The following is a 115,343-nucleotide window of genomic DNA, read 5'->3' as shown; positions in this document are numbered from 1 at the left end:
ACTATTCTTTCACCTGCTCTTTTTTATATTCTGTTTCCAAATGAATAACAAAAGCAATAAAACGTTTTAGTAAAATTGTTTAACCGAATCAAATTTTATCGTAAATTGTACGACTTTAACTATCCAAAAACCGTTATGAATAAGAAATTAAAAACCAAATCATTCCCTGTTTTCCGTTACCAAATTATGGTGATGAGTCTTTTATTGACTTTCTTTACTACTTTCACATTCAATAATCTTTATGCAATGCCAGTAATTTCTCCGCTCGAAGGCCGCTGGGATATTACCATTGATGTCGATGGAAAACCAGCACCTGCCTGGCTCGAAGTTCGGCTATCAGGCACCAAAACGCTCGTAGGACAATTTGTTTGCGTAGTAGGCAGCGCGAGACCAGTTGCTGAAATCCATCTGAAAGACGGAAAATTTAGTTTTGCCATACCAGCTCAATGGGAGCAGGGAGACAATGATCTTCGTGTAGAAGGCACTCTTGAAGGCGAAAAAATATCCGGAACCCTAATTACCGTTGATGGAAAAGCACAAACCTGGACAGGCGTTCGTGCCCCAATACTTCGCCGTACTGCAGCACCGGTTTGGGGCAAACCCATCAAACTTACAGAAGGTAATTCTATGGAGAAATGGCACGCAGAAGGAAATCATCAGTGGATTGCTGAAAAAGGCATTTTAAGCAGTCCAAAGTCAGGTGCTAATCTGATGACTAAGGATAAATTTAATGATTTTAAACTTCATATAGAATTTCGTATTCCAAAAGGCAGTAATAGCGGTGTCTATCTTCGTGGCCGTTACGAAGTACAGGTAACCGACAGTAAAGGAATGGAACCAGCGTTGGACCAAATGGGCGCTATTTATGGATTTCTTGTTCCAAACGAAATGGTGGCTAAAGAAGCCGGCGAATGGAATACCTATGATATTACCTTAATTGGAAAATTGGTAACCGTTGTAGCGAATGGCAAAACGGTCATCAGCAATCAGGACATTCCCGGAATTACTGGTGGCGCCTTAGACAGTAACGAAGCCGAGCCAGGACCTTTATTAATTCAGGGAGATCACGGACCTGTGGAGTACCGCAATATTATTATCACACCTGCAAAATAATGGATTAATTTCTCTCTATAAAAAAAGCTACAGGAAAATAATTTCTGTAGCTTTTTTTATGTGTTGTAAGTATGCTCTTTAATCTTTTTAATAATTTTTTATATCATCGAGTTTATCTGCTCTGTAAGTTAAAAACGGTACCAGCCGGATCAGTAATCCAGTGCATATTTTCAGGTAATTCTTCAATTTCGTCACAGGTTTCTACTCCATTAGATTTTAGATAATCTGTTGCTTCTTCAACATTTGGAACAGTCAATTGCAGCCATGTTTCTGAATGCGTATAATTATCGACACAGTCTAACCAGATAACATTTGCTCCAAAATTTACCGAATGCGTTCTTGAAACGGTTGGGTTCTGAATGGCAACCTCTTTTACTTCCAGCTTTAAGATGTTACGATAAAAGTTTACCGTTTCGTCATATTTACGTTTTGGAATTTTTATCGCAATATTAATTCCTGCTTCAAATTTATTTTCCATGATTTTTGGTTTTAAAGTTTTGAATGAAGATAATTTTCGAGCAATAAGGATGGAGGCAGAGGGGGAACTTTTGGAATAATACCTACTTCATTTCCGCATCATTATGTGTTCTAATTTTATTAAATGAATTTCCTAAAATTATGAATTTATTTTAAATGTTATGAGCGTAAAAAAGCTATTAGGAGTTTTTTTTGAACTTATCAGAGAAATTATCATTTAAATAATCCGAAACACTTTCAAAATTTTTGGTTCCTTTGTTAATATTTATTTTTTCTCCGTTTTCAGTTTTTATCATAATCACCCTATTCGTACGCATGCCTAACAAAAAATAATGATTTTCAGACCAGCTAAGAATATTTTTCAGGTTGTACTTTTTCTCTTTTGAGAATGTTTTTTTGATGTATAATGTATCATCACAAAATTTTATGTCTTTGTCATGTCTTATTCGGGACGATACATTTAGAATTCCAGTAAAAGTAATCAAAGAAATCATCAGTAATCTTTCCCATAAAGGACTTGCTCTATTCCATGACAAATAGGCCATTACCATTAAAGTTAATAGCCATAACAAAATCCATATTTTATTTTTTGTTGCGTTTGTCATAAGAAAAAATAATTATTCTTTTTCAAATATAGAAATTAACATTGAAAACGGTTTTAAAAAAGAATCAAGTCAGCAATACTTTGAAATCATCAGCAAAATCTAGCGTCTGCTGCTATCATTCGTTTTTATTTTTCAATCAATACATCAACATTTATAGATGGCTCTCCTGATGAATATTTCTTCCATTCGCCATTATAATTTCTGTAAAAAGTATCTTTTGAAAAGGCAAAAATATTTCCGGCAATAGAAAAACTACCTTTAAAATCTTCGGCTATCCTTACTAAAACAAAAAAATCTTCATTAGTCCAGATGTTTTTATCATATACATCTAATGATATTTTATTGTCTTTTATATCATTTTCGGTAACCGTCACTTGTAAAGGTTCATTGACTAAAGATTTTGTACTATCTGGAAAGCCATTTTTTGCACTTTGTATGTTGAAAATAAATGTCGCCGTATTGTCAAATTTGTAATTAACGATATTAACATTTACGTTTTTTATTCTGAGTTTTTTTTTATTTTCAACTAGTATGGCAAGTTCTTCAAAAACTTCATTTGGGTCATTTGAGTTGTATTCGGAATATGGTTTTTTAGAATTTGTAGTCCCATAATTTTTAAGAGTATATTTTTTAGGATTGACTACTACGGGGTCAAGATTTATAATTTTTTTCTTTAAAATTATAGTTTGATTTTGAGAGCCGATAAACTCAGAAATCTTAATTTTAAACGGTTCATATTCATTTACTATGACTTTCAGCGTTTTGGTTTTGGCAATGTTAGTTAAGTCAATGGTGTAATTTCCGTTAAGATCGGTTAATTCACCAATTTCTTCGTTTTCAATTGTGATTCTTGCTTCAGCGATGGAATTATTATTTTCGTCTATAATTTTTCCAGAAATTTTTTGAGCGTAAAAAGGAACAGTAAGAAATAGCAACAGAATTGTAAATCCGATTTTTTTCATTTAAAGGTTTTGTTTGTTAAGATGATGGCTAACGTTTTGTTTGTAAGTGGTTTTGAAACTCAATAAGTTGTTAGCCGCTAACGAATAACAGTATTGATTTATAGTTTTTTAAAAAGCTGTTGCATTGTTTTTATATCAATAGCCTGCATGTCTATTAATTTTAATGATTTCACCATTGTTACTGTCGAGGTTTTGTAATGTTTAAAATGTGGAGTCTGTAAATGTGCTTCATAAGCTTTTCTGTCGGCATAAATTTCCAGAATCCTAATTTCGGTTTTATCGTCTTTCTGATACATTGGATATATTGAAATTACCCCAGGTTCTAATCTGACAGATGCCTCAGCTTCTTCTTTCAGGATGGAGATATATTCCTCTAAATATTGAGGATGAATTTGAATTTCAGAGATTCGGATAATCATATCTTCCGATTTTGTTTCAGTTTTTAAATGCTGTTTTGGCGCACAGGAAAAACAAATCAAAAGAATAAGAAGTATTAAAAAGTAAAGATGTTTCATGATATTCCAAATTATTTTTGTCGCTTACTGATAAGCAGAATGAATTTGAAAACCTGTTGTTTAGGTTTCTTTTCGGGTGGGTTAGCGAATGTTCTTTATCAAATATTGTTTTTCAAATATAGAGCTTAACATCTAAAAACCTGTTAAAAATAATCTAATTCATTTTCAAAGTAATATTTAATGTTAAATATAATTTTCGCAAAGCTGAAGCCATTTCAGCACTGTATTCAAACCAGAGCAAATTGAAAATAAAAATAATTTTGCACCATTTCCTGTGACAAAAAAATAATTTCAAAAAAAAATCACAACAGTTGCAATAAAATAAAATTTTAGAAAAAATTGCCACGCTTTTTGTGTCAAAACGAAAAGTAAAATATATTTTGCCACACTTTTTGTGGCAAACAATAAATAAAAATAAATTTGCCACACTTTTCGTGGCAAATTAAAAAATTAAATAAAATTTGCTACAGTAATAAAGGTAATGAACAATGAAGTGTGAGTGATAAAAATGGGAAAATTATTGTTAGCTGTTACTTAGTTTTTGCCACGAATTACACAAATTTTCTCTAATTTTTTTATAGTATTAAAAATGATGATTTTTACAAATTCTGGTAATTCGGTTTTTTTTAAATTTTGATAATAATAAAAAAGCAGTTTAAAAAAGGTATATTTTTTTCCTAAATATATTTTTTAGTATTCCATATCAAAACGCCCTTCACGAACCTGAATTTTATCGCCGGACTTATTTACAGCATCAAACCAAAATGTGCCGCTTATAGTAGCTTTATCAATATTATGATTTGTAATTTTAAGCTCTCCGGTAATTGTTGAATTTGTGCCGTAATCTACATGGTTGAAATCAGGATAGATGATAATGTATTCACCATATTTTGAATCATCTCCGCACTCTTTAAGCTGATACACTTTGTTTACTTCGAGTTTTTGATTTAAACTGGCAACATTAACGGTTCGAATTTGGTCGTTTATTTTTTCGCTGATTGCAACACTAAAATCATTTTGATCATTATACTGACAAAATAATTTATTTGTACCAGCACCTTTTGGTAATAAGGCTTCACCATTGACCAGGCATCCCGCAGTATTGGCACCCACAGACGTTAAAGCAGGGAGTTGCTCCAGAGGTGTTTTAGAAGAATCATCCTTGTCACATGCACCAAGTAAGAGTAGCACTGCAAATAGAAATAGTATTTTTTTCATAGAAATTACGTTGGCCTAAGATAAAATAATTTGATAAATATAGCGTGAAATTTACTTTATGGCAATGTGATTTTTTCTATTGTTTTAAGTTTTTTCTTAACTTGAAAAAGGTAATGAATTGATTGTTAAGTTGTGCAAAAAAAGTAAGTGACTCCATAATACTGAATTATACAGTTAGTTTTTGGGTAGATTTTAATTTTAGATTTGAATTAAAACAGGATTGCTATTACACCTTTTTTTAATTAATGTTAAGGATAAAGAGCCATCGGCTCGATTAAATAGTGTAGGGCTGGATTTTAATCCAGTCAGAGATAAGGAAAAAAAATAGATCCGTAGGTTCGACACATTTTACCCCTTATAATATGGGCCATTCTTATTGAATTTTCTGATGCGACTTTTAATCTCACAACGGATTAAAATCCGTCGCTACAAGATGTTTCATTCCTACGGAATTTTTTGCTGTGGGTATAGAATGAAATTTTGGCTATCGCTTTGTAGAATTGCACCGTTGGATACTGCATTCAAACCGGAGCAAAATGTAATTAAAAATAATTTCGCAACATTTCTTTTGACATAAAATTTTGTCACGCTTTCTGTAGCAAAATAAAAAATTAAAAAAAAATGCTACAATAATAAACGTAATGTCGAATGAAGCGTAAGTGATAGAAAAAATGGAGAATTATTGCAACCTGATAGTTCAGTTTTAATTCGTGGCTATAACTATTTGGTAGTTTCTCTTCATAAAAAAAGCTAGAAGTAAATAAAGTCTTCTAGCTTTTTTTATGCTTCTTTTAAGGCTTACTCCTCAAAAGTTATGGTTACGTTTCCCGAACCTAGTACTGAGGCTAAGCCTGTTGTATCATCGACCATTCCTAATTTTGTGTAACTGTATGATGTAGAAAATGGTTTATAAAACAATACCAAAGTTTTTGAACCATACAGCATCAGGTCGCCATTATTTATAGTTCCGGTATTGGATGCGTTTGTTGGAATACTATTTCGCAAATCATAATATTTCTCATTTCCATTTAATTCAATCATATTGATGGTCAAGGGCAACATTTCTTTAAAAGCTTTAGCCGAATTATGGTCTAAAAGAGAAGCGGTAAAAATTTGAGAATTGACCTTTATTTTGATTTTACCATTTACCATAGAAGTGTTATTTTTAGTTTTTTCGGTGTCGTCTTCTTTGTTACAAGAGGTTGCACCGTTGATAATAAAAGACATAAAAGTCAATAGTATTAAAAAGGAATGTCTCATAGAATTACTATTATTTCAAATGCGTTCTAAAAAAAGTATCTAATTTATCAAATGGAATCACATCGACTTTATCATACAAATCAACATGTACCGCATTTGGAATAATTATGAGCTCTTTTGGTTCATTTGCCAATTTAAAAATATCTTCACTAAAATAGCGTGAATGCGCATTTTCTCCTGCGATTAGAAGCATAGGTCTTGGAGAAATTTCTTTTACATAAGTGAGTATTGGCATATTCATAAAAGATATTGGATTGGTTACTAACCAAGCTCCGGTTGAGTTCAAAGAATTAGCATGAAAACCACGTGGCGTTCTGTAATAATCAAAATATTCTTTAACAAATTGAGGTTCGTCACCTTTTAGTGTTTCCGGTAAATTTCTCGAACCCTCTGCCGGTTTTCCATTTTCGGCATCAGTCCAGCGTTGCATACTCAAAGCTTCCAATGTTTTGGTTCTTTGTTCTGGAGTTACTGCATCATTATATCCTTTCGACATTACTCTGGTCATATCATACAAGCTGGTCGTAGCAACGGCTTTTACTCTTTTGTCAATAGCAGTTGCATTCAAAGCAAAACCACCAAAACCACAGATTCCGATAATGCCAATTTTGTTGCGATCTACATTTTTTTGTAAGCCTAAGTAATCTATTGCAGCACTAAAATCTTCAGTATTGATTTCCGGAGAAGCCAGATTCCTTGGTTCTCCGCTGCTTTCTCCTGTATAAGATGGATCAAAAGCCAAAGCTACAAAACCTCGTGCTGCCATTTGATTTGCATACAATCCTGACGATTGTTCTTTTACAGCACCAAAGGGTCCGCAGATGGCAAGAGCCGAAAGTTGTCCGTTTCGACCATTTTTAGGGAGATAGAGATCTCCAGAAAGCATGATTCCATAACGATTTTTAAATGTTACTTTCTCACGGATTACGTTCTCGTTCAATTGAAAAGTATAATGTTCGCTTGTTTCCATTTTTTTTGATTTAGATTTTTTGTCCTTTGCAAATGCTTGTCCTGTCAATACCAGCATCATTGTGATTATGAATGTCTTTTTCATTTTTATTAAATTAAATTGTTTTTAAAACCTTTGCAGGAATTCCACCTACTATTGTATGGTCAGAAACATCTTTTGATACAACTGCACCTGCAGCAACAATAGCATTTTCTCCAATCGTTACTCCGGGAAGTATCGTTGCATTGGCCCCAATCCAGGCATTTTTTTTAATATGAATTGGTTTTGGAATTAAAGAATGGCGGTCTTTTATAGCGGTTGGATGGCCTTCTGTCAAAAGGCTTACTTTGGGTGCTATTAGTACATTGTCTTCTATGGTAATCCCTCCTAAATCGAGAAAAACGCAGTCGAAGTTGATAAATACATTTTTACCAATGCTGGTATTTTTTCCATAATTGATGTATAAGGGTGTAAATACCGTAACGCTTTGGTCTATTTCAGAATTAGTAATTTGGCTTAAAAAATGTCTGATTTCATCCGGATCAGACGAGTTATTCATCTCCACCAACCACTTCTTTGTGGCAAACGAAGCTTCACGCATTTTATAGGCATCCTGATCGGTTGGCGAAATGACTTCTCCGTTTTTTAGTCTTTCGAATATCGTTTTTGTTTGCATGGTCTATTAAGATTTACTATGCAAATTTAAAAACAAAGCCTCGCAGTGGCTTTACTGGGAGGCTCAAAGAATCTTTCTGAAAAGCTCAATATTAAATTTCAGTAGGCGGCATTCCGTATTGTTTTTTAAATGCAGTTGAAAAATGAGAAGGATTTTTAAAACCAACTTCCATATAAACGTCCTGTACTTTTTTGTTTTCCTCTTTTAGTTTGATATACGCCATTTCCAGGCGCTTTTTTATCAGCCATTTTTGTGGAGTGAGGTTGCTTATTTTCTTAAAATCTCTTTTAAAAGTAGCCAGACTTCGTCCTGTAAACGATGCTATTTGTTCCATTGATAGTTCTTCCATATAGCTTCCGTTGAGAAAGTCCAAAAGATCTATTTTCCAGGGTTCGGCAAAGTCAAAAAGTATGGGATAGAGTTGTTCGTTACTGTTTAGTAAAGTATAAATGCCTTCGAGTAATTTCAAATGTGTAATGCCCCCCGTTGGTTTTATGTTACTGTCAAAATAGGGGGTAAGGGATTGAAATAAACTGTCTATCGCAGGACTAGGCTCTAACTTAAAGACCGTTTTATCTGAAACTTTTATAGTGGCAGGAATTTCAGATTTATTCATTTTACTGTAAAAATCACGTAATACAGCACGATTAAAAGTTAGCGAAATACCTTTGTACAAAGCATCGCCTTTGCTGTTTTTATACATTTTCAGACGATGATCTCTTCGGATAAAAGCACATTCGCCAGCCTGCAATTTTATTTTTTTATTTCGATCTTCTATGATTTGTTCACCAGAGTACAAATAAACTAAAACGTGTTCAGGAGTTGCATGAATACATTTTTCGCTATAATCTGTAAAGCAGGAAAGAAAAATTCCTGAGTAGCTTAGCGTCTTTAGTTTATTCTCTTCTTTTACTTCCATACATTCTGTTATTAGATTATGAACGTACAAATTTAAAATTTTAATTGATGTATTACTTTGTTCTAAGGCTCATATTGTCTTTCTATTAAGCTCGTTTTAAAACTTTATGATGTTGATTTTCGATGTTTTTGTGCGCTAGTATAAACCAGTAGAATCAAATTAAAAAACGGATAAAATCATCTTTTATTTTGATTATAATTTACGCAAAGCTGTAGCCATTTCAGCGCTGTATTTTAACTGCAACAATGGGTAATAAAAAATAATTTTGCACCATTTATTGTGACAAAAAAATAATTTAGAAAAAAAATCACAAGAGTTGCAACAAAATAAAATTTTAGAAGAAATCGCCACGCTTTTTGTGTCAAAACGAAAAGTAAAATATGTTTTGCCACACTTTCTGTGGCATAAAATAAATAAAAATAAATTTGCCACACTTTTCGTGGCAAATTAAAAAATTAAATAAAATTTGCTACAGTATTTTACTAGTCATAAATATTGACCGTTCCTATGGAACTTTCTAATGCGACTTTCAATTTACAGTGAACTCTTCGATTGCAATCACAGGCGGTTAGGCGAATATTCAGGGTTCCTCGAAAAAAGAATCTTTTGAAATCCACTTTATTTGCGAATATTTCTTTCTGAAAACCTTTTCAATACATTTTCTATCACCTGAAAAGTTGGTTAAGTCAAGAAATATTTTTCTGGCTGGAGGTAATTTTTTAATTTCTTTTTCTAATTCCTCACAATCTTCATCACTATTGTCCAAAACCTTTATATATAATGGATTTTTACTTTTTACTTTGATAAGTTTGTCATCAAAATATCTTTCAGAGTTTTCGATGCCTTCTTCAATAACTGTTTTGTTTTTAAAGATTTCCAGTAAAAGACTATACGTTTCAGTAATTATTTTTCCTTGCTTCGAATCTTTAGAAGGACTATAAAAAGTATTCCGTCTAATATTTTTATTTTCGAGACTATCTTTTACAAAAATTGTAATACCATCATTGGGTGGAAATTTCTCGTTTTCAGATAGTTTATAATCTAATAATTTATTAAGGTTGTTTTTCAATTTTTCGAACTGAACATCATTTATGTCAGCGCTAATTTTGCTTGCTTTAGGAAGATAATTTTTGACACTTTCTGCATCTAGTGAATCAATGAATCTGAATAGTGTCGGACTAACAGAATCTGCGAAAAAATATCGATAATTTTCTGTTGCATATACTTTTTTATTTTTTACATCTAATTCAATATCAAAACCACCGTGAAATGAAGGCGAAGAATAAAAAAAATATTTTTCAGTTGCGTTTTTTGATTCACAACTGCAAAGAATTAAAACTAGTGAAATTAGAATAGCTTGATATTGTTTCATGGTTGTTTCTGAATTTTTTCCAATGTTATAGTCCTGTTACAGGCTGGTTTTTTTGCACCTAATACTTTCCGTTATCTTATAAATTTCGTTTGGCAAATCAGCAGTAGAATAATAGGTTTTCTGTACTTCGCATTCACAACTATCTTTTTTCAATTTCAACACAATGATTCTTGACCCCAAAGGATGATTTCCGCGTCCCCAATCTTTAACCTCAAAACCTTTCTTTTTCAGGATTTGCACCAGAATGAGTTTTTCATCTTCATCTTTGGCAATAGTTTCTTTCGATATCAAATCGTATAAATCAGGAAGTTCAATAAATTTATTATTGGAGTTTTTTATAGCAAAATCTACAATTTTTTCATTGAAATCTATACGCTGATTTTCCGGCTTTTCGCTGCACGAAAAAAACAAAATCGAAAGTAATAGTATTATATATTTCATTGCGTAATGTTGGTTTAAACTTACAGGAAATTTTTCGCCAAAAGGCACACGTTACGGCTTTAAGAAACAAACATGTAAATAAATATTCCGGAACGACAAGTGTTAGCAATGGCGATTATTGGCTGTTGTAGGCGAGTTTAGTATTTACTATATGTTATTTTATCATTTTCATCTATAGAGAATTCAATTTCAAATCCACGAAAATTTCTTTTGATATGTGCCGGCGACCAACCGAAACCGCATTGAAAACTTATTTCATTATCCTCGAATTTATAATCTAGTTCATAGTTTCCGTTTGAACAAAGTGAAATTGCAGGATTTTTTGTGAATGAAAATGTTCCGTTTTCTTTGAGTTCTAGTATATAATTTTCAGGATTTGGAAAATTATAATCTGAATGTACTATTTTGTATTTTCCGACCAAATCTTTGTGGCTCGGTTTCTCTGTTATAAGATTCAATACCTGTTTTGTGAATAAAATAGTAAAGGGAATTATTATAAATATCAAACCTAAAAAGAGTTTTCTTCTATTTTTCTCAACTAAAGCTTTTCTGAAAAAGAGGACTCCTGTTATAAAGCTAATTAGTAAGATTAAAAATAAGAAAGCGTATTGTACTGATTCCATTCGAGTGTTTTTTATAACTTGTTTATACCAGCAATTGGCTTTGCGCCATAATCCTGCTGATGTATATGGAGCTAATATAGGAAAAACTTTTATAAATTTTCAGGAGAATTTTATTTGTGAAATAAGAGAAAACGATCAAATAAATGCAAAACGCTAGCCCTGATAGAGGGGACAAAAGATAACTTCGTCAATCAGCTATCGTTGGGATTGATTATTTTTTAAAACTTTTTTTCAAATCCTACTTTTTAACTTGACTATTTCAGCACTGCATTTAAACCGTAGCAAATTGAAAATAAAAATAATTTTGCACGATAATAATTTTGCACGATTCCTTGTGACAAAAAAATAATTTTAAAATAAAATCACAATAGTTGCAACAAAATAAAATTTTAGAAAAAATTGCCACACTTTCTGTAGCAAATTGAAAAGTAAAATATAATTTGCTACGCTTTCTGTGTCAAAAAATAAATAAAAATAATTTTGCTACACTTTCTGTAGCAAAATAAAAATTTAAATAAAATTTGCTACAATAATAAAAGTAATGACGAATGAAGTGTATGTGATAAAAAGAATGGGGAACTATAGCAATCTGATAGTGTAGCTTTTCAATTCGTGGTTATAAGTATTGGATAGTTTCACTTCATAAAAAAAGCTAGAAGAAATTATTTTCTTGTAGTTTTTTTTATGCTTGTATTCTGGTTATAGTTGCGAACATGGCTTGCAAATCTGTGCTATCGGGATTGCTTACTCCAACTTGCCAAACAACATTGGATATCTGTTTTCTTTTATGTAAAGAGTTCTGTCTAGATGATAAACTTCATTATTACAAATTCCAACTCCAAACTTTGGAGAAGCTGTTATTAGCAGAGTATATGTACTTTTTACTTTATAATTTGTTGCGTGACATAATTCTGAAATATAAAGTAATTGGTTTTTATATTTTCCGTCCAATATTTTAATTAAACTTGTTGAACCGAATGCCATATTTCCACATAAACTTGGATCTATTGAACAAGTTTCTATTACTTCTACATGAATAACCGAAATTTTTAAATCTTCTTCCATTTCGGTTATTTGCTGAGCTGTCTTTAAATACAAATCAATACTTTTTGCTTTTTGAGAATAAGCACTATTCAAAGTTGAAATGAAAAATATGATGTAAAATATTCGCATAAGTTCTATTTAAAAGAGGTTTAGCAAATCTCACGCTAGCGCGAGCGTCTCGCTCGTGAACACAATCAAAATCAATTGATGTCAATTTCTAAAACAGTTTGATCATTATCACTGTAATTTCTCGCTGAGCTATATTTCCAATCTACAGGATTAGTTACAAAGCCCGTTTCGATTGGGTTATTATGAATGTAATTTAACTTTTGTTCAAAAACTTTAAATGACCAAATCTCGATAGGGTTATTATTTTGCTGCCAAAATTGTCTTAATTTCACATTGCTATTTTTCTTTCCTGCTCTCTCAAACATCCAAAGCATCCATTCTTTTCTACTTTCTTGTGGGTTTTCTTCAATTGTTTTGAGCATTTTTCTTGATGTAAATCCTTTAAAGTCTCGAATTATACCCGATGGATCTCCGTTTTCAGATCTGAAAATTAAATGTATATGGCTGGGCATAATACAATATCCATAAATTTCCATTCCTTTGTTTTTTCGGCAATAGTCTAATGATTCAATAATATTTCCAAAATATTCATCTCTTGTAAATACATCTATCCAATACACTGTGGCAAAACTGATAAAATAAGCTCCTGTTTTGTCGCCAAATTTATATTTTCTGCTCATTATTTTTTTCGAACAAATGTAAGAAATACTCTTCATTACAAAACAATATGTTCAGTCAACTTGGGATTCTTTTCTTATTTGTAGCTGGCGCGAGCATCTTGCTCGTGCTATTTGCTATTTATTCAATAATGTTTAAACTTTTAATTAGGCACGTACTGACTTAGATTGTGTTCACGAGCGAGACGCTCGCGCCAGCGAGGGGGAAATTATTTTCTTGTAGGGTGCAAAACCGCTGTTGTAGGCGGTTAATGTTTTTTCAATTCTTCGAAATTTTTTATTCTGGCATTTACTTCTTCTCGGCATCGTTCTAAACTATTAGCTTTTACCCAATATTCTTTTATATCTTTCTCATATTTTGCTTGTTGTAGAGTAGCATTTTTTCGTTTAGGAGGAAATGGAATTGTATATGTATATTTTAATTCTTGAAGCTCTTTAAGTTGAAATTTTAAAAAGTCTAATAAAGGAACTTTGTTGCTGACTAAGTCATCTAAATTTTCTTGATATTTATTTTTGGTTTTTAAATTTTCAAAGTCTAATTTTTCTTCTTCAGAGCTGTTTTCGAAAATGGCTATAAATTTGAGTAAAAATGGCATTATTAGATTTTTTTCTTTAAAATAATAACCACGATGTAAATCATTATTTAAATACTCATCGTAAGTAAACATACTTCGGTTTAAGGTTATAGCTGGATTCCATCTTGAATGCTTATCGTTTTCTTGATCCTTTAATAATTCTAATTTGGTAACTTCTTCAGTGTAAATTTTCAAAAGTTCAATGTAGGAGTCTAATAATTTACTCATTTTTTTTAGTGTTGTTTAAAGAGATTTTCATTATAATTGCCTATAACGTCCTGTGGCTTTGCGACAGCTGCGGAAATTGAAACTGAGTTCTCTCGGCTGGACTGAACGAAGTTATTAAAAAAGGACGAACTTTTAAAACTGAAATAGCAGTTGCGCAAAACCGCTGTTAGCTGTAGCTATTCTCATATAAAAAATGTTCCGTTTTAGAATTATTTGCAAGTCTTTGTTTAGATTTTTCTTTTGTCCAATATAAATCGTTTTTACCGACATATGCCATATTAAAAATATCAACCCAATCATTATCTACAAGTTTTTGTTCTGATCGAGAAAGTTCTCTTAACAATTCATCAAATGCTATTATAAAAAAGCCATTTTTATCGTAGTCAAGATCAACTAATATTGGTAGTCCCTTATTAAGTTGCTGTAAATTGTCATTTACATAAATTTTGATTAACGATTCAGTTGATTTTATCGTTTCACAACTTTTAAAATTAATTGAATTCGTTTTGATTTCTTCTTTATACTTGACCGAAGTTTCGTTTATGAAAGTCGTTAATCCAGATATATCTCCTCGATGAATATCTTTGTCGGTTAAGGTTCCAAAATTGGCATTTAATATTTCTTTAAATCTGTCCAAAAAAAATTTTGAATTAGTTGAAGGTTCAATTTGAGGATCAATATTACTTAAAATAAATTCTAAAGGATTTAGATCGATAAACTTTATATAGTTTTGATTTTTAAGGATATTAGACATTGCTACTTTTACTGCTTCAAAACTTTTCAAATTCAAATAGAGATTTCTACTTGTATAAATTTCATTCAAAATAATTGAAGAAATAACTAACCTATAACCTTTTTCAAATAAATCAGCTATTTCTTCATTTGTAATACTATACCAAATATTAGTGTCGGTTATAATGTTTCTCATTTATCTAGATTTTCTTTATATTTACAGCTAACTTGTATATATGTATGATAACATCATACATAGCTACCTATTTTTGGTTAGATATGTATGACTCTTGTCATACATTTTTTTGATTTTTAAATGTAATAAAAAATACTGCTTCAAAATTAATTTCTTTTGAAACAGTATTTTTACAGAAAACCGTAAACCTCTTTTTGAAAACCTAAACCCCTAGCCCTGATAGAAGTGGAAATCCTTTTGTGCCGGGGTTCGGCACAAAAGATTGCAACGGATAGCAGGAATCAGCTCCCAAAAAAAAATGCTGCAAAACCTAAGTCTTACAGCACTTTCAGAACAAATCAATTTATATAAAGGGTACAGATTATTCGTTTACAGCATCGCCTTCTTTAATTTCTTCGCTGGCGATTTTTACCAGTTTGTCTTGTGGGTTCAGGTCGCCAAAGATTTCGATTTTTTCGTCGATTTCGCGGCCTTTTTTCACGTCGATTCTGGTGGCTTTTTTGTTTAATACTTTGATGACATACAGACCTTCGGCTGAACTTACCAGGGCGGTTTTCGGAATCACAAAGGTGCTGTCTTTTGCGTTAAGCGGCAATAACACTTCGGCTACCATTCCGGGTAAAAGATCTTTTTTGGTATTGATAACATCCATTTCTACACGCTCTGAACGTAATTTCAAATCTAAAGCTCCGGACATTCTGGTAATTTTAGCTTTGAAGGTTTCGGGTAACGATTTTACATTAAAACTCATTTCGTCGCCCTGGTGCAAATAGCCCGTGTACAGCTCCGGAATAGAAACCGCCAGACGCAATTTGTCCTGCTGCTGAATCGTCAATAACGGAGAACTGGAACTGGGTCCCACAAAAGCTCCTAAATTGACATTTCTTGAAGCGACAACACCATCAAAAGGCGCGCGAATCTCTAAGTAACCGCGCATGGTTTTTACCTCTTTATGTGCCGCAACGGCTGCCTGGTATTGTGCGTAATCCGAATTTTTTTTTCCGCTGGCCATTTCCAAATCGTTTTTAGAAATCGTTCCTTCGACTTTGCTCGTTTCGTACAAACGGTTGTAGGTGCTTTTGCTGGTCGTGTAAATGGCTTCCATCGATCTTAATCTGGATTCGGCAGCCGCCAGTTGCGAACTGATTTCGGGTGCTTCCAAAACAATCAAAAGCTGTCCTTTTTTTACTTTGGTTCCGATATCGACTTTCAGGAGTTTCACGAAACTGCTTACTTTAGCATACAAATCTACTTGCTGAAAACCGGTTAATTCGGCTGGCAAACGCAATTCGGTTGTTAGCTTTTCTTTTTGCAAAAGAAAGGTTTCGGTTTTAGGTTCAAGTTCCGCCGTAACAGTTTCTTCTTTTTTAGAATTACAGCTGCTCAGGAAAAATAGTGCTGCAAAAAACAGCGCGGTTGGTTGTAGTATTTTAGTTGTCATTTTTAGAATTTAATGATGAGATATAATGGATGCTTTCTTCGTCTTCAGGGTCCAAAGAAACCGATTGTGTCGTGGTATGTTCCTGTGCCCAGGCAAATATGAGCGGTAAAATAAGCAATACGGCAAAGGTCGAAAATAATAATCCGCCAATTACGGCTCTACCTAATGGCGAAACCTGATCGCCACCTTCGCCATGACCGATAGCCATAGGCAGCATTCCGGCAATCATAGCCACCGAAGTCATGATAATAGGACGCAGACGCAAAGCCGCCGCCTCACGTGCCGACTCTAAGGCATTGCCATTTATTTTGCGCAGCTGTTCGGCATTGGTCACCAATAAAACGGCATTGGCAATCGATACTCCAACCGACATGATGATGCCCATATACGACTGTAAGTTAAGCGTAGAACCTGTGATGGTCAGCATCAGCAACGCTCCTAAAACCACGGCCGGAACGGTGGTTAAAATCACGAGCGATACTTTGAACGACTGAAAATTAGCGGCTAACATTAAGAAGATTACAAAAATGGCAACCAATAATCCGACTTGTAAACTACTTAATGTTTCGCTCAATACTTTACTTAAACCAATAGGAGTGATAAACAAACCACGAGGTAATTCTCCTAATGAATTAATGGTTGCATCTACATCTTTTACTGCCGTCCCTAAATCGGTCTGGCTGATGTTTGCTGTAACGGTAATGTATGGCATAGCCCCTAAATTGTCATTCTCACCGCTTACAAAGCCCGGTGTAATTTTGGCCACGTCACTTAATACAGGACGCAGCGAGTTTTTTAATACGGGAATTTCGCCCATATCGGTTTTGCTTTTCATTTTGTTCAAAGGCACCTGTACCTGAACGTTGTACGACAATCCCGCTCTTTCATCGACCCAGGTATTTTTTTCGGTATATCTGGAAGAAGAAGTCGAAGCGATTAATGATCTTGAAATATCATTCATATCGACACCTAATTCGGCAGCACGGGTTCTGTCGATGTCAATATTCATTGCAGGATAATGTATCGGCTGTCCAATTTGAACGTCTCTGAAATAGGCGATTTTCTTCAGTTTATCAACAATCTGATTGGCGTATAATTCGTTTCGTTTTTTGTCTTTTCCGGCAATTCGAACTTCGATAGGAGTAGGGGAACCCTGGCTCAGTACTTTATCGGTTAGTTCGATGGGCTCGAAAGATATTTTTACATCCGGAAGCACTTTTTTAAGACGCGCTCTAAACTCGTCTTTAAAATCATCCATATCGGTGTGGTATTCTTTTAAACTCACCTGAAAAACAGCTTCGTGCGATCCCGCCATAAACAGATAAATCGGGTTGATCGAGAAGAGAGAAGGGTGCTGCCCCACATATACAGACGAAATCCCGATGTGTTCTTTGCCCACCATTTCTTTTAATTCTTTCAGCACTACAATTGCTTTTTCTTCGGTTCTTTCTAAGCGGGTTCCATCAGGAGCACGCATTCTTAGCTGAAACTGACTTGAATTTACTTTCGGGAAAACATCTTTTCCGATAAAAGAGATAAATACAACAGCAAGCACTGTAATTCCGATAAGATACGTCAGACCAGCCACTTTTTTGTATGGAAAAAGTCGGTCCAGCGTTCTCATGAATCGGATTCTAAAACGCTCGAAAGCGCCTATTTTTCCGTTGTTATCGGTATCCTCTTTTTCTACATAGGCTTTCTTCTGAGTAATCAAATGTTTCTCAGATTCAGGCGTTAATCCACACGCATTAAACTCGGCTTCATCATCTGTAATTTCAGGAGTATGTTCGTGTTTTGGATGTGCTTTCATCAGCCAGTTCGCCATTACAGGTACAAAAGTCTGCGACAATAAAAACGAAATAATCATCGAGAATCCAATCGCTAAAGCCAAAGGTAAAAACAACGCTCCGGGAATTCCGACCATGGTAAACGCCGGTGCAAAAACCGCCAGAATACAAAGCAGAATCAATAATTTAGGCAATGCAATTTCCTGACAGGCATCCCAGATGGCGAGTGCCTTGGGTTTTCCCATGTCGAGATGCTGGTGAATGTTTTCGATAGTTACGGTACTTTCGTCCACCAAAATTCCGATGGCCAGAGCCAGTCCGCTCAAGGACATTAAGTTGATGGTTTGTCCGAATAATTTCAAAAATAAAACTCCTGAGATAATCGAAATAGGAATGGTCAGGATTACAATCAAAGCGGCGCGTCTGTCTCCAAGGAATAATAAAACCATTAATCCGGTCAAAACCGCTCCGATGATTCCCTCCGTTATCAAACTTTTTACCGAGTTGATGACATAAACCGACTGGTCAAATTCATACGATAATTTGACATCTTCAGGAAGTGTACTCTGAATTTTAGGCAATTCCGATTTTAGTTTCTGAACCACATCCCAGGTCGAAGCATCTCCCGCTTTTGCAATACTAATGTAAACCGAACGTTTTCCGTTTACCAATGCATAACCCGCCGTGATATCGGCACCGTCTTTTACAGTCGCGACATCACCCAAAGTCAGGTTCTGAACACCGCCTTTGAACAACGGAATTTTCTCGAAATCCTTAACTTCTTTAATCGTATTATTGGTTGGAGTAATATAATTGATATCGCCCATTCGCACGTTTCCGGAAGGAGCAGTCTGATTGTTCAGTTTAATAGCTTCTACAATCTGATCCGGTGTCATATTGTGCGAACGCAATAAGTCCGGATCTACGTTAACTTCAATAGTTCTTGGGCTTCCGCCAAAGGGAGCCGGCGATAATAAACCCGGAATTGAAGTAAAAGAAGCACGAACATAAACGTTGGCCAAATCCTGCAGCTCGTTATTCGAACGTATTTTACTGCTTAAAACCAATTGCCCGATTGGCAAAGAGGAAGCATCAAAACGAATGATAAACGGAGGCTGTGTCCCGGGAGGAAATGCCGCCTGAATTCTGTTCGAAAGCGCGCTCAATTCGGCAGCAGCCTGCGCCATATTCGTATTTTCGTAATACGTCAGTTTCATGATCATCAAACCCTGAATATTCTTGGTTTCAACCGATTTTACACCATTGGCAAACGGCAGAATGTTGACGTAGTTTTTAGCAAAATAAGCTTCCATCTGGTCGGGTGTATAACCTCCAAAAGGATGCGCAATATAAATTACGGGCAAGTTCATCTTCGGCAGAATATCTACCTTAATATCCTTGATAGCACCAATTCCGAAGAAAAATAAACCCGCCACCAATACTAATATCGAGATGGGTTTGCGGAGTGCAAAACGTATTAAATTCATTAGGATTTTGTATTAAAATTCATTTATAAATAAGTCAAAATTGCCTGTGGCTGCTACCTTCAATAAAAACGACTGCCACACATTATTGTTGACGATATCACGATCAATTTCGGCACGGTTTAAAACAAATAAGGTTTGTGTCAAGTCCGTCAGTGTGGTTAATCCGTTTTTGTATAAAGTTGATTTTTGCAAATACGCCTGTTGTGCGGCATTCACCTGAATAGGCGCTTCGGCAAAATTCTCCAGCGTGATTTTTATTTTATCTTCGGCAAAATTCAATTTCGATTTTAGTTCTCTGTCCGCCTGATTGTATTCTTCCTGCAGTGCCTGGGAAACAAATTTCTGAGCGCTCACCTGTTTACTGCTTCTGAACGGTGTGGTCAGGTTCCAGGTAATTCCAATTCCCAATAAATAATTGGTACGGTCCGGATTTACGCCATCCCAATAGTTTCGGTTATAAGCGGTCTGATCAGTCGCATAACTACTATCAAAGCCAGAAGCTCTGGTTTGCAATACACCAAAAGCACTCATGGTTGGGTAATAAAAACGTTTGTACAATTTAACCTGCTGATTGCTGTAATCGATCTTAGTTTTATACAACTGTAGCAGCGGATGCAGACTATCAGAAGCCAGTCCGGTGACTAATTCTCTCGGAATTTGATTGACAAAAAGGGTATCGGTTACAAAATCCTGTGGCGCAACGCCCATCAAATCGACCAGTTTATTGTTTTGTTCCTTCACGAAATTTCGGGCCAGATTCAAAGCAATTTTAGCTTTCGAAACTTCGGCTGTAGCCAAAGTAGAATCGACTCCTGCTAATAATCCGTTTTTGACTCTTGCAGCTGCAGTTCTTTTGAAAACTTCGGCGCGGCTTAAATTCTTTTTTTGTGAAATCAGTAATCTTTGGCTTGCTAACAAATTAAGATACGCAGCAGAAATTTTGATTTTCTGTTGAAACATTTCCTGCTCCAAATCCTTTTCTTTAGCCTGAACATCGATTTTAGACAGGTTGATTTTTTCCTGCGTTTTTCCGAAAGTGAAAAAATCCCAGTTCATATTAACTAAATACAAAGCACCAAAAGCCGAATTCCAGTTTTGCTCCGGAAGCGGAAGCCCTGACGAAGCAACACCAAGTCCGCCAAAACCATACAAAGGCCCGTTTTGACCGTTTACAGTTCCGTAATCCTGTTGTGCCGATAAGTTAAGATTAGGCAGATAATCGCGTTTGGATTGTTTGAGTGTCTCGCGCGAAGCATTGCTGTAGTTGGTTTTTGCCCTGATGGTACCGTAATTTTCCAAACCTGTTTTTATCGCTTCTTTTAAAGAAAGGGTTTGTGCATACGTTACTGAGGCAAAAATCAAGAAAAATAATAAAGTAATTTTTTTGAAATACATAAACTCAAGTGTGAAATTATGTACCAAAATTATTTCACTTCACGCGATATGTGGCTTCTTAAATGATGTAATACGATAATAAATGACGAATTGAATTTGTCATTTATTGGAAATGTTTATTAAAAAAATGTGCGTAATTTGTAAACTATTTCAAAAATAAAAATGAATAAAAAGTTTAATAACATAATGGATAACAAATGGTGGCAGGAAATTGCCGTTATCCTGTTCTCATTTACAATTTATACATTGAAAAATGACTGGATGTTATTTAGTTCTTTCATTTCAATAATGATGGGTGTTTTTTTCTACCTGATTTTGTACATGCACGCCCAATTCAATAGATTTTTTCTGTTGCCGATATTATTCAAAAATCAAAGACCGATTACCTATATTTTTCTAACGCTTTTTGGTGTTTTGGTATTTTCAATAGTTTTATACGAATTGACCCTGCTGGATATGTTTGCCAAATGTCATTTGTACCAAAACTCGCATCAGCGCAGTTATGTCTATCAATTGGCGAGTGTTTTGGGAACTCTGGTATGTATTTTAAGTCCGATAATTGTGTTTAAATTTTATCGAATTCATAAAAAACAAACGGACGAAGCGTTACTGTTTAATCAGATGCAGCTAAACGCCCTGAAAGGACAATTAAACCCGCATTTTTTGTTCAATACGTTCAATACCCTTTACGGAATCAGTTTAGAATTTCCGGAAAGAACTTCCGATTTAATCATGAAAGTCTCGCAGTTGATGCGCTACCAGCTCGAAAGCAACAGCAAGCAATGTGTGTCTCTGGAAGATGAATTAGAATTTATAAACAGTTACATTCAGCTGGAAAAAGAGCGCGTGGGGTATCGTTGTGATATTACGTATGATTGTAAAATTGATAACGAAAACGCCTATAAAGTATCACCCATGTTGCTGATTGCTTTTATAGAAAATGCCTTCAAACATGGAACTTGTGCGATAGAAAAATGTTTTGTCCGAATAATTATTACGGTAGAAAACGGTTTGCTGCATTTGCATGTGGTCAATTCTATTCCGAAGAAAAATACAGAGGTGGTTTCGACCAAAATAGGTCTGAAAAACACAATTGAGCGTCTGAATTTAATTTATGGAAAAGACTATAAACTGGATATCAAAGACGATAAAAACACCTATATCGTAGATCTGAAACTGCAACTGAAAAAGTTCATGTAATGAAAGAGCCAAAAAAATGTATCATTGTGGATGATGAGCCGGCAGCGCATTATGTGTTGGCGAATTACATCAAGCAAAATCCACAGTTGGAACTGGTTTTTCAGGGTTACAATGGTATTGAAGCTATGGATTATTTACGCGAAAACAAAGTCGATTTGATGTTTCTGGATATCAATATGCCCGAGATTTCCGGAATGGAGCTGCTAAAGATTCTCCCAACGCATCCCAAAACGATTTTAACGACTGCGTATTCTGAGTTTGCCCTTGAAAGTTATGATTATGGTGTGATTGATTATTTACTGAAACCTATTTATTTTCCTCGTTTCCTAAAGGCCGTTGAGCGTTTTTTTGCTACCGACAATCTAAAAATAAAGGAAGAAGAAATCGTAAATTCAGTAAGTGTAAAAGTTGATGGTTTTTTGATGGATATTGAGCTGGATCAGCTTTTATACGCTCAGAGTTTCGGGAATTATGTGAAACTTTATACGCTGAAAAGAACGTTTCTGGCTTCGATTACAACAACCGAATTCGAGAAATGTTTACCAGAGAAAAATTTCATGCGCATACATAAATCATACATCGTGGCACTCGATAAAATTGATGAAACCGAGAAGGATTTTGTCATTATCAAAAAAGAAAAATTACCTATCGGGATTACTTATAAAAGAGAATTGACGGATAGATTGAAAAATAAAGTTTAGAAATAAATGCTTACTAATTCAATTATTTCAAAAAAGAAGCCTGCTAAGATTCAATTCCTGCAGGCTTTTTTGATTTTATTTTGGACCACGGATTAAACGGATGAAACGGATTGCCACTGATTTTTTTGTACTTAATCTAAATATAAAATAAACCCGACAGGTTTCAAAACCTGTCGGGTTTAAAAAAATTTATAATCTGTGATAACCCGTTTCATCCGTAAAACCGGTGGGCCATAAAAACACAAGTTTATTACAAATTCATTCCACCTGAAACTTCGATGCGTTGTGCGTTTACCCAACGGGCATCATCGGTACATAAAAAAGCAACGACTCCGCCAATATCATCAGGCAGACCCACTCTTCCAAGCGCTGTTATCGAAGCAACATATTGATTTAGCTGCTCATTATCACGAACAGCACCACCACCAAAATCAGTTTCTATAGCGCCTGGAGCCACTACATTTACTCTGATTTTTCTTTCGCCTAATTCTTTTGCCTGGTATTTGGTTAAGGTTTCGATGGCACCTTTCATAGAAGCATAAGCACCATATCCGGCAAGTGAAAATCTCGCCAATCCAGTCGAAATATTCACAATTCCACCACCGTCATTCATTACTTTTAATCCTTTTTGAGTTAAGAAAAATGGTCCTTTGAACTGAATATTATTCAATCGGTCAAATTCTTCTTCTGTTGTTCCGATAAACGAATTATGAATTCCGATTCCGGCATTGTTTACCAGAAAGTCAAATTTATCCGTTTTAAAAGTACCTGTAAGTGCAGATGCAACTTCTTCAAAAAAGGAATCAAAAGAACCTGAATCAGCTACGTTAAGCTGAAGTGCAACTGCTTTTTGACCCAAGTTTTCAATTTCTTTTACAACTTCTTCAGCTTCGTCTTTTTTGCTGTTGTACGTTAAGATTACGTCGATACCTTTTTTAGCAATAGCAATTGCCATATTTTTCCCTAAACCTCTGCTGCCGCCTGTTACCAAAGCGATTTTTGTATTTACTGCCATTTTATATATTATTTGTTGTTTGTTGTTTTGTAAAATGTGAAATGTGAAATGTGAAATGTAAAATGTGAAATGTGAAATGTTGTTTATACGTGGGCTATCATATTTCACATTTTATAGTTATGAATGTAATGCTTCAAACGAAGCTTTTAATTCTGGAACACTTACGTTTAGTCGTGTTTCGCTGGTTCCGAAAGTCAGCTCATTTTTACCGTCTTTTAATTGATCAAAAATTGATACAATGAAATCAGCTACACTTGGATGTGAATCATGTAAGCCAGTTCCGCCAAGATTGGTATTTAATGCTGGTGGAATGATTTCGATTACTTCTATATTTTTTGATTTTAAAATATGGCGAAGGGATAGCGTAAACGAACGGAAGAAAGCTTTTGTAGCAGAATAAACCGGAACTTTTGCGAAAGGTGAAAAAGCCAATCCTGAAGTTACGTTCATTACGGTTGTAAGCGATTTTAATTGGATAAATAGAGAAGTTAAATGTAAAGGAGCTTCGATATTAATAGCGATTTCAGTTTTAGCGCTATCATAAAAGTCTGTATCCGTCACGGAAACCCATTTTTGAATTCCGGCATTATTTACTAAAACATTTAAGTCAGGGTGATTTTCGACAATCCATTCGTATAGTGCAATTCGTTCAGATTCAATTGCCAGATCGCATACTTTTGTAATTACGGTTGGAAATTTTGCTTTGACTTCATCTAAAACAGATTCTCGTCTTCCGCAAATTATGACAGTATTATTTTCCTGAATAAAACGTTCGGTCAGGCCAAGTCCAATTCCGGTTGCACCGCCGGTTATTAAAATTTTGTTGTTTGCTAAGTCCATCTTTTTATTTTTTAAATTGATAAGACAAAGGTAGGAGCAAAGCAAAGCTTGGGAGTTGTAAATATCAAATCGATGTTTGCGAAATTCAAATCGGTACAAAAGTAAATTCCAATTTTTAAATCCCAAATTCCAAAAAAAAGAGCGAAGCTATTTTTTTTTTTAATTTTAAATCTAAAATCTCAACTCCTAAAAGCCAAAGGGGTAATCGAAGTTTGTTTTTTAAAGAAGTTCGAAAAATGCGCGAGCTCCTCAAAACCTAATGAATACGCAATTTCAGAGATGTTCCAGTCGGTTTGTTTTAGCAGAATTTTGGCCTCGTTTGTCAGTCGGTTACTGATAAGTTCTGTAGTGGTTTTACCTGTGTTTTCTTTTAAAACTTTGTTCAGGTGATTGACATGAACGGATAATCTGGAGGCAAAATCCTTAGCGGTTCTGAGTTCCAGTCGCTGATGTGGCGATTCTATTGGGAATTGTCTTTCTAATAATTCAGCAAATAAAGAAGAAACCCGTGCTGCCGAATTGTGCTTCGAATACAAAGCGGTAATCGGTTGTAATTTTTGCCCAAAGTGAATCAGTTCAGCAACGTAATTCCGAATCAAATCATATTTATAGGTATAATCAGAATTGATTTCTTTTTGTATTTTATTGAATATCAGATCAAGTTCAACAACTTCTTCTTCCGAAATCTGAAAGACAGGATAACCATCCGAAGCAAATATAGGTAGTGCATCTAAGTCGATTCCGCTTTTGTTTTTCGATAAAAATTCACTGGTAAAAACACAAAACTGCCCGGATTGATTGGTGTCTTGCGGCACATAATTATATGGGATTTTGGGTGTAGCAAACAACAATGCATACTGATCGATCTCTATAATTTTATCGGCATACTCGGCTCTGTTTTTTCCTTTTATCAGACTTATTTTGTAGTAAGCCCTGCGATCATAAGGCATTGCAGGTTTGTCTTTCATCCGTTCCATCAATTCTTTGATGTCAAAAACATTAAAATGACCAATTTCTTTCTGAATGTCTGTTGGTATTAATGATTTGGGCTCTATAGAAGAACCTTCGGTAATATCCTGGTAAAAAGAGTCTAATGATTTCATAAGTGAATTGTAAAATTCAAATATACGGAAAATAGTTTTGGGTTGTGAGATGTGAGATGTGAGTTGTAAAAGTGAAATAACGTGCCGCCGCTTGGTAGTCGTGGCGGCTTTTAAATTATTGTTTAAATATAATCAATTTTTGAACTTAGTAGTTTCCGTCTAAGAAATACAGAATCAGCCATGCTACCTAACGGCTGTTACCAGTTGGTGCTTACGTTTCTTTTTCAAACAACTTTTTCAAAGGTCTTATTGAGCTATTTGAGATTTTTGCTTTTTCCATGAGAATAATCAATTTAATCATTTCGGAATAAAATTTTTTCTGCAGTTTTTTATCCTCGAAATAAACTTCCCAAACCGCTCCAGAACCACCCCAAAAGTTAACACTTTTTAATTCTTTTTCAAACACTTCGTAATCCTCACTTTTCAAGCTTCCAATTGTTTTTTCAACATAGTTTGCTTGAGGATAAATTTTTCCTTCTCTCAAAACATTTTCAATATTATTGAGCGTTTCAATATAGTTAGGTTTTAAATCTTCAATAGACACTTTCGATTCAGACTTATCTTTTGAGAAAAACATCTTGAAAAAACTTATCATGTCGTAATATTATTAGTTCTTGGGTAATCTGGCGAGCACTAGCTGGTAACGTTTTCGGCTTGGCGAGGTTGCGAACTTCGGAACTGATTATTTTCTGTTAAAGATAAAATTTCTTGCGAAATGTAAAAGTGAATTTACTGCAAAATTTGCCAAGCATCAGTTGGAAGTAGTAATTATTTAAAAGTGATTTCGTGATATTTTTTAATCTTTTTGTTATCTTTTGTAAATAGAATTACTTCTTTTAACTTTTTGTAATCATCGTATTCAATTTCTACTAAAGTTTTATTTTCAGAATTTATAATTCCAAATTTGTTGTTTTTCTTAACAACGAACTGTTTTGAAAGGTAAATATTTTCTATAAATTCATATTCATTTGGAATTACGATTTTGTTTGATGAATTTATTACTCCAAATTTATCTTCGCTTTTGAATATTTGATTTTCACTTATTGATAATTCTTGAACGTCTTTATATTTTACGAATTTGTTTATTGAAAGTTCTTTTTCAGTAAATTTTTCTCCATCCAAATAGATTACAAATTGTTTGTTATTTTTTTCTCCAAAAATTGAGTTTTTAAAAATATTATAAAACTCATAATCTTCATTTAAAACTCTAATTCCGTTTTGAGTGAATAAACCACTTTTATTCTCATTATTTTGAACTACATAATAGTTGTCAAATAAAGTTCTAATGCTTTTATAGTTAATTGGTATTATTTCATCTAAACTATTTGGATTAATTACGCCAAATAAATCATCTTTTTTAACAATGTAATTATCTCCAAGATTATTGTCACCAAAACCTACTGCATCATCGAAATAACTAAAATATATTTCATCATAAATGAAAGGTTTAACTATTGAATCTGTTGATGAAATAAATCCGTTTTTTTTATTACTTTTAGCAATAAAAAATGAATTTACTTGTTTGATTTCATCATATTTACATTTAATAATAAATTCATTTTTTGAATTTATTATTCCTTCTTTTGTTGTTAAATTATTTTTTATCAGATATAAATCACCGTTAAAGACTTTTTCAAAACTATGGTTTTTGATAGATTTTAAAATAACGTTTCCATTATTATCTATTATTGAATTTGCTTTATTTGGAAACTCAATAATTGCTTTATTATTTCTAAATTCTGAAATTTGAGTAAATTGTAAGTCACTAATTTGTTTTCCGTTTAGATTATAAAGTGAATTTATTCCTTTATTTTCTGCAATTATTACATTATTGTCAAGTGAAATAGAATCAAACTTTATTGGTAGAATTACATTGTTTAAAGTGTCAATAATTCCAACTTTATTTTCTTTTGATACTCTTATTAATCCATTGTCGATATAAAAAACATCGTCATAAACGATTGGAATTTTAATATTCCCTTTTAAATCAATAAATCCACGTTTAAATTTTTTGTTTAAATTGTTTCCAACTTCAAATAGATTTATTAGTTCTTTTTTGTTGTTTATGTATGAATATATTGGTTTTATGATTACGTTTTCTGTACTATCAATTACACCCATTTTATTGTCAAAAGTTCTAAAAACCGCAAAATTATTCTCAAAAGCATATACATACTCATATTTTTTATTTTGCTCTAATTTCTTTCTTATACTTTCAAATTTATTTTGACTTTGAGAAAGTAATGGTAATAACAGTAAAATGATTTTGAATATCTTCATAAAGTCTTGTTTTCAGGTATTTTCGGAGATTATAACCAAACGGAATTTTTTTCACAGACTGACGTTCTCGTACTACAGCGGGTTTGAGACTAAATTAACCACATTATTCGGATTTGCCAAATCATCCCAAATACAAAACCATCTTTCCATTAAGCCCAATGCCCAAATCCGTTGTAGTGGCTGTTAGCGGATGGTTTTTTATTTAATTTCTATATAATCCATTTTCGTTGCTATTCGTTTTGGTTTTGTTGGTTCCTCTATATCTTTATACTCTCCAATCCTGTTACTTTCATCTGTCAGGAAGACAAAACTCCATTTTTTATTTTCATCATACATATATTCGTGCTCAGTCATCAAATCTTGACTAACTTCCATTTTTGGATATCTTTTTAGAATGTCAATTATGTTTGAATTCGGATTTAAACCATTGTCTGTTTTTAGTTTGTGGCTAATTGCAATCAATGCTAAAATTTCTGCGGTATCTCTGTGAGGAATCAAAGCTAGAATTGGCTCATTTTGAATTGAATATATGAATGCTTTTCCACCACCACCATAACCAAAATCATATGCTTCGGCTTTCTTTTTAGTTAATTCATTTAGCTCTTTTTCGGCTTCAATAATATTCATTCCAATTTTTATATCGCCAATTTTTCCTTTCGATATTTTAAATTTTTCAAATTCAAAGGTTTTTTGAGTTTCAACTTTCTGAATTTGATTATTCAAAGTTTCAATTTTTTTTTTGGTATCGTTTTTACACGAAATTAGAAGTGTGATTAAAAATAATAAAGTTAATTTTATTTTCATTTTTTCTTTTTTGCCATATTTTCTAAACTATCCGCTAACGTTCTCGCGCTACAAGCAGTTTGGGGTTAAATAAGCGTTAATTTTCAGATTTGCTAAATCTTTCCAAGTACAAACTAATTTTTCCATTAAGCCAAATCCCCAAATTGCTTGTAGCGTGTGTTACCAGCAGTTGTTAATTCTCTTTGGCCAAAATTATTGAGCCGTGTTTTTGTATATCAATTAATTCAAGTTCTACATATTCTTTTAGTTGCGAAAATTTCAATTTGAAATCTGCGGAATCAAAAATTGGATTCTTATTTTTTTCTGCACCTACATTAATAAATGAAATTTGATCATTGGCTATTTTCCAAATATATAATTCTTTTTTGTTATCAGGCTTTATGACAAGACAGTTTTGATCAGTTGAAAATATTATTGTTGGACAAACATTGCAAACTACTTCCATCTCTTTACTTTTTCCGCTTTCACCTCGCGAAATACTTTTCGCTATAATCCATTTTCCAATCAATCTTTCAGAAATGTTTTCTGTTTGAGTTTGCGCATTTAGGTTGTAAAAAGAAAATACGATTAAGATTAAAAGGCTGATTGTTTTTTTCATAGTTCTTTTCAATTGCTGGTAACGTTTCCAGGCTATGAGAAGTTGCGGCTTACGAAGCTGAGTATTCTCTGTTACCGGGTTGGAAGTTATGGAAAAAAGTGGTTATATTTACCTGAAAGGCAGCAATTTATTATAGCCTGTGTTAGCGGTAGTCTTTATGGCAGTTCTTCCTGAGTTCCAAATGTCGATATTGTTACTAAACCATATTTGCATGCTGCGCCGAATGTTTCCACACACTTTTCTGCTTCTAAAATTTTAATTTTCGTAATTTTATTTTTTTCAACGTTTAAAGCTTTTGTCTCTTCTTTGTAAAAATAATATTTTGGGTCGCCATCTACAATAACCATTGGTATTTCACCCAATTTTTTTTCGAATTGGAGTTTTCTAATTAGCATTATTAAATAATACTTTTCAGAACTTGAATCAGAAAGTAGATAATGCTTTTCAATATCGGTTATTTCAACATCATCCTCTTTAACAAGTGGTTTTATTGTTTTGCAACTCAAGAAAAAAAGCGTTGTTAAGATTAAGAAATATTTTATCTTCATATCGATTTTCGTTCAAGATTACCGCTAACGTTCCCGCGCTACAAGTAGTTTGGGACTAAATTAAGCCCATTATTCGGATTTGCCAAATCATCACAAATACAAAACCATCTTTCCATTAAGCCTAATACCCAAATTGCTTGTAGCGTGTGTTATGGGCAGGCAGTTTTATTATTCTAGATTTTTCCAACCTGAAACATTTTTACATTTTAATTGAAGTAAGGCAAATAAAAGTATTACTCCTGATAACCCAAAAAGAGAGGTAATTATTTCTACCCCAACATATAAATTAAGCAAGAATGTTAAAACACTAATTGTTAAAGTTCCCCAAAACGCCCATTTTTTCCATTTAAAAAGGAAAAATGTAAAAAACAAGTCTAAAATAGTAAAGACAACATAGCTATAATTTAATTTTTCGGTAAGATCAATTATATCATTATTTGGATTTGAATCCAAAATTGTTTTCAATAAATAGAAATCGGCTAGTAGAAATAGTGAAAGTAAAAGTGTAACTATTATATTCCTTTTTTTAGAATTTTCTATATCGTTTTGATTTGTAATGATGATCATTAGTTTCTGTTTTTTTTTGCTTGCCCATAACGTTCTGGCACTACAGCGGGTTTGGAATTAAATTAAGCCCATTATTCGGATTTGCCAAATCATCCCAAATACAAAACCATCTTTCCATTAAGCCCAATGCCCAAATCCGTTGTAGTGGCTGTTGGTGGCAGTTTTTCTATTTTGTAGTTGAGTTATAAAAGTCATAAGTAGCTTTCGCAATATCCGCTATAATTCTATCATTCGTTTTTGCATTTTCATGGGATTTTGTCACAAAAACACTAATATAAAAGTACTCCCCATCAGGTAAAAAGACAATTCCAATATTGTTTACAGCATCCATAATTCCAGTTTCCTTATTTGTGCCAGAAGACCCAGATTTATGAGCGACAATAATCTCCTTAGGGAGTAGTCCTCTAATTCTGCTCAAAGCTGTTGTTGTTTCTATATTTGTTTTCCAAAAAAAATCATAACTGTTTTTGGAAAGCAAATTACTTTTATTCTCATAAAATAATTTAAGAGTTTGGCTTGCTGCTTTCGGTGTAGTCCAATTCTGAAACATATTTTCCAATTTCTTCTGCATTTCTTCTTCGTTGAAGGTGATTTGTATATCATTTACACCACTTTTCTTTATGTATTCCTCAACTGTTTTTGGCGTTCCAATTAGCCGTATCAATACATCGCAAGCAGTATTATCGCTGTGTGAAACAGAATATTGAATTAGCCTTTCAATGGTAAAGGTTCCACCATTAGGATTTTCGTCTCTGAGCGGACTCCAAAAATCTTTTGGTAAAAGTTCATCTTTTCCAATCTCAATTTTTTGATCTATGGAAAGTTTCCCCTTGTCAATTTCTGACAATACTGCCAATGCTATATGGAACTTAAAGACGCTTTGCATAGGGAATCGCCTTTCTCCGTTTAGCGAAAGTGTGTCTTTTCCGTTGTTCCCAATTATTGAAACTCCAACTACTGCATTTTTTTTGGATAATATTTGCTCAATTTTATTTCTAAGCAAGTCGATCTTGTTGGATTGTGCTTTGCAACTTGTTCCAAGTAATAAAATTAAAACTGTCAATTGAAGAAGTTTATTCATTTTTTGTTCTTTTGTTTGTTTACGTATGTCCTTTAAAATTGCCACCAACGTTCTCGCGCTACAAGCAGTTTGGGACTAAATTAAGCCCATTCTTCGGATTTGCCAAATCTTTCAAATACAAACCAATTTTTCCATTAAGCCAAATCCCCAAATTTCTTGTAGCGTGTGTTAGCTGTGGTTTTTTTCTATTTCAGATGGGTTTATTCCAAATTCTTTTTTAAATGTCCGTGAAAAATGAGGAAAACTAACAAAACCAACATCATAATAAACTTCAACTGGTTTTTTGTTTTGTTTGGCAATTAAAAAATGAGCTAATTCAAGTCGTTTTTTAATGAGCCACTTGTTTGGCGTTTCCTGAAATGTTTCTTGAAAATCTCTTTTAAAAGTAGATAAACTTCGTCCCGTTAGTTTTGCAAATTGTTCTAACGGAATATTGTGCATATAATTTCTGTTCATATAGGCTTCTAAATCAATTTTAAAATCGTCCTGAAAATTGAAAAGAATATTTTGCATTTGTATTTTCTTAAGCAAAAGTTCAATTATTTCGTTGGTTTTAATTGTTGCCAAATTTTCAGTAAGCATATCAGGATTTTCAAAATACGGAACAATCGAATCAAAAAAACCTTTTAAAAAAGGGTCGTAAGAAAATATAAAATTGGGTTTTCCCGTGTATTGTCCTTTTGGTAAAATGTTATTTTGTTTGGCATAATTGTAAAGTGTTTCTTTAGGTAAAAAAATACTAATCCCCATAAACGGTTTGTTGTCTTGGGGGATTTTTTTTGTTTTTACTAATTGATTTTTTGAAATAAATCCAATTTCGCCTGTATTGATTTCTGTTACTTCTGTTCCGTCATTGATTATCATTTTTCCATTTAAAATATAGGACAAAGCAAAATCCTGAACAAAAGGTTCATAATCTTTTTTAGCTTCACCTGTGCAGGAAAACAATATATTTATTCTTGTTCTGTCTTGTATCATTTCAAATTTATAATTTGAAGTTTACCAATTTTTCATAATAAATTGTTGCTCTTTCTTTTGAAAAATAGTCGATAACTGCAAATGCACTTCCAAAAAATATCAATGCGATGGCGATGGCTTGAAGATGAATGTTTTTTGCAAAATACAACAAACCTAGAGCAACGATAAAACACACCAAACTTATGCCGATTGATAGCGGATAAAGATATTGAAAATCTTCAACTCGTTTAATTTCTGCATCAACAAATTCCTTTGTATTTTGTTGATATTTGGTTTCGATTTCCTGAATTTTAGTTCTATTGGAGTAAATCATATTTGCTCCTGTTACTATAAAAAAAACACTGATAATCAACATTGGAATAAGCAAAGATTTTGATTTGGGTGTATTTCCTAAAAAGTAAAAAAGCAGGGAACAAATAAGCGTGAAAATTCCGAAGCCCAAAATAAATTTAGCTTCAAAAATTTCTCCATTATACCAATTTAGAGTGTTTTTTATCATAATTACTTTTAAATTAAAAAAAAGGATTATCAGTTTACTAACAATCCTTTATAATGTGATTATTTTGCGTTGTAGCCCCCGTCAATATTTAAAATTGTTCCTGTCATAAACGTATTTTCATCAGAAGCTAAAAAGTAAATTGCTTTTGCAATATCTTCTACTTCGCCTAATCGGTTCATTGGATGAATGGCTTCAATACTTGAAACATCATAAGTTCCTGAAGCGATAGCGTTTTTCAAAATATCTGTTTTGATAGCTCCTGGTGCAACTGCATTTACACGAATTCCTTGTTGCGCATAATCTATTGCCGTACCTTTTGTCAAACCAACAACTGCGTGTTTGGAAGCATTGTATTGTGCGGTAGCATACAAACCATTCAGTCCTGCAATTGATGCTAAATTTACAATTGTTCCGCCACCTGTTTTTAGCATTTCTATTATGGCGTATTTCATTCCATAATAAACGCCCATTACATTTGTGTCAAGCATTTGTTTTAATTCCTCACTTTTTGTTTCTGCTAAAATTGCGTTTCCTAAAGAAATTCCCGAGTTGTTTACAATAGAATCTAATTTACCGAATTTCTTAACTGTTTCTTGAATTACCGATTCAACTTGTTTTTCCTGCGTTACGTCCAACGGAAAAAAAGCCACATCAACTCCATTTTCTTTAAAATCTGCGATTACTGATGTTTCTTTGTCTGCGTTACGACTTGTTACTACTACATTGTAACCATTTTTTGCGAAATGAATAGCTGTTGCTTTTCCAATTCCTGTAGTACCACCTGTGATAATTACTGTTTTGTTCATTTTATTTTTTTTTAAATGTTATGAATAAATTATAAAGCAAAATTACATTGGTGATGGTTATTTTATTTGTCTGTGAGGTTCAATCTTGTTGATTTTTAGGTTTTTAGTGCAGTTGGTAAAATCACAGCTAACGTCTTGGCACTACAGCGGGTTTGGGACTAAATTAAGCCCTATTTTCGGATTTGCCAAATCATCCCAAATACAAAACCATCTTTCCATTAAGCCCAATGCCCAAATCCGTTGTAGTGGCTGTTACCTGCTGTATTTTTATTCATTATCGTGTCCGTCTCCGTCATAATATATTTCTGATATCGCTACATTTGATTTAATTCCATTGTATGTTTCAATTATTTCAAATTTCACTTTCCATTGTTTTTCCTTATTTTTTGTTTTCGGATTATTCAATGTTTTTGCACCAATTGGTTTAAATTTAAATACTTGTTCATCTTTAATATCTTTAAGATTTAAAGTATTGTAGTATATGTCATTAATATACATTTTTATTTTTTTTGCTCTTGAGTATTCATTCCAAAGTGAATCACTTTTTACATTTCCATTCACAATTACTATTTCCGTAAATTTTGCACTATTTCTATTAAAAATATATTCTACATACTTTGAATTGTCTTCATTGCTATTTATCCACGCAGTTCCATAATCAAAATCGTGTATGTTGTATGTAATTATTTTTTCTTTGTCAAAATAATTACATTCTGTACTACTTTCAATTGAGTCAATTTGACCACCACAATACCAACTACATCCCTCAAAAGGTTTACTCCAAGGATTTCCGCCAAATTCATCGGTGTAATTTTCAATATATTCTTTTGTGAATTCAGTTTTTATTGTTCTAAATTCTGTTGGATTTATTTCGCCTTTGTTTTGTGAAAACAATGATGATGTAAAAATTAATAAAATTAGAATAGGTTTCATTTCTCGTTTTTTTGGGTAATATAGCAGGTAACTTGTATATACCAGCCATAAAATGGCTCCAATCTACCCAATACTGGCTAGCTTTGTGCCATAAATAATGGTGTTATTCTTTTTGCTAATATAGTTAAAAATATAAATTTTAAGTAGCATTTTATTTCTGTAATAAGAAGAAATCATCTATTAAAATTTTCATGTTTAGAAAATTTCTTGAAAAAATCAAAACAAACTTCCCTGTACCAATTCAGGTTGCGAATTTCCATTAAAAGAAAAAGTATCAATTACAAAAAACTGTTTTTTAATAGGGTCTAATTCTCTTAAAACAATTGCGTCGCATAAAAAATCAATATCGATTGTGGTAAAAAGTTGTGAAGCAATTTTAAGGTTCTCAGGAGTTAGTTTTCTGCCAATCGAAATATGAGGATCATTACTTTTTTTAAGATTGGAAAGGCGTAAAGCTTCCTGCGTTTTTCTCATCACCGGTTTCAGCTTTTCTTTAGAATCTGGAGTGGGAGCGATGAAAAAAGCGCCATTAGCATACGAATCAAAATGATCTAAATCGATCTGAAAAGGCGTAAGACCATCACAAACCTTAAATAGTTTGGTTTTGATTTTGGCAACTTCGGCTTCGGTCATAGAAAATTCGCAAATGGTGATATGTGCGGTAGAATTACAGCTATTGTACCAGCCCATTTTGCTTTTTAAATACTCCTTCATTGTTTTGACCGAATCGATAACCTCTTGTGAAGGGTAAATCGCAACAGAATATTTTTTTATCATTCACATCTAACATTTTACAAAAATTATTTTACAAAAATCATTTCACATTTCACAAAAATCATTTCACATTTTTCAAAGTTTTCCTTTTTTATGCAAACGATCATAAATTTCAGATTGAAGCAAACCGCTGCCACCGCCAAAATGTTCTATCACTTCGACTTCGGGATTGTGTTTGACGCAAAAATGGGTAAACTCTTTTTCGACAGCGTCATCGATTCCGGAACTCAATAATACAAAATCGATTTTGTTTTCCAGAAAATGTTTTTGTGCCAGATTTTCATCACCAAAACCTACAGCATTCCAGTTTTCATTGGCATTAACAAGCCTAACGACAATTTCCAGAATGGGTTGGTTTTTTCCGAGTATTATAAATTCGAGTTTGCTCATGACGTGTGGTTTAATAGTAACAAATATATGCTTTTATACTATTTTAAAACTTAACCTAGAATAAGAAAAACCATGCTGAACGTCGTGGTTCACGTCTCTGATGTGAAATTTCACGTCGCCGACGTGAAACTTTACGTCCCTGATGTGAAATTTCACATCGCTGACGTGAAATTTCACGTTCTGGATGTAAACGTTTACGTTGCTGATGTGAAATTTCACATCGCCGACGTGAAATTTCACGTTCCGGACGTGAAACTTTACGTCCCTGACGTGAAATTTCACATCGCCGACGTAAAGTTTCACGTTGCTGACGTGAAATTTGACGTTTTTGAGGGATTCAACCGAATTTGGGAGACGGGACAAAATTTTGTGTAAACTCAAAAAAGGATAAATACCCCGATTGCAATCTAAAACTGCTTCAAAAGTTTGCGGCTGTAAATAAAATTACCAGAATCTTAACAGGCTTTTCCAACAGGAATGATTATTTTTCATTCCTGTTTTTTTGCAAAATAGGTTTACCACGAAATTGATTTTCAAAACAATTTAAGATTTACTATGAAAAATTCTAAGCTCCAGGCCTTTATACCTTTATTTTATTTAGTGTGGTCAGACGACCTTTTAACTCAAAAAGAATTTACTACCCTTAAAGAGTTTATTGCTTCCAGAAACTGGCTTTCGGAAGAAGATAAACAGCTATTACTTTCAAAAATAGACATCAACACTCCGCCATCACGAGAAGATTTAAAGGAGTGGAAAACGGTCATAGAGCGAAGCATAGACGATAAAATAGCTATAAAATCTATTTTTGATGTTGTGGTGGCGCTTTCAGATAAAGACATGAATATTGAGGCATTAGAGCCGGATTTTATTAAATTAGAGAATGATTTAGGAATCCTGGGCGAGGAAGCCATCAGTAATTTTAAAACTAAAACCGGTTCCTTTACTGCCACATCTCAAACCGACAGCCATTTTGATATTCAAAAAATAACGACACTTCTGGATGGCGATCAGGCACCTATTATCCAAAAAGTAAAATCAATTATTTCCCGACCGGAATTTGCTTACGAAACGGGCACTGATATTGATTTTTACAGAGAAAAAGTTTTGGTTTGGTGCAAAATTTTGGCCCACGAAAATTTAGGAAATATGGCCTACCCAAAGCAATATGGCGGAGGAGAAAACATAGCCGATTATTTTGCCATTATGGAAACCCTGAGTTACCATGATTTGAGTCTGGTGATAAAATTTGGTGTTCAGTTTGGGCTTTGGGGCATGAGCGTTCAGTCGTTAGGAACCGAAAAACATTATGCAAAATATCTAAAGGACATTGGCTCACTCAAAATACCGGGCTGTTTTGCCATGACCGAAACCCATCACGGCTCCAACGTAAAAGGGCTGGAAACTACGGCTACTTACAATCACGAAAATCAGACTTTTACGATTCATACCCCACACGAAAAAGCGCAAAAAGAATATATAGGCAACGCAGCCGTTCATGGCGAAATGGCAACGGTTTTTGCCAAACTGATCATTGACGGACACGATTATGGTGTAAACGCTTTTATAGTGCCGCTGCGTGATACAAAAGGAAATACATTAGACGGAATCACCATTGGTGACTGCGGTCATAAAATGGGACTGAATGGTGTGGATAACGGAACGATTTCGTTTGATCAGGTTGTGATTCCGAAAGAAAATATGCTGGACCGTTTTGCCTCTGTGAATGATAAAGGCGAATTCGAAAGTCCGATTCCGAGTGATAACAGACGTTTTTTTACAATGTTGGGCACTTTGGTAGGAGGACGAATCGGGATTCCTCGTTCGGCTTTGGCGGCTGCCAAATCAGGGCTTACGATTGCGATTCGATATAGTGATCAGCGAAAACAATTTGGACCTGAAGGCGGTTCTGAAGTTCCGATTTTAAATTACAGAATGCACCAGCGACGATTGCTTCCGTCATTGGCCAAAACCTACGCGGTACATTTTGCTTTGCAATATCTTACGAAACGTTTCCTAAACAGAACCGAAGAGGAAATGCAGGAAATCGAAGCATTGGCTGCCGGAATGAAATCGTATTCGACCTGGAGCACGAGAGATATTTTGCAGGAATGCCGCGAAGCTTGTGGCGGTAAAGGCTATTTGTCTGAAAACAGAATCGACGCACTAAAAAACGACACCGAAATTTATACCACTTTTGAAGGTGATAATACGGTGTTGATGCAATTGGTGGCTAAAAACCGTCTTTCTGAATTTCGAAAAGCATTTGGAGAAATGGGGTCTTTCGGCATCATCAATTATGTATATGAAAATGCTAAAAGTGCCATTGCAGAGAAAAACCCAATCGCAACCCGCAAAACCGATGAGGAGCATTTATTAGACAGCCAGTTTCATCTTCAGGCGTTTATTCATAGAGAAAAAACAATTCTGGCTTCAGCAGCAAGACGTATCAAAAAGTTAATTGATGGTGGGTTAGAAGCTTACGATGCTTTTAATGTCGTGCAGCACCAAATGATAGAGGTGGCGGAAGCTTATCTGGAAAGGGTGGTTTTGGAGCAGTTTCAATTGGCCATTCAAACCATTGAAGATGTAAAAGTCAAAGAAATTTTGACCAAATTAAACCAGTTGTACGCGCTTTCGCAAATAGAAAAAAACAAAGCCTGGTACCTGGAAGACGGTTATATGGAAGCCGTAAAAACAAAAGCCGTTCGTAAAATGGTCAACCAATTGTGTTGGGATATCAGACCGGATGCGGTGGCACTGGTGAATGCTTTTGCTATCCCGGAAAGCTGTTTGGCAGCACCTATTGCAGTGTGATTTTTTTTTTAACCATATAAGTGATATAAGTTATTTTAGGTATAGCTCATGGGTTCTACTATTGAGAATGGCCCACAGATAAAACGGATTTAACGGATTATCGCAGATTGTGATTTACATAGACAATAAAAAAAATTCGTTTTTATCTGTTCAACCAGTGTCATCTGTGGGCTATTTTTTAGCACTTATATCACTTATATGGTTTAAAATGTAGCTTGCATAGTTTAACGTATCACGCAAACACTTACTTTATTATATTTGTAAACATCATTTATTTTTATTGAATTGAAAAATTATTTACTGTTTCTGTTTTTTGTTCTTCTTCATCTTCCAGCAAATGCATCGGATAGTACAGCAGTTATTATAGCAAAATTAAATCATGCACTGTCCAATAAGCAACGTTATGTTGACCTTAAAGAAGAACGGATTTTAAATTTCAAAAAAATAAAATCGGCTGACTTTTCGAAAGAGCAGGAGTACAATTACAATAAAACTTTATATACAGAATACCAAAAATTCAATTCGGATTCGGCTATTTTATATGTAAAAAAGAATCTGAAACTGGCTGATGAAATTCAGAAGAAAGAACTGAAAGATCTGGCACAATTGCAATTGGCTAATTTATATTCTTCTTCCGGGAAATACCGAGAGTCTGAAGCCATTTTAAAAAGCATCAACAAAAAACTTTTATCGCCATCCTTACTTTCTAATTATTATATTGTTTATCGGGAGTTTTTCGAGCATTATAATGCCAATAGTGTCAACATAAAATATATTGAGCAAATTGGCAAATACCGTGATTCTTTATTAGGGGTGTTAAATCCGGCAAGTCTGGATTATAAAATCAATCAGATTCAGAAGAATATTTTTGACAGAAAACGGGCTCTTGCCGAAAAGGAATTGACGGTTTTATTGCAAAAGACCAAAGAAACAGATCCGCAATTTGCGATGATTACGTATCTTTTTGCCAGTATTTACGATGCGAAACATCAGTTAGAATTAAGAAAAAGATATTACGCGCTTTCGGCAACGGCAGATCTTAAAAATGCCAATAAAGACAATGCTTCGCTACAGGAACTGGCTATGATTTTTTACGAAAATGGCGATGTCGATATGGCGTATAAACTCACACAATCTGCCATTGAAGATGCACTGTATTGTAATGTGCAGTTTAGAACCTTGCTGATGTCTGAGGTTTATTCGATTATCAATACGGTTTATCTGGAAAGAGAAGCAGAGCAAAAAACGAAGCTGCAGTTGTTTTTACTGTGCATCAGTCTGCTTTCGATATTTTTGATTGTGGCAGTTATTTATGTTTATAAGCAAATGAAGAAAGTGTCTAAAATTCGAGGAGAACTTTTTGAAACCAGCCAGAAATTAGCCGAATTAAACAAAGACATTTCCGAAACCAACAATCAGCTGCAGGAACGAAACGCACAGTTATCAGAATCGAATCATGTCAAGGAAGAATATATTGCACACTTTTTTCACCTTTGTTCGACGTACATCAATAAGCTCGAAAATTACCGCATTATTTTAAATAAAAAAGCCACAGCCAAACAATTCGACGAGATTTATAAAATGCTAAAATCAACCACTTTGGTTGATAATGAACTCGAAGAATTGTACAAGAATTTTGATATCATCTTTCTTAATTTATATCCCACTTTCGTGAAAGATTTCAACGCGCTTCTAATTCCGGAAGAACAAATCGTTTTGAAACAAGGCGAACTCCTCAATACCGAATTGCGAATTTTTGCCCTGATTCGTTTAGGAATTAACGACAGTGTAAAAATTGCCGCTTTCCTTCGTTACTCTTTAAGCACAATTTATAATTACCGAACCAGAGCCAGAAATAAAGCGGTAGTTTCCCGTAATGATTTTGAAGAAATGGTGGTGAAAATTGGCTTAATTTCGTTGAAAAATCAATAAAAACATTTCAAATCTACTACTTTTTTTGGGGTATAAATTTTTGTAATTTATTGATATTTAATCATTTAATTTTTTAATTCACTACTTTTTTTAATTTGAAAATCAACTGCAGGCTATAACGTTATAGTTTTACAATATTATTCGGAGATGCTTTTGACCACTGCATCTTCATTCTATTAAAAGCTAAAAAAAAAGTATAGTTATGTTTAAAAATGTTAAAACGGTAGTTGTTTTACTTTTGTTAAGTTCGATTGGGCTGAATGCGCAGAGCAAAGTTCCGGTGTATTTAGATGATAAAAAACCAATAAGCGAACGTGTAGAAGATGCGCTTTCGCGAATGACAACCGATGAGAAAATTGCCATGATTCATGCGCAGTCAAAATTTAGTTCTCCTGGCGTACCTCGCTTGGGAATCCCTGAAAACTGGATGACCGATGGCCCACACGGAATTCGTACCGAAGTACTGTGGGACGAATGGGATCAGGCTGGCTGGACTAATGACTCCTGTATTGCTTTTCCGGCTCTTACAGCGCTTTCCGCAACCTGGAACAAAGAATTATCGTCTTTATACGGGAAATCAATAGGAGAGGAAGCTCGTTTTCGTAATAAAAATGTACTATTAGGACCCGGTGTAAACATTTACAGAACACCATTAAACGGTCGTAACTTCGAATATATGGGCGAAGACCCTTTTTTAACTTCAACAATGGTAGTGCCTTATATTAAAGGGGTACAGTCAAACGGAGTGGCAGCTTGTGTAAAACATTTCGCTTTAAACAATCAGGAAACCAATCGTAATGCCGTAAACGTAATTGTAGATGACCGTGCGTTATACGAAATTTACCTGCCTGCTTTTAAAGCAGCAGTTCAGGAAGGTGATGCGTGGGCCATTATGGGTTCGTACAATAAATATAAAGGACAGCATTGTTGTCATAATGAATTTTTATTGAATGATATTCTTCGTGGCGAATGGGGTTTCAAAGGAGTCGTAATTTCAGACTGGGGTGGAGTTCATGATACGAAGCAGGCAATTCATAATGGTCTGGATATGGAATTTGGTTCCTGGACCAACGGACTTTCATGGGGAACCAGCAATGCTTACGACAATTATTATCTGGCCAAGCCTTATTCTGAAATGATTAAAAAAGGCGAAGTGGGAACCAAAGAATTAGACGAAAAAGTGCGTCGTATTTTACGTTTGTCTTTTTTAACCAATATGAATAAAGACAGACCTTTTGGTTCTTTCGGAACACAGGAACACGCTCAGGCAGGTTTAAAAATTGCCGAAGAAGGAATTGTTCTTTTGCAAAACAAAAATAATATTCTTCCGATTGATTTGTCTAAAACAAAGAAAATTGCCGTTATCGGAGAAAATGCAATCAAAATGATGACAGTTGGAGGTGGAAGTTCTTCACTTAAAGCCAGATACGAAGTTTTGCCTCTTGACGGATTAAAGAAAAGAATTGGCAATCAGGCCGAAGTAGTGTATGCCCGCGGTTATGTTGGAGATCCAACAAGCAGTTATAACGGAGTAGTTGCAAAAGTAAGTCTAGAAGACAAACGCTCTGCAGCCGAATTGAAAAAAGAGGCTTTAGAAGCGGCTAAAAACGCTGATATTGTTTTGTTCTTTGGAGGATTAAACAAAAGTGATAATCAGGATGCTGAAGGAAATGACCGTAAAGATTTGGCTTTGCCATACCATCAGGATCAGTTGATTTCGGAATTGGCGAAAGTAAATAAAAATATTGTTTTTGTAAATATTTCCGGAAATGCAGTCGCAATGCCGTGGGTAAAAGAAGTGCCGGGAATTGTACAAGGATGGTTTTTAGGTACAGAAGCGGGAACTGCTCTGGCGAATGTTTTGGTTGGTGATGTGAATCCTTCCGGAAAACTGACTTTTACTTTTCCTGTAAAATTAAATGATAACGCAGCTCATGCGCTTGGAGAATTTCCAGGAGGTGACGAAGTAAATTATAAAGAAGGAATTTTTGTGGGTTACCGTTGGGCAGACAAACAAAAAACAAAGCCACTTTTCTCTTTCGGTCACGGATTGAGTTACACGACTTTTGAATATGGAAAAGTTACAGCTGACAAAAAGCAAATGAATGCTGGTGATAAAATTACTTTTTCGGTAAAAGTTAAAAATACAGGAAGCAGAGACGGAGCAGAGATTGTTCAGTTGTATATCAGCGATTTAAAATCGTCATTGCCTCGTCCGATTAAGGAATTAAAAGGGTTTGAGAAAATTTCGCTTAAAGCGGGAGAAGAAAAAATAGTAACGTTTACTGTTGATAAAACCGCATTGAGTTTCTTTGATGATAAAAAACACGACTGGGTTGCAGAACCTGGAGATTTTGAAGCTATTGTTGGCGCTTCATCAACAGATATTAAGTCTAAAGTGAGTTTTTCACTTCAATAAGATCATATTTATATTGGTTGGTTTGTAAAGCTGCAAGTGTAAAAAGTTGCAGCTTTATTTTTTTTAAAATGCAGTAACCTCAATCTTGTCATTCCGTAGGAATCTCAGATTTGCTAAATCTTTGAACATAGAGATTTACTTCGTAGAACCACTTCGTTAGGTTTCCGACGGAATGACAAACGGGATAAAAAAATCTAAAAAAAAATAACATGAAAAAAATTGTACTGAGTGCCATCGTTTTATTTTTGGCACAAAATCTTTCGGCGCAAAGCCTGAACAAAATGCAGTGGTTTAATGAACCTGAAAAATGGGAGATTAAAAACAATGCTTTAATCATGAATGTTACGGCAAATAGCGATTACTGGCGAATTTCGCATTACGGATTTACCGTTGATGATGCTCCTTTTTATTATGCCAATTACGGTGGTGAGTTTGAAGCCAAAGTAAAACTGACAGGCGATTATAAAGCCCGTTTCGACCAAATGGGTCTTATGATACGTGTTGATGAAAAAAATTACATTAAAACAGGTGTAGAATTTGTGGATGGTAAATTCAACATAAGCACTGTCGTAACACATGACAAAAGCGACTGGAGTGTGACCACTTTAGACAAAGCACCGCCTTTTGTATGGATAAAAGTAGTACGAAGATTAGATGCTATCGAAGTTTTCTTTTCGTATGATGATAAAACTTATATATTAACCAGAAATGCGCCTTTGCAGGACAACACGCCGGTTATGGTAGGTTTAATGGCAGCATCTCCGGACGGAAAAGGTTTTGAAGCGAAGTTCGAAAATTTTACTGTAAAACATCTGCCGGATCAAAGAAGAGCAGAATGGCTTAAAAATCATCAGGAGTAGAGAATTTGCTAATTTGGTAATTTGAAAATGAGATAATTAGATAATTTTTCTGCAGGAATAACCACAATCTTGTCATTCCGGAGGAATCTCAGCTAATCATTGTTACGAAATAGAGATTTAATTCGTAAAACCACTTCGTTAGGTTTCCTCCGGAATGACAAACAAGGATGAAGGGGGAATATTAAATAACTAATAAAAAGATAAAAAAGAAATAATAATAACTAATAAAATTCTTACTTTAGCCCAAATCAAAAATAATTAAACTAACCTTTTTAACCACCAAAAAATATTTTTATGAGTTCAGTTTCTAATGCTATTAAACCAAAACAACATTACGAGATTTTAGACGGATTACGAGGAGTTGCTGCTATCATAGTAGTTGCTTTTCACGTTTTCGAGGCCTTTACCGGAGGTAATCGCTTTAAGCAGATTATCAATCACGGTTATCTGGCGGTTGATTTCTTTTTCCTGCTTTCTGGGTTTGTGGTAGCGTATGCCTATGATGATCGTTGGGGAAAAATGACACAATGGGAATTCTACAAACGACGTTTGATTCGCTTGCAGCCCATGGTAATTATGGGATCGATTATCGGGGCTCTGTTTTATTATTTGCAGGCTTCGGATATACTGTTTCCTATGATTAGCGATATGCCGGTTTGGAAAGTGTTGTTGGTTATGCTTATTGGCTGTACGCTTATACCTTTGACACCTTCTATGGATATAAGAGGCTGGGCGGAAATGCACCCTTTAAACGGTCCGGCCTGGTCTTTGTTTTTCGAATATATTGCCAATATTTTGTATGCTGTTTTCTTTAGAAAATTATCCAACAAAGTACTGGCAGTTTTTGTTTTCATATTTGCTGCCATGCTGATTAATTATACAGTTTTGGGTCCAAAAGGCGATGTTATTGGCGGCTGGTCTTTAAATCTGGAACAAATGAATGTCGGTTTTACACGTTTGTTATTTCCGTTTTTTGCAGGGATTTTATTGAATAGAATGGGGAAATTGATTCATGTAAAAGGAGCTTTCTGGATTTGCAGTCTGCTAATTACAGCAGTTCTTATGATTCCAAGAATTGGAGATGAAAACAGTTTATGGATGAATGGTTTATACGAATCGTTTTGTATCATTCTGATGTTTCCTTTAATCGTATCAATTGGTGCCGGAGGACAAATTACAAATCCATTTTCGGCTAAAATATGCAAATGGCTGGGCGAGATTTCATATCCGATTTACATTATACATTATCCCTTAATTTATTGGTACACAGCCTGGGTTGTAAATAATAAAGTTTCTTTGGAAGACGGAATCGGAATGGGGGCTTTACTTCTGGTAGCCAGTATCGTAATTGCTTATTTGTGTCTGAAATTATACGATGAACCGGTTCGAAACTGGTTACAGAAAAAATTTCAAAAACAAAAAGCAGCTTAGATAAAAAGAACGAATACATTTTATAAAAAAGGGATAACTTTCATAAGTTCTATCCCTTTTTGTGTTTTTAAAAGGTTTTTTGTCTAACTTTAAATACTGATATAAGAATGTAATGTAAGGTTTTTGCTCTTGTTTTATGAAAGTACTTTTTTTTAAAATAAAAAAGATTCAAAAAGATAGTGCCTGCTTTTGGTTGATGGTATTGTTGTCCAATACTTTTTATGCACAGGAGATAACTGATCCAGCAACTTCCTGTCCTCCCAAAGCACTTTTCGAAATTTTCAAAAAGAAAGATTCTGTATTGGTTTTAAAACCTGTAAAAAATGATTTTTTTCTTGTTATTCCCGTGATTGGTTCTCAGCCTGCTACAGGATTTGTATATGGTGCGGTGGCACAATATACTTTTAAAGGAAAAAAAGCGACAGACAAGTACTCTATAGTCAATTTAGGAATAACTTATACGACCAAAGACCAATTACTGATTAATATGAAAAATAGTGTGTTATTAAAAAACAACAAAATTTTTCTTAACGGAGATTATCGGTTGTATTTGTTTTCGCAGCCCAATTACGGTTTGAGCACTAATATTATTCCCTCGCATAATAATGATTCAGATTTTGATATTTCGGATATCAAACAGCCGATGGATTATAATTATTTTAAATTCCACCAAACCATGTCCTGGGAAGTTAAGAAGGATTATTACATAGGAGCTGGTATCAATCTGGACTGGTATTCGAATATTAGCGATAAAGATTTGGATGTCGAGAATGGCAAATTTACGTATCATTACACTTACAGCCAGAAATATGGTTTTAGTGATACCGAGTATTTCCTGAACGGATTTAGTTTTAATCTTGTTCATGATTCCAGAGACAATCAGGTAAATGCCAGTCGGGGTTGGTTTGCCAATATCAATTACCGATTCAATCCTGTGATGATTAATAAGCAGCGTTTCAGTAATGTTTTGTATGGAGAATATCGTCATTTTGTACCCCTTTCGAAGAAAAATAATAATTATGTTTTGGCTTTTTGGACCTACGGACAGTTTGTAACAAGAGGAAAAGTTCCCTATCTGAATCTTCCGGCAATAGGCTGGGACCAGCGCAGCAGGAGTGGGGAAGGTTACACACAGGGTTTATTTCGGGGTTCCAATTTAATTTATCTTTCGGCCGAATTTAGATTTCCTATAACCTGTAACCAGATGATTAGCGGAACCGTTTTTACTAATTTTATCACAGCAAGTGATACCAGTGCTTCAGTTCATCTTTTTGATTACATACAGCCATCTGCCGGAGTTGGCTTACGAATTTTGATAGACAAAGCAACCAAAACGAATTTGATTGTCGATTATGCCTGGGGGCGCAAATCAAAAGGATTTTATTTAAATGCAGGAGAAACTTTTTAAACTAGAATATGTCAGAATTAGATCAAACCTATAATTTGCCGATTTACCAAAAGGCGGAACAAATTTTTAAACTTACCGAGGGTTTAGTACACATTGTACCCGCTGATAATGAGTTTCTACAGGAAACTACAGTGCGTTTTATGATGGAAAATGCCATGATTATACCCGTAAAGATTGCCGGAGCCGAGGCAGGCGATTTATATGATTTACGAATGGAGAATGCAGCCATCATCAGGAAAGCGGCACGCGAATTATATGTACAGGCTGGAAGTCTGCGTTTTGAAGAGGATATAAAAGACAAAGATTATATCCTGCTGCTGAGAGAAACGATTGATGAGTTTCGGGAATTGTTTATAGATTGGGTGGCTGGTTTTGATGTTTGGAATTATATCAAAGACAGTTGGGGATTATTTAATCCGCCTGGCGTAAATGCCCGTGATAAAGATCCGGATGAAGATATTCCTTTTAATCCAAATGATTTTTTCGGTACAGAGGATGACGATGACGATGATTTGTAAAATATAATCCGGTATAAAAATCACTATTTTTAATGAGTATGGGTTGATAGATAATCTATAGTTTTGTGTCCGAAAATAAGTTTCAGGTACCATACAATATCCGGATGTATATTGGAGTTTTAGTATCTATAGATAATAATTCAGGATTAAAAATAGTTTTTTAGGTTAAGCTGCATAAACCTGATTATTAATAAAAACTTGTTAGTAATTGCTCGAATAATCATAAATAAGTATTGGGGGTACTTGACCAGATTGTTCGAGCTTAATTATATAATGCTGTAAAACATTAAAATCAATCTACCAATCCGTTTTCGACAGCATATTTAACGAGTCCTGCTGTGTTTTTTGCATTTAATTTAGATAATAAATTGCGGCGGTGCGTATTTACGGTATTCGAACTAATAAAGGTTTTTTCGGCAATTTCGGCAGTGTTGTATTCGAGGGCAATAAGTACCAGAATTTCTTTTTCACGGGAACTAAGCTCGGTTAAGGTCGAAACCTGCTTTTCAATTTTTATACTGTTCGAAAGGAATTTTTCTTCTGTTTCTTCAGAAAAATAATTATTTCCTGCAGCGATGGTATTAATTGCTTTTAATAATTCAAGTTTTTCAGCGTTTTTAAGCAAATAACCATTAACACCAATCCGAATGAGCCTCGAAATAATTTTTACATTACTGTGCGTGCTCACAATTAATATTTTTATTTCAGGGTATTCTTTTTTTAGAATTTTACTCAGTTCAATACCATCCATTTCAGGCATACTAATATCTAAAATAACGACATCGATACTTTCTTTTTTTATTATTTCCAGCGCTTCCAGTCCGTTTGTTGCTTTTCCGGCAATTTCTATAGTAGATTCATTTTCTAATAACGAAATAATTCCTTGTAGGAACATCGTATGATCATCAGCAATAAGAATTTTTATTTTTTTCATTGGGTTAAGAAAAGATTTTAGGATAACGCAGTTTCCTTAGAGTATAGTATTTGTGTAAAGTTCATTTTCTACATCATTTATAGTATTTGCATCTGATGTAATGGGAATTTCAATATTAATTATAGTTCCTCTTTTTAGTTTTGAATCAATCAAAAAAGAACCCTGAAGTTGCTTTGTTCTGTTTTCTAAATTAATAAAACCAATACCGCGTGTAAAATGTTCTGTGTCAAAACCAGTTCCATTATCTTCAAATAAAATATTCAAATCATTTTCGATCAGGTTAAACTGAATATCAATTTGGGTTGCTTTTGCGTGTTTTATGGTATTCGTTAAAAGTTCCTGAATTATTTTGAAAACTTCAATCTGAATGACTTCATTCATATCATTGATTTCCTTTTTAGGATAAGTATGAAAGTCTATTTGTAACTTGCTGGCAGAACTGATATTGTTAAAATACGACTGTAAAACCTCACAGAATTTATTGTTACTGAATTTCTTAGGCAGTAGAGTATGCGATAAATTACGAACCTGCTGATAGGTTTCATCGAGTTGTTTATTGATGCTGTCGATAGTGCTAAAATTTGATTTCGCAACATGATTCAATTGAAGCTTTATAGCGGCCAGACTTCCGCCAATGCTGTCGTGCAGTTCTTGCGAAATGCGTTTCCGTTCCTTGTCCTGTCCGCTAATAGAGGCTTTAATGAGCTTTAATTCCTGTTCTTTTAAGAGTGTATTAATTTTTTGCGAACTTATTTCGGCTTGTTTGCTATTGACTAAGCGTTGGGCTTTCAGACGTTTATAGTATTGAAATAAAAGTCCTGTAATAGGAATCAAAAGCAACAAAAAAGCGATTATCGTGATGATTCTGGTTTCTTTTTGCTGACTAATTTCAAGCGCTTTTAACTGTTGATCTTTTTTTAGCAGTGAAATTTCATTACGTTTTTTATCTGATGAATTTTGAAAAAACAGAATCGTGTTTTCGTTTATCTTTTTAGAGATTTCTTCCTGAAGAAGCATGTTTTTAATGGCTTCGGTTTGGTTTTCCAGAGTCAGCTTTTTAGTGGCATTTTCAAATTGCAATACTTTGATTTCTTTTTCTTTTTGAGATGTTTTGTACTTTACATCCAGCTCATTTATTTCTTTCTGATTTTGTAATTGCGTAATCGAATCTTTTATTTTATAATATTTATCGTTGTAATGATAAGCATTTTTATAATCATCCTGAGCGATATAGATATCTTTTAAAGCCTTATAAATAATAGTCTGTTCATGTAAAAGGCCTAATTTTAATGCATTGTCAAGACCCGAAATAAAAATAGTTTTTGCTTTTTCGTATTTTTCCGATTCCAGGTAAATCTTTCCGGTGCTCAACCTTGCAATAAGAGCTATTTGATTGTATTCGTTTTCATCCGCAATTAGAATGGCTTCGTTATAGAGGCGTAAGGCTTCAGTGGTTTTATGCTGAGCTTCAAAATTTCCAGCCATACTAATGGCGATAACGGCTTTGCAGTTGTGATTGTTCTCCTGCTGGCATAAAATATTGGCTTTTTTTAGATATTGATTCGAAATTTCATATTCTTTTTGAGCCGAATATATATCGCCAATATTGATGTAGCTTCCATAAATAAGCTCAGGATCTTCTTTATATGCCAAACATTGTTTAAACAATTTCAAAGCATTTTTATAATCTCCTAATTCGCTGTAAACTAAAGCTAAACCATGCGTATGTGTGTAAAATAGATTTTTTTCGTTGTATTTTTGCGAGACTTCAATTCCTTTTAAGTGCCATTTTTTACTTTCGCCCAATAAACCTCTTTTTTTATAATTGGTAGCCAATAAGTTATAGGCCAGTGAGTACAATCTGATTTTGAGCGAATCATTTTCGACGGTATTAAATTTCAACGATTGATAGGTGTAATAAATAGAAGAATCGATTACGGCTTTTTTATTAAAATAATAAGCCAGTAATAAATTTGCCGAAGAAATGGTACGGTTGTTTTTGGTTGTTTTTAAAATTTGATGCGCCTTGTTAAAAGCTTCTTTCTCTAATCCTTTATTGTAAAGGGAATAAAGGGCTTTGATTTTTTTTTCTTCGTAGGAGCCAGTCGTTTTTTTAGGCATAAAATGACTCTTTTTATTTTCTATTTGCGCCTGCAAAGAGAAAGATAAAAGGAATATTAAAAAACAGAGTCTTACGAAATACGAAGCCATAAAATATAGTTCATACTCAAACTTAAATGAGCAATGTTAACGTGTTGTAGTTTGGGTAGTTATAAAAAAAACAGAACGCAAAATTACTGTAAAAGAATCAAAAATATTTCTTTTAATTTGTTGATTTTGAACTTAATTGTGATATTTTACAAGGCGTATTCAAAGTAATATTCACCCAAAAGAATATTTAAAATGAATGACTTTTTAGCCATTCCTCGCATTCTCTTGTCCAGAATTTACTGGTATCATTCACCCCAAGACCAAAACCGTGTCCACCTTTTTCGTAAAGATGTAATTCGGCAGAAACACCTTTGTTTTTAAGTGCTAAATAATAATTGATGCTATTTTCCGGCAATACCACTGTGTCGTCTGTAGCGTGAACCAAAAAGGCTGGCGGTGTGTTTTGTGTTACCTTTTTTTCGTTAGAAAACTGATCAATAACTAATTGTGCTGGCTCATTTCCTAATAAATTGGTTTGTGATCCTTTATGAGTGATGCTATTTTCCATAGAAATCACAGGGTAAATCAATAACGAAAAATCAGGGCGTGCACTTGTTTTGCTATTGGTATCATATACTTTATCGTCGTAATGTGTCGCCAAAGTCGAAGCCAGATGACCGCCGGCTGAGAAGCCCATAACGCCAATTTTTTCCGGATTGATATTCCATTTTTCGGCATTTGAACGAACAAGGCGAACAGATTCCTGGGCATCCTGCAAAGGTCCTACGGTTTTGTTTGTCATAATCAAATCGCTTGGTAATCTGTATTTTAAAACAAAAGCTACGATGCCTAATGAGTTGAGCCATTTGGCTACTTTAGTTCCTTCTTTGTCAATAGCGAGGTGCGAATATCCACCACCTGGAAAAATGATTACAGCCGTTTGATTGGTTTTAAATTCCTTAGGAAAAAAAACACTCAAAGTGGGTTTTGTCACCATACTGGTACTTTCTACTACACCATCTGTAATTATTTCCTTTTCCTGATAATTGGGAGCCGCTATTTCATCTGAAATTTTGTTCCAAAGCGGAATAATCTGGTTTTGTGCCTGAATAGAAAATAGTCCTGCGAAAAAAAGGAATGTTACGAAAAAGGATTTTTTGATATTGTTTTTTGCTTGTGATTTCAATTTTAATAGAGGTTTAGTTTGTAATTCGTTTTGGATTTTAATAATCATTTTATTTTTTTAAAATTAATAAAATTGCCTGTAAAAGGCTTATTATTTGGAGACTTTTTTAGTTAATAAACAGCTCTTTTTTTTGACAACATTTTTAACAAATATATTATTTAATATGTAATTTTATAGAACATTTTTTGTATGATACGTTTATTTAGAGACTTATATTAATTTTTTGTATAATTTATTTGCAATATAAAGATTTAAAACTATATTTGTGCAATCGATTACATTATTTGTTTTTCTGTTGCAATTGAATTTAATTTCAACAAAAATAAAAAAGCAATACCAAAACCGTTTTTAAAATTTAATCAAGGACCTAAACTATGAGCCCATCCACTAAATCAACAGGAAAGTATCGCTGGAGTATTTGTGCGTTACTTTTTTTTGCAACTACAATTAACTACTTAGACAGACAAGTACTTTCCTTAACCTGGAGTGACTTTATCGCACCGGAATTTCATTGGACAAATAATGATTACGGAAATATTACAGCTTTGTTTTCTATTTTTTATGCCGTATCCTTATTGTTTGCAGGAAGATTTGTTGATTTTATGGATACCAAAAAAGGATTTCTTTGGGCGATCGGAGTATGGTCTGTCGGGGCTTGTTTACACGCGTTTTGCGGTATTGCAACTTCTGGATACATCACAGGAAATTGGTTTGTAGGTTTTGAAGAGTCAAAAGAAGTGCTTCGTACGGTTCAGGATACGGGATTAGTCATTAATGTAAGTGTTACATTATTCATTTTTGCCCGTTTTGTTTTAGCTGTTGGTGAGGCAGGAAATTTTCCGGCTGCAATAAAAACGACAGCAGAATATTTTCCGAAAAAGGATAGAGCTTTCTCAACGAGTATTTTTAATGCAGGAGCGACTGTTGGGGCATTGGCTGCACCAATTTCGATTCCGTTTATTGCTGAATCTTTTGGTTGGGAAATGGCTTTTATTATCATTGGAGCTTTAGGTTTTGTCTGGATGGGATTCTGGGTTTTTATGTACGACAAACCGGAAAGACATAAAAGAGTGAGCGCAGCAGAATTAGAATACATTCAGCAAGATGATATTGCCGATAGTAAATTGGTTGGTTATGTGCCGGAAACCACTACAAAGGTTTCTCTGATTGAATGTTTTAAATACAAACAAACGTGGGCTTTTGCTTTTGGTAAATTTATGACAGATGGTGTTTGGTGGTTCTTTTTATTCTGGACACCAGCCTATTTAAGTTCGGTTTACGGAATGGATTCTACCGAAGCGGCTTTACCATTATTTGTTTTATATATGATTACATTGTTATCTATAATTGGTGGCTGGCTGCCAACTTATTTTGTAGAAAAGAAAGGAATGAATCCGTACGAAGGAAGAATGAGAGCGATGTTGATTTTTGCTTTCTTTCCGTTATTGGCTTTAATAGCGCAGCCATTAGGATATATTTCGTACTGGGTTCCGGTAATTATTATTGGTATTGCAGGAGCCGCACATCAATCCTGGTCGGCTAATATTTTCACCACTGTGGGGGATATGTTCCCTAAAAAAGCAATTGCAACAATTACCGGCATTGGAGGTCTAGCGGGAGGAATTGGTTCTACTATAATTAACAAAGGATCCGGTTTGTTGTTTGATTATTCAAAAGAAACCAATATGGCTTTTATGGGTTTTAAAGGAATTGAATCGGGATATTTTATCATCTTCTCTATTTGTGCCGTTTGTTATCTGACGGGCTGGATTGTTATGAAGGCTTTGGTACCAAAATATCGCCCAATTACAAATTTGCAATAATCGTAAAAGATTTTGCTTTGAAATTGGGGAAATTAAATATAAAAATATAATTTTGTGCAATCGATTACATTAAATATAAAATTATGACAAAATATAGTTCAAGATACGCATCAAGCCCAGAAGCTGTAAAAAAATATGATACACAGGAATTAAGAAACGAATTTCTGATTGATGACCTCATGCAGGAAGATGAATTGGTATTAGTTTATTCGCATTACGACCGTTATATCGCAGGTTCTGCTGTTCCGGTAAAAGGTGATTTAGCATTAGAAACTATTGATCCTCTAAAAGCGCCTTATTTCTTAGAAAGAAGAGAATTAGGAATCATCAATGTTGGAGGAAGCGGTTCTGTGGTTGTGGAAGGAACTTCTTTCGCATTAGGTTTTAAAGATGCTTTGTACATCGGAAGCGGTAACAAAGAAGTTATTTTTAAAAGTGATGATGCAGCAAATCCAGCTAAATTTTACCTAAACTCTGCGCCAGCACATACAACGTATCCAACGGTAAAAGTTAGCCTGGCAGAAGCCAATAAATTGCAATTAGGAACGATGGAAACAGCAAATCACCGTACGGTAAATCAAATGATTATCGGAAGTGTGGTTACGACTTGCCAGTTGCAAATGGGAATGACAGAATTACGTCCGGGAAGTGTTTGGAATACAATGCCGGCACACGTACACGATCGTAGAATGGAAGTTTATTTCTACTTAGATATTCCAGAAAACCAAGCGGTTTGTCACTTTATGGGACAGCCACAAGAAACAAGACATATCTGGATGAACAATCATCAGGCGGTAATTTCTCCTCCATGGTCTATTCACTCTGGTTCAGGAACTAGCAATTACACTTTTATTTGGGGAATGGCAGGTGAAAACCTGGATTATGGAGATATGGATGTTTGTAAAATCACAGATTTAAGATAAGAACCATGACAAATTTATTTGATATAAAAGGAAAAGTTGCCCTTATTACTGGGAGTACCCACGGACTAGGAATGGCAATGGCAAAAGGATTAGGTCAGGCGGGAGCTACAATTGTAGTAAACGGAAACTCTTCTCAACAAAAAATTGATGATGCAGTAAGCGAACTTAAAAGCGAAGGTATTAATGCTGTTGGTTATAAATTTAATGTTACAAACGAGCAGGAAGTTATGGATGCTGTAGCGAAAATCGAAAGCGAAGTGGGTGCAATAGATATCCTGATTAACAACGCTGGAATCATCAAAAGAATTCCGTTGATCGAAATGGAAGTTGCAGATTTTAAAGAAGTAATTGATATTGATTTGGTTTCTCCGTTTATCGTTTCTAAGCATGTTGCCAAAGGAATGATTGACAGAAGACAAGGAAAAATAATCAACATTTGCTCGATGATGAGCGAATTGGGACGTAGCACTGTAGGAGCTTATGCTGCTGCAAAAGGCGGTCTGAAAATGTTGACTAAAAATATGGCAACAGAATGGGCGAAATACAATGTTCAAATCAACGGAATTGGGCCCGGTTATTTTGCTACCGAACAAACAAAACCTATCCGCGTTGACGGGCATCCTTTTAATGATTTTATCATCAGTAGAACTCCTGCTGCAAAATGGGGTGATCCGGGCGATTTAGCCGGAGCGGCAATCTTTTTATCTTCAAAAGCAAGTGATTTTGTCAACGGGCATATTTTGTATGTAGATGGTGGAATCTTGGCTACAATTGGTAAACCATCAAACGAATAATTATTCAATTTTATCACAATCATGAGCGCAAATAAAACCTTCATAAACGATAATTTTTTACTTGAAAATAAATACGCTGAGGAATTATATCATAATTATTCCAAAAATCAGCCTATAATTGATTATCATAATCACTTAAATCCTCAGTTTATTACCGAAGATAAAATTTTCGATAATATCACTCAGGTTTGGATTAACGGAGACCACTACAAATGGCGTGCAATGCGTACTTTGGGAGTGAATGAGCAATTTGTAACAGGAAATGGTTCTGATAAAGATAAGTTCTTAAATTGGGCAAAAACGGTTCCATATACGATGCGTAATCCTTTGTACCACTGGACACATCTTGAATTGGCTCGTTATTTTGATATTACGGAGTTATTAAACGAAAAATCTGCAGAAAGCATTTACGAACAAGCTTCGGCTAAAATAAATTCAGCAGAATATAGTACACGCAACTTACTTAAAAAAGTAAATGCAGAACTGGTTTGTACAACCGAAGATCCAACTGATACTTTGGAATTTCACCAAAAGTTGAACGCGAATCCATTTGAAACTAAAATGAGCACGGCTTTCAGACCTGATAAAGCGATTTTAATTTCAAACGACGGTTACAACGATTATATCAATACGCTTGGAAATGTTGCCGGTGTTGCGATTAATACTTACGCTGATTTGTGTGATGCATTAAGAAAGAGGATCTTGTTCTTTAATGAAAACGGATGCAAATTAAGCGATCACGGATTAGATCAGATTTATTTTGAAAATTTCACAGAATCTGAAGTAACTGCAATTTTCAAAAAGAAAAGAGAAAACCAAACCATTACGCCAGAAGAAGCATTAAAATTCCAAAGTGCGATTTTAATTTTCTTGTCTGAGACTTATCATGAATTGGGTTGGGTACAGCAATTTCACTTAGGTGCTTTAAGAAATAATAATGCCCGTATGCACCGAATTTTAGGACCTGACACCGGTTGGGATTCTATCGGCGATTATCCGCAGGCGCAAAAACTATCTTCGTTTTTGAATGCTTTGGATAGTAAAGATAAATTGACAAAAACGATTATTTATAACTTAAATCCAGCTGATAACGAAGTGATGGCGACCATGATCGGAAACTTCAACGACGGAAGCGTTAGAGGAAAAGTACAATTTGGTTCCGGATGGTGGTTTTTGGATCAAAAAGACGGAATGACAAAACAATTGAACGCCCTTTCAAACATGGGATTGATCAGCTGTTTCGTAGGAATGCTGACAGATTCCAGAAGTTTCTTGTCTTTCCCAAGACACGAATATTTCCGTAGAATTTTGTGTAATCTTTTAGGAGATGAAATTCAAAGAGGGGAACTTCCTGCTGATATGGAATGGATTGGAAAAATGGTTGCTGATATTTCGTACAACAACGCAAAAGAATATTTTAAATTTTAAATTAAAAAATTAACCGCAATCCCGATAGCTATCGGGACACAAAGATTTACGCAGGGTTCGCAAAGTTTTAAAATCTTTTTAATCATTGGAATCTGTGGCAAAAAAATATTTATATGAGTAAAATAGTTGCATTCGGCGAAATAATGTTGCGTTTTTCAACAGAAAGACATTTGCGTTTTTCTCAGGCTAAAGCATTTACAGCGTCTTACGGCGGAGGTGAATTTAATGTTTGTGCATCTTTGGCTAATTATGGTATTCAGGCAGAATTCGTAACCAGATTACCTGAGAATGAAATAGGTGCCTGCGCGGTACAGGAAATGCGTAAAATGAATGTGGAATCTAAAAATATTGTTTACGGCGGAGAACGTTTAGGAACCTATTATTTAGAAACCGGAGCCGGAACCAGAGGAAGTAATGTGGTGTATGATCGTGCGCACAGCTCGATGGCAACGATTCAAAAAGGTACTATTGATTGGAAAAAAGTATTTGAAGGCGCTACCTGGTTTCACTTTAGTGGCATTACGGCTGCAATTTCTCAAAGTGCTGCAGAAGCTTGTCTGGAAGCAGTTCAGGTGGCACATGAATTAGGTTTAACTATTTCATGCGATTTAAATTACAGATCAAAATTATGGCAATATGGTAAGACTCCAAGTGAGGTTATGCCAGAATTGTTACACTATAGCAATGTTATTTTAGGAGATATCGATACCGCTTATTTTATGTTGGGAATTCCTAAAGTAAATCCGGATTATCAGGACGAAAAATCGTTACCAGCTTTGTATTCAAAGTTGTATGAGCTTTGTCCAAATTTAAAAACCGTGGCAACAACATTACGTTATTCGGTGAGTGCTTCTCATCAAAGAATTGGTGGTGTTTTATTTGATGGAAAAGCTGTTTTTAATGCAGCTGTTCAGGAAGTGACTCCAGTAATTGACAGAGTAGGTAGTGGCGATGCTTTTATGGGAGGGTTAATTTACGGATTGGTTCAATATAAAGACGACAAACAAAAAGCATTAGATTTTGCTGTGGCGGCTTGTTGTTTAAAACATACAATCGCTGGAGATTATAATTTGGTTACCTTAAAAGAAGTTGAAAACATGGCTGGAGGAAACTCTGCCGGATTAGTATCAAGATAAATATGGCAAAATATTCAAGAATTGAAGTAGCACAGATGATGAAAGAAAACGGAATGGTTCCGCTATTTTTTCATTCGGATATTGAGGTGAGTAAAAAAGTATTAAAAGCGTGTTATGATGGTGGTTCCAGATTAATGGAGTTTACCAGCAGAGGCGATTTTGCTCATGAAGTTTTTGGTGCTTTAAACAAATATGCTTTAGCAGAATTACCAGGAATGATGTTAGGAGTTGGTTCTATTACTGATGCTGCAGCAGCTTCTGTGTATATGAGTTTAGGAGCCAATTTTATTGTAACACCAGTTTTTAGAGAAGATATAGCCATTGCCTGTAATCGTCGAAAAGTATTATGGTCACCAGGTTGCGGCACACTTACCGAAATTGCCAGAGCCGAAGAATTAGGTTGCGAAATCGTAAAATTATTCCCAGCGGATATCTACGGACCGGAGTTTATAAAAGCCATAAAAGGACCTTGCCCGTGGACGAATGTTATGCCTACAGGAGGAGTTTATCCTACGGTTGAAAGTTTGTCTTCCTGGCTAAATGCAGGAGCTACGTGTGTAGGACTTGGTTCTCAATTAATTTCGAAAGAATTGTTAGAGAAACAAGATTATGAAGGTTTAAAAAATAAAGTAAGCGATGTTTTAAGCATCATTCAAAATATTAAAAATAAATAGGGAATAACCATACCCATTCCTTGTTTGACATGCAGTTTTTTAGAATTTTAGGAGATTGTAACTGAACATTACGCTTGTTGATGAAATTTGTCATTCCTCACAGCAAATTTTAAATTATAAGCGAGTGTAATGTTTCATTTACAGTCAAATACGGTTTTTTATTTAAAGAAAAAAATAAGGTTAGCGTGGTTATTTATAACGCTTTAAAGATTTCATAATGGAAAAAATAAACAGATCAAATACAGAAGTTTCTAATAAACTTCCGATAAAAATAGTACAGTTTGGAGAAGGTAATTTTTTAAGAGCCTTTGTAGAATATGCTTTTCAAAAATTAAATCAGGAAGCTGATTTTAATGCCGGAATTGCTGTCGTCCAGCCTATTGACAGAGGTTTGGTAAACATGATTAACCAACAGGACGGATTGTACACTCTTTTTATGAAAGGGGTAAAAAAAGGACAGGAAATTCAGGAAAAAGAACTGATTACCAATATCGTAAAAGCGATTGATCCTTATGCTTCTTTTCAGGAATATTTGGCTTTAGCCAAAGAAGAAGAGTTGGCTTTTATCATTTCAAATACTACTGAAGCCGGAATCGAATATGTGGCTTCTGATTTGCCGACCATGACGCCGCCAACTTCTTTTCCTGCAAAACTGACGGTTCTTTTGCATGAAAGATTCAAGCATTTTGGCGGAGATGAGTCTAAAGGTTTAACGATTATTCCTTGTGAATTAATCAATTATAATTCGGATACTTTAAAAGAAATAATTCTTAAATATTGTATCGAATGGAAACTGGAACAGGATTTTATTTTTTGGATAGTAAACAGCTGTACATTTCATAATACTTTGGTTGACAGAATTGTACCAGGATATCCTAAAGATCAAATTGATGAATATAACAGTCAGCTGACTTATAAAGACGATTTGATTGTAAGCGCCGAAAGTTTCTTTTTATGGGTTATCGAAGGCGATGATAAATTAAAGGCAAAACTTCCGTTTGATAAAACTGATTTGGATGTCAAAATCGTTGCCGATATGCAGCCTTACCGTACCAGAAAAGTGAGAATCCTAAATGGTGCGCACACGGCAATGGTTCCGTTTTCATTGCTTTATGGTAATGAAACCGTAAAAGAAACCGTTGATAATGCTTTTACCGGAGGGTTCGTAAATAAAGCTGTTTTTGAGGAAATCAACGAAACATTGAACATGGATAAAGCTGAATTAACGAGTTTCTCTGAAGAGATTTTAGACCGTTTCAGAAATCCATTTATCAAACATTTATTGTCATCGATTGCATTAAATTCGATTTCGAAATTCAAAGTTCGTGTCTTGCCAAGTTTAACAGGTTATGTTGATGCAAAAGGTAAGCTTCCGGTTCATTTAACCTTTGCATTTGCAGCTTTGATTCGTTTCTATAAAGGAACCTGGAACGGTGCAGATTTGCCGGTTAATGATAGCGAAGATATTGTAAGCTTCTTCAAAGGGCTTTGGACATCAGACGATTATAATAAAATAGCAAGACTCACTTTGCAAAACAAAAGTTTCTGGGACGAAGATTTAACCGAAATTTCAGGATTAACAGAGGCAATTGCATTGGCATTAGAAGAAATTGATGCAAACGGAATTGAAAAAGGTTTTGCCAATTTTCAAACAAAAATAAATACAACTCAGAAAGTTTAGGTTATGGCAACGCAAAAAAAACTAATAAAAGTTCACCCAACCGATAATGTAGCAGTTGCTTTGGTGAATCTTACAGCAGGCGAAGTGATTGATTTTGAAGGAGAATCAATTGTTGTTGAGTCTGATGTGAAAATGAAACATAAGATCGCAATGGTTCCTTTTAATGTAGGAGACAGAATCATTATGTATGGCGTTTTGGTTGGAAAAGCCAGTGCTAGAATCGAAAAAGGCGGCTTACTTTCGACTTTGAATGTAAAACACGAAAGCGACAAAGTAACCGGAAAAACGGAAACGATTGGCTGGACAGCGCCTAATATTGATAAATGGAAAGACAGAACGTTTTTGGGCTATCACAGAGAAGATGGGCAGGTAGGGACTGAGAATGTCTGGTTGTTTTTTCCTTTGGTTTTTTGTGAAAACAGAAATATTGAAATTCTAAAAGATATTTTTGAGAAAGAATTGATGAAACCTAAAGAAAACGATTATCAATTATTACTTCGTTCTTTGGTGAAATCTGAAACAGGAGGGACTGGAAATGAAGCGGCTTCAAATGATGCTAACTTGTTCAATAATATTGAAGTAAAATTTATTACGCATCAGGGCGGTTGTGGCGGAATTCGTCAGGATTCGCACAGTCTGGCTAAATTACTGGCGGGTTATGTAAACAATCCAAACGTGGCGGGTGCAACAGTTTTAAGTTTAGGATGTCAGAATCTTCAGATTCAGATATTTAAAGATGCTTTGGATGAAATAAATCCAAACAGTAAAAAGCCGGTTTTGATTTACGACCAACAGCAAATCGGGACTATTGAAGCTATGTTGAGCAGTGTTGTAAAAGATACTTTTGAAGCAATCAAAAAAGCAAACGAAATAAAAAGAACTCCTGCGCCATTATCTAAATTAAGAATTGGTTTAGAATGTGGTGGATCAGACGGTTTTTCTGGGATTTCGGCTAATCCTACATTAGGTGTGTTATCGGATCATTTGGTTGCTTTGGGAGGAACAACCATTCTTTCTGAATTTCCAGAATTATGTGGTGTTGAACAAGAGTTGGTAAATCGTTGTGTGGATGACAAAGATGGAAAACGTTTCTTGGATTTGATGCAATGGTACGAAAAAACGGTTGTTGATGCCGGGTCAGGATTTGATATGAATCCATCTCCAGGAAATATAAAAGACGGTTTGATTACAGATGCAATGAAGTCTGCTGGCGCTGCTAAAAAAGGAGGAACTTCTCCAATTGTAGGCGTTTATGATTATGGAGAATATATTAATGAGCCAGGTTTTACCTTATTATGTACACCAGGAAACGATGTAGAATGTACTACTGCAATGGTGGGTTCAGGTGCCAATATGGTTTTGTTCACAACAGGTTTAGGAACTCCAACAGGAAACCCTATTGCGCCAGTTGTTAAGATTTCATCTAATACTGATTTGGCTAAAAAAATGTCTGATATTATCGATATTGATACAGGCGGAATTATCACTGGAGAAAAATCAATAGATGAAATGGCCGATGAAATGCTTGAATTTATTATTGACATCGCCAGCGGAACAATCAAAACCAAAGCAGCCCTTTTAAACCAAAACGATTTTATTCCATGGAAAAGAGGAGTTTCTTTATGATTTTTTTTACCATATAAGTCATATAAGTTAATTTAATATACTATGACTAAAACTAAAAAGCAGCTCATTTAAGAGCTACTTTTTAGTTTTAGTCTTTTTTAAATTTTAAGCTTGATTCTAAAATCGACACAAAGTTAAAATGAACTTATATCTCTTATATGGTGAAAAAAAAATGAAACATATCAAAACCAAAAAGCAGCTCAATTTAAGAGCTGCTTTTTAGTTTTAGTCTTTTTTAAATTTTAAGCTTGATTCTAAAATAGACACAAAGTTAAAATGAACTTATATCACTTATATGGTGAAAAAAAAATGAAACATATCAAAACCAAAAAGCAGCTCAATTTAAGAGCTGCTTTTTAGTTTAGTCTTTTTTAAATTTTAAGCTTGATTCTAAAATAGACACAAAGTTAAAATGAACTTATATCACTTATATGGTGGAAAAAAAAATGAAACATATCAAAACTAAAAAGCAGCTCTTAAATGAGCTGCTTTTTTTTATAGGCATCGTATATAAATTTACTTATATCACTTATATGGTTTAAAAATTATTAAGTTTTTGTTCTCGACGAAGATTTACGAATGTGTAATTCTGGTGCCAGAACTACTTTTTTCTCGATTTTGATAGTATCTGTTTTATCTACTTGTTCGAGGAAAACACGGGCAGACATTTTTCCCATTTCTAGCGGAGACTGATCTACAGAAGTTATAGATAATTCCATGAATTTGGTAAAAGGTTCGTTACTGAAACCTGCTACGCAAAATTGTTTCGGAATACTGATATTTCTTTCTTTTAATTCCTGAATGGCACCCAAAGCGGCAAAATCACTCGACGAAAAGATAGCATCTGGCGGAGTATCTAATTGTAATAAAATATCAACAGCTTCTTTTCCGGCTTCGACACTACTTTTGGAACGAATTACATATTTTTCATTGAATGTCATTCCGTTATCTAGCAAAGCTTGCTTGTAACCTAAAAAACGATTTTTGAAAATATCAAGTGACTGATCTCCTGATAAATGCGCAATACATCTACAGCCTTCATTTATCAAATGTTTTGTAGCAATATAACCGCCTTTGAAGTCATTGATGGTTACAGAACTAACACCTTCAATGTGTCTGCTTCGGTCAAAAAAGATCAAAGGAACATTTTTTTCCAGCACATTATGAAAAGCTTTGTCATTGTCAGGAGTAACATCGGTTACCGACATTAATATACCATCTACCTGAGCATCTATTAAGGTATAAAGATTTTCGTTTTCTCTTTTAGGATCTTCATGAGTCTGGCAGATGATTACCTGATAACCGTGTGGCTGAAGTTCTTCTTCAATTCCACGGATTACCGAAGCAAAAAAGTTACTATCAATACGAGGAACAATAACACCTATATTATTACTTCGGCCACTTTTTAATGCTAAAGCCAGTTTGTTTTGCTTATAGTTCATTGACTCAGCGGTTTTAATAACCAGCTCACGTGTGCTTTCTTTTATTTTTGGATTATTGTTTAAAGCTCTTGAAACTGTTGCAGCCGTGATATTGAGCTTTTTGGCAATGTCATAAATGGTTATTTTTTCGCTCATTCGAAAAATTGGTTTTGATTGTTTGTTGACAAAAATACATCTTTTTTATATAATTCAATATAAATTGTTATCGATTACCTTAATTTTAAACTACAACGTTTTATATTTTATAAATATAATAAATTATGGCTTTTTTTACATTAAGTGTAATTATATTTGGTAATAAAAATTAAATATATAATTTTTTTCTAAATTAATTTGGTGTATTCAAACTATTTTTTTACTTTCGTGTAATCGATTACATAAAAGTTGATATTCTAATTCAAAAACAAGTTAATACTACGCAAATGATTATAGATAAGTACATAACGTTAAAACCTATTGCTATTTTAAGTGCAATTGGAATGTTGGTTTTATCTTGTGGAAAACAAGTTTCTGGTGCTTCTGAAGCAAATCCGTGGAAAAAAATGGAATTAATTGTAAAAAGCATTCCTGAAACTCAGTTTTTAAATAAAAATTATAATATAAAGGACTATGGAGCGATTGCAGATGGAAAAACTTTAAACACAGCTGCTTTTGCAAAAGCAATAAAAGCCTGTGCAGAAAATGGAGGTGGAAAAGTAATAGTTCCTGATGGAAAATTTTTAACAGGACCTATACATTTAGAAAGTAATGTGAATTTACATTTAGCTGACAAAGCTGAAATTCTTTTTTCTACCGATTCAAAATTATATCCTTTAGTACATACTTCTTTTGAAGGAACAGAAGTAATGAATTATTCTCCTCTTATATATGCTAAAAATAAAACCAATGTTGCCATTACCGGAAAAGGAATTTTAAACGGTCAGGCAAATAAAGAAAATTGGTGGCCTTGGTGCGGTAGTAAAAACTATGGCTGGGAAAAAGGAAACCCGTCTCAGATGGATAAGCTCAATAGAGATCGTTTAGTCGAAATGGGCGAAATAGGAACTCCGGTTGTCGAAAGAGTTTTTGGTGAGGGCCATTATTTACGTCCCAATTTCGTTGAATTCTTTGAGTGTAACACTGTTTTGATAAAAGAGGTCACGATTATTAATGCGCCTTTCTGGGTTTTACATCCTATAAAATCGAACAATGTTATTGTTGATGGTGTTACAGTTAACAGTCACGGTCCTAACAATGACGGCTGTGATCCTGAATATTCGCAAAATGTGATTATAAAGAATTGCACCTTTAATACAGGTGACGATTGTATTGCCATAAAATCGGGCAGAGATGCTGATGGAAGACGAGTGGGGATTCCGAGTAAAAACATCATTGTTCAAAATTGCAAAATGATCGATGGGCACGGAGGTGTTGTGATGGGAAGCGAAATTTCGGCAGGTGTCAATAATGTTTTTGTTGAAAATTGTGTTATGGACAGCCCCAATCTTGACAGGGCAATCCGCATCAAAACAAATTCTAAACGCGGCGGAACTACAGAAGATATTTATGTTCGAAATCTTAAAGTTGGAACTGTAAAAGAATGTGTCCTGAAACTTAACATGTTTTATGATGTTTATGGTGCTCAGGCGGGAAATTTTATACCCACCATCAGAAACGTATATCTTGAAAATATTACTGTTCAAAACGGAGGGAAATTTGGCGTCTTAGCCCTTGGTTACAAAGAATCTCCCATAACCAACATTACACTTAAAAATGTGGTAATTCAAAAAGTGGACTCGGTGTATTCCCTTAAAAATGTAAAAGACATAAAATTTATAAATACCTATATCAATGACAAAAAAATAGAATCGATTCAAAATTAAAAACTAAAACTATCATTTAACCAAACCATTAAAAACAAACTATGAACATTAAACAACTATTAAAGAAAAAAACAAAATACAATCTTGTATTTTTATTTTTCCTGAACTTCCTGTTGGGCAATACAATGTATGCGCAATCGACTGCAATAGAAGGGAAAATTACGGATGTGACTGGTCTTTCGTTACCAGGTGTGAATATTCTTGAAAAAGGAACTAAAAACGGAACTTCGACTGATTTCGAAGGAAGCTTTAAAATAAATGTATCAAGTAGCAAAGCCATTTTAGTAATTAGCTATTTGGGTTTTCAGACACAAGAAGTAAGTGTAGCAGGAAAATCGAAAGTAAATGTTACGCTTTCTGAAGCTTCAAATGCACTTAACGAGGTGGTAGTAGTAGGATATGGTACAGTTAAGAAAAGCGATTTGACAGGAGCTGTGAGTACTATTAGTTCTGCAACAATTACAGAAAGAAACGTTTTAAGCCCATTAGAAGCAATTCAGGGAAGTACGCCAGGGGTTCAGATTAGTTCTTCTTCTGGACGTTCGGGTGATGGATTTAATGTGGTAATTAGAGGAAACAATTCCTTACAGGAAGGTTCTGGTCCGTTATACGTTGTAGATGGAGTTCCAACAGACGGAATCGACTTTTTGAATCCACAGGATATTGCCAGAATGGATGTCTTAAAAGATGCCTCTTCAGCAGCTATTTACGGATCAAGAGGAGCAAGTGGTGTTATCATCATTACTACTAAAAGTGGTTCTTCGGCAAAATCTGGTATTAATGTTTCATTAGAAACTTCTTATGGTACAAAAACAGCAGCAAGATTACCGGAAATGATGTCGGGTGCAGAATGGTGGAAATTTCATCAGGTGGCTTATATGAGTGCTACGCCTTTAACTCAGACTCCGGCTCAATTGGCAACTTTGGCTGGAAATCAAAGTCCATTATTAGTATCAAGAGCCAATGCAGGTTATAGCTATGATTGGTATGATGCAGTATTGAAACCAGGGATGACTCAAAATAATTATGTAAATATTTCAGGACGTTCAGATTCTGGTTTGAGTTACAATTTAGGCTTTGGTATTCAAAGCGATGAGGGACTAATCGAAAATGACGCAACAGATAAATATACCTTTAAATTAGGTTTGAATCATAAAATAAATGATAAATTTTCTACTGGTGCTAATATTACAGTTGCACGTGTTGAATCCCAATTAGGTAGTGATTTAGCTATGCAGGAAGCTTTCAGGTTAAGTCCATTAATGTCACCTTGGGCTGTAGATGCTAATGGTAATGAATTAATTGGTCAGGAGTTTTTCTTACCTGGAAAATTAACCTATCCTGATGGTTCCTGGGCTGTAAACAAAACAAGTAGTGTGAACCCGTTGGTTGAAATTGCAAATTCATCTCAAACCGAAAAAAGCTGGCAAACTGTTGGAAATGTATTTTTTCAATATCAGCCTTTAAAATGGTTATCATTGAAAACTACTTTTGCTGCAGGAATTGTAAATCAGGTTAATGGAACAGCTTATGGAGCTCTATCGAACGAAGGTGTTAAATTAAATAACAAAAATTCTTCTTCATTAGAAAATTATGATAATTTCAATTATACCTGGGATAATCAAATCGATTTGAAACATTCTTTTGATGGCGGACACGATGTAAGCGCTTTGTTGCTACAAAGTTTGTACTCTAATACAGACGAATCATCTTATTTGTACTCTACCACACAACCTTTTGATACGGGTGTAGATAATATTGGTTCTGGTGTTCAGTCAAGTTATAATGTAAGATCATCATTTGCTAGAAATACTTTAAGTTCTTATGCAGTACGTGTAAATTATGCTTTCAGAGACAAATATTTATTGACAGCTTCGAACAGATGGGATGGAGCTTCTGTATTGGCTGAAGGTGTTAAATGGGAAAGTTTTCCTTCGTTAGCATTAGGATGGAAAATTAGTAAAGAGGCATTTTTAGATAGCAACGAAACCGTTTCTGACTTAAAATTAAGAGCAAGTATTGGTTATACAGGTAATAATAATGTACAGCCTTACACTTCACAAGCCTTATTAGATCGACAAACATTTTACGCTAATGGTAGTACAGTAGTACCAGGATGGAGATCAGGTACTCTTGCTAATCAAAGTTTAACCTGGGAAAAAACGAGAGAGTTCAACGTAGGTCTTGATTTTGGATTTTTAAGAAACAGAATTACAGGTAGTGTAGATGTTTATGACAGATTATCTGATAAATTGATTTATGAGCAGGAATTGCCTCTTGAATCAGGTTGGGATAGAACAATTTCAAACGTAGGTTCTGTGAGTAATAAAGGAGTTGAAGTTTTATTGACTACTAAAAATATTAAATCAAACAATGTTACCTGGGAAACGACTTTTACCTTTACTAAAAACGTAAATAAATTAGAGTCAATTTACGGTCAGGATAAAGTAAGTGATATAGGTAATACCTTGATCTTAGGTTCTGAATTAAGACCAAATTACAATTATGTGTTTGATGGTGTTTGGCAGGAAAGTCAGGCAGCAGAAGCGGCTTCGTACGGTCAGGCTCCAGGACAGGCAAAACCAAAGGATTTAAACGGAGATGGTAAATTTAACCAGGATGACAGAACAGTAATTGGGAATGCAAATCCAGATTGGCAGGGAAGTTTATACTCCAGATTGACAGTGGGTCAGTTCGATTTTAACTTTTCAGTGCTAACAAGTCAGGGACAAACTGTTTTAAGTAGTTTTCATGATAACTTTGCTGACGTGACAGATAGAGGTCGTCAGAAAATTAAAATGGATTATTTTATCCCAACAAATGGTACGGGTATAGAGGCAAATGCTTCTAATTCTAATCCACGTCCAGGGCCAGCAGGTTTAGGTGCAGGCACGTTCTGGGGTTCTAATTTTGCTTTTTACAGAGATGTTTCTTATGTAAAAATTAAAAATATTTCACTTGGATACACTTTGAAATCTGATTTACTTAAAAAATTAAAAATGAGTAACTTCAGAATCTATGTAAACGTTTTAGATCCATTTGTATTTACTGATTTTGACGGATACGACCCAGAATGGGCAGGTTCTTCTTTTGGTGTAAACCGTCCAGCATCTATTACGACCCAATTGGGATTAAGTGTTAAATTTTAATAAAAAGATCTAATGAAAAAAATAATATTAATTTTAGGAATAATTGTTACTGCTTTTAGTTCATGTAGTGATTATATCGAAGAAGATAGCCGTTCTGCAGTTCCAGCAGATGAAACCTATAAGACGGCATCAGGTTTTCAATTATTAGTTAATACAAATTATGCCTGGCTAAAAGGTATTTACGGTGGTGCACCCTGGATTTTTGAATCAGGGACAGATATGTATGCTGAAGGAAGAACTCCTGAGCCAGCGGGTTTAAGTCAATATTCTCAGTTAGTTCCTTCTTCTTCAGAAATTGGACCTTTGTATAAATCTTGTTACGAGCTAATACAATCTGTAAATAAAACGGTATATTACTCAACCGTTACAGAGCAAAATGCAAATGTTAGCGTTTTGGTTGGTGAAGCTAAATTTTTGAGAGCTAGTGCTTACTTTTTATTAGTGCAAAATTACGGAGGTGTGCCAATAGTTAACGAACATGTAACAAGTCCTATTTTATCTTTTACAAGAAATTCTGCCGAAGAAGTTTACAATCAGATTATTGCTGATTTAGATGAAGCATTAGCCAATGTTGGAACAGATGCTTACGCTACAAGCGGAAAAGTAAACAAAAGAGCTGTAAACGATTTGTTAGCAAAAGTATATTTAACCAGAGGGTACGAAACTTTTGGTACTGCTGCCGATTTTACTAAAGCTGCTTCTTATGCTGATGCCGCTATCGCAGGACAGGGATTAAATATTGCTTTCGATCAATTATTCAAACCAGGAAACGATTTGAATGCAGAGACTATTTTCTCTGTTCAATATGATAAAAATTCAACAAGTACTGATCCTCAAAATTTAGGTAACAATCAATTTTATTATTTCAGTTCTTATTTAGGTGGTAGCGAAACTAAAGGTGGTTCGCCATTAAGAAGTTATAATTTATTGCCTACAGGTTATGCTTTAGGTTTATATGAAAAAGGAGATAAAAGATGGGAAGCTACTTTTATGACCGAGATATACGCAAATTATTATGACTTTTTTAGAGTTGCTGATAAAACCAACTTAAAAATTAAAGATTTTTATGAGCCTAAATGGTTTACACCAGCAGACAGATTAGCTTGGGAAACAGCAAACGAATCAAGAAAATCAACAGATTTCGAGTATCATCCTTGGGGAGAATATGCTGCAGAATATACATTGATTAAAAACTTTGATTATACAACTATTCCAGTTAAGAAATTCGATGATCCGGACCCAACTACTCCTACAAGTACAGGAAATGTAAGTACAAGAGATATTATTTTGGCAAGGCTGGGAGAGACCTATTTAGTAGCTGCTGAGGCCTATCTAAAAGCTGGAAATCCAACAACTGGTTTAGCTCGTTTAAACGAAGTTAGAAAAAGAGCTGGAGTTGCAAATGCTACCGCAGCACAGTTTAATATTGATTATATTCTTGACGAAAGAGGTAGAGAATTATTAGGAGAGTACAAACGTTGGGCCGATTTGAAACGTACAGGAACTCTTGTAGCAAGAGCTTCTGCTCATAATTATAAAATTGAAGAGGCTAATTTTGTTGGTGTAGATGGGGCTCTTAAAATTTTAAGACCAATACCACAATCAGCATTAGATTTAAATCAAAATAAAGATTTTCCTCAAAATCCTGGATATTAATTAGTGAGTAAAGTTTTTTAAGAAGTGTTTTTTTGAGTTAGTTAAAAAGGAGTTTGAAAGTATTTTTCAAACTCCTTTCTTAACTAAAATTAGTTCGCTGCAAATGAAAAAATTGTTTTTAATTGTGCTGCTCGTTTTTACAAATGCTTTTTTTGCTCAAAGCAATTTTAGCATAGATACTTCTTATACAGAAAAAAACGTTTATACTAAATTAATCACTAAATATCCTTTTATAACAATTGCCCAAAAGCAAAATGATAAAGCGATTACGCAGATTAATGATATAATTTACAGTCAAAATCAAAATAGAGCTTTACATTTAGATGCTTTTTTTAATAAAAATAAAAAAACAAATCCAGCCGTTATCCTCATTCATGGTGGTGGATGGCGATCAGGAAATAAAAAGCAGATGCACATTCTGGCGGAACAAATAGCACTGAAAGGCTATTCTTGTTTTCCAGTTGAATACAAATTATCATTAGAAGCAAAATATCCTGAAGGAGTTATAGATGTAAAAAATGCTATTAAATTTATAAAAGATAATGCCGAGAAGTTCTATGTAGATCCAGACAAAATTGCCGTTTTAGGATGTTCTTCGGGAGGTCAAATGGCAGCTTTGATTGGTACAACAAATGAAAATCCGGATTTTGAAGAGGTTACTTTCAAAAGTAAATCAACTTCAAAAGTACAGGCAATTATCAATATAGATGGAATTTTAGCTTTTAAACATCCCGAATCATCTGAAGGCAAAATGGCTGCATTCTGGCTCAATGGTTCTTACGAAGAAAAACCGGAAATCTGGAAATCTGCTTCGGCTTTGAACCATACAGATAAAAATACGCCACCTGTGCTTTTTATAAACAGTAGCATCAAAAGATTTCATGCAGGGCGCGATGATATGATTACGATTTTAAATCAAAATAAAATCTACAATGAGGTACATACTATTAAAGATTCGTCACATTCTTTTTGGTTTTTTCAGCCTTGGTTACATGAAACTGTTCTTTACACCACAGGTTTTTTAGATAAAATTTTTAAAATAAATTAAAATGAAAACAAAAATTAAAATTGCATCCTTATTTTTATTAGGTTTTACAGCTGTCAATGCTCAAAAATATGATATAAAAACGGCAAAAACATACGCAGAAATTTCAGTAAAAACGGATGGAAAATGGGAGAATCGCAAATACATCGGAGGAACCACTTTTAACAATGTAGAGCAGTTAAAACTGGCTCCTGAACACACGGATCATTCGTTTGATATTCGCTACGAAGGGCCGGGCTGGGAGAACAACCGCATTGGATACCGATTATATTTAGACTGGAGAAATGCTATTGATATTTTCGGAAAGAAAACTTCGGCGATTGTTTTGCCAAAAGTTGGTCAGGATAATTTCGATTCGTATCACGAAATGAGCGATTGGGGTGCAGATATTTTAAAAGCAGGAAAAGGAATCGGAATCGGATCAATCGATCGTTATCTTAATAATGAAAAACTGCATTTTTACGAAGTAGATTCTACGATTGCAAAAGTTGAAAATTCGACCAAAGAATCAAAAGTAAAAATTAATTATTTTGGATGGAAAACAGCTTCGGATAAAATCGATTTTACTTCTGAATTAACAATCAAACCGGACGATCTATATACCAAACATACAATTCAGGCTTCAAAAGAAATAAGCGGGATTTGTACGGGTATCGTAAAACAAAAAAACACCGAATTATTTAAAAAGGAAAGTAAAAATAAAAAATGGGCTTATCTGGCAACTTACGGTACACAATCTCTTGTGCCGGATAAATTAGGAATGGCAATTTTTTATGAAGTAAGTTCGGTTGAGAATGTTGCCGATACTGATTTAGATTATTTAATCGTTTTTAAACCAAGTACAAAATCAAATTCTTTTTATCTTTTAGGTGCCTGGGAACAGGAAAAAGACGGAATAAAATCGCAGGAAGATTTTGTTAAATATTTAGACCAAAAATTAGAAGTACTGAACAAAAAAGGAAAAATGTAATTTTATATTTATGGCTAATTATACTATAAAGTTACGATATTGGATTGTTGTTTTATCGATTGGTTTTGCAATATTAATGAGTTTTCAGGGATTTTCTCAGGAAAAGGCAAAGAATGAAATCATCATTCATAAAGACTTAAAATGGTCGGAGCGAATGGCACTTTCTATTATAAAAAGAGCTCCTCAGGCCCGTCAAATTGACAATAACGAAAAACCCAAATGGGATTATAAACTGGGTTTAGTGATGACTTCTTTCGAGAATTTATACAAAAAAACAAACAACCCTATTTATGCAGCTTATATCAAAGAGTATGCTGAAACGGTTATTAATGATTCTGGGGAAATCCTGAATTATAAATTAGAAGATTACAACATAGACAATATTAATGCGGGAAAAATGCTTTTCGATTTGTATTCCAAAACAAATGATAAAAGGTATCTGACAGCCATTAAAACGTTAAGAAAGCAGTTAGAAACACATCCCAGAACCCATTCAGGAGGATTTTGGCATAAAAAAATATATCCGTACCAAATGTGGCTCGACGGTTTGTATATGGGAACGCCATTTTATGCACGTTATACGGTAGAATTTGATGGAGGAAAAGATTTGAATGATATTGCGCTTCAATTCGAACAGGTTCAAAAACATACGATTGATAAAAAAACGGGATTGCTTTTTCACGCCTGGGACGAAAGCAAACAAATGCCCTGGGCTAATAAAGAAACGGGTACTTCACCAAACTTTTGGTCGCGTTCTATTGGTTGGTATATGATGGCTTTGGTCGATGATTTGGATTATTTTCCAAAGAATCATCCAAAAAGAAAAGAGCTGATTCAATACCTGAATGAAATTTCAGAAGCGGTTGCCAAATTTCAGGATCCATCAGGTTTGTGGTATCAGGTTACAGATACCGGATCAAAAGAAGGTAATTATTTAGAAGCTTCTGGTTCGGCAATGTTTGTTTATGCTTTTGCAAAAGGGGTTAATAAAGGCTATTTGCCTTCTAAATACAAAAAACTGGCTGAGAAAGGTTTTGATGGGATAACTCAAAAACTAATTACCGTAGATCCTGACGGCGAAATACACATCACACAAGTCTGTGCCAGTGCCGGATTAGGAGGAAATCCTTATCGTGATGGTTCGTATGAATATTATATCAATGAAAAAATAAAAACTGATAATTCTCACGGACTTGGGCCATTTATTCTGGCCGCAGTAGAATTAGACAAATAGAAATTTAAAATTACATTTAATATGAAAAATAATAAACAGCAATCGTTTATATCCGTAATAGTAATGTGTTTCATGGTTTTTACAAGTTGTAAAATGGTCTCACAAGAACCTGCCAATAAAGAAATAATCATTTCTAAAAATGCCAAATGGTCAGATAAAATGGCTTTAACATTGATGAAAAGACATGAGAAATCCTATATGATCGACGATTCTAAAGCACCAAAATGGGATTATGTTCACGGCCTGGTTTTGCATGCGATTGAAGAATTAAATAAAGTAAATCCAGATCCAAGATATGTCGCTTATGTTAGGGATTATGTAGATACTTTGGTTCAGGAAGACGGAACTATAAAAACCTACGAATTAGACAAATACAATATCGATATGGTGGTTGCCGGCCGATTGTTGTTTGCGATTTACGAAACATCCAAAGAAGAGAAATACCTAAAAGCACTACAGTTGTTACGCAAGCAATTAACAGAACAGCCCCGAACCAATAGTGGTGGTTTCTGGCACAAACAAATTTACCCAAACCAAATGTGGTTAGACGGTTTGTACATGGGCGAACCCTTTTATGCACAATACACGGTTACTTTTGAAGATGGAAAAAATCTGGTTGATGTTGCCAAACAGTTTGAACAAATTCAGTTGCATGCAACAGATCCAAAAACAGGTTTATTGTACCACGGCTGGGACGAAAGCAAAGCGATGCCCTGGGCAGATAAAGTAACGGGTAATTCTCCAAACTTCTGGTCAAGAGCGTTAGGATGGTATGCCATGGCACTTGTAGATGCTTTGGATTACTTCCCGAAAGACCATCCAAAGCAAAAAGAACTGGTTAAATATCTAAATAATGTTTCGGAGGCACTTGCCAAATATCAGGACAAATCAGGACTTTGGTATCAGGTTACTGACAAAGGCGGTAAAGAAGGAAATTATCTGGAAGCATCAGGTTCTTCTATGTTTGCTTATGCTTTTGCAAAAGGTGCGAATAAAGGTTATTTACCTTCAAAATATAAAAAATTGGCCAACAAAGCTTTTGATGGATTAACTACAAAATTGATTACAAAAGTAGATGCTGATGGCGGAATTACATTAACTCAGGCTTGCCAGGTAGCTGGTTTAGGAGGAAAGCCTTATCGTGATGGTTCATACGAATATTACGTAAACGAAAGAAAAAAAGACAATGATCCTAAGGCAACCGGACCTTTTATTTTGGCAGCTTTAGAACTAAACAGATAATTTGAAAGTAATTTTAGAATGAAATATAATAGTATTTTTCTTTTTCTATTTTTCCTGCTTGTGCAAAAGAATACTGCACAGGAGAAACCTTTTGTTTCGCAAGGCTGGGTTTCAGATAATGGAAACGGAACCTATACCAACCCAATTATCCACGCAGATTATTCGGATCCGGATGTGGTAAGGGTTGGGGATGATTTTTACATGACGGCATCGTCTTTTAACAACATTCCGGGATTACCTATTTTGCATTCTAAGGATTTAGTAAACTGGAAAATTATTGGGCATGCGCTTCCAAAACAAATTCCTGTTGAAACTTTTGATAAAGTACAGCATGGCAATGGGGTTTGGGCACCCAGCATTACGTTTCATAATAATGAATTTTATATTTATTACCCCGATCCGGATTTTGGTATTTATATGATTAAAGCCCAAAAAGCCGAAGGGCCATGGTCGGAACCGGTGATGGTAAAAGCAGGAGCGGGGCTTATTGACCCTAGTCCGTTATGGGATGATGATGGCAAAGTATATTTGGTTCACGCTTTCGCTGGAAGTCGCGCTAAGATTAAAACGTTACTGGTCGTTTGCACCATGAATGCCGAAGGAACAATTGCAAACAATGATGCTGTAATGATCATCGACGGACATGAAGACGAAGGTACTATTGAAGGCCCTAAATTCTACAAACGCAACAATTATTATTACGTTTTTGCGCCGGCTGGTGGTGTTGCAACAGGCTGGCAAACTGTAATGCGATCTAAAAATGTGTTTGGCCCTTACGAGAAAAGAAAAGTTCTTGAACAGGGAAAATCGAATATAAACGGACCACATCAGGGAGCATGGGTGCAAACGCAAACTGGCGAAGATTGGTTTATTCATTTTCAGGACAAAGGTGCTTACGGCAGAATAGCGCATCTGCAGCCTATGAAATGGCAGAATGACTGGCCAATAATGGGCGTAGATGCTGATAAAAACGGAATAGGCGAACCGGTTACGACTCATAAAAAGCCAAACGTTGGTAAAACGTATCCAATAGAAACTCCGGCAGATTCGGATGAATTTAATGCTCCAAAGTTAGGCTTACAATGGCAATGGCAGGCAAACACACAAACCAATTGGGGATTCCCGACAAGTTTAGGCTATTTCAATTTGTATTGTCTTCCACTTCCAAAAGAGGCTAAAGGAATTTTTGATTTACCCAATATGCTTTTGCAAAAATTCCCTGCTGAAGAGTTTACGGCTACCGCCAAAATGACTTTCAACTCCAGAATCAATGGTGAATCAACAGGATTGATAATCATGGGATTAGATTATAGTTGTCTGTCTTTAAAAAGTGATAACGGAAAATTATTTTTAAGCCAAAAGACAGGAACTTTTGATAATGAAATTAAAGAAACTGAAACAAAGGCTGTAGCAATTGTTAACAACACCATTTACCTTAGAGTAAAAGTGAATAAAGGTGGAATCTGTAGTTTTTTCTACAGTACAGATGACAAAAATTATCAGCCAATTGGGAATGAATTCAAATCCAAAGAAGGAAAATGGATTGGAGCCAAAATGGGCTTTTTTGCATTGAGCCCGAAAGTGACCAATGACTCTGGTAATGTTGCTATTGACTGGTTTAGAATTACAAAATAAATTTAAAAATGAAAAGGATAATTTTATTGTTATTGGTAGTTTCTTTTGGGATGAATGCCCAAAATTCCAATAAAAAAAAGGAAAATTATTTTACTGTTGCACAAGATGGTTCCGGTGATTTCACCAAAATACAGGACGCCATAAATGCTTCGCCGTCTTTTCCGTATGAAAAGGTTACCATCTTTATCAAAAGCGGAATCTATACAGAAAAAGTAAGAGTTCCCGAATGGAACACGCATTTGAATTTAATTGGAGAAAGCACAGCTAACACCATTATTACCTTTGATGATAATTTTTCTAAAATCAATTTAGGGCGAAACAGTACTTTTTATACAGCAACATTATTGGTAGAAGGCGAAGATTTTTCGGCTTCGAATCTGACTATAAAAAACACTTCTGGAGACAATGGGCAAGCGATTGCTTTATCACTTGTCGCTAATCGCGCCCTGGTTTCAAATTGTATTATTTTAGGAAATCAGGATACGTTGTATTTGTCTGGTAAAGATTCAAAACAATATTTTAAAGACTGTTATATCGAAGGGACAACCGATTTTATTTTCGGAAGTGCCACAGCTTTATTCGAAAACTGTACCATTCACAGTATCAAAAGTTCTTACATCACTGCAGCTTCAACTCCACAGGGAACCGCTTTTGGATTTGTTTTTAAAAATTGCAAACTGACAGCAAACCCTTTGGCAAGCGAAGTTTATTTAGGAAGACCATGGCGGATTTATGCCAAAACCGTTTTCATCAATTGTGAAATGGGAAAACAAATAAAACCGGAAGGCTGGGAAAACTGGTCGAAACCAGCTGCTGAGAAAAACACCTTTTATGCCGAATACAATTGCAAAGGCGAAGGTTTTCAGCCAGCCAAAAGAGTTTCCTGGTCGCATCAGCTTTCTAAAACAGAAGCCGAAAAATATTCGATAGAGAATATATTAAAAGACACTATTCCGAATTGGTATAAAAAGTAATATTAGTGTTAATAGCATTACATAAAGTTTGTCATTCCGGAGGAATCCTAGCAAACGTAAATCACCGAACGATGAGATTCCTACGGAATGACAAGATTGCGTATAAAGTTGTGCGTTTAATTTTTTTTCAACACAAAGTTTGTCATTCCGGAGGAATCTCAGCAAACGCAAATCACTGAAGGATGAGATTCCTACGGAATGACAAGATTGCGTGCAAAGTATATAACAAATTAAAACTTCCAGTTTTAGATAAAAACAAAAAATATGAATTTCAGATACCTCTTTCTTTTACTGATTTCCTGCCTCAGTTTTGCTCAGAATAATAATTTCCCAGGCGATAAAGTCAACGAAATTGTCAATAGGATTCAGTTGCCTGTTATTCCTTCGTACCAAATAAATATTGCAAAATTAGGAGCCAAAGGTGATTCCCTTACCAATAATAAAGCAATTTTTGATAAGGCGATGGCATTGTGCAAAAAGAACAAAGGCGGAACCATCATTGTTCCAAAAGGAATTTATAAAATCAACGGCCCGATTCATTTTGTGAGCAACGTTAATCTGAAGCTTGAAAAAGGTGCTAGAATTAAATTTAGTGATAATCCCGATGATTATTTACCAATGGTCTTAACCAGTTGGGAAGGTACAATGGTCTATAATTACAGTCCGTTGATTTATGCTTACGATTGCGAAAATATTGCCATTACAGGCGAAGGAACTCTTGATGGAGAAGGAGGAAAGACCTGGAAAAGCTTTAAAGCCAAAGAAAACGAGGGCAAAAACCTCAGCCGTGATATGAATCATAATAAGGTTCCGTTAGCAGACAGAAAACTTGGAAAAGGATATTTTTTGCGTCCGCAAATGATTCAGTTTTTTAAATGTAAAAACATTCTGGTCGAAAATATTCGTATCGAGGATTCTCCTTTTTGGTGTTTGCATTTATTGCAATCGCAGAGTATTACCGTTCGCGGAATTAGTTATAAATCATTAAATCATAACAATGACGGTATTGATCCGGAATATGCCAAAGATGTTTTAATAGAAAATGTGACTTTTGATAATGGCGACGATAATGTAGCAATCAAAGCAGGACGTGACGACGAAGGAAGAGCCAATGCAGCAACGCCAAGCGAAAATATTGTCATTAGAAACTGTAATTTCAAAGGATTACACGGTGTGGTTATTGGCAGCGAAATGTCGGCGGGTGTACAAAATGTTTTTGTCGAAAATTGTAAAACAGGAGGCTATCTCAAAAGAGGAATCTACCTGAAAACCAATGCCGACAGAGGTGGCTTTATAAAAAATATTTTTGTTCGGAATATACAATTAGGCGAAGTCGAGGATTGTATTTACATCACCGCTAATTATCATGGCGAAGGCAAAGGACATCAGTCTCAAATTGAAAATATTTCTTTTTCGAATATTACGTGTAACAAAGCATCAGCTGCCGGAATTGTGATTCAGGGATTCCCGGATAAAAAAATCAAAAACATTTCGTTGAACAACATCGAAATCAAATGGGCAAAGAATGCTATTTCAAGCGAAAATGCAGAGAACGTTTTAATGAATGAAGTTGTTATAGGTGAAAGAGCAACAGTTCCTTCAGCGGCGAAATAAAAAGGTTTGTTATAGCTTTGTTTTGTTTCAGGTTTCAAGTTTCAAGTTTTGTGTTGAATTTAACCGCAAAGAACGCAAAGCTTTGTGAACTTAAAGAATGAAATGAATTAAAAACTTTGCTAATCTTTGCGTAAACCTTAGTGCCCTTTGCGTTAAAAAAGCTTTGCGAACTTTGCGTAAATCTTTGTGCCTTTGCGGTAAAAAAAAACATTACAAATGAAAAAATATATTTTAGTTTTCGTCTTGATTTCCTTCTTTAGCTTTGCTCAAAAAACAACGCTTTATGGTATTGGCGATTCTACTATGGCCAGTAAACAAAACCCGGATCGTAATCCTGAACACGGTTGGATGCAGGTATTACAGCCTTTTTTTAAAGATAATATCAAGGTTGAAAACAAAGCCGTTAATGGTCGCAGTACCAAAAGCTTCATCAATGAAAAACGCTGGGATTCTATTTATAATAAACTTCAAAAAGGAGATTATGTCTTTATAGAATTTGGCCACAACGACGAAAAAATAAACGATTCCACGCGATATACAAACCCAAATACTGCTTATCGGTATAACTTAATAAAGTTTGTAAAAGAGGGCAGGGAAAAGGGAGCAATACCCGTACTGCTTACTTCTATAGCAAGACGTAACTTCAACGAAAAAGGTGTTTTGGTACCTACTCACGGAGAATACCCGTTACAAGTCAGATTAGTGGCGCAGGAATACAAAGTGCCTTTTATCGATCTAGAATATCATACAGAACAACTGGAGCAAAAATACGGTCCTGAAAAGTCAAAAGAATTGCATCTGCATTTCAAAAAAGGAGAACAAGCCTATTATTCAGATGATAAGGCTGATGACACACATCTATCCAAGAAAGGTGCTACAGAAGTAGCTCAAATCGTTGTCAATCAAATTAAACTTTTGGATGATTCTTCTTTAGCTAAACTTCAAAAAGGGATAAAGTAAGTATCTTTTTCTCACTGCCAATGCTAATGTTTCCAAAGAAAACATCATTTAGGACAAAGTGGTGTAAACATTATCATTGCATAACAATAGCGTAAAGAAGGTCTGGGTTAAAATTTATAAAATTGCAAAGTGTTATTTCTATGAAAATAGGAACAACTATTCCCTAATCTTTGTATCGATTTAATAAATGAACCTATGTTTCTTAAAATAAATTCTTCCTTTACATCTATTGTTACTTCACGTGTCGTTATCTTATTACTGTTCGTCTTTAATGTTAATCTGGTCTTTTCTCAAAAGAAAAACCCTCAGGATCTTAATGGTGTTCAGGTAGCTTTTCTGTCTGATGTGCATTTGCAGGATTTATTTGGTACACTTTCAGATAGTCCGTATCGTGGCATTCTGAATCCTAAAACAGGACAATATACCTTACTGCGAACCATGGCTTCGCAATTGCATTCGACCCGAATCTTTAATGAAAATTACTTTGCTTTTATTGCTGCTTTGGAAGACATTGCCAAACGCAAAATAAAATACGTCGCGCTTCCGGGAGATTATACAGATGATGGACAGCCTCTACACGTAAGGGGACTTGAAAAGATTCTGGATCAGTACCGAAAAAAGTATGGTATTCAGTTTTTTATCACTACCGGAAACCATGATCCGGTGGGTCCTTTTGCACAGGATGCAGGTAAAGATGATTTTCTGGGAGCCGAAGGAAAAACGCAGCCACTTTATAGCAAAGCAGAAATGTATAAGCCAGACTTAACGCTGGAACAGCCTGTTGTAGTTACTTCGGATCTGGCAAAAATGGGATACCTGGGTATAACTGAGGGCCTGAAAGACTTCGGATTTTATCCTAATAAAAAATACAAATACTGGGCAACTCCTTTTACTACGTACAATCCTCAGGATTATAGTTATGCCAAAGCAGCGCAGGGTGCCTTATTAGCAAATAGAGTTTATAATGTAGCTCCGGGTTATGAAGTTCCGGATGTAAGTTATGTAGTAGAACCGGTTGAAGGGCTTTGGTTAATGGCCATTGACGGAAATGTATATATCCCGAAGAAAAATGCTTCGGCTGATGCTAAAGATTCTAAAAATTATTCTGAAGCGAGTACGGGATATAACAATGTACTATCTAACAAAAAACATTTAATCCAATGGATGCAAACCGTTGCCCAGCAAGCGAAAGAGCAAGGTAAAACGCTGATTGCTTTCAGTCATTTTCCGATGATTGATTTTAATGATGATGCTTCGGCGGAAATCAAAGAACTATTGGGACCTAATAAATGGCAGCTCAACAGAGTCCCAACCGAAGAAGTGGCTCAGGTTTTTGCAGATGCTGGACTTACCATACATTTCGGGGGACACATGCACATTAATGATACCGGAATCCGAACTACCGCTAAAGGAAACACGCTCGTTAATATTCAGACACCTTCGCTGGCAGCTTATATTCCGGCGTATAAATTACTGACTGTAAAGAAAGATAATCTGGTCGATATTCAGACCATCACGATTGATGATGTGCCGCGCTATAATGAACTCTTTGATTTGTATGAAACCGAGTATCAGTTTTTAGCAAGTCACCATAATAAAGACATCTGGAACCATGACATTCTGAAAACCAAAAACTATCATGACTTTACGGATTTCCATCTGAAAGAATTGGTACGTCTGCGCTTTTTGTCTGATGATTGGCCTGTAGCCTTTAAGGATTTTATTCTAAAGGCAAGCGGTGAAGAACTATTGCTTTTAGCAGCTATCGAATCGGATAAGGATTTTAGTGAACTGCTTCAAAACAAAGCCCTTTACACCAAAGAATATGCAGCAGCAGAAGCCAAAATAGCGAAACATGTAGCAGCTACTAACCTAAAACAGGAAGATTTTAAACGCTGGACGGGCTATGATTTTCTGGTGGACTTTTACCGTTTAAGAAGTGCCGATGAATTAGCTTTAGTTGATATTGGTACCGAAAGAACCAAACAGTACCAGCTGCTCTCCACGCTATTTTCTGAAAAAAACACCAGCGATCAGACTTCAAAAGAGAAACCTTTACAGCACCAGTTGGGTCTCTTTCTTATCATATTCAATAAATTTCTACATGAAAACCCAGCAGATCATTTTAGTTATAACCTGCAATCCGGTGCCTTGAAACGATTAGAAAGGTAAAAGCAGTGTGTTGTTTTAAACCATATAAGTAATATAAGAAATTATAAGTATATAGTGTTTGCTTTGTTTATTTTAAATCATATAAGTAACATAAGAAATTATAAGGATAGTGCTTGCTTTAGCTGAATCTATAAATGAAAGTATAAGTCAACTATAATTAAATGAACTTATATAACTTATATGGTTTAAAAAATAACTTATAGGGTTCAAAATATCAGGTATTAGACGCAAGGAAGTCACGAATCCAATAACCGGATTGTTTGATGGTTCTTTTTTGTGTTTCGAAATCTACGTGAATCAAGCCAAAGCGGGCATTATATCCTTCTGCCCATTCGAAGTTGTCTGTGAGACTCCATACAAAATAGCCTTCTACATTGTAGCCTTCATTTTTAGCTTTAAGTAATTGCTCTAAATTATCTTGTATAAAGTGCGTTCTATGTATATCATATACTTTTCCGTTGGTCACCTTATCCGGAAATGCGGCACCGTTTTCAGTAATAATAATTTTTTTGATGTTATTATAACTGCTAAACCTTTTAATCATGTGGTATAGGGCAGGAGGATAGACTTCCCATCCCATATCGGTAACGATTACGTTTCTTTTGTCGGCAGTAATCAGTTCAGCACCTATGTACGGAATCAGTACAGCGGCTTTTACAATTTCTCTGGTGTAACATTGCAGTCCAATAAAATCAAAATCAAAGCTAATATTATGTATATCCTGAGGAAGTATATAATTATTCAGTTTTTTTAGCACAGGCAAATCATCCTGAGGATATCCCAGGCCTAATATTGGCTCGATAAAAGTCCGGTTAAGCAGTGTATCAACCCGTTTTGCGGCCTGAACATCTGCTTTTTTGTCTGATGCTGGTTCGATATACGTACACGAAAAAGTAGTACCTATAGCAGCATTCGGAACTTTATCACGCAGTATTCGCGCACCCGCAACTGTGGCTAAGGTAACATGATGAATGGCTTTCAGATAATTGGTAATACCTTTTTTGCCTGGAGCATGAATTCCTAAAAAGTAACCCGCACCTGTAAATACTGATGGTTCATTGATAACCATCCAGTTTTTTACACGATCACCAAAATGCGTGGCACATATCTCGGTATAGTCTGCAAACCATTGCACACAGTCCCGGTTGGTCCAGCCGCCTTTTAGTTCGAGATCGTGTGGTAAGTCCCAATGATAAAGTGTTACCCAGGGCTCAATACCGCATTCAATCAAGAAATCAATTAGGTTGTTATAATATGCAATACCAGAGGGATTTACAGTGCCAACACCAGTAGGAAAAATACGGGACCAACTGATAGAAAACCTGAAGTTAGGAATATTCAGCTCACGCAGTAAGCCTATATCATCCTTATAGGTATTGTAAAAGTCGCAAGCGTTTAGAGCATGGTGCTCATTTTTTATTTTACCCTTTTGCGAGGTAAAAACATCCCATATCGAGGCTCCTTTGCCATCAGCATCGTGAGCACCTTCGATTTGAAAAGCAGCAGTAGAAACACCCCAAAGAAAATCTTCTCCAAATTGTTCTTTGTTCAATTGTGAGTTCTCAAATTTATTCATTTAATGAGCTTTCCTTTTATAATTATACTAATGAAGGAAAGTTGATTGCATGGCTCTTAGGAAAAGCCATTCTTTAAATGAAACCAGGAAATTAAAATTAAAGAATTTCATAACATTTAGTTTTAATCAAATTAAACAAAACTATATGAATTGAGTGTAACGTTAATGTTATCAAATGATTAAGAGTTGAAGTTGAAGCTGTAATCTATTGATATAAACCTTTGGCGTAAGCCGAAAAATAAAAGAATTTAAAATAGAGCGTTAGAAGTTTATCGCTTAGGCTAATGTTAGAATCATTATCGTAATAAATGGATTTGTTAAAGGATGAAGAATGACTTTCGCTATTTCATCACGAAGTTTTGAGGTTAAAACTTCCATGTATGAGGTTCTGAACTCCATCCGATAGGTTCCAAACCCCATGAACGAGGTTCCGAACTCCGTCAATGACGTTCTGAACTCCGTGAATGACGTTCTGAACCCCGTGAGATAGGTTCAAAGGTCCGTGTATGGGGTTCGAAGGTCCATGTATGAGGTTCGGAACCCCAAAGATGGGGTCTGGAACGTCAAAGCCGGGGTTCGGAACGTCAAAAGAGAGGTCTCGAACGTCAATGACGGGGTTTAGAACGTCAAAAGAGAGGTCTGGAACGTCAATGACGGGGTTTGGAACCTATCGAATGGACCTTTGAACCTCAAACATGGGGTTCGGAACCTCAAAAGACACGTCTGGAACGTCAAAAGATACGTTCGGAACGTCAAAAGACACGTTCGGAACGTCAAAAACGACGTCTGGAACGTCAAAAGACACGTTCGAAACGTCAAAAGACACGTTCGGAACGTCAAAAGATACGTTCAGAACGTCAAAATTGGGGTTACGTCTTCATCCCTTGAAGGGTTCTAAACCCTTCAAGGGGTATAATAAATTCAAAGACACATCTGGAACGTCAAAATTGAGGTTACATCTTCATCCCTTGAAGGGTTCTAAACCCTTCAAGGGGTATAATAAACTCCAAAGACACATCTGGAACGCCATAATTGGGGTTACATCTTCATCCCTTGAAGGGTTCTAAACCCTTCAAGGGGTATAATAAATTCAAAGACACATCTGGAACGTCAAAATTAGGGTTACGTCTTCACCCCTTGAAGGGTTCTAAACCCTTCAAGGGATATAATAAGCTCCAAAGATACGTCTGGAAAGTCAAAATTAGGTTTACATCTTCACCCCTTGAAGGGTTCTAAACCCTTCAAGGGGTACGATGTGTATCAAACGGCATTTTTGTATAAAAATTTCTGTTGCTGTATAATAATTACACACTCTTAGACCGTGCTAAATAAGCTAAAACCTTGTTTCTCAAATAAAAAACATATTGGCACGCAGCTTGCAAAATGTGTTGTTGTAGATTTTTTATATAAAAGCCAGTAACAAGCAATCAATAGTAATTCAAAGATGAAAAGCGAAACAATTAACCCAGAACAATTTTATTCTTCAAATAGTAATACCATTAGCGCAGAACATTCTCTAGGAAGTTCTCTTTTTCAGGTTCATTCTAAAACATCCAAAAAGGAAAATACCAAAACGTTTAATCCGTTAAATATTGCATTACATATCTGCACAGCTGTATTAATGCTAACGGGAGCTTTTTTGGTTTATAAATGGCAGTCAGACTTTGAGCAATTTCATTTAGACCAGATAAGTTCTGGTTGGGGACTCCCTTTTGTCATTGTTGCAACGGTATTATTCTTATTCAAGAGCAGTCTTTTTTTCTATAAACTATATCTGTATTACAATTACAAGCCAGTAGAAGCTGTTTCTGATGATTTATTACCGACCTGTACTGTCATTGTTCCTGCGTATAACGAAGGGAAACTAGTTTGGGAAACACTGCAAAGTTTGGCAGATAGTGATTACCCGGAACACAAACTGCAATTATTAGCCATTGATGACGGGAGTAAAGATGATACCTGGTATTGGATCCAACAGGCAAAGTTAAAACTAGGAGATCGTCTGGCTATTTTTCAACAGCCGGAAAACAAAGGGAAGCGTCATGCTTTGCACCGTGGATTTAAACTTGGTACAGGGGATATTTTTGTAACGGTAGATAGTGATTCTATTGTAAAAAAAGATACACTTCGAAATTTAGTAAGTCCATTTGTTAACAATGAAAAGTGTGGTGCTGTTGCCGGTAATGTACAGGTTTTAAACAACAAAGCGATACTGCCTAAAATGCTAAACGTAAGTTTTGTAATGAGTTTTGAGTTTATTCGTTCTGCCGAAAGTAAGTTAGGGTCTGTTCTATGTACACCGGGAGCTTTAGCGGCGTATCGCAGAAATGCTGTTTTTAATTGCCTGTCTGAATGGATCAATCAAAAATTTATGGGACAGCCTTCAGACATTGGAGAAGACCGTGCTATGACTAATATGATTCTGAAACAAGGATATAATGTATTGTTTCAAAGAAATGCGTATGTTTTGACTAACGTACCCGAAGCCTACAAAGGTTTGTACAAGATGTTCATCAGATGGGGAAGAAGTAATGTGCGTGAAAACATTGCCATGGCACAATATGTATTTAAGAATTTCAGAAATGAGTCTAAGTTTGGAACCCGTCTTTTATATGCAGATCAATTATTTAAGATAGCAATGTCGTACCCGTTTTTGATTTTCATGATGATTTTTGTGGTCTTGCACCCCTTATTATTTATTAGTTCAACACTATTAAGTATCTTAATCGTATCGAGTTTTTCAGTTTTCTTTTATTCTAAAAGATATAACTTCAAAGAATCATTATGGGCCTATTCATACAGTATATTTTATACCTTCAGTTTGTTTTGGATTACGCCTTACGCTATCGCAACAGCCAATAAAAGCGGCTGGCTGACACGTGGTTTGCCTCAGAAATAAAATAACTCTTTTATAAATAATAGAAACAAAGCCTGATTTGAAAAAATTAGGCTTTGTTTTTGTGGCATACTATTTTTAGCATAATAACTTCTAATTTGATGTAGTGTAGAATACAGTATGGGGTTATTAATTATATTTGTAAGGAAGATTTCAATAACAAACTATTCCATTTTATGAAAGTAAAGACTTTTAAGATAATGCTATTCTTATTCTTAGCAATCTCCATAAAGGCCTATAGCCAGCAGGTAAAATTGCTGAATATAGATCAGCTTAACGAAAGGGTTAAGCAGGGGCAGGACAGTACGTATGTGGTAAACTTCTGGGCTACCTGGTGCGCACCCTGCATTAAAGAACTGCCTCATTTTGAAAAACTGGGTCTCGAACACCAATCAGACAAGGTTGTGGTGTTGTTGGTGAGTGTTGATTTTAAATCAAAATTGAACTCGGCAGTAATTCCATTTGTCAAAAGAAAAAAAATGCAGAGCGAGGTCTTTTTACTCAATGAAAGCAGCCCGCAGGATTATATTGACCGTATCGATCCTTCGTGGTCAGGCAGTATTCCGGCTACTCTTTTTATTAAAAAAGAGAAAAGAAAGTTTATCGAAAGCGAACTTACCTATGAACAATTATTAACTGAATATAAAAAACTATAAATTATGAAGAAGTATCTTTCTCTTATGCTGCTTTTTAGTGCCTTTATGATGCAGGCACAAGCACCAACCCTAAAAGCAGGACAAGCTGCACCGGATTTTAAACTGAAAAATGTAGATGGCAAAGAAATTTCGTTTGCGAGTTATCCAGACGCCAAGGGTTTTATTGTAGTGTTTACCTGCAATACCTGTCCGTATGCCATAGGATATGAGCAGCGTATTATAGATCTGGATAATAAATACAGATCAAAAGGGTATCCGGTAATTGCCATTAACCCAAATGATCCTGAAGCTTCAAAAGCCGATACTTTTGATAAAATGCAGGCTTTGGCTAAAGAAAAAAAGTATCCTTTCGCTTATTTGTTCGATCCCGGACAAGTAGTTACCGATCAATATGGAGCGAAACGTACACCGCATCTTTTTATCGTATCCAAATCGGCTAAAGGAACGGTAGTAGAATACACAGGCGCTATAGATAATGATCCGGAAGGAACTAAAACAGATAAAACGAAGTTTGCTGAAAGTGTTATAGATGCCTTAAATAGCAATCAGAAGCCAGCTATAACCGAAACAAAAGAGATTGGCTGTACAGTAAAGAGAAAAGCAAAAGCTTAATTTTAAAATAAACCCTATTCGAACAAAACGCCTCCTGATACGGAGGCGTTTTGCATTTCTGTTTTGAAGTAATTGCCTAGTATAATGGATTGTAATTCTGTAAATAGTCAATAGAATCTTATAATTTTTTTTGCTTCGGATTATAGATATTTGTTTATGTAAGAAAATATTTTAATCTAAAACCACGTTTAGTATTAGAGACAGGAATTACAGGAATTAAAATATGCTAATGAATTGTTATCAACCTTAAAATTATAGTCCCATGAAAAATACAAGCAGTCTGGCATTACTATTATGCACCACATTTTGTCTTTTTAGTTGTTCCAATGACAAAGAACCTACTACAGACCCCGGAACGGTTACAGATCCGGTAGAAGTGAACGATCCCAATACCAAATATACCCCTGCATTTGCCGGACAAACGCGCGTTCAGGGTGTAAAAACCAATACGGCTTATGAAGGCAAGGCAATTACAACAGGTCTATCGGCACCCTGGGGAGTAAAATACCTTCCGGATGGCCGATTATTGGTTACACAAAAAGCAGGAACCATGCGTATTGTAACACAGGCGGGTGTGGTAAGTAGTCCTATTACTGGTATTCCTGCAGTTAATGCAGCTGGACAAGGTGGATTATTAGGATTATGTCTGGACACCGATTATGCGAATAACCGGATGATTTATTGGGTTTTCTCAGAAGCTGTTGCAGGTGGAAATATTACGGCTGTAGCCAAAGGAAAACTGTCTGCTGATGAAAAAAGCATTGAAGGTGCAACAGTCATCTATCGTTCTACTCCGGCAAACGGAAGTACACTACATTATGGTGGTCGTATCCTTATTGATAAGACCGGTAACCTTGTAGTGAGTACGGGTGAACGTTCTGTTTTAGAAACCAGACCTTTGGCACAATCTGTTACAGCAAGTTTGGGTAAAGTATTGAGAATAACCAAAGACGGTCAGCCTGCATCAGGAAACCCTGGTTTTACTCAAACCGGTGCATTACCTGATTTATATACCATAGGACATAGAAATCCGCAGGGATTAGCTATTCATCCGGATTCTGGAGAAATATGGTTAAGCGAGCACGGACCTCGTGGCGGAGATGAAATCAACCGACTTAAAGCCGGAGCTAATTACGGATGGCCTACTATTACATATGGAATTGAGTATGACGGAAAAGTAATAGGAGATGCCATTCAGCAAAAAGAAGGAATGGAACAACCGGTGTATTACTGGGATCCGGTGGTATCTCCAAGCGGAATGACGTTCTACACGGGTAATCGTGTACCAGAATGGGAAAACAATCTTTTTATAGGAGCACTAAGCGGGAAGCATATTATACGTCTGGCGATACAAAACAATACTGTAGTGGGCGAAGAAAGAATTCTTGCTGAAGAAGGTCAGCGCTTTAGAGATGTTACACAAGGAAGTGACGGTGCTTTATACGCTATCACGGATGAAGGAAAGCTATTTAAAATAGATAAAAAGGATAATTAATATACTATACTTTTTTAGAACCCTTTAGGGTTAGGAGTTACTTATCATTGGCTTTCAGCGAAAACCAAAAAGTACTTCCTAACCCTAAATTGCTTTCTACCCCAATAGTACCGTTCTGGGCTTCTATAAATTCTTTACTGATGGCCAGACCTAATCCTGTTCCTGACTTATGGCTGCCTGGAATCTGAAAGTATTTATCAAAAACTTTGTCTTTGTAGCGGGCATCAATACCTTTTCCGGTATCGATAACCTGAAATACAATCTCATTGTTTTCTTCTTTTAATTTAATGGTAATAGTACTTTTTTCAGACGAATAGGTAATGGCATTCGACAAATAGTTAATCAGTACCCAGCCTGTTTTCTCGCTATCGGCTTTTACATCCTGCAGCTTTTCATCAGCATCAATTAGTAGTTTGATTTGTTTTTGCTCTGCCTGTACTTTTACAGCTTCTGTAGCATAATGTACAATAGCATACGGATTACTTTTCTCTATATTCAACTGAATATTACCGGTTTCCAACTGCGATAGATTAAGCAGCTCGCCCGTGATTTTCAATAAACGCTGACTGTCTTCTTTTATACTTTCTACTAGTTGTTTCTGGTCGTCATTCATGGCACCTGTATTTGTATTCTCCAGCAATTGAAGACTTAGTTTTATAGAGGCAATTGGTGTTTTTAATTCGTGCGAAACTGTCGCTATAAAATTAGTTTTAGCAAAATCAAGTTCCTTAAACAAAGTAATATTTCGCAGAATAATGACATCGCCAATGTTGATTTCAGTTTCCTCTCCGGTTGGTGTTATCGTGATGTTGATGGTTTCTTTATCAAAATAGCTTTCTTTGCCGTGCGCATAAATTTTAAGAGGTTGTTTTTTAGGTGTATCAGTGTTTTCTTTTACAATCAAAGACCGAATCAAATCATTTGATATCGCCAGTTCAGCAGCCGGTTTGCTAATAACCTCTTCAGATTTCAGACCAATGATTTTTAGAGCTTCATCATTGGCAAACAAAATGATACCTTCATTATCCAGCCCAATAATAGGGTCGTGCATATTATTAATAAGCGTTTCCAGTCGTTTTTTCTCAAAGAATAGTTTGTAGAGATTACTGCTATGGTATTCCTGGAGTTTTTGTGCCATCGTATTAAAGGATTTTGCCAGATCACCATATTCGTTATGATTGGTAAAATGCACCCGCTCTGAATAATTCTTATTGGCAATTTCCTTGATGCTCAGCGTGAGTTCCTTAATAGGATTTGCAATATTATTAGGTAGGTTTATCAGTAAATTAAAAGCAATCAGAAAGCATAAAGTACCAATAATAGCAATTGAAAAGTTGGCTGTCTCAGCTGTTTTCTTAGCAATATCACTCTTTTGTTTTATAGCATCTAAATTGAGTTTTATAATATCAAAAATAGCCTTCCGAATCTCCGTTTTTATACTTTCATCAGAGGTGTTTTTTTCTAAAGCAGCAAAGTGAAAGACAAGGTTTTCAGTTGCTTCTTTCTCGCCCGTTTCGGTTACATTCAAAGCTTGTTTCTGAAGATTTTCTTTAAACAAAGCCAATGCTTTCTTTTCGTCAAGAGCAAGATCATCTAATGACGAAATCATTTTTCGGGAATATTCTAATGTATTATAGTTTGCCTTTAGAATATTTTCAGTGTCCTGCTTTATTAAAAAGACAAAATAGGCACTCGCCAGCGAAAGTATTATGATTAAAAGAAATAATAATCCAACTCCCAGATTTAGTTTGGTTTTAATTCTCATTTTATAAAACATTTAGTTTGTTTTTGAACCATATATTTTGAACCATATATTTTTCACCATATAAGTGATATAAGGAAATATAAAAATGCGCAATAGTAAGGCAAAGAATAGGAAATATAAGAAACAGCTTTGCGTCTTTGCTCTTTAGAAGCAAAACTTTAGTGAACTTTGAGTAAACCTTTGCGAACTTTGCGGTTAAATTTTAAATGAACTTATATAACTTATATGGTTTAAAAATTTTCAAGATAGAATAACAAGATCAACATTCGATAATGATAGCTTGTTCAATAGTCTTCTAAAAATTGTTGTTGACAAAATTACTTTAAATAAATTCAAATGTGGTTTTCCGATGCAGACAGTTGTAATTTGTTTTTCTTCTACCGTCATCAAAATAGCATCCGTTATATTTTGGTGTTCTGTTTTGATGACTTCAGCACCTAATTGTACAGCCAGTTTAAAGTTATTAATCAGATGACGTTGTTTGTCTAAGGCAATTTTAGTACTGCTTTCGTTTGGCGTTTCCACATATAGCACATACCAGATTCCGTTATAATAACTTGCCAGTCGCGCTGCTTTCCGGATTACAATTTTAGCCGTTTTGTCATTACTGCTAATACACGCCAGAAGTTTTTCATGTTTTAAAGCGTTAAGTTGCGGTACTTCATTTTCTACTTTTCGAACTACCTGACTGGCTACTTCTTTCAAAGCCAATTCACGCAACTGCAGAATTTGATCCGACTTAAAAAAGTTCGTCAAAGCAGTCTGAATCTTATCTGCCGTATAGATTTTCCCTTCCTTCAAACGCGCAATCAAATCTTCAGCTGTCAGATCGATATTCACCACTTCATCTGCCAGGCGCAGCACATTATCTGGAATACGTTCCTGAACATCAATGCCTGTAATGCGTTTCACATCTTCGTTCAGACTCTCTATATGCTGAATATTCACCGCCGAAATCACATTAATTCCTGCCTCCAGAATCTCCAAAACATCCTGCCAGCGTTTCTCGTTTTTGCTTCCTTCAACATTGGTATGCGCCAACTCATCCACAATTACTACTTCTGGTCTCAGGTTGATAATGGCTTGTACATCGAGTTCTTCGAGCTCTTTTCCTTTATAAAAAATGGTTCGCCTCGGTATCACAGGCAAACCAAATAATAATTCATGCGTTTCCTTGCGCAGATGTGTTTCGATGTAGCCAATTTTTACATCAATTCCGTTTTTCAACAACGAATGTGCTTCCTGCAGCATCCGAAAAGTTTTGCCCACACCGGCGCTCATCCCAATATAGACTTTAAACTTTCCTTTTCGTGATTTCTGAATTAAATCAAGAAAGTGCTGTGCGTTATTTTCTTTTTCTTCTTTCATGTTTTCTGCCACGAAGGCGCTAAGTCACAAAGTTTTTATTTGTTTTGCCACAGATTTAAAGGATTTCAAAGATTATTGAATGGCTTTGTGTTGATTTATTCGCCACGAATTCACGAATTATAATTTATATAATCTAGAAATAAAAATTCGTGAATTCGTGGCGAAAAAAAAATAATCCTTTTAATCTGTGTAATCTGTGGCAAAATAATTTTAAAATGAAATCGCCAGCGAAGTCGTTACAAACGTATTCGTATCCATTGGAAGATCATTTTTTGTGAAAATTTCATCTTTACTAGAAAGATTTCTGGCTTCAATTCTAAACATCACATTGTCAGTAATTATGTAATCAAAGTTAGCCGAAAATCCGTAAGTTTTAAATCCATTTGGCGTTTCAGTTGCGATAATTACACCTTTTTCATCACTGTAATATTCGCCACGAGCCGCTAGCTGAATCTTATCTGTTGGTTTGTATTGCAGAATCAAAACAGGCGAAAACCAAGTGTCGTATTTGTTGCTTTTTTTAGCCGATTGTTGTGACCCGACATCAACACCTGCTGTAATATTTGTTTTTTCGGTTACTTTAAACTGTCCGTAAAAGTTATTAAAATAGCGCCATTTTTTATCGATATCAGGTTGTTCGTTACCTGCGTAAGTACTCCAGTTCAAAACAACCTTATCTGATGGTTTATACGTGATTTGCGTTCCAAAAGCAGGCGTTTGATTGCCTTCAACTTTCTGGATTCTTTGCCAGCCATTCAAATACATTCCTGCCAAATACCATTTTCCGGACTCAGATGTATAACCAATTTTTACGCCCGTTTCATAATACGGAGAGTTTTCAGCCAGAATACTTCTTGTCAGTGTCTGGCAATCTTTGCCAATCGCACTTTCAAAACCAATATGCGAAGGCATAATTCCAGCATCAATCCATAAATCATGACTTTGCGAAATCTTCACACCTACATTTGCTTCGTAAACATTTTTCAGTAAACCTTGCTCTGCAGCCAAGTTGTATTCGGCATAAGTTCCCGCCATCAAAGCAAAATTCCCACGAATATTTTCTTTCGAATAATTCACTTTTACCATTCCTAAATTCAGGTTTACCTCGTTGCTTTTATAGTAACTATAAAAAAATCCTGGTCGCGTATGATCTTCCGGTTTTCCAAAATCGTAACTATAATACGCGTCCACATATCCAGAAAACGTAAACGGACTCTTTGATTCTTCTTGTGCTTGCAAATTGCTAAAACCAAAAGCGATTAAAGCAGTAAGTATTATTTTTTTCATTTTTTTGTCATTGCGAGGAACGAAGCAATCTCATCCTCATTAGTTTATATATTAAGTAGGTTTTAAGGAGCTATTTCCTGCTATCCGCTACAATCTTTTGTGCCGAACCCCGGCACAAAAGGATTTTCGCTTCTATCAGGGCTAGGGCATTCGGGGCAAAAAGGGCGTTTTTCGTTCCTGCAAGGTTTCCAAAACCTTGTAGGTATTAATTTCTAAGATTTCAATTCTAGCCACGGTTTGTCATTGCGAGGAACGAAGCAACCGCACTAAAATTAGACACAAAGCTGATTTTAAGGTTACTTCATAATAGTAGTTGCCGATTTTAAACCTACAAGGTTTTGGAAACCTTGCAGGAGAAAAATTTAGTCCCGATAGCTATCGGGATAGCGACTCAGAAACTCAGAACCTTTATTTCAACTCATCCAAAGCCACATTCAATTCCAGAACATTAACCGTTGGAGTTCCCATAACGGTTGGTTTGTTAATTTTAGATTCCACCAAAGCTTTTACTTTAGTTTCCGCTAAATTTCTTTCCTTAGCAACACGTTTCACCTGAATCAAAGCACCTTCTGGTGAAATGTTAGGATCTAAACCACTTCCTGAAGCCGTTACCATATCAGCAGGAATCTCCGATTTTTTCAAATAAGGATGAACGATTAAAAACGTGTCGATTCTTTTTTGTACCAAAGCCAAATATTCAGCATTGCTTGGTCCTTTGTTGCTACCGGCACTTCCTGCAGCGTTATAATCAACAGCCGAAGGTCTTCCCCAGAAATAATTTGGCTGATCAAACTTCTGACCTATTTTTTGGTAACCAACCACTTTTCCGTTAACCGAAATAGTTTCTCCTTTTCCCTGATTCGGAGCAAATTGTGCAATTCCATAAATTGCCAGGGGATAAATAACTGCAAACAGAATTACGGTGAGCAGTGTGAATTTTAATAGTGAGATTATATTTTTCATTGTTTTAAAGTTTCTAAGAGACTAAGCCTCTAAGTTTCTAAGATTTTTTTTGAAGATTTTAAGCGGTTAAGAATCTAAGGGACTAAGAAAAAAACTTAGAACCTTAGAAACTTAGCGCCTTAGCAGCTACATAAACAGTGCTACCAGTAAATCAATTACTTTAATTCCGATAAAAGGAACAATTAAACCACCTAAACCGTAGATTAAAAGATTTCTTTTCAAAATAGCTTCAGCACCAATTGGTTTGTAATCAACCCCTCTCAACGCCAGCGGAATCAATATCGGGATGATAATCGCATTGAAAATTACCGCAGATAAAATCGCACTTTCCGGACTGTGCAAATGCATGATATTCAAACCTTCAAGAGCAGGAATTGCCGTGATGAAAAGCGCAGGAACAATCGCAAAATATTTCGCAACATCATTAGCAATTGAGAAAGTGGTCAAAGTTCCGCGAGTCATTAAAAGCTGTTTTCCAATTTCGATAATCTCAATTAATTTGGTTGGGTCATTGTCAAGATCGACCATATTTCCGGCTTCTTTGGCCGCCTGGGTTCCGCTGTTCATCGCAACACCCACGTTGGCTTGGGCAAGGGCAGGAGCATCATTGGTTCCGTCACCCATCATCGCTACCAGCTTACCAGCGTTTTGCTCGTTTTTGATGTAGTTCATTTTATCCTCCGGTTTTGCTTCGGCAATAAAATCATCAACTCCGGCAGCTTCGGCAATAAACTTCGCCGTAAGCGGATTATCACCTGTAACCATTACTGTTTTTACACCCATTTTGCGTAAGCGGTCAAAACGTTCTTTCATTCCGGTTTTAATGATATCCTGTAATTCGATTACACCCTGAACTTCATTGTTTTTAATCACAACCAATGGTGTTCCTCCGTTGGTAGAAATAGCAATTACTTTTTGAGCCGTATCTTCAGGGAAAACATTTCCAGCTTGAGCAGCAATATTTTTTGCAGCATCCTGAGCACCTTTTCTAATGTTGGTTCCGTCTTTAAGAACCACACCAGAAGTTCTGGTTTCAGCGGTAAATTTAATAGTGTGTGAGATGTTAGCTGTGAGTTGTGAAATGCTTGCTTTCATCTCACCTTTTATATCTAACACTTCACTTAACTCAAGTATGCTTTTTCCTTCCGGTGTATCATCTGCAAGTGAACTTAGTACAGCAGATTTAATGAAATCATCTAAAGAAATTCCTTTTGTCGGATAAAAATTAGTTGCTTTTCTGTTTCCAATAGTGATAGTTCCGGTTTTATCCAAAAGTAAAACATCAATATCTCCGGCAGTTTCTACCGCTTTTCCAGATTTTGTAATTACGTTGGCACGTAACGCTCTGTCCATTCCTGCAATTCCAATCGCTGAAAGTAATCCTCCAATTGTGGTTGGAATTAAACATACAAACAGCGCAATAAAAGCCGCAATCGTGATGGGCGCGTTTGCATAGTCGGCAAACGGTTTTAGGGTAACGCACACAATCACGAAGATTAAAGTAAATGCGGCTAATAAAATGGTTAAGGCAATTTCGTTTGGTGTTTTCTGGCGGCTTGCACCTTCAACCAAAGCAATCATTTTGTCCAGAAAGCTTTCGCCAGGTTCAGAGGTTACCATAACTTTAATTTTATCCGAAAGCACTTTTGTACCTCCAGTTACCGATGATTTATCACCACCAGCTTCCCGAATTACAGGTGCACTTTCTCCCGTAATGGCGCTTTCGTCGATAGTGGCTAAACCTTCGATGATTTCACCATCGGTTGCAATTAAATCACCTGATTCGCATACAAAAACGTCTCCTTTTTTTAATTCTGCTGAACTTATATTTTTGATTTCTCCGCTAGGCAAAATTTGTCTTGCCGGAGTTTCTTCACGTGTTTTTCTTAAACTGTCGGCTTGTGCTTTTCCTCTGGCTTCGGCAATAGCTTCGGCAAAATTGGCAAACAAAAGAGTTGCGAGTAAAATTAAAAACACAATTAAATTATAGGCAAAACTTCCCTGTTCTGTTGCTCCCATTAAAATGGAAATACAAACAACAAACATAATGGCAGTTCCTATTTCTACGGTAAACATTACCGGATTTTTGATCATCATTTTTGGATTCAGCTTCACAAAAGATTGCACTAGGGCTTCTTTTACCTGCTTGCTTTCAAACAATGATGTGGATTTATTAGTTGTCATTTTTCTTTTATATTATTTTGTTTGGCTAAATGTTTTTAAACACATAGAGACATAGATTTTACTTTGAGAATTAGGCGTTTCACTTGCATGTAAACACATAGCTATGTGTGAAAAACTAGTTTTTTTAAATACTCTTTCTGTCTTTTTTTTTTATACTATGTTTCTATGTGTTTAAAATTTTCAGCATTTTTATTGAAGTGTAAAATATTCTGCCAATGGACCTAAAGCCAACGCAGGAAAGAATGATAAAGCGGCAATAATGGCGATTACGGCAAAAATCATTACGCCAAAAATGGTAGTATCTGTTTTTAAAGTTCCGGCACTTTCAGGAATGTATTTTTTATTAGCCAATAATCCTGCAATAGCCAATGGCCCGATGATTGGAATAAAACGACTCAATAATAATACAATTCCAGTTGTGATATTCCAGAACGGATTGTTATCTCCTAAGCCTTCAAAACCAGAACCGTTATTGGCTGCACTCGAAGTAAACTCATATAACATTTCGGAGAATCCGTGATGGCCAGGATTGTTGAGCCAGCCTGTTGCGTTACCGCTAAACCACCATCCCATTGCAGTATCATGTGCAGCAAAATAAGAGGCTAAAGCCGTACCTGCCAGTATTAATAATGGATGAAGAATAGCAATAATAGCGGCAATTTTAACTTCCCGTGCTTCGATTTTTTTTCCTAAAAATTCAGGAGTTCGACCTACCATTAACCCAGAAATAAATACAGCCAGAATGATGAAAATATAAAAGTTCAAAATACCTACACCACAACCACCGTAAAAAGCATTAACCATCATGGCTAATAATTGCATAGCCCCGGAAACAGGCATCGAACTATCGTGCATACTATTTACAGAACCTGTAGAAATTACAGTTGTAGCAATGCTCCAAAATCCTGAAATTGCTGGACCAAACCGAACTTCTTTTCCTTCCATCGCACCAGTTGTTTGTGCGATTCCCATTTTTTCTATGGCAGGATTTCCGTTGATTTCGCTTATAACTGTCGGAATTACCAAGAGTAAAAAACCAACGGTCATTACACCGAAAATGATACACGCGAATTTTCTTTTCTTAAGGAAAAAACCAAGTGCAAAAACCATCGCAAACGGAATAATTAATTGTGCACAAAGTTCAACCGCATTAGTAAAATAAGTTGGATTCTCTAACGGATGCGCCGAATTAACTCCAAAAAAACCACCTCCGTTTGTACCAATATGTTTGATGGCGATAAAAGCAGCTGCGGGACCTCGGGAAACTTCAATCTGATCTCCCTGCAAAGTTGTAATAGCATCTTTTCCTTCAAAGATCATTGGAGTTCCGCTAAATAATAACGCAACGGCTACAATAGCCGAAAGTGGTAATAATATACGAGTACAACTTTTGATGAAATAATTATAAAAGTTACCTAGTTTATCTGTGGTTCTTTCTTTCATTGCAGTAAAAATCATTGCTGCAGCGGCCATTCCGACACCAGCAGAAACGAATTGCAGGAACATCAAAACCATTTGTGACAAATAAGACAAACCACTTTCGCCTGAATAGTGTTGAAGGTTGCAGTTAACCAAAAATGAAATAGCGGTATTAAAAGCTAAATCGGGTGTCATGGATGGATTATTGTCGGGATTTAGAAATAGTGACCCCTGAAACAATAAGACAAAAAAGCAAAGAAAAAACCAAACCATATTGACACTCAAAAGCGCTTTCAGGTGTTGTTTCCAGTTCATTTCTTCAGTAGAATTGATGCCGCTGATTTTAAAAATAAATTTTTCAATTGGATTGAAAATAGGGTCAAGAAATGTTTTATCTCCCAAAAAAACTCTAGCAATATACTTTCCCACAGGAATTGCTAAAACTATCGAAATGATAAAAATACTGATGACACCAAATAATTCTGTGTTCATAATGTGTGAGTTGTTGTTTGTAAAATGTGAAAAGTAAAATGTGAGATGAGATTGACGCAAAACATCTAACTTTTCACTTATAACTTTTTACTAGATTAAAATTTTTCAGGTTTGATTAAGACATAAACCAAATAGCCAAAAACGGCGATCGAAATGATAAATAGTGCTGTCATGATTTAGATTTTTTCAAAAAATTCAACAGATTTGAAACAAATGGCAAAGAGCACAACGGCCAATGCGAGTAAAAGAATGGTGATCATAATTATTTTAGATTTTAGATTTGTGAAATGTGAAATGTGAGATGTGATTTGTAAGAAGTGCTAACATTTAACAAATAACATTTTACACACCAGAGGCATTAACCTGCTTGATATATTCCGCTTTAAGCGATTGAGGGAAAAGGTGTGAAATATTGCAGTGGCGCATTTCCATAAAAGAAGAAACCGAAAAAACATACACATTAGAAATGGCATTTTTAGTTTCTAAACTTCCGTTAATGAACAAACGTTCTGCCAGAGCCAGGCATTTTTTTGCCCGAACGATGTTACCGGAAATAATTGATTTTTTAGTAATCTCGGCAAAGCGTTCTGCTTGTTTGTAGATGGAGTGGACTTGATTTTTCATATGAATGAATTTTTGTGTTCTTCCTCCTTATGCCAAAATATGTTCCGAAAAAGTAGCGTTGTAGTTAAAGTGTTGTAAATAAAAGGAATGTAGTTTTGTGCCAAAAATTAGGCATAAAAAAAGCCTATCAAAATGATAAGTTTTTATTGAAATGATAAGCTTTTTGCTAATCTCTTTTCCTGCAAGGTTTCCAAAACCTTGTAGGTATTCTAAGTTAAAGTACAAATATTCAAATTCATTAAAATTTAGACCTACAAGGTTTTTGAAAACCTTGCAGGATTAGGCTATAAGTTATATTCCTCAATTTTCCTGTACAAAGTCGCAATCCCAATTTCGAGTAGTCTTGCCGTTTCGGCTTTATTTCCTTTGGTATAATTCAAAACTTTCTGAATATGTAGTTTTTCGATGCTTTGCATAGAGAATGCCGACATCGATTTGGTTGCTTTTTCAGGTTGATGCTGCATTTCGTAAGGCAACACATCAGCCGTTAAAGTAACGCCATTACTTAAAATAACTGAACGTTCAATCACATTTTTGAGTTCACGGATATTTCCCGGCCAGGAATAATGTTCTAATTTCTGAAGAAAATCAGCATCGATGTTCAATGTTTTTTTATTTGTTTTTTCAGAAAATTGCTTGACAAAATATTGAGTTATTGGTGCAATATCTTTAACTCGCTCTCGCAAAGGAGGCAATTTTATTTCGAAAATATTCAAACGAAAATACAAATCAAAACGAAAGCGGTGTTCATCACTTTCTGTTTTTAAATCACGGTTGGTAGCGGCAATTAACCTGAAATTTGATTTTTTGGGCGTCGTATCGCCAATCATGATGTATTCGCTGGTTTCAAGAACACGCAATAATTTGGCTTGCAATTCTATAGGCATTTCACCAATTTCATCAAGGAATAAAGTTCCTCCGTTGGCTTCTTCGATAAAACCTTTTTTATCTTTAAGAGCGCCTGTAAAAGCACCTTGTTTATGACCAAATAATTCACTTTCCAAAATTTCCTTGCTAAAAGTACTGCAGTTTAAAGCGACAAAAGATTTCCCAACGCGATTACTGTTTTCGTGAATGGCTTGCGCAAAAACTTCCTTTCCGGTTCCGGTTTCGCCAGTCAATAAAACAGTCGAATCGGTTTTGGCTACTTTTTTAGCCAAATCAATAACTTGTTCGATTCCTTTTGATTTTCCGATTATAGTCTCAAAAGAATATTTGTCGCCAATGCGTTTTTCGAGTTGTTTGACCTTTTTTTGCAATTGTACTTTTTCGACAGCTTTGTACAAAAGCGGAATAATTTTATCGTTATCATCACCTTTTACAATATAATCAAAAGCACCATTTTTCATCGCCTGAACACCATCTGCAATGTTTCCGAAAGCAGTCAGTAAAATAACTTCGACAAGCGGAAAACTTCCTTTGATATTCTGAAGAAAATCGACGCCATTTCCGTCAGGTAATTTTACATCACACAAAACGACCTCAATATCGGTTTGTTCTAATTTTTTGAAACCCGATTTTAAATCTTTGGCTTCATGAACTTCAAATCCTTCCGATTTTACGATGCGAGCCAGTAAACTTCTCAGTTTTTCTTCGTCGTCTATTATTAAAATTTTGTGTGTCATTTGAGGAAAAAGCTTAAATCGAATATTATTTTCGAATTACAAATTTAGCTTTAAAATCATTTGACTTTATTAATTGTCTGTAAATTTTATATTTTGAACATTAATACTATTTTACAGTAAAGATTTCAGATAATTCATCTCTTCGTATCACTTTAAAAGAAGTTTTTCTATTTTTATAACCAGTAAAAAATAACCAGCTATTCTACAAAGAGTATTCTTTCGTATTGTCTTTTTTCTTGTTTAAAAAAGTATCGGTTATCAAATAAAAATTTAAATAAAAATATGAAAATAGATTTCACACTAAAAGGAAAAGTTATTGTAGTTACCGGAGCAACCGGTGTAATAGGAGAGGCTTTTGTAAATGGAATTGCAGCAGCTGGCGGGACAGTTTGTGTCTTAGGCAGAAATGAAAAAGTAGCGAATCAAAGGGCCAATGCCATCATCAAAAATGGAGGAGAAGCGATTGCTGTCATTGCCGATGTGACTAAAGAAAGCGATTTGATTAACGCACGCACGCTGATACTTTCAAAATACGGAAAAATTGATGGTTTGGTCAATGCTGCAGGAGGAAATATGCCAGATGCGGTTATTCAGCCCGATCAGGATATTTTTAAACTGAATATGGATGCGTTGCAGCAGGTAATGAATTTAAATTTATTTGGAACACTTTTGCCCACACAGATTTTCGGCGAAGCCATAAAAAATAATGAGGAATCAGGGAGTATAGTCAATATTTCATCAGTTGCGACAGAACAGGCTTTGACTAAAGTTTTAGGGTATAGTCTGGCAAAATCGGCTATTGACTCTTATACGAAATGGTTTTCTGTAGAATTATCAAGACGATATGGTGATAAAATCAGAATGAATTCGATTGTTCCTGGTTTTTTTCTTACGGAACAAAACAGAACGTTATTGACGAACCCGGATGGCAGTTTAACAGAAAGAGGAAATTTAATCCTTCAAAACACACCCTTTAAACGTTTTGGTAATCCGGAAGAACTGGTTGGGGCTTTAGTCTGGCTGTTAAGTGATGCTTCCAAATTTGCTACAGGCTCAAAAGTCACGCTGGATGGAGGATTTACAATTTTTAGTGGTGTTTAATTAATTTAAAAACTAGTTGGATGTGTGGGTTACTGTGTTTAAAATGGTTTTGAATGAACTATTAAGCACGAATAAAACTCCCAACTCCCAACTTCAAACTTCAAACTTCAAACTTCAAACTTCAAACTTCAAACTTCAAACAAAAAATACATTATGAAAATAGAAATCTGGTCGGACATCATGTGTCCGTTTTGTTATATCGGAAAAAGACAACTGGAAACCGCTTTAGCTGAGTTTCCGGAAAATGATTTTGAAATTGAATGGAAGAGCTTTCAGCTTGACCCCACTATTGAACCACAATCCGGCAAAGATGTTTATACATTTTTAGCCGAAAGAAAAGGCATTTCGGTTGAGCAGTCAGTAGAAATGCACAAAGGTGTTGTTGATCGCGCAAAAAGTGTTGGATTGGATTACCAGTTTGACAAAGCAATAATCTCCAATTCATTAACGGCTCATCGTATTATTCATTTGGCGAAAAACAAAAAATTAGGCGATGAAATGGAAGAAGTTTTCTTTAAAGCCTATTTTACCGATGGCAGAGATCTGAATGATATAGAAACTTTGATTGAATTAGGTGTAAAAGCCGGCTTAAATGCTGATGAGGTCAGAACGGTTATTGAAAACGAAGATATATATCTAAAAGACGTAAAAGCAGACATTTCTGAAGCAAATGAAATTGGCGTACAAGGCGTTCCGTTTTTTGTTTTCGACAGAAAATATGCGGTTTCAGGAGCGCAGCCCGTTGAGGCTTTTGTGCAGACGATTAACGAGGCTATGAAATAATTTTAGATTTTAGAGTTCAGATTTTAGATTATTAGCTGCTTTGTAAACTTTATGCTAAACTTTACATATAAATTTTACCGCAAAGTACACCAAGATTTACGCAAAGTTCCCAAAGTTTAGATAAAGCTTTGCGAACTTTGCGATTTTATTAAGATCTAATGATTACAATCTTTGCGTCTTTGCGGTTAAATTGACAATGAATATCACAATCTAAAATCTGAACTCTAAAATCTACAATCAAATTACCCCCATTTTCTGCATCAGGAAAGTAGCGCTTTTGTTTTTACAAATACCGCTTCGTAATTTATAATCAAAATGCAGATCATTATTTTGTATTTCGACCTCAAAACACTGATTGGTTAAAATATCCGGGTATTCATTAGTAGTCAGACATACTTCAATATCGTGGGTTGCAATAGCTCCGATGGCTTTTTTGGCTATTATTTTCTTCACCACTTCTATGGTTCCGTTGCGTTTGTCATCAGAATTGGTTCCTCTCAGAATCTCATCCAATAAAACAAAGGCAGGCTGCTCTTCGAGGGCATCCATAATTTGTTTCAGACGCTTTATTTCGGCAAAAAAATAGGATTCACTATCAGATAAAGAATCGGATAAGCGCATTGAAACCAAAACTGGCAATGGGTGAATGTTAGCCTCTGATGCACAAACAACTGACCCAATTCCGCCTAAAACCATATTGATTCCTAAACTCCTCAAAAAAGTACTCTTTCCTGACATGTTGGAACCGGTCAGAATCATAAAAGATTCCGGATAAAAATGCGTATCATTTCCAACTCTCGTTGCCGGATTTAACAAGGGGTGACTCAGGTTCGAAAATCCAATTTTATATTCAGAATTGATTTCCGGAAACACAAAATCAGGATTGTTATACGCCAGATTGGCAAGACTGTTCAGGGTTTCAAATTCACCTATTATTTCAATCCATTTCTGTAGCTCTTCGGAGTAGTCGGATTTCCATTTTAAAAGTGCTTTCAGCACATGAAGATTGAATAAAAACGATCCGTTAAATATAATTGCTGTTACCACATTGCTGATGGTGTCCATTCGGGAGAACAATTCAGACAGCTGTTTTAAATGCTGACTCGCTTTTGCATTCCTGAAAGTAAACTGCTTTTGCAAATCAATTAACTTTTTAGACTGAAAGGTTTCGTTTTCGATTTCCTGAACCAGTAAACCGTATTGCTTAATGATTTTATCAATATTATCCGCTTTGGCAATTTCAGACTGTATGCGTTTAAACGACTTTCCTAAGATGGCCAGATTCGCAATAAACACATACGTAAGATACGAAAGCAATATCATTTTTGAGGTGATAAAATAGCTTATCAGCAGACCAAAAAACAGTGTTGGCATGATGATCGAAAGGGCGACTAAAACTTTAGGTAGCGAATTGTTTTTAGATGAATTCCAATGAAATAGCGATTCATAAGCATTTTTAGTATCATTGCTGATGGTTGCCAAGGCCAGAAACTCCTGTCGCCACTCAATTTTAGTTTTTAGTTCGTTTATGGCCTCCTGATTTTCCAGGATTATTTCATTCGGATTTAGTTGTAATAATTGTTGGGCTAATGTTTTTTTTCCGATGTAAGTGGCGGTTCTGTTTAAATTCTGAAATAAAGAATGCTCTCCAAAAATATCCAGATCATACGCATACGGATGATGAAAATCAATAAACTCCACACCGTTTTCAAAAGGAAGCTTTTCTCTTTTTAAAAACCGTATTTCATTTTCATTTATTTTTAAAAGTGCCGTAGTCAATTGCTTTTGAAAAGACAAACGCGAATGAATTCTCATCAGAAGGACAAAAGCCACAAAGGATAAAAAGGCCAGTAGTACATACCAGACAGCATTTGTTTTGAGGTAATAAAACAAGAAAAATAAACAAACGAAAACGCTCAAAAGGCGTAAAATACTGATGCTGTTGTATTTTTTGTTGATTTTATGAAAAGCTATTGTAAACTGTGTAACCTTATTTTGATAGAAATCCATTTTTTTGATTTAATGAAATACAAATATAGGTTTTACAGATAAGCTGTTTGGTGTAATTGGCTAAGAAATTTACAAAATTAGCTTTAGCAGTTTTACATTAGTGTTTACCACAAATTACACAAATTTTCACAAATTTATATTTTTGACTCCCTTAGTTGTAATGAATAAATTTAATTAAACACATAAAACATAGATTGTTTAAATCAAAAAGAAATTTACATCTCACACATAACTATGTGTTTTAATGCAAGTGAAACGCCTTTTTTTAAGTTTAATAATCTATGTTTTTTATGTGTTAAAAATTAATTTGGGTATTGGACTGATACTAATTGAAAAGCTTATTTACTTCTAAGTTTCGTGCATTACCAAGACCGGAACGGGAACAATTTTGGCTAATTTTTCGGTAAAACTAGAATCAAAAAGACTTTCAAAAAAGGAGCGTTTGTGTGTTATCATCGCCAAGACATCAATATCTTTATACAAGACAAAGTCTAGTATAGTTTCTTTGACTTCATCACTTGGCAGCACCAGAAATTCTACATTTTCGTTTGCAAATTCTTTCTCCCATTCTTTTACAGTCTCTACAGAAACATCTGAAGAAGTTGTTTTTACATACAAACTTCTGACTTTTGCATTTGTTTTCGCCGCAATTTTAAGCACTTTTCTAAGTTCGTTTTTATCTTTTTCGCGATAGCGGGTTGTAAATCCAATGGTTTTTATTTTCCTGAATTTGGCATCCAGCGGCACACATAAAACCGGCACTTCTACACCTGATATTACAGAACTGGTATTAGAACCCAGAAAAAATTTAGACCAGTCAGAGATTCCGGAAGTACCCATGATGACAAAATCGATGTGGTCTTCTTTTACCGCATTTTTCAGGTTGTATAGTAAATCACCATCCATTAAACGGTGTTTGATCACGATGTTGTCCAGGTTTCTTTCGGCAGCAATAGTGCGTAGTTTTGGAATTTCATCTTTGAACATTTCAAATTTTGCTAATTCTATAGAGCTGTAAATCGAGGCATAATTCTCCGGGAAAAACTGGCTGTCATACACCGGAATTTCAAAAGTGTGCAGCAAAATCAGTTCGCCGTTAACGATTTTTGCAAATTCTAAAGCATGAATAAAAGCGTTTGTAGCAGCTTCGGAGAAGTCGGTTGGGAATAATATCTTTTTCATTTTGATTTGATTTAAAGGTTGTTACTCAAATTTACTCATTATAAAAGGTAAATAACCTGATAATTATCAGTTCTTTAACAGTTAATGATTTCTTAATACTGGGAGAATTTTAAAACTTATTTTTAAACCATATAAGTGATATAAGTTCATTTTTACTTTGCGTTCAAAACGGTTGACTTTAGACGCATTTTGTAGCAAAAAAATTAAACCATATAAGTGATATAAGTTCATTTTACTTTGCGTTCAAAACGGTTGACTTTAGACGCATTTTGTAGCAAAAAAATTAAACCATATAAGTGATATAAGTTCATTTTACTTTGCGTTCAAAACGGTTGACTTTAGGAACATTTTGTAGCAAAAAATTAAACCATATAAGTATATAAGGTCATTTTATATTGGGTTTAAAATAAGGAATATAAAATGAACCGTTTCTAAGGAACTCTTATAGGTATTCCTTAAATAAAACGGAATAAATTCCGTTGAAAATAGGCGAGGACAAGTTAAAGTTCCATAGGAACGGTTCATTTTATCTTCTAATAGTTAAAAAAAACAACAGCCATAAATCTAAAATTACTTATATCCCTTATAAGTTTTAAATTTCATAGCAATCCAATTTATATTTCCTTACATCACTTATATGGTTTAAAAATATCCTTTAAAATTCCCCCAGTATTACTTTGAATTTAATACTTCAAGCCTTTTTTTATACCTTTGCGCCATGATAAATCAAGATTCTATAGTTGCATTGGCTACTCCGTCCGGAGCAGGGGCGATTGCTATCATTCGTATTTCTGGTTCTGAGGCTATTGCGATCGGAAATTCTGTTTTTAAATCCATCAAAAACAAGGATTTGACTAAGCAAAAAACACATACGTTGCATTTAGGTCATATTGTGGATGATGCCAAGACACTGGACGAAGTTTTGGTTTCGGTATTTAAAGGGCCTAATTCGTACACCGGCGAGGATACTATCGAGATTTCCTGCCATGGATCGACGTATATTCAGCAGCAGATTATTCAGTTATTGCTGAGAAAAGGCTGCAGAATGGCGGATGCGGGTGAGTTTACCTTAAGAGCTTTCCTGAACGGAAAACTGGATTTATCGCAGGCAGAAGCTGTTGCCGATTTGATTTCGTCAGATAACGAAGCGTCGCACCAAATTGCGATGCAGCAAATGCGTGGTGGTTTTAGTAACGAAATTGCCAAATTGCGTGAAGAATTGCTGAATTTTGCTTCCCTGATAGAACTAGAATTAGACTTCGCCGAAGAAGATGTGGAGTTTGCAGACCGGACACAATTTCATGAATTACTAAACAGAATTGAATTTGTCCTGAAACGCCTGATCGATTCCTTTGCGGTTGGAAATGTCATCAAAAACGGAATTCCCGTTGCCATTGTAGGAGAGCCCAACGTTGGAAAATCGACTTTGTTGAATGCTTTATTAAACGAAGAACGCGCCATTGTATCCGACATTGCCGGAACGACCCGCGACACGATTGAAGACGAACTGGTCATTGGCGGAATTGGTTTCCGTTTTATTGATACGGCCGGAATCCGTGAAACCAAAGACGTTGTAGAGAGCATCGGAATCAAGAAAACCTTCGAGAAAATCGAGCAGGCGCAAGTGGTTTTGTATTTGGTTGACAGTTATGAGTTATCGGTTGTGAGTTTGGAAGCTTTAAAAATAGAGATTGAAAAGGTCAAAAATCAATTTCCTCTAAAGCCTCTTTTAATAGTTATTAATAAAATGGACTTACTTTCAGAAGAGAAAATTAATTTAATTGAAACACAACTCACAACTCACAACACACAACTGCAGTTTATTTCCGCTAAAGAAAACATAGGTGTTGAGGAATTAAAAAATCAGTTGCTTTCCTTTGTCAATACCGGAGCTTTGCGTAATAATGAGACAATTGTAACCAATACAAGACATTACGATTCGCTGCTTAAAGCTTTAGACGAAATTACAAAAGTAAAATTTGGTCTTGAAACCAATTTGTCAAGCGACCTGATGGCGCTGGATATTCGTGAGGCTTTGTATCATTTCGGAATGATTACGGGGCAGGTTACCAATGATGAATTACTGGGGAATATATTTGCTAATTTTTGTATCGGGAAATAATTAAAGTTAATCTGTTGTGCGAAATTTTTTCAACACATAGAAACATAGCTTATTGAACTCAAAAAAGGCGTTTCACTTGCATTAAAACATCCCGATAGTTATCGGGACTATGTGTGAAGAAACGAGTTTCTTTTAGAATTACTTTTTCAAAATCATAAAAGCTATGTTTTCTATGTGTTTAATTAAATTTTTATTGATTACACGCAACGCGTTAAATTTGTAAAAACTTTATAAAAGAATGGAAGTCATGCTATTACTTCCTAAAACAAAAACACAAATTAAAGTACTTTCTAAGACCGAGGTTTAGGCAAATTTCTATCATACATAATAATACTTCCGGCTACCGCCACGTTCAGGCTTTTTTGCGATTTGAATTTCACCAAGTGATGGCATTTATCCATTACTTTTCTGGACAAGCCATGATCTTCAGCGCCCAGCAAATACACACAACGTCTCGGATGTTCAAAGGTTTCCAGATCAACTGCATTTTCATCTAATTCCACCCCAACCAATCGCGCTCCTTTGGGCAGGTTTTCATAAAAAGCTTCGAAAGTATCGTAGTGAAAATACGGAATCGATTTTACCGCATCATGCGTGTCACTGGCTTGTTTGGCATATCGGTTGCCAATCGTAAATATAAAAGTAGCCCCCAGGTTCTGAGCCGTTCGCCACAAGACACCCAGGTTTTCAGGCGTTTTACCATTACGGATCCCTATCCCAAAATATTCATTTATAAAATTATCATTCATGAGGCAAAAGTACAAACTGTATGTACATTAATCAATTTTTTGTTATGATGACAGGAAAATTCGGTACAGGTTTGGCTTTTTGATTTTTGAGCAAACGTTACTCAATATATAGTACAAGCTTTGAAGTATAGCCTGTTTAAAAAAAAAGAAACGTCTCCAGTTTAGTTTGGAGACGGTTCTTTTTTTATTTCTTTTCTTCGTTATTCAGTTTATCCTCAAAATCCGGATTTTCACCTTTAAATTTGTGCGTGTCCACATCATAATTTTCATCGTTGGTTAAAACTTCCTCATGATCTTTATATTGATGTTTTCTCATGTCACTTCGTGTATCAGCACCACTTTTTTTAGCAGTATTCTGATTTTGATTGTTTGTGTTCATAATGATAGATTTTAAATTTTTATAAAATTACCCCTAATACTACGAGTATTACTTATAGAATACGCTCTAAAAGTTATAAAATATCCTGATAGCCAATACCGTAACTTTTACTATGGACTGATAATTATATAATTCGAACCGTCAATTTTATAAGGCCAAAAACGTATTTAGAGTTAATTTTATGTCTGGTAAAAACCGAAAGTAACTTTAAAAAAATAGCAATATGGAAAATTTAATCAGTCAGGAGCATCTTGAAGATATCAGGGAAATAATCGAAAATAAAATAGCGGATGTTCCGGGAGAATTTATCCTCTTTGGAGCAATAGGTGCTTTACTTTTGTCGTCTTACCTTGGTAAAAATGGCCACAAACAGGCCAGTTCTATTGTCGGAAAATTGTCTATACCGATTATCGGAATTGGGCTGGCAAAATACAGAGACGTTATCAAAGCTGAAATCGAGAGTTTTCAGGAGCCAAAATACGAAAACCTGAATACAGAATCGTAAATGCGGGCAGGAGCAGAGCGACACCGTGAGTCCTATCCGAATAGTCAAAGTACAAAAAAGGGTTGTCCAATACCAGGACAACCCTCTTTTTAGAAGTAGAGGAAACAAATTACACTTTGATATTTGCATCTTGTTTATTGTCTATCATGTAATCAAATTTTATTTTTAATAAAATCTAAAATTGTGTTTAATAATCAAGTTGAAAATATTAATAGTACTCCTTTATATATTCATAAGCCCTATCAAAAAGCACTTGCTCTTTATGGAGCTTATATTTTAATAAAGCTTGACGTAAAGATTTTTGCACTTCACGTTCTCCCGAGGCTGTTTTTTGCCAACCTGGAAAACGAACTTGTCTAACAATTGCATCTATATCATGCACAATCCTTTCAACAACTGCTGGAGTTTGATCTGTTTTTAATTCCAAAAATAATTCTGTCAAAGCAGCCTGTGGAGTTTTTTCTTGAAGTTCAGCTTCTAATTCTTTTTCAGCTAAGAGTGTTTCTTTAGCTAATTTGCATAACTCTTTTACAAATTCTATAGAAGTGATTAAACCTTGTTCGGCTTTATCTCTTAATGCTTCTAATAATTCACTGAGTTTTTTGAATTTAGGGTTACCTGCATTTTTCTTAAATCGCTTAACTAATATTTTTTCAAGCTTTTTAGCATTTCTCGGATCTGGATTATTAAAAATATCTTCAATGACATCTGCATCAAGAACAAATTCTTCTAATTGATGAACTTCTCCAACATGAATATTTTCATGAATTAATTTTGTTGTTTGGGCTCCTAACGAAAACCAGAGTAATTTACCAACATGATCTGATGATGGACGTACAGACTCAAAAACTTGCGATAGCCATCTGTAATCTTCCTGATATTGATTTAATACACTATCTGGTGATAATGATTCCCAAAGTTTGGAAAGCTGTTTATAATCTTTGGCAAATGCATCTTTCTTTTCGTCTGTGTTGATGGCATTTTGTGCTAATTCTAAACCTTCAAAACCAGTAATTTTTTTGTCAACTCCAATAAAATGATCCAAAACCTTTTTTATTGCCGTAGGTAATTGATCTTTTAATTCATTTAAATTGGTAATAATTTGTTTTACGCTTTCTTCATCAAATTCTAAGGCTTTTGCAGCATCATCAAAAACACCAAAATAATCTACAATACGTCCAAAAGTTTTGCCGGGATATAATCTATTTGTTCTACAAATTGCTTGTAACAAAGTATGATCTTTAATTGATTTATCTAAATACAAAGTTTGCAAAATAGGTGCATCAAATCCCGTTAATAATTTAGCGGTAACAATTAAAAATTTAAGTTCTGAATTTGCGTTATTAAAATCATCAACAATTTTTTCTTGTTGATTTTTATCAATTCCCCATTTTTGTTTGAACTCAAAATCATCATTTGCCGAAGTTGAAATAACTATTTTACTTGATTCAATTGAAAAATATTTGTCTAGTTCTTCTTTGTATTGAACGCAAGCATAGCGATCATGAGTTACAATCATAGCCTTATAGCCATGTGGAAGTACTTTTTCATTAAAGTGTTTTGCAATATCTTCTACAATTTTCGCTACACGTTCTGGCGATTTTAAAAATGCAGCCATTTTAGCTGATTTTTTATTTAATGCATCTGCTTCTTCGTCTGATAACGCAGCTTCTTCTTTAAATTCTTTAAAAGCCTTATCTATTGTTTCTTTATCGACATGAACATCGACTAATCTTGGTTCAAAATGCAAAGGAAGCGTTGCTCCATCTCGAATTGAATCATGAAATGTATAACGAGACAAATAACCTCCTTGATCTTCCTCTGCTCCAAAAGCCCAAAACGTATTCTTATCAGCTTTATTTACCGGAGTTCCGGTTAAACCAAAAAGAAATGCGTTTGGTAAAGAGGCTCTCATTTGCCTTGCCAATTCTCCTTCTTGCGTTCGATGTGCTTCGTCAACCAAAACAATAATATTATCTCTTGTATTCATATTTGGTTTCGCATCACGAAACTTATGAATCATAGAAATAATTATTTTTCTTGTATCTCTTTCAAGAAATCCCTGAAGCTCTGTAATGCTATCTGTAGTGATAACATTTGCTATATCAGCGGCATTAAAAGTTCCAGTTATTTGAGTATCTAAATCAGTTCGATCTACTAATACAATTACAGTTGGGCTTTTTAATTCTTGGATTTTTCTTAATTTTTGTGCAGCAAAAACCATTAATAAAGATTTTCCAGAACCTTGAAAATGCCAAATTAAACCTTTTTTAATCTTTCCTTCTAAAACACGGTCTACAATTTTATTGGCGCCTTCGTATTGCTGATAACGACATAAAACTTTTATTCGTTGTTTCTTTTTGTTGGAAGTAAACAATGAGAAATTTTGCAATATGTCCAATAATCTTTTGGGTTGTAGTAAATCTGATAATTCTTTTCCAATTTCATTTATTCCTAATTTTTTAGCTAAATTATCATCTTCATTTTCTAAACGCCAAGGAGCCCAAAATTCCAATGGAGTTCGAATTCCGCCATAATAGAAAGTTTTACCTTCAGTTGCAAAAGAAAGAATATTAGGTACGAATAATTGCGGAACAGCATTCTCATAAATATCATGAATTTCATGTGCTCCATCTAACCAACTTACAGACGGACGAATTGGAGTTTTAGCTTCACCAACCACAACTGGAATTCCATTGATTAATAAAACTACATCTGGAATTTTAGTTTCTCTGTGGTGAATACGATATTGATTGGTTATTAAATAAGTGTTATTATGAATATCTTCAAAATCGATTAAACGAATAGGAACATGACGATTGTTTTCTCCAAATGGCATGGTTTTATCACCACACATCCATTTAAAAAATTCTTCATTTGCTCTTACTAAACCTTCTGTATTTACAGATATTAATATCGCTCTTAGTTTATAAATAACCTCATCAGCTAATTCATTTTTTTGAGCGATTTCAGGGTTTAAACGAATTAATGCAGATTTTAATACATCTTCTAAAAGTACCTCATTGACACTTCTATTAAGTTCTGTTGACGAAATATATTTCCATTGAGTACCATATCCTACTTTAGATTCTTCAAATCCTACTGCTGAATTAAGATTTTCCCCACTCAATTGGTGAATGATGTAATGTTCTACACTGTTTAATTCGTTAAATCCCATTTTTATAATTATTAAAATAATTAGATAATATAGTTTTCAAATTGGTAGGCATTTTTGAAACAATGAAAAAGTCGAAATATTTAAATAAAAAAATGTGATATAAAGAATGCTCACTGTCCATATGGCAGTTTGATTTAATATCTTTAAATATACCTTTTAATTCTCCTTTCAATTCAGCGTCGTCTTTATGATCCACATAACTATTAAGTGCATCTTTGATTTGTATAACGTATGAAAATCTAATCTCTAACCTTTCTCTTATTAAATCTTTTCTATTTAAATTGCAAATATTAATTGTTTCTTCTCCTTCAGTAGTAATGCCAATTATCTTACCATCTATTTGAAAAGAAAAATGCCTTTCGGGATTAACTTCATATTCAGGATTAATCATCAGAGGATTTTCAAATCCTTGGAGCCAGTTTATATCAGTTGGGTCAAATCCAACAATACTTCTTGTGTTATTATGATCGGATATACGATTAGTTTCCGTCCATGTTAATAATGGAAATTTATTACTTTTATTAAGATTGCAGTAAGAGCATAGTGGAATTAAATTAGACCATTCATATGCCAACCAATAATAACCCGGTTGATTGTATTTTACTTCTGTTTTATTATTCCTGGTTTTTTTCGGTCTGTAATGATCTACCTGTAATTCTGCTCCCCTACGTCTCTCACAAATTGCACATTTATTTTTATATAATAATGATAAATGATTTAAGGTTGTATCCCTATAACACTCTGATTTTATTTCGTGTTTATGTTTTTCAACTAATAAATTTGCTTTTATAGTGTTCCATTTTGCATCTATCAAATCTGGCGGTGGGCTATTTAGATTTTTATATCTGTGTACCATCGTTTTACTCTTTAAATAAATCTTGTGGAAATATATCAGTATCTAATTTTCTTAACCTTTGATCTACCTCTTTATTCCATTTAACTTCATCATAATTATCTTCAATATATAATTTTTCAAATGCTTCATCTGACATATCTTCAAAAAAATCAAAATCAAAAATATCAGAGGTTAATATCGTATTTGGGGTCAAATACTTTATTTCATTTTCTAATTTTTTTAGTCTTGCAATTTTTACTCCATCACTTGCATTTCTAGTTATTACGCAGAATACACTATTTTCAGGTGCTCCCAACAGAGGAATTGCACTATGTGTAGTGACAATAAACTGCACATTTGGAAATGCCTCTGTTAATTGCTCTACAAAATGTTTTTGAAATTTAGGATGCAAATGAATATCAATTTCATCAATTAAAACAACACCTCTTAAATCCGCAATATCATATATTTCAGGTTGTTGTTGATATAACCGAACTATCATATCACTCATCATCGCAACAATGCTTAGATAACCCGATGATAGCTTGTCTATTGTTACTGAATGCAATAACTCCCCATTGGAATCTATTTCGCTAAACAATGTAATTGGTGTTTTTCCAGATCTGTAAGTAAATCCAACTTCCCTTATATTTAGCATAATACTTTCTAGTAATTCTTTTATTTCATTTTCTCTTTTAGAAATATCAATACCTTTATCTTTCCAATTTTGAAATTCACTTTCTAAATCTAATAAATATCCATCATTATTAAAAAGAGATCGAAATGTTCCAGATTTACTTTTTGCATTTTTTAATTGATTTGGAGATAAAGCTCCGTATAAAGTTTGAAGTCTCATTGGACCATAAGCGGCGAAACCAACTGTATAAGGTTTTCTCTTACTGGTTCCTATGTTATCTTTACGAATAACTTCAATATTGTCTTTTGTTTTTCCTGTAAGATTTAATTCTACTTTGAATTTTTTATTTTCTTTACTTTCAATTTCATTCATTTTTCTATGACCAATTGAAGTCGCTAACGCTTTAAGTATCGAGGTTTTACCTACTCCGTTCTCACCTGTTAAAAAAATCCATTGCGTATTTACTGGTATATCTTTAAGATTACAACAATCAATAGGCCCATAGTTACTAATTTGAAAACTTTGTATTTTACTGGGAGCAATATTTGAGAATTTAACATCAAAACTTTTTTTATCATTTCTATAATAATTGATCTTTTCTATATCATCTTCAAATTCATAAAGATCAATTAAACCTATAGGAAGCTTATCATCAAAATTATTTCTTAAATAGTAATCTTTAATTGCAGTATCAATTATATACCAATCAAAACTCAAAAATTCTTCTAAGTTTTTTTTCCAATTTTTGCCTTCAAACTTTTTAATATAACTTGGACTACTTGGTGATAAACCTAATTGTTTTTTTAAGTACATTTCCACGAAAGATGTTTTCTTTTCAGAATCAGATGTATTGACGTGTACCCAACTTTCTCCAGTTGATGAAATCATAAAAGCTATATTAGGCGCTTTTGTTATCCAATTGACCCCTTTCCAGAAACCAACTGTCAAATAATCATCGTTACCCAAAAACCAGTAACCATCAGTTAATTTATTACTCCTATTCGTTTTTCTGGGTCTAAAAAATAAATCTTCTTGTTCCATATTTTTTTTAATAAGAAACTCAAATAACTCATCATGAATATCAACTATTGTCATATAACTATAAATTCATTTAATATTTTTTACAATTTTTCATTCTAAAAAGAGCATTTTAAAACACCTGATTAATTAAACTTTTTTGTAAATTCTTAGAAGATATTATTTTTTCATAAATTAATCTTTTATTGTTTTCAATTTTTTCTAATATATCAACAATCTTTTTTTGTTCATTTAAATCATCTGGAAAGGCTATTCTCAAATTTCGCTGTGAAGTAATCCCAATATAAGCTC

96 protein-coding genes are annotated in these 115,343 nt (G+C 34.8%); 39 read left to right on the top strand and 57 right to left on the bottom strand.

The window, feature by feature from the left end:
- Positions 1–135 precede the first annotated feature (135 nt).
- Positions 136–1,113 carry a 3-keto-disaccharide hydrolase gene (locus GON26_RS00485; protein ID WP_230407872.1) on the top strand — a complete coding sequence of 326 codons (978 nt, stop codon included), beginning with the start codon at positions 136–138 and terminating at the stop codon, positions 1,111–1,113.
- Positions 1,114–1,225: 112 nt separating this feature from the next.
- Here GON26_RS00485 and GON26_RS00480 read toward each other — a convergent pair whose 3' ends face one another.
- The 12 genes from GON26_RS00480 to GON26_RS00425 form a co-directional block, all read right to left on the bottom strand.
- A complete protein-coding gene (locus GON26_RS00480) occupies positions 1,226–1,591 on the bottom strand; it encodes a VOC family protein (RefSeq protein WP_160372780.1) in 366 nt (121 codons plus the stop codon).
- Positions 1,592–1,769: 178 nt separating this feature from the next.
- Complete coding sequence (locus GON26_RS00475; protein ID WP_160372779.1) at positions 1,770–2,195, bottom strand: hypothetical protein; 426 nt, start codon at positions 2,193–2,195, stop codon at positions 1,770–1,772.
- A gap of 125 nt (positions 2,196–2,320) precedes the next feature.
- On the bottom strand, positions 2,321–3,157 hold the full coding sequence (locus GON26_RS00470; protein ID WP_160372778.1) for a carboxypeptidase-like regulatory domain-containing protein: 837 nt from the start codon (positions 3,155–3,157) through the stop codon (positions 2,321–2,323).
- Positions 3,158–3,255: 98 nt separating this feature from the next.
- A complete protein-coding gene (locus GON26_RS00465; protein WP_160372777.1) occupies positions 3,256–3,672 on the bottom strand; it encodes a putative quinol monooxygenase in 417 nt (138 codons plus the stop codon).
- 690 nt (positions 3,673–4,362) lie between these two features.
- Complete coding sequence (locus GON26_RS00460; RefSeq protein ID WP_160372776.1) at positions 4,363–4,863, bottom strand: DUF6252 family protein; 501 nt, start codon at positions 4,861–4,863, stop codon at positions 4,363–4,365.
- 825 nt (positions 4,864–5,688) lie between these two features.
- Positions 5,689–6,150, bottom strand: coding sequence for a cyclophilin-like fold protein (locus GON26_RS00455; RefSeq protein WP_160372775.1), 462 nt, complete (start codon positions 6,148–6,150; stop codon positions 5,689–5,691).
- A gap of 10 nt (positions 6,151–6,160) precedes the next feature.
- On the bottom strand, positions 6,161–7,204 hold the full coding sequence (locus tag GON26_RS00450) for an alpha/beta hydrolase (protein ID WP_160372774.1): 1,044 nt from the start codon (positions 7,202–7,204) through the stop codon (positions 6,161–6,163).
- A gap of 10 nt (positions 7,205–7,214) precedes the next feature.
- Positions 7,215–7,775, bottom strand: coding sequence for a sugar O-acetyltransferase (locus tag GON26_RS00445; RefSeq protein ID WP_160372773.1), 561 nt, complete (start codon positions 7,773–7,775; stop codon positions 7,215–7,217).
- Between the two features lie 91 nt (positions 7,776–7,866).
- On the bottom strand, positions 7,867–8,694 hold the full coding sequence (locus GON26_RS00440; protein ID WP_160372772.1) for a helix-turn-helix domain-containing protein: 828 nt from the start codon (positions 8,692–8,694) through the stop codon (positions 7,867–7,869).
- A gap of 580 nt (positions 8,695–9,274) precedes the next feature.
- Positions 9,275–10,066: a hypothetical protein gene (locus tag GON26_RS00435; RefSeq protein ID WP_160372771.1), complete on the bottom strand. Its 792-nt coding sequence runs from the start codon at positions 10,064–10,066 to the stop codon at positions 9,275–9,277.
- Between the two features lie 36 nt (positions 10,067–10,102).
- Entirely contained in the window at positions 10,103–10,507 is a 405-nt protein-coding gene (locus tag GON26_RS00430) for a hypothetical protein (RefSeq protein WP_160372770.1), read from the bottom strand.
- A gap of 137 nt (positions 10,508–10,644) precedes the next feature.
- A complete protein-coding gene (locus GON26_RS00425) occupies positions 10,645–10,965 on the bottom strand; it encodes a hypothetical protein (protein ID WP_160372769.1) in 321 nt (106 codons plus the stop codon).
- 10 nt (positions 10,966–10,975) lie between these two features.
- Here GON26_RS00425 and GON26_RS00420 point away from each other — a divergent pair, with 10 nt between their 5' ends.
- Positions 10,976–11,287, top strand: a complete 312-nt coding sequence (locus tag GON26_RS00420; RefSeq protein ID WP_160372768.1) for a hypothetical protein — start codon at positions 10,976–10,978, stop codon at positions 11,285–11,287.
- Positions 11,288–11,874: 587 nt separating this feature from the next.
- Here GON26_RS00420 and GON26_RS00415 read toward each other — a convergent pair.
- The 7 genes from GON26_RS00415 to GON26_RS00385 form a co-directional block, all read right to left on the bottom strand.
- A complete protein-coding gene (locus tag GON26_RS00415; RefSeq protein ID WP_160372767.1) occupies positions 11,875–12,303 on the bottom strand; it encodes a hypothetical protein in 429 nt (142 codons plus the stop codon).
- Between the two features lie 71 nt (positions 12,304–12,374).
- Positions 12,375–12,923 carry an REP-associated tyrosine transposase gene (locus tag GON26_RS00410; protein ID WP_160372766.1) on the bottom strand — a complete coding sequence of 183 codons (549 nt, stop codon included), beginning with the start codon at positions 12,921–12,923 and terminating at the stop codon, positions 12,375–12,377.
- A gap of 245 nt (positions 12,924–13,168) precedes the next feature.
- Positions 13,169–13,723, bottom strand: a complete 555-nt coding sequence (locus tag GON26_RS00405) for a hypothetical protein (RefSeq protein WP_160372765.1) — start codon at positions 13,721–13,723, stop codon at positions 13,169–13,171.
- A 166-nt stretch (positions 13,724–13,889) separates the two neighbouring features.
- The gene (locus GON26_RS00400; protein ID WP_160372764.1) at positions 13,890–14,651 is read right to left on the bottom strand and encodes a hypothetical protein; all 762 of its coding nucleotides are present in this window, start codon (positions 14,649–14,651) and stop codon (positions 13,890–13,892) included.
- A 361-nt stretch (positions 14,652–15,012) separates the two neighbouring features.
- Complete coding sequence (locus GON26_RS00395) at positions 15,013–16,092, bottom strand: efflux RND transporter periplasmic adaptor subunit (RefSeq protein WP_160372763.1); 1,080 nt, start codon at positions 16,090–16,092, stop codon at positions 15,013–15,015.
- Positions 16,082–19,366, bottom strand: a complete 3,285-nt coding sequence (locus GON26_RS00390) for an efflux RND transporter permease subunit (protein WP_160372762.1) — start codon at positions 19,364–19,366, stop codon at positions 16,082–16,084. The genes GON26_RS00395 and GON26_RS00390 overlap by 11 nt, the downstream gene beginning before the upstream one ends.
- A gap of 12 nt (positions 19,367–19,378) precedes the next feature.
- Positions 19,379–20,761, bottom strand: coding sequence for a TolC family protein (locus tag GON26_RS00385; RefSeq protein WP_160372761.1), 1,383 nt, complete (start codon positions 20,759–20,761; stop codon positions 19,379–19,381).
- A gap of 162 nt (positions 20,762–20,923) precedes the next feature.
- On the opposite strand from GON26_RS00385, the gene GON26_RS00380 reads away from it, so the two are divergent.
- Positions 20,924–21,961, top strand: coding sequence for a sensor histidine kinase (locus GON26_RS00380; protein ID WP_160372760.1), 1,038 nt, complete (start codon positions 20,924–20,926; stop codon positions 21,959–21,961).
- Positions 21,961–22,662 carry a LytR/AlgR family response regulator transcription factor gene (locus GON26_RS00375; RefSeq protein WP_160372759.1) on the top strand — a complete coding sequence of 234 codons (702 nt, stop codon included), beginning with the start codon at positions 21,961–21,963 and terminating at the stop codon, positions 22,660–22,662. The genes GON26_RS00380 and GON26_RS00375 overlap by 1 nt, the downstream gene beginning before the upstream one ends.
- Before the next feature lie 250 nt (positions 22,663–22,912).
- Here the strand turns inward: GON26_RS00375 and GON26_RS00370 are convergent, their stop codons facing one another.
- The 16 genes from GON26_RS00370 to GON26_RS00295 form a co-directional block, all read right to left on the bottom strand.
- Positions 22,913–23,677: an SDR family oxidoreductase gene (locus GON26_RS00370; protein ID WP_160372758.1), complete on the bottom strand. Its 765-nt coding sequence runs from the start codon at positions 23,675–23,677 to the stop codon at positions 22,913–22,915.
- Positions 23,678–23,794: 117 nt separating this feature from the next.
- On the bottom strand, positions 23,795–24,517 hold the full coding sequence (locus tag GON26_RS00365) for an SDR family oxidoreductase (protein ID WP_160372757.1): 723 nt from the start codon (positions 24,515–24,517) through the stop codon (positions 23,795–23,797).
- Positions 24,518–24,696: 179 nt separating this feature from the next.
- Positions 24,697–25,620, bottom strand: coding sequence for a helix-turn-helix domain-containing protein (locus tag GON26_RS00360; RefSeq protein WP_160372756.1), 924 nt, complete (start codon positions 25,618–25,620; stop codon positions 24,697–24,699).
- 211 nt (positions 25,621–25,831) lie between these two features.
- Positions 25,832–26,197 (bottom strand): hypothetical protein, encoded by a 366-nt coding sequence (locus tag GON26_RS00355; protein WP_160372755.1) that lies wholly within the window; start codon positions 26,195–26,197, stop codon positions 25,832–25,834.
- Between the two features lie 191 nt (positions 26,198–26,388).
- Complete coding sequence (locus GON26_RS00350) at positions 26,389–27,900, bottom strand: WG repeat-containing protein (RefSeq protein ID WP_160372754.1); 1,512 nt, start codon at positions 27,898–27,900, stop codon at positions 26,389–26,391.
- Between the two features lie 198 nt (positions 27,901–28,098).
- A complete protein-coding gene (locus GON26_RS00345) occupies positions 28,099–28,704 on the bottom strand; it encodes a hypothetical protein (RefSeq protein ID WP_160372753.1) in 606 nt (201 codons plus the stop codon).
- 172 nt (positions 28,705–28,876) lie between these two features.
- On the bottom strand, positions 28,877–29,302 hold the full coding sequence (locus GON26_RS00340) for a hypothetical protein (RefSeq protein ID WP_160372752.1): 426 nt from the start codon (positions 29,300–29,302) through the stop codon (positions 28,877–28,879).
- 155 nt (positions 29,303–29,457) lie between these two features.
- Entirely contained in the window at positions 29,458–29,850 is a 393-nt protein-coding gene (locus tag GON26_RS00335; protein ID WP_160372751.1) for a hypothetical protein, read from the bottom strand.
- A 168-nt stretch (positions 29,851–30,018) separates the two neighbouring features.
- Complete coding sequence (locus GON26_RS00330) at positions 30,019–30,417, bottom strand: hypothetical protein (protein ID WP_160372750.1); 399 nt, start codon at positions 30,415–30,417, stop codon at positions 30,019–30,021.
- A gap of 166 nt (positions 30,418–30,583) precedes the next feature.
- On the bottom strand, positions 30,584–31,498 hold the full coding sequence (bla, locus tag GON26_RS00325) for a class A beta-lactamase, subclass A2 (protein ID WP_160372749.1): 915 nt from the start codon (positions 31,496–31,498) through the stop codon (positions 30,584–30,586).
- Positions 31,499–31,666: 168 nt separating this feature from the next.
- On the bottom strand, positions 31,667–32,476 hold the full coding sequence (locus GON26_RS00320) for a helix-turn-helix domain-containing protein (protein WP_095384903.1): 810 nt from the start codon (positions 32,474–32,476) through the stop codon (positions 31,667–31,669).
- A 7-nt stretch (positions 32,477–32,483) separates the two neighbouring features.
- Entirely contained in the window at positions 32,484–32,975 is a 492-nt protein-coding gene (locus GON26_RS00315; RefSeq protein ID WP_095384901.1) for a manganese efflux pump, read from the bottom strand.
- A 59-nt stretch (positions 32,976–33,034) separates the two neighbouring features.
- Entirely contained in the window at positions 33,035–33,781 is a 747-nt protein-coding gene (locus GON26_RS00310; protein ID WP_095384900.1) for an SDR family NAD(P)-dependent oxidoreductase, read from the bottom strand.
- A 267-nt stretch (positions 33,782–34,048) separates the two neighbouring features.
- Positions 34,049–34,714 carry an NADase-type glycan-binding domain-containing protein gene (locus GON26_RS00305; protein WP_160372748.1) on the bottom strand — a complete coding sequence of 222 codons (666 nt, stop codon included), beginning with the start codon at positions 34,712–34,714 and terminating at the stop codon, positions 34,049–34,051.
- Positions 34,715–34,930: 216 nt separating this feature from the next.
- Entirely contained in the window at positions 34,931–35,491 is a 561-nt protein-coding gene (locus GON26_RS00300; protein WP_160372747.1) for a 2'-5' RNA ligase family protein, read from the bottom strand.
- Positions 35,492–35,563: 72 nt separating this feature from the next.
- On the bottom strand, positions 35,564–35,878 hold the full coding sequence (locus GON26_RS00295; protein ID WP_160372746.1) for a hypothetical protein: 315 nt from the start codon (positions 35,876–35,878) through the stop codon (positions 35,564–35,566).
- A 555-nt stretch (positions 35,879–36,433) separates the two neighbouring features.
- On the opposite strand from GON26_RS00295, the gene GON26_RS00290 reads away from it, so the two are divergent.
- The 7 genes from GON26_RS00290 to GON26_RS00260 all read left to right on the top strand — a co-directional run bounded on the left by GON26_RS00290 (position 36,434) and on the right by GON26_RS00260 (position 47,260).
- Positions 36,434–38,692, top strand: a complete 2,259-nt coding sequence (locus GON26_RS00290; protein ID WP_160372745.1) for an acyl-CoA dehydrogenase family protein — start codon at positions 36,434–36,436, stop codon at positions 38,690–38,692.
- 285 nt (positions 38,693–38,977) lie between these two features.
- The gene (locus tag GON26_RS00285) at positions 38,978–40,624 is read left to right on the top strand and encodes a DUF6377 domain-containing protein (protein ID WP_160372744.1); all 1,647 of its coding nucleotides are present in this window, start codon (positions 38,978–38,980) and stop codon (positions 40,622–40,624) included.
- 202 nt (positions 40,625–40,826) lie between these two features.
- The gene (locus GON26_RS00280; protein WP_160372743.1) at positions 40,827–43,043 is read left to right on the top strand and encodes a glycoside hydrolase family 3 C-terminal domain-containing protein; all 2,217 of its coding nucleotides are present in this window, start codon (positions 40,827–40,829) and stop codon (positions 43,041–43,043) included.
- 209 nt (positions 43,044–43,252) lie between these two features.
- Complete coding sequence (locus GON26_RS00275) at positions 43,253–43,903, top strand: DUF1349 domain-containing protein (RefSeq protein WP_160372742.1); 651 nt, start codon at positions 43,253–43,255, stop codon at positions 43,901–43,903.
- Positions 43,904–44,197: 294 nt separating this feature from the next.
- Complete coding sequence (locus tag GON26_RS00270) at positions 44,198–45,334, top strand: acyltransferase family protein (RefSeq protein ID WP_160372741.1); 1,137 nt, start codon at positions 44,198–44,200, stop codon at positions 45,332–45,334.
- A 136-nt stretch (positions 45,335–45,470) separates the two neighbouring features.
- Positions 45,471–46,742 (top strand): BamA/TamA family outer membrane protein, encoded by a 1,272-nt coding sequence (locus tag GON26_RS00265; protein ID WP_160372740.1) that lies wholly within the window; start codon positions 45,471–45,473, stop codon positions 46,740–46,742.
- 8 nt (positions 46,743–46,750) lie between these two features.
- Positions 46,751–47,260 (top strand): hypothetical protein, encoded by a 510-nt coding sequence (locus tag GON26_RS00260; protein WP_160372739.1) that lies wholly within the window; start codon positions 46,751–46,753, stop codon positions 47,258–47,260.
- Positions 47,261–47,552: 292 nt separating this feature from the next.
- Here the strand turns inward: GON26_RS00260 and GON26_RS00255 are convergent, their stop codons facing one another.
- The 3 genes from GON26_RS00255 to GON26_RS00245 all read right to left on the bottom strand — a co-directional run bounded on the left by GON26_RS00255 (position 47,553) and on the right by GON26_RS00245 (position 51,531).
- Positions 47,553–48,194 carry a response regulator gene (locus GON26_RS00255; protein ID WP_160372738.1) on the bottom strand — a complete coding sequence of 214 codons (642 nt, stop codon included), beginning with the start codon at positions 48,192–48,194 and terminating at the stop codon, positions 47,553–47,555.
- A 36-nt stretch (positions 48,195–48,230) separates the two neighbouring features.
- Entirely contained in the window at positions 48,231–50,315 is a 2,085-nt protein-coding gene (locus GON26_RS00250; RefSeq protein ID WP_230407870.1) for a tetratricopeptide repeat-containing sensor histidine kinase, read from the bottom strand.
- Between the two features lie 277 nt (positions 50,316–50,592).
- A complete protein-coding gene (locus GON26_RS00245; RefSeq protein WP_230407869.1) occupies positions 50,593–51,531 on the bottom strand; it encodes an alpha/beta hydrolase in 939 nt (312 codons plus the stop codon).
- Positions 51,532–51,905: 374 nt separating this feature from the next.
- On the opposite strand from GON26_RS00245, the gene GON26_RS00240 reads away from it, so the two are divergent.
- From GON26_RS00240 to GON26_RS00205, 8 genes are all read left to right on the top strand, one after another.
- On the top strand, positions 51,906–53,354 hold the full coding sequence (locus GON26_RS00240) for an MFS transporter (protein ID WP_160372735.1): 1,449 nt from the start codon (positions 51,906–51,908) through the stop codon (positions 53,352–53,354).
- A gap of 83 nt (positions 53,355–53,437) precedes the next feature.
- On the top strand, positions 53,438–54,277 hold the full coding sequence (gene kduI, locus GON26_RS00235) for a 5-dehydro-4-deoxy-D-glucuronate isomerase (RefSeq protein ID WP_160372734.1): 840 nt from the start codon (positions 53,438–53,440) through the stop codon (positions 54,275–54,277).
- A 5-nt stretch (positions 54,278–54,282) separates the two neighbouring features.
- Positions 54,283–55,071 (top strand): gluconate 5-dehydrogenase, encoded by a 789-nt coding sequence (locus GON26_RS00230; RefSeq protein WP_160372733.1) that lies wholly within the window; start codon positions 54,283–54,285, stop codon positions 55,069–55,071.
- A gap of 21 nt (positions 55,072–55,092) precedes the next feature.
- Complete coding sequence (gene uxaC, locus GON26_RS00225; protein ID WP_160372732.1) at positions 55,093–56,499, top strand: glucuronate isomerase; 1,407 nt, start codon at positions 55,093–55,095, stop codon at positions 56,497–56,499.
- A gap of 113 nt (positions 56,500–56,612) precedes the next feature.
- Entirely contained in the window at positions 56,613–57,635 is a 1,023-nt protein-coding gene (locus tag GON26_RS00220; protein ID WP_160372731.1) for a sugar kinase, read from the top strand.
- A gap of 2 nt (positions 57,636–57,637) precedes the next feature.
- The gene (locus tag GON26_RS00215) at positions 57,638–58,309 is read left to right on the top strand and encodes a bifunctional 4-hydroxy-2-oxoglutarate aldolase/2-dehydro-3-deoxy-phosphogluconate aldolase (RefSeq protein ID WP_160372730.1); all 672 of its coding nucleotides are present in this window, start codon (positions 57,638–57,640) and stop codon (positions 58,307–58,309) included.
- Positions 58,310–58,526: 217 nt separating this feature from the next.
- Positions 58,527–59,990, top strand: coding sequence for a tagaturonate reductase (locus GON26_RS00210; protein ID WP_160372729.1), 1,464 nt, complete (start codon positions 58,527–58,529; stop codon positions 59,988–59,990).
- Positions 59,991–59,993: 3 nt separating this feature from the next.
- Complete coding sequence (locus GON26_RS00205; RefSeq protein ID WP_160372728.1) at positions 59,994–61,616, top strand: UxaA family hydrolase; 1,623 nt, start codon at positions 59,994–59,996, stop codon at positions 61,614–61,616.
- Between the two features lie 548 nt (positions 61,617–62,164).
- Here the strand turns inward: GON26_RS00205 and GON26_RS00200 are convergent.
- Positions 62,165–63,193 (bottom strand): LacI family DNA-binding transcriptional regulator, encoded by a 1,029-nt coding sequence (locus GON26_RS00200; protein ID WP_160372727.1) that lies wholly within the window; start codon positions 63,191–63,193, stop codon positions 62,165–62,167.
- A gap of 287 nt (positions 63,194–63,480) precedes the next feature.
- On the opposite strand from GON26_RS00200, the gene GON26_RS00195 reads away from it, so the two are divergent.
- The 12 genes from GON26_RS00195 to GON26_RS00140 all read left to right on the top strand — a co-directional run bounded on the left by GON26_RS00195 (position 63,481) and on the right by GON26_RS00140 (position 81,571).
- Entirely contained in the window at positions 63,481–64,920 is a 1,440-nt protein-coding gene (locus GON26_RS00195; protein ID WP_160372726.1) for a glycoside hydrolase family 28 protein, read from the top strand.
- Between the two features lie 41 nt (positions 64,921–64,961).
- Positions 64,962–68,069 carry a SusC/RagA family TonB-linked outer membrane protein gene (locus GON26_RS00190; protein WP_160372725.1) on the top strand — a complete coding sequence of 1,036 codons (3,108 nt, stop codon included), beginning with the start codon at positions 64,962–64,964 and terminating at the stop codon, positions 68,067–68,069.
- Positions 68,070–68,081: 12 nt separating this feature from the next.
- Positions 68,082–69,725 (top strand): RagB/SusD family nutrient uptake outer membrane protein, encoded by a 1,644-nt coding sequence (locus GON26_RS00185; RefSeq protein ID WP_160372724.1) that lies wholly within the window; start codon positions 68,082–68,084, stop codon positions 69,723–69,725.
- A gap of 103 nt (positions 69,726–69,828) precedes the next feature.
- A complete protein-coding gene (locus GON26_RS00180) occupies positions 69,829–70,773 on the top strand; it encodes an alpha/beta hydrolase (protein WP_160372723.1) in 945 nt (314 codons plus the stop codon).
- Position 70,774: 1 nt separating this feature from the next.
- Positions 70,775–71,740 (top strand): DUF4861 family protein, encoded by a 966-nt coding sequence (locus GON26_RS00175; protein WP_160372722.1) that lies wholly within the window; start codon positions 70,775–70,777, stop codon positions 71,738–71,740.
- Positions 71,741–71,816: 76 nt separating this feature from the next.
- Positions 71,817–72,974 (top strand): glycoside hydrolase family 88/105 protein, encoded by a 1,158-nt coding sequence (locus GON26_RS00170; RefSeq protein WP_230407890.1) that lies wholly within the window; start codon positions 71,817–71,819, stop codon positions 72,972–72,974.
- A 21-nt stretch (positions 72,975–72,995) separates the two neighbouring features.
- Complete coding sequence (locus GON26_RS00165) at positions 72,996–74,216, top strand: glycoside hydrolase family 88/105 protein (protein ID WP_160372720.1); 1,221 nt, start codon at positions 72,996–72,998, stop codon at positions 74,214–74,216.
- A gap of 18 nt (positions 74,217–74,234) precedes the next feature.
- Positions 74,235–75,851, top strand: coding sequence for a glycoside hydrolase family 43 protein (locus GON26_RS00160; RefSeq protein ID WP_160372719.1), 1,617 nt, complete (start codon positions 74,235–74,237; stop codon positions 75,849–75,851).
- 8 nt (positions 75,852–75,859) lie between these two features.
- A complete protein-coding gene (locus tag GON26_RS00155) occupies positions 75,860–76,825 on the top strand; it encodes a pectinesterase family protein (protein ID WP_160372718.1) in 966 nt (321 codons plus the stop codon).
- 264 nt (positions 76,826–77,089) lie between these two features.
- Complete coding sequence (locus GON26_RS00150; RefSeq protein ID WP_160372717.1) at positions 77,090–78,439, top strand: glycoside hydrolase family 28 protein; 1,350 nt, start codon at positions 77,090–77,092, stop codon at positions 78,437–78,439.
- A gap of 216 nt (positions 78,440–78,655) precedes the next feature.
- The gene (locus GON26_RS00145) at positions 78,656–79,399 is read left to right on the top strand and encodes a rhamnogalacturonan acetylesterase (RefSeq protein ID WP_202110806.1); all 744 of its coding nucleotides are present in this window, start codon (positions 78,656–78,658) and stop codon (positions 79,397–79,399) included.
- 195 nt (positions 79,400–79,594) lie between these two features.
- On the top strand, positions 79,595–81,571 hold the full coding sequence (locus tag GON26_RS00140; RefSeq protein WP_160372716.1) for a metallophosphoesterase family protein: 1,977 nt from the start codon (positions 79,595–79,597) through the stop codon (positions 81,569–81,571).
- A gap of 214 nt (positions 81,572–81,785) precedes the next feature.
- On the opposite strand, the gene GON26_RS00135 is transcribed toward GON26_RS00140, so the two are convergent.
- Together GON26_RS00135 and GON26_RS00130 are read right to left on the bottom strand one after the other, a co-directional pair.
- Positions 81,786–83,147 carry a GH1 family beta-glucosidase gene (locus GON26_RS00135; protein WP_160372715.1) on the bottom strand — a complete coding sequence of 454 codons (1,362 nt, stop codon included), beginning with the start codon at positions 83,145–83,147 and terminating at the stop codon, positions 81,786–81,788.
- A 349-nt stretch (positions 83,148–83,496) separates the two neighbouring features.
- On the bottom strand, positions 83,497–83,643 hold the full coding sequence (locus tag GON26_RS00130) for a hypothetical protein (protein WP_160372714.1): 147 nt from the start codon (positions 83,641–83,643) through the stop codon (positions 83,497–83,499).
- A gap of 948 nt (positions 83,644–84,591) precedes the next feature.
- Here GON26_RS00130 and GON26_RS00125 point away from each other — a divergent pair.
- The 4 genes from GON26_RS00125 (at position 84,592) to GON26_RS00110 (ending at position 88,806) form a co-directional block, all read left to right on the top strand.
- Positions 84,592–86,046: a glycosyltransferase gene (locus tag GON26_RS00125; protein WP_160372713.1), complete on the top strand. Its 1,455-nt coding sequence runs from the start codon at positions 84,592–84,594 to the stop codon at positions 86,044–86,046.
- A gap of 173 nt (positions 86,047–86,219) precedes the next feature.
- Positions 86,220–86,699, top strand: coding sequence for a TlpA family protein disulfide reductase (locus tag GON26_RS00120; RefSeq protein WP_160372712.1), 480 nt, complete (start codon positions 86,220–86,222; stop codon positions 86,697–86,699).
- Between the two features lie 3 nt (positions 86,700–86,702).
- On the top strand, positions 86,703–87,311 hold the full coding sequence (locus GON26_RS00115) for a thioredoxin family protein (protein WP_160372711.1): 609 nt from the start codon (positions 86,703–86,705) through the stop codon (positions 87,309–87,311).
- Between the two features lie 262 nt (positions 87,312–87,573).
- Complete coding sequence (locus GON26_RS00110) at positions 87,574–88,806, top strand: PQQ-dependent sugar dehydrogenase (RefSeq protein WP_160372710.1); 1,233 nt, start codon at positions 87,574–87,576, stop codon at positions 88,804–88,806.
- A 37-nt stretch (positions 88,807–88,843) separates the two neighbouring features.
- On the opposite strand, the gene GON26_RS00105 is transcribed toward GON26_RS00110, so the two are convergent.
- From GON26_RS00105 to GON26_RS00065, 9 genes are all read right to left on the bottom strand, one after another.
- Positions 88,844–90,571 (bottom strand): ATP-binding protein, encoded by a 1,728-nt coding sequence (locus GON26_RS00105; RefSeq protein WP_160372709.1) that lies wholly within the window; start codon positions 90,569–90,571, stop codon positions 88,844–88,846.
- A 240-nt stretch (positions 90,572–90,811) separates the two neighbouring features.
- Positions 90,812–91,939, bottom strand: a complete 1,128-nt coding sequence (locus GON26_RS00100; RefSeq protein WP_160372708.1) for a sensor protein KdpD — start codon at positions 91,937–91,939, stop codon at positions 90,812–90,814.
- 210 nt (positions 91,940–92,149) lie between these two features.
- Positions 92,150–93,226 carry a porin gene (locus tag GON26_RS00095; protein ID WP_160372707.1) on the bottom strand — a complete coding sequence of 359 codons (1,077 nt, stop codon included), beginning with the start codon at positions 93,224–93,226 and terminating at the stop codon, positions 92,150–92,152.
- A gap of 408 nt (positions 93,227–93,634) precedes the next feature.
- Positions 93,635–94,189 carry a K(+)-transporting ATPase subunit C gene (locus tag GON26_RS00090; RefSeq protein WP_160372706.1) on the bottom strand — a complete coding sequence of 185 codons (555 nt, stop codon included), beginning with the start codon at positions 94,187–94,189 and terminating at the stop codon, positions 93,635–93,637.
- 126 nt (positions 94,190–94,315) lie between these two features.
- Positions 94,316–96,373 carry a potassium-transporting ATPase subunit KdpB gene (kdpB, locus tag GON26_RS00085; protein ID WP_160372705.1) on the bottom strand — a complete coding sequence of 686 codons (2,058 nt, stop codon included), beginning with the start codon at positions 96,371–96,373 and terminating at the stop codon, positions 94,316–94,318.
- Positions 96,374–96,562: 189 nt separating this feature from the next.
- On the bottom strand, positions 96,563–98,284 hold the full coding sequence (kdpA, locus tag GON26_RS00080) for a potassium-transporting ATPase subunit KdpA (RefSeq protein WP_160372704.1): 1,722 nt from the start codon (positions 98,282–98,284) through the stop codon (positions 96,563–96,565).
- 95 nt (positions 98,285–98,379) lie between these two features.
- A complete protein-coding gene (gene kdpF, locus GON26_RS00075) occupies positions 98,380–98,457 on the bottom strand; it encodes a K(+)-transporting ATPase subunit F (protein WP_072975519.1) in 78 nt (25 codons plus the stop codon).
- Positions 98,458–98,626: 169 nt separating this feature from the next.
- Positions 98,627–98,908, bottom strand: a complete 282-nt coding sequence (locus tag GON26_RS00070) for a DUF7674 family protein (RefSeq protein ID WP_160372703.1) — start codon at positions 98,906–98,908, stop codon at positions 98,627–98,629.
- Between the two features lie 284 nt (positions 98,909–99,192).
- Positions 99,193–100,533 carry a sigma-54-dependent transcriptional regulator gene (locus GON26_RS00065; protein ID WP_160372702.1) on the bottom strand — a complete coding sequence of 447 codons (1,341 nt, stop codon included), beginning with the start codon at positions 100,531–100,533 and terminating at the stop codon, positions 99,193–99,195.
- A 282-nt stretch (positions 100,534–100,815) separates the two neighbouring features.
- On the opposite strand from GON26_RS00065, the gene GON26_RS00060 reads away from it, so the two are divergent.
- On the top strand, positions 100,816–101,634 hold the full coding sequence (locus GON26_RS00060; RefSeq protein WP_160372701.1) for an SDR family oxidoreductase: 819 nt from the start codon (positions 100,816–100,818) through the stop codon (positions 101,632–101,634).
- Positions 101,635–101,787: 153 nt separating this feature from the next.
- Positions 101,788–102,417, top strand: coding sequence for a DsbA family oxidoreductase (locus tag GON26_RS00055; protein ID WP_160372700.1), 630 nt, complete (start codon positions 101,788–101,790; stop codon positions 102,415–102,417).
- A 237-nt stretch (positions 102,418–102,654) separates the two neighbouring features.
- On the opposite strand, the gene GON26_RS00050 is transcribed toward GON26_RS00055, so the two are convergent.
- The gene (locus GON26_RS00050) at positions 102,655–104,427 is read right to left on the bottom strand and encodes a MutS-related protein (protein ID WP_160372699.1); all 1,773 of its coding nucleotides are present in this window, start codon (positions 104,425–104,427) and stop codon (positions 102,655–102,657) included.
- A 348-nt stretch (positions 104,428–104,775) separates the two neighbouring features.
- Positions 104,776–105,609: a universal stress protein gene (locus GON26_RS00045; RefSeq protein WP_160372698.1), complete on the bottom strand. Its 834-nt coding sequence runs from the start codon at positions 105,607–105,609 to the stop codon at positions 104,776–104,778.
- 718 nt (positions 105,610–106,327) lie between these two features.
- Here GON26_RS00045 and mnmE point away from each other — a divergent pair.
- Positions 106,328–107,731, top strand: a complete 1,404-nt coding sequence (gene mnmE / locus GON26_RS00040; RefSeq protein ID WP_160372697.1) for a tRNA uridine-5-carboxymethylaminomethyl(34) synthesis GTPase MnmE — start codon at positions 106,328–106,330, stop codon at positions 107,729–107,731.
- A gap of 290 nt (positions 107,732–108,021) precedes the next feature.
- On the opposite strand, the gene GON26_RS00035 is transcribed toward mnmE, so the two are convergent.
- Positions 108,022–108,480: an RNA methyltransferase gene (locus GON26_RS00035; protein WP_160372696.1), complete on the bottom strand. Its 459-nt coding sequence runs from the start codon at positions 108,478–108,480 to the stop codon at positions 108,022–108,024.
- A gap of 184 nt (positions 108,481–108,664) precedes the next feature.
- Complete coding sequence (locus GON26_RS00030) at positions 108,665–108,859, bottom strand: hypothetical protein (RefSeq protein WP_160372695.1); 195 nt, start codon at positions 108,857–108,859, stop codon at positions 108,665–108,667.
- A gap of 223 nt (positions 108,860–109,082) precedes the next feature.
- Between GON26_RS00030 and GON26_RS00025 the strand changes: the two genes are divergently transcribed.
- The gene (locus GON26_RS00025) at positions 109,083–109,364 is read left to right on the top strand and encodes a hypothetical protein (RefSeq protein ID WP_160372694.1); all 282 of its coding nucleotides are present in this window, start codon (positions 109,083–109,085) and stop codon (positions 109,362–109,364) included.
- Positions 109,365–109,572: 208 nt separating this feature from the next.
- On the opposite strand, the gene GON26_RS00020 is transcribed toward GON26_RS00025, so the two are convergent.
- From GON26_RS00020 to GON26_RS00010, 3 genes are read right to left on the bottom strand one after another with little or no spacing between them, the layout of a single operon-like run.
- A complete protein-coding gene (locus tag GON26_RS00020) occupies positions 109,573–112,542 on the bottom strand; it encodes a type I restriction endonuclease subunit R (protein WP_160372693.1) in 2,970 nt (989 codons plus the stop codon).
- The gene (locus tag GON26_RS00015) at positions 112,532–113,398 is read right to left on the bottom strand and encodes an HNH endonuclease (protein WP_160372692.1); all 867 of its coding nucleotides are present in this window, start codon (positions 113,396–113,398) and stop codon (positions 112,532–112,534) included. The genes GON26_RS00020 and GON26_RS00015 overlap by 11 nt, the downstream gene beginning before the upstream one ends.
- Before the next feature lie 4 nt (positions 113,399–113,402).
- Positions 113,403–115,109, bottom strand: coding sequence for an AAA family ATPase (locus tag GON26_RS00010; protein WP_160372691.1), 1,707 nt, complete (start codon positions 115,107–115,109; stop codon positions 113,403–113,405).
- Positions 115,110–115,343 lie beyond the last annotated feature (234 nt).

It is taken from the genome of Flavobacterium hydrocarbonoxydans (assembly GCF_009789235.1).
GTDB lineage: Bacteria > Bacteroidota > Bacteroidia > Flavobacteriales > Flavobacteriaceae > Flavobacterium > Flavobacterium hydrocarbonoxydans.
This window is presented reverse-complemented; position numbering and strand designations above follow the sequence as displayed.

Coding starts and splice junctions, on each gene's coding strand:
- GON26_RS00480 (WP_160372780.1), bottom strand. CDS start 1,591: ATGGAAAATAAATTTGAAGCAGGAATTAATATTGCGATAAAAATTCCA.
- GON26_RS00205 (WP_160372728.1), top strand. CDS start 59,994: ATGGCAACGCAAAAAAAACTAATAAAAGTTCACCCAACCGATAATGTA.
- GON26_RS00475 (WP_160372779.1), bottom strand. CDS start 2,195: ATGACAAACGCAACAAAAAATAAAATATGGATTTTGTTATGGCTATTA.
- kdpF (WP_072975519.1), bottom strand. CDS start 98,457: ATGACAGCACTATTTATCATTTCGATCGCCGTTTTTGGCTATTTGGTT.
- GON26_RS00070 (WP_160372703.1), bottom strand. CDS start 98,908: ATGAAAAATCAAGTCCACTCCATCTACAAACAAGCAGAACGCTTTGCC.
- GON26_RS00215 (WP_160372730.1), top strand. CDS start 57,638: ATGGCAAAATATTCAAGAATTGAAGTAGCACAGATGATGAAAGAAAAC.
- GON26_RS00255 (WP_160372738.1), bottom strand. CDS start 48,194: ATGAAAAAAATAAAAATTCTTATTGCTGATGATCATACGATGTTCCTA.
- GON26_RS00330 (WP_160372750.1), bottom strand. CDS start 30,417: ATGATCATCATTACAAATCAAAACGATATAGAAAATTCTAAAAAAAGG.
- GON26_RS00025 (WP_160372694.1), top strand. CDS start 109,083: ATGGAAAATTTAATCAGTCAGGAGCATCTTGAAGATATCAGGGAAATA.
- GON26_RS00065 (WP_160372702.1), bottom strand. CDS start 100,533: ATGACACACAAAATTTTAATAATAGACGACGAAGAAAAACTGAGAAGT.
- GON26_RS00350 (WP_160372754.1), bottom strand. CDS start 27,900: ATGAAGATATTCAAAATCATTTTACTGTTATTACCATTACTTTCTCAA.
- GON26_RS00385 (WP_160372761.1), bottom strand. CDS start 20,761: ATGTATTTCAAAAAAATTACTTTATTATTTTTCTTGATTTTTGCCTCA.
- GON26_RS00115 (WP_160372711.1), top strand. CDS start 86,703: ATGAAGAAGTATCTTTCTCTTATGCTGCTTTTTAGTGCCTTTATGATG.
- GON26_RS00050 (WP_160372699.1), bottom strand. CDS start 104,427: ATGGATTTCTATCAAAATAAGGTTACACAGTTTACAATAGCTTTTCAT.
- GON26_RS00440 (WP_160372772.1), bottom strand. CDS start 8,694: ATGGAAGTAAAAGAAGAGAATAAACTAAAGACGCTAAGCTACTCAGGA.
- GON26_RS00200 (WP_160372727.1), bottom strand. CDS start 63,193: ATGAGCGAAAAAATAACCATTTATGACATTGCCAAAAAGCTCAATATC.
- GON26_RS00185 (WP_160372724.1), top strand. CDS start 68,082: ATGAAAAAAATAATATTAATTTTAGGAATAATTGTTACTGCTTTTAGT.
- GON26_RS00430 (WP_160372770.1), bottom strand. CDS start 10,507: ATGAAATATATAATACTATTACTTTCGATTTTGTTTTTTTCGTGCAGC.
- GON26_RS00455 (WP_160372775.1), bottom strand. CDS start 6,150: ATGAGACATTCCTTTTTAATACTATTGACTTTTATGTCTTTTATTATC.
- GON26_RS00335 (WP_160372751.1), bottom strand. CDS start 29,850: ATGAAGATAAAATATTTCTTAATCTTAACAACGCTTTTTTTCTTGAGT.
- GON26_RS00230 (WP_160372733.1), top strand. CDS start 54,283: ATGACAAATTTATTTGATATAAAAGGAAAAGTTGCCCTTATTACTGGG.
- GON26_RS00135 (WP_160372715.1), bottom strand. CDS start 83,147: ATGAATAAATTTGAGAACTCACAATTGAACAAAGAACAATTTGGAGAA.
- GON26_RS00465 (WP_160372777.1), bottom strand. CDS start 3,672: ATGAAACATCTTTACTTTTTAATACTTCTTATTCTTTTGATTTGTTTT.
- GON26_RS00320 (WP_095384903.1), bottom strand. CDS start 32,476: ATGATACAAGACAGAACAAGAATAAATATATTGTTTTCCTGCACAGGT.
- GON26_RS00295 (WP_160372746.1), bottom strand. CDS start 35,878: ATGAGCAAACTCGAATTTATAATACTCGGAAAAAACCAACCCATTCTG.
- GON26_RS00360 (WP_160372756.1), bottom strand. CDS start 25,620: ATGAAATCATTAGACTCTTTTTACCAGGATATTACCGAAGGTTCTTCT.
- GON26_RS00175 (WP_160372722.1), top strand. CDS start 70,775: ATGAAAACAAAAATTAAAATTGCATCCTTATTTTTATTAGGTTTTACA.
- GON26_RS00220 (WP_160372731.1), top strand. CDS start 56,613: ATGAGTAAAATAGTTGCATTCGGCGAAATAATGTTGCGTTTTTCAACA.
- GON26_RS00055 (WP_160372700.1), top strand. CDS start 101,788: ATGAAAATAGAAATCTGGTCGGACATCATGTGTCCGTTTTGTTATATC.
- GON26_RS00170 (WP_230407890.1), top strand. CDS start 71,817: ATGAGTTTTCAGGGATTTTCTCAGGAAAAGGCAAAGAATGAAATCATC.
- GON26_RS00410 (WP_160372766.1), bottom strand. CDS start 12,923: ATGAGCAGAAAATATAAATTTGGCGACAAAACAGGAGCTTATTTTATC.
- GON26_RS00265 (WP_160372740.1), top strand. CDS start 45,471: ATGAAAGTACTTTTTTTTAAAATAAAAAAGATTCAAAAAGATAGTGCC.
- GON26_RS00370 (WP_160372758.1), bottom strand. CDS start 23,677: ATGGCAGTAAATACAAAAATCGCTTTGGTAACAGGCGGCAGCAGAGGT.
- kduI (WP_160372734.1), top strand. CDS start 53,438: ATGACAAAATATAGTTCAAGATACGCATCAAGCCCAGAAGCTGTAAAA.
- GON26_RS00125 (WP_160372713.1), top strand. CDS start 84,592: ATGAAAAGCGAAACAATTAACCCAGAACAATTTTATTCTTCAAATAGT.
- GON26_RS00030 (WP_160372695.1), bottom strand. CDS start 108,859: ATGAACACAAACAATCAAAATCAGAATACTGCTAAAAAAAGTGGTGCT.
- GON26_RS00405 (WP_160372765.1), bottom strand. CDS start 13,723: ATGAGTAAATTATTAGACTCCTACATTGAACTTTTGAAAATTTACACT.
- GON26_RS00435 (WP_160372771.1), bottom strand. CDS start 10,066: ATGAAACAATATCAAGCTATTCTAATTTCACTAGTTTTAATTCTTTGC.
- GON26_RS00180 (WP_160372723.1), top strand. CDS start 69,829: ATGAAAAAATTGTTTTTAATTGTGCTGCTCGTTTTTACAAATGCTTTT.
- GON26_RS00250 (WP_230407870.1), bottom strand. CDS start 50,315: ATGCCTAAAAAAACGACTGGCTCCTACGAAGAAAAAAAAATCAAAGCC.
- GON26_RS00400 (WP_160372764.1), bottom strand. CDS start 14,651: ATGAGAAACATTATAACCGACACTAATATTTGGTATAGTATTACAAAT.
- GON26_RS00160 (WP_160372719.1), top strand. CDS start 74,235: ATGAAATATAATAGTATTTTTCTTTTTCTATTTTTCCTGCTTGTGCAA.
- GON26_RS00380 (WP_160372760.1), top strand. CDS start 20,924: ATGAATAAAAAGTTTAATAACATAATGGATAACAAATGGTGGCAGGAA.
- GON26_RS00390 (WP_160372762.1), bottom strand. CDS start 19,366: ATGAATTTAATACGTTTTGCACTCCGCAAACCCATCTCGATATTAGTA.
- kdpB (WP_160372705.1), bottom strand. CDS start 96,373: ATGACAACTAATAAATCCACATCATTGTTTGAAAGCAAGCAGGTAAAA.
- GON26_RS00155 (WP_160372718.1), top strand. CDS start 75,860: ATGAAAAGGATAATTTTATTGTTATTGGTAGTTTCTTTTGGGATGAAT.
- GON26_RS00110 (WP_160372710.1), top strand. CDS start 87,574: ATGAAAAATACAAGCAGTCTGGCATTACTATTATGCACCACATTTTGT.
- GON26_RS00010 (WP_160372691.1), bottom strand. CDS start 115,109: ATGACAATAGTTGATATTCATGATGAGTTATTTGAGTTTCTTATTAAA.
- GON26_RS00020 (WP_160372693.1), bottom strand. CDS start 112,542: ATGGGATTTAACGAATTAAACAGTGTAGAACATTACATCATTCACCAA.
- GON26_RS00280 (WP_160372743.1), top strand. CDS start 40,827: ATGTTTAAAAATGTTAAAACGGTAGTTGTTTTACTTTTGTTAAGTTCG.
- GON26_RS00060 (WP_160372701.1), top strand. CDS start 100,816: ATGAAAATAGATTTCACACTAAAAGGAAAAGTTATTGTAGTTACCGGA.
- GON26_RS00395 (WP_160372763.1), bottom strand. CDS start 16,092: ATGACAACTAAAATACTACAACCAACCGCGCTGTTTTTTGCAGCACTA.
- GON26_RS00485 (WP_230407872.1), top strand. CDS start 136: ATGAATAAGAAATTAAAAACCAAATCATTCCCTGTTTTCCGTTACCAA.
- GON26_RS00365 (WP_160372757.1), bottom strand. CDS start 24,517: ATGGACTTAGCAAACAACAAAATTTTAATAACCGGCGGTGCAACCGGA.
- GON26_RS00315 (WP_095384901.1), bottom strand. CDS start 32,975: ATGATAAAAAACACTCTAAATTGGTATAATGGAGAAATTTTTGAAGCT.
- GON26_RS00120 (WP_160372712.1), top strand. CDS start 86,220: ATGAAAGTAAAGACTTTTAAGATAATGCTATTCTTATTCTTAGCAATC.
- kdpA (WP_160372704.1), bottom strand. CDS start 98,284: ATGAACACAGAATTATTTGGTGTCATCAGTATTTTTATCATTTCGATA.
- GON26_RS00300 (WP_160372747.1), bottom strand. CDS start 35,491: ATGATAAAAAAATATTCTGTTGCGATTTACCCTTCACAAGAGGTTATC.
- mnmE (WP_160372697.1), top strand. CDS start 106,328: ATGATAAATCAAGATTCTATAGTTGCATTGGCTACTCCGTCCGGAGCA.
- GON26_RS00045 (WP_160372698.1), bottom strand. CDS start 105,609: ATGAAAAAGATATTATTCCCAACCGACTTCTCCGAAGCTGCTACAAAC.
- GON26_RS00375 (WP_160372759.1), top strand. CDS start 21,961: ATGAAAGAGCCAAAAAAATGTATCATTGTGGATGATGAGCCGGCAGCG.
- GON26_RS00090 (WP_160372706.1), bottom strand. CDS start 94,189: ATGAAAAATATAATCTCACTATTAAAATTCACACTGCTCACCGTAATT.
- GON26_RS00355 (WP_160372755.1), bottom strand. CDS start 26,197: ATGTTTTTCTCAAAAGATAAGTCTGAATCGAAAGTGTCTATTGAAGAT.
- GON26_RS00095 (WP_160372707.1), bottom strand. CDS start 93,226: ATGAAAAAAATAATACTTACTGCTTTAATCGCTTTTGGTTTTAGCAAT.
- GON26_RS00195 (WP_160372726.1), top strand. CDS start 63,481: ATGATTATAGATAAGTACATAACGTTAAAACCTATTGCTATTTTAAGT.
- GON26_RS00105 (WP_160372709.1), bottom strand. CDS start 90,571: ATGAGAATTAAAACCAAACTAAATCTGGGAGTTGGATTATTATTTCTT.
- GON26_RS00150 (WP_160372717.1), top strand. CDS start 77,090: ATGAATTTCAGATACCTCTTTCTTTTACTGATTTCCTGCCTCAGTTTT.
- GON26_RS00145 (WP_202110806.1), top strand. CDS start 78,656: ATGAAAAAATATATTTTAGTTTTCGTCTTGATTTCCTTCTTTAGCTTT.
- bla (WP_160372749.1), bottom strand. CDS start 31,498: ATGAATAAACTTCTTCAATTGACAGTTTTAATTTTATTACTTGGAACA.
- GON26_RS00015 (WP_160372692.1), bottom strand. CDS start 113,398: ATGGTACACAGATATAAAAATCTAAATAGCCCACCGCCAGATTTGATA.
- GON26_RS00415 (WP_160372767.1), bottom strand. CDS start 12,303: ATGCGAATATTTTACATCATATTTTTCATTTCAACTTTGAATAGTGCT.
- GON26_RS00270 (WP_160372741.1), top strand. CDS start 44,198: ATGAGTTCAGTTTCTAATGCTATTAAACCAAAACAACATTACGAGATT.
- GON26_RS00290 (WP_160372745.1), top strand. CDS start 36,434: ATGAAAAATTCTAAGCTCCAGGCCTTTATACCTTTATTTTATTTAGTG.
- GON26_RS00305 (WP_160372748.1), bottom strand. CDS start 34,714: ATGAAACCTATTCTAATTTTATTAATTTTTACATCATCATTGTTTTCA.
- GON26_RS00165 (WP_160372720.1), top strand. CDS start 72,996: ATGAAAAATAATAAACAGCAATCGTTTATATCCGTAATAGTAATGTGT.
- GON26_RS00445 (WP_160372773.1), bottom strand. CDS start 7,775: ATGCAAACAAAAACGATATTCGAAAGACTAAAAAACGGAGAAGTCATT.
- GON26_RS00240 (WP_160372735.1), top strand. CDS start 51,906: ATGAGCCCATCCACTAAATCAACAGGAAAGTATCGCTGGAGTATTTGT.
- GON26_RS00210 (WP_160372729.1), top strand. CDS start 58,527: ATGGAAAAAATAAACAGATCAAATACAGAAGTTTCTAATAAACTTCCG.
- GON26_RS00260 (WP_160372739.1), top strand. CDS start 46,751: ATGTCAGAATTAGATCAAACCTATAATTTGCCGATTTACCAAAAGGCG.
- GON26_RS00470 (WP_160372778.1), bottom strand. CDS start 3,157: ATGAAAAAAATCGGATTTACAATTCTGTTGCTATTTCTTACTGTTCCT.
- GON26_RS00345 (WP_160372753.1), bottom strand. CDS start 28,704: ATGAAAATAAAATTAACTTTATTATTTTTAATCACACTTCTAATTTCG.
- GON26_RS00275 (WP_160372742.1), top strand. CDS start 43,253: ATGAAAAAAATTGTACTGAGTGCCATCGTTTTATTTTTGGCACAAAAT.
- GON26_RS00190 (WP_160372725.1), top strand. CDS start 64,962: ATGAACATTAAACAACTATTAAAGAAAAAAACAAAATACAATCTTGTA.
- GON26_RS00310 (WP_095384900.1), bottom strand. CDS start 33,781: ATGAACAAAACAGTAATTATCACAGGTGGTACTACAGGAATTGGAAAA.
- GON26_RS00340 (WP_160372752.1), bottom strand. CDS start 29,302: ATGAAAAAAACAATCAGCCTTTTAATCTTAATCGTATTTTCTTTTTAC.
- GON26_RS00140 (WP_160372716.1), top strand. CDS start 79,595: ATGTTTCTTAAAATAAATTCTTCCTTTACATCTATTGTTACTTCACGT.
- GON26_RS00100 (WP_160372708.1), bottom strand. CDS start 91,939: ATGAAAGAAGAAAAAGAAAATAACGCACAGCACTTTCTTGATTTAATT.
- uxaC (WP_160372732.1), top strand. CDS start 55,093: ATGAGCGCAAATAAAACCTTCATAAACGATAATTTTTTACTTGAAAAT.
- GON26_RS00450 (WP_160372774.1), bottom strand. CDS start 7,204: ATGAAAAAGACATTCATAATCACAATGATGCTGGTATTGACAGGACAA.
- GON26_RS00035 (WP_160372696.1), bottom strand. CDS start 108,480: ATGAATGATAATTTTATAAATGAATATTTTGGGATAGGGATCCGTAAT.